This is a genomic window from Pseudomonas sp. 1912-s, assembly GCF_029269205.1.
In the GTDB taxonomy this organism is placed as follows: domain Bacteria; phylum Pseudomonadota; class Gammaproteobacteria; order Pseudomonadales; family Pseudomonadaceae; genus Aquipseudomonas.
Genome location: NZ_JARIXR010000003.1, coordinates 169860 through 284215, shown reverse-complemented (window position 1 = coordinate 284215; position 114356 = coordinate 169860). Strand labels below are relative to the sequence as shown.

Sequence of the window (114356 nt, the reverse complement as noted above, 5' to 3'; positions counted from 1 at the left end):
CGGCAAACGCTTCGGTCGGGGTGGCCACACCTGGCGACAGGTACAGGCCCGCGGCCTTGGCAGCCCGCAGCACCTTGGCGTCACTGTGGGGCATGACGATCACTTGGCCGCCGGCGGCTTTGACTTGATGGACCTGCTCCGGGGTCAGCACGGTGCCGGCGCCGATCAGGCAATCGGCGGGCAGGCTGTCCCGCAGGATACGGATGCTGGTGTAGGGATCCGGCGAGTTGAGCGGTACTTCGATGACCCTGAAGCCCGCCTTGTACAACACCTCGCCGATCGCCAATGCCTCATCCGGTCGCAGGCCGCGCAGGATCGCGATCAAACCGTTGTGTGTCAGTGCTTGCTTGAGCATGTCGGGCCTCTCGTCAGGTTGCAGGCAGCAGCCCCGCCGCCATGGCCAGTTGCCAAAGGCCACGTTCGGTAGCCTCCTGCGCCAGGGTCACGTGGGGGAAGCCGCAGAGTTGGAGTGCACGCTGGTAGCGGGTGCAGAGTTGGGTTGCGCCCACCAGGACGATGTCGCGCTGTCGGGAAGGCTGGCGGGTACGCAGGCCCATGAGTTCGTGGCCGATCAGCAGGCCGGACAAATAGTCCGGCTGCTCGTCCGGCGCCAGCTCGCCGGTCAGGCCCAGGGTGCGGGCGCTGAACAAGGTCGATAACAGGCCGGCCTGGCCGTCTGTCGACTGCGCCACCTGGACGCCGCGATCAAAAGCCGCCGCCTGGAACTGTTCGGAAGGGCGTTGGGTTCGCCCCAAAATGCTGTGTTGGCTGAGCACGGCGAACAGCTCGCCGGTCATGAAGGTGTCGAAGTGGGTGATGCAGCCTTCCACCACGTCCACCCACTTGGAATGGCTGCCCGGCAGGCCGATCAAGACGTCGCGCCCGTTCGTCGCCGGCAGGCTTTGCAACACGCCGAGCACCTGGGTTTCTTCGCCGCGCATCACGTTGGGCAACGCGCCACGTTGAATCACGCCAGGCACGATGTGCACCAGAGCGCCGCGCAAGCTGCGCACACCCTGCAGCGCCTGGCCGAGGGTGGAAACATCCGCCGGGGTGTCGCGGTAAGCCGCCTCGCTCCAGCCCTGGGCGCTGCCGACCATGCCGCAGGCGATGACGGGGAGGCCGGGCTGGGCGTCGAGCCAGTCACCGCAGGCCGCGTCGAATGCCAACTCGAAGCCGTTACTGCTGCGAACACCGGCAATGTCCCGGGGTTCGGTGGGCAAGTGCATGATCCCCGACGCCAGGGCACGTCGTTCGATCACGACGCCTGCCGGGCCGAGCTTATAAGCACGAAGGGAACTGGTTCCCCAATCGAGCGCGATCAATTGCGCCTGCATCGCTTCACCTGAGTGTTCTGAGCGGATGAGGCGAATATAAACCCAAGACCGTTAAAGTCTCAATATATAAATATCAATCCCATATATAGGGAATACGAGCACTCAGAATATCGACAAGTCCAGCGTGCGCATCGCCCCCATCCAGATCGCGTGTTCGGTGTGGTCCTTGAGGTCATCGCCGGTGGTGGGGTGCAGGAACACCACCAGGCCGTTGCGGTTGAGTGCCAGCCACGGCAACACGACGCCGATGTATTCCGGGTCGAACGCCAACTGGCAGCTCCAGTCCGGGTGTGGGCCCACCGGGCGCTCATGCACCCGGCCCATGCGCAGCGGGAACATTTGCGCGGCGTCTTCGCAGAGTTTGCGCGCCTGATCGATCGTGTTGGCGTCAAAGTAGATGTGGGCGTGGTAGCCCTTGATACGTTGCATGACAGGCTCCGGGCTCAATGATCGGCAAATCCTAGACCGCAATGGACGGCAGGGCCAGACCGGTCAGCGATTGTGCGCTGCTGGCCTGCTCGGCCATCAGCCAGTCGACGAAACGCTCGATCAACTGGCTGCGACGTTTGCGCTGAGGCAGCACCACGTAATAGCCGAAACGCGAGATCACCGTGTCGCCAATCGGCCGGCACAGCCACTTTTGCTCCAGCAAGTTATCCACAAGGTGGCGCCAGCCGATGGCCACGCCCTGGCCGGCAATCGCCGCCTGGATCAACAAGGTGTAGTTGTCGAAACGCAGTTGGCCCGGAGTGGGCGCCGTGGTGATGCCCAGTTCGCGGAACACGCCGTTCCAGTCGAACCACTGGTTATTGTTTTGCTGGCGCAGGTGCAGCAAGGGAAACTCCAGCAGGCTTTGCACCGGCAGCGGCGCGTCGCGGCCCTGAATGAGCTGCGGGCTGCACACCGGGAACACTTCCTCGTTGAACAGCCAATGACTGTCGCCCTGTTTGAAGCGGCCATCACCGAACAGCACCGCCACATCAATATCGCTGCGCAACGTGGCGTGATTGCGTTCGCTGGTGACCAGGCTCACGTCCACCTGCGGGTTGGCTTCATGGAAGCGGTGCAGGCGTGGCATCAGCCAATACGCGGCGAAGGCAAAGTCTGTCGCCACCTGCAGGACTTCGTGCTGGTCCTGCTCGGCAATCGCACTCAGGCCCTGGTTGATGCTCTGTAGACCAGCCTGCACCTGCTCGAACAACAGGGCGCCCGCGTCGGTCAACTCGATGCCCCGGTAAATGCGATCAAACAGCCGCACCTTCAGCTGTTCTTCCAAACGCTTGATCTGCTGGCTGATGGCCGGCTGGGTGGTGCCCAGCTCCATCGCCGCCGCCGTAAAGCTGCGTTGGCGCGCAGCGGCTTCAAACGCGCGCAGCAGATCGAGTGACAGGTGACCGAGGGATTCATACATAAGCTGTGCTTATCCTAGACATTGCTTCTCATGGGCTTTACCAAGATTTCCATGGCCTGCATGCTCATTCGCATAAACGTTGACTATGGAATGCCGCGAAACCATGAAGCGCAAGAACATTCTTTTCATCATGGCCGATCAAATGGCCGCGCCGATGCTTCCGTTCTACGGTCCTTCGCCTGTCAAACTGCCGAACTTGAGCCGCCTCGCCGCTGAAGGCGTGGTGTTCGACGCCGCTTACTGCAACAGCCCGCTGTGCGCACCCTCGCGCTTTACCCTGGTGAGCGGCCAGTTGCCGAGCAAGATCGGCGCCTACGACAACGCAGCCGATTTCCCCGCCGACGTGCCGACCTATGCCCACTACCTGCGTCGCCTCGGCTACCGCACGGCGCTGTCGGGCAAGATGCACTTTTGCGGCCCCGACCAACTCCACGGTTATGAAGAGCGCCTGACCAGCGATATCTACCCGGCCGACTATGGCTGGGCAGTGAACTGGGATGAACCGGACGTGCGTCCCACCTGGTACCACAACATGGCGTCGGTGCTGCAAGCCGGGCCGTGCGTGCGTACCAACCAGCTGGATTTCGACGAAGAAGTGGTGTTCAAGGCCCAGCAATACCTGTTCGACCATATCCGCGAGGACGGCGAGCAGCCGTTCTGCCTGACCGTCTCCATGACGCACCCACACGACCCGTACACCATTCCCAAGCCGTTCTGGGACCTGTACGACGACAACGACATCCCGTTGCCCACAACCCCGCCACAGGCAGACCTGGATCCGCACTCCCAGCGCCTGCTCAAGGTCTACGACCTGTGGGACAAGCCGCTGCCGGTGAACAAGATCCGCGATGCGCGCCGCGCCTACTTCGGCGCGTGCAGCTACATCGACAGCAACGTCGGCAAGCTCCTGCAAACCCTGGAAGACACGGGCCTGGCCGACGACACCATCATCATCTTCTCCGGTGACCACGGCGACATGCTCGGCGAGCGCGGGCTCTGGTACAAAATGCACTGGTTTGAAATGGCCGCCCGGGTGCCGCTGCTGATCAGCGCGCCGGGGCAGTTTGCCGCCGGCCGCGTGACGGCCGCCGTGTCCACCGCCGACCTGCTGCCGACCCTGGTGGAGCTGGCCGGCGGCGAACTCGACGCCAACCTGCCGCTGGACGGCCGCTCGCTGGTCTCGCACTTGCAAGGGCAGGGCGGGCACGACGAGGTGTTCGGCGAATACATGGCCGAGGGCACCATCAGCCCGCTGATGATGATTCGCCGTGGCGCCTACAAGTTCATCTACAGCGAGGACGACCCTTGCCTGTTGTTCGATGTACACAACGACCCGCACGAGCGGGAAAACCTCAGCCAGTCACCGGAACACCGGCCACTGTTCGAGGCGTTTTTGAGTGAGGCGCGGGCCAAATGGGACATCCCGGCGATCCACCAGCAGGTGCTCGCCAGCCAACGCCGTCGGCGCCTGGTGTTCGAGGCGCTGACCCAAGGCAAGCTGAAGAGCTGGGACCACCAGCCACTGGTAGACGCCAGTCAGCAATACATGCGCAACCACATCGACCTCGACGATCTGGAGCGCAAGGCACGTTTTCCACAACCCTGCCAAAACCAATAAAACTGAGGGGAAGGCCATGCAAAAGTTATCCACCGTGTTGAGCGTTGCGCTGCTGGCACTGAGCAGTGCCGGCGCCTACGCGGACTCAAGCTGCGACACCGTGAAGATGGCCGATCCGGGCTGGAGCGATATCGCCGCGACCAATGCCATTACCGGTTTTTTGCTGAACGGCATGGGCTACAAGGCCAAGGTCGACACCCTCGCGGTGCCGATCACATTTGGCGGGCTCAAGGACGGCCAGGTGGATGTGTTCCTGGGTAACTGGATGCCGGCGCAGCAGGGCTTCTACGACAAGTTCGTGGCCAATGGCGATGTGGTGCAACTGGCGAAAAACCTCGACGGCACCGAGTTCACCCTCGCCGTGCCGGACTACGTGTGGGACGCCGGGGTGCATGACTTTGCCGACCTGAACACGTTTGCCGACAAGTTCGACAAGAAGATCTATGGCATCGGCTCGGGTGCGCCGGCGAATATCTCGCTGCAGGAAATCATCAAGAAGAACGACTTTGACCTGGGCCAGTGGAAGCTGATCGAGTCCAGCGAACAGGCGATGCTGGCGGAAGTGTCGCGAGCGGTGAAGAAGCAGAAGTTCGTGACCTTCCTCGGCTGGACGCCGCACCCGATGAACGTGCAGCTGAAGATGCATTACCTCAAGGGCGGGGAAAAGTACTTTGGTGACACCGGCAGCGTGTATACGTTGACCCGCAAGGGCTATGCGCAGGCGTGCCCGAATGTGGGCAAATTGCTGACCAACCTGAGCTTCACCCAGGAGATGGAGAACGCCATCATGGCTGAGGTGGTGAACAAGAAGGTCAGTAATGCCGAGGCGGCGAAGGCGTGGATCAAGGCGAATCCGGCAGTGCTGGACAAGTGGCTCGATGGGGTTAAAACCGTCGATGGGCAGGAGGCGCTGGCCGCTGTAAAAGCCAAGCTCTAACGGCTGACGCCGCACCCTGTGGGAGCCGGGCTTGCCCGCGATAGCATCACCGCGGTGTCCCTGTAGGACCGAGGCGCCTGCATCGCGGGCAAGCCCGGCTCCCACAGTCAGCGGACTCCCACAGTCCGGCGTTTGTCCTGATACCCTGATTCAAACCTATCAATCCGAGCCCCAAATGCCCTGGCCCAACCGCCATACACTCTTCCCCTTCCTCAACTGGCTCCCGCGCCAAACCCGCGCCAGCGTCGGGCGAGACGCGATCGTCGGCCTGAGCGGTGCAGTCCTGGCGTTACCGCAATCCATTGCCTACGCGCTGATCGCCGGGCTCCCACCGGAATACGGCCTGTACGCTGCAATCATCCCCGTACTGATCGCCTGCTTGTGGGGCTCCTCCTGGCACCTGATCTGCGGCCCCACGGCGGCGATTTCCATCGTGCTCTACGCCAGCGTCAGCCCGCTGGCGGTGCCCGGCTCCCAGGACTACATCACGCTGATCCTGTTGCTGACCTTCCTGGCCGGCGTCTTCCAATGGCTACTGGGCATGCTGCGCTTCGGCGCCCTGGTGAATTTCGTCTCGCATTCGGTTGTGCTCGGCTTCACCCTTGGCGCCGCAGTAGTGATCGCCCTGGGCCAACTGCCCAACTTGCTGGGGCTGGACCTTCCGAGCCAGGCCACGGCGATCAACAGCCTGCTGGCGCTGATCAACCATGCAGGGGAGTGGAGTCATCCTTCCCTGGCGCTCGGGCTCGGAACCTTGCTGGCAGGAATACTGCTCAAGCTCTGGGTACCGCGCTGGCCCACGCTATTGATCGCATTAGCCCTGGGCAGCCTCGTGCCGTGGCTGTGGCCGGCGATGTTCGGGCAGGTGGCGCTGGTCAGTTCATTTGTTGGCAAGCTGCCGCCGTTCAGCCCGCTGCCGATGGACCTGGACATGGTCCTGCGACTGCTGCCAAGCGCAGTGGCCGTGGGCATGCTGGGGCTGGTGACCAGCCTGTCGATTGCGCGCTCGTTGTCGGCTCGCTCCCAGCAATTGCTCGATGCGAATCAGGAAGTGCGCGCCCAGGGTTTATCCAACATCGTTGGCGGATTTTTCTCCGGGTACTTGTCGGCGGGTTCCTTCACACGGTCGGGCCTGAGTTACGAGGCAGGCGCCTGTTCGCCGCTGGCGGGGGTGTTTTCCGCGCTGTGGGTGGCGCTGTTTGCGCTGTTCGGCGCAGCATTGATCGCGCATATTCCGATCCCGAGCATGGCCGCGAGCATCCTGCTGATTTGCTGGGGGTTGGTGGACCATCGTGGTATTCGGGCGTTGTTCCGGGTCAGCCGTGCGGAGTTCGTGGTGATGAGCCTGACCTGCATCGCCACGCTGTTGCTGGAGCTGCAAACGGCGATTTACGCCGGGGTGCTGGCGTCGTTGTTTTTCTACCTCAAGCGCACCTCGCAGCCGCGGGTCCAGCAATGGCGGGACGGTGAGGACGATGTGCTGCGAGTCGGCGGGTCGATCTTTTTCGGCGCAAGCCATTACCTGCAAGTGCGGCTGCAAAGCCTCCACGGCCAGCGCGTGGTGATCGAGGCGCAGCAGATCAACTTTATCGACTATTCCGGGGTGGAGATGCTGCACCAGGAGGCGCGCCGATTGAACGGATTGGGGCGCAGCCTGGCGTTGCGCAAGGCCCGGCCACAGGTGGTGGAGGATTTGAAGAAACTGGAAGGGGCCGACCAATGCCCCATCCATTTCGAAGACTGAGCACGGTTAAAACTGTAGGAGCTGGCTTGCCTGCGATAGCGGTGTATCAGTGCCAAGTGTGTAGCTGACCCACCGCTATCGCAGGCAAGCCAGCTCCCACATTTGGATTTGCGTCAGGCCAGTTGCCTGCGCAGCTCAGCTAAAACCGGCGCCGAATCCGGGCGCACACCGCGCCACAGGAAGAACGCTTCCGCCGCCTGTTCCACCAGCATCCCCAGCCCATCCATCGCCACCGCAGCGCCTTGCTCACTGGCCCAGCGGCAGAAAGCCGTAGGCTCTTTGCCGTACATCATGTCGTAGCAAAAAGTCTTTCCGGGTTCGATCAGGCTGCCTGCAATCGGCGGTACATCGCCTGACAGGCTGGCGGACGTGGCGTTGATGATCAAATCCACCGGCTCACGCAGCCAGTCGAAACCGCTGGCAGACACCGGGCCGAGGTCGTCGAACAGCTCGGCGAGCAATTCGGCCTTTTCCACGGTGCGGTTGGCGATGATCAGCGACGCCGGTTGCTCGGCCAGCAACGGCTCCAGAGCTCCGCGCACGGCGCCACCGGCCCCTAGCAGCAGGATGCGTTTACCTTGCAGGCTGAACCCGGCATTCACCGTCAAATCCCGCACCAGGCCAGCGCCGTCGGTGTTGTCTCCCAACAGGCTGCCATCGGCGAGCTTGCTCAAGGTATTCACCGCGCCGGCGCGCTGGGCGCGTTCGGTCAGGGTGTTGGCCAGGCGATAAGCCTCTTCCTTGAACGGCACGGTGACGTTGGCGCCACGGCCTTGCTGGAAAAACTCACGGGCGCAGCCGGTGAAATCCTCCAGCGGCGCGAGCAAGGTGCTGTAGTCCAGTTGCTCACCGGTTTGTTCGGCGAACAGGCGATGAATCAGCGGTGACTTGCTGTGGCCAATGGGGTTGCCGAAGACGACATAACGATCCATCAGACTGCCGCCTTGGGCAGCACGCCCAGCCAGTCGCGGTCTTGCAGGAAGTAGTCGGTGAGGCGCGCTTCTTCGCTGTCGGGTGCGGCTTTCCAGTCATAGCTCCAGCGCACTTGCGGTGGCAGCGACATCAGGATCGACTCGGTGCGCCCGCCCGATTGCAGGCCGAACAGCGTGCCACGGTCGTAGACCAGGTTGAACTCGACGTAGCGGCCACGGCGGAATTCCTGGAATTCGCGCTGCTGCTCGGTATAGGCCATGGCCTTGCGGCGCTGGACGATCGGCAGGTAGGCGTCGATGTAGGCATCGCCGATGGCACGCATGAAGGCGAAGCTGGTGTCGAAGTCCCACTCGTTCAAGTCATCGAAGAACAACCCGCCGATGCCGCGCGGTTCGTTGCGGTGCTTGATGTGGAAGTAGGTGTCGCACCAGGCCTTGTAGCGCGAATACACGTCGGGGCCAAACGGCGCACAGGCCTGTTCGGCCACGCGGTGCCAGTGGATGCAGTCTTCTTCGTTGCCGTAGTAGGGCGTCAGGTCGAAGCCGCCACCGAACCACCACACCGGCTCTTCGCCGTCTTTTTCGGCGATGAAAAACCGCACGTTGGCGTGGGAAGTCGGCACATGCGGGTTGTGCGGGTGAATCACCAGCGACACGCCGAGGGCTTCAAAACCGCGACCGGCCAATTCCGGGCGATGCGCACTGGCGGACGGTGGGAGGCCGCTGCCAAACACGTGGGAAAAGTTAACGCCGCCTTTCTCGATCACCGAGCCGTTTTCGATCACACGGGTGCGACCGCCGCCGCCGGCAGGCCGGGTCCAGGCGTCTTCGATAAAGCGAGTGTCCGTCTCGAAGGTTTCCAGGGCGCTGCAAATGCGGTCTTGCAGGTCAAGCAGGTAGGCTTTGACAGCCTCGGTGCGGGTAGTCATGACATCACCTTGAATCGGGCAAAGCTACGCGAGGCCATTGGGCGTCGGCGGCAAATGGGCGCACAGGATACCACTGCACCCCCTGCTGCCGCAGTTGACGAAGATCAAGCTTAGGAGTCCGATAGAAAAGTGCCCTGTCCCACCAATGCTGTTCCTTTTGGGCGGCGTCTGTTGCCGTCATACTGCGTTGCCGCTCCTCCCCATAGCACGCTATGAGTCGTCGCGGCGCCTTGTCTGACGACAACAGCCACTCGCCCAAAAGGAACGCATTGGCGAGACAGGGCACTATCGCGAAATTGACTTGAGGAGAGTGCAGATGGCCAAACGTATCCAGTTCAGTGCCCATGGCGGCCCCGAAGTACTTGAGTATGTGGACTACACCCCGGCAGAGCCCGGCCCGCAGCAGGTTCGCGTGCAGAACAAGGCCATCGGCCTGAACTTCATCGACACGTATTTCCGCAGCGGCCTGTATGCGCCACCGGCGTTGCCGTCGGGCCTGGGCGCCGAAGGCGCGGGTGTGGTGGACGCGGTAGGCAGTGAAGTCACCCAATTCAAGGTGGGCGATCGCGTGGCCTACGGCAGCGGCCCATTGGGTGCCTACAGCGAATTGCATGTGCTGCCGGCCGCCAACCTGGTGCACCTTCCCGCCGACATCAGCTTCGAACAAGCCGCCGGCGCCATGCTCAAGGGCCTGACCGTGCAGTACCTGCTGCGCCAGACCTATGAGCTGAAGGGCGGCGAAACCATTCTGTTCCACGCCGCCGCAGGTGGCGTGGGTTCGCTGGCTTGCCAATGGGCCAAGGCGTTGGGCGTGAAGTTGATCGGTACCGTCAGCTCGCCGGAAAAGGCCGCGTTGGCCAAATCCCTCGGCGCCTGGGAAACCATCGACTACAGCAAGGAAAACGTCGCACAGCGCGTGTTGGAGCTGACTGACGGCAAGAAATGCCCGGTGGTGTACGACGGCGTAGGCAAGGACACCTGGCTCACCTCGCTGGACAGCGTGGCGCCACGCGGGCTGGTGGTGAGCTTTGGGAACGCGTCAGGTGCTGTGGATGGGGTCAACCTGGGGATTCTGGCGGCCAAGGGCTCGCTGTATGTCACCCGGCCGACTTTGGCGACCTATGCCAACAACCCGGAAAACCTGCAGGCGATGGCAGATGATCTGTTTTCGATGATCATCAGTGGGAAGCTGCAGATTGATATCAATCAGCGGTTTTCGCTGGGGGATGCGGCGAAGGCGCAGACGGAGTTGTCGGCGCGGCGCACGACTGGGTCGACCATTCTGTTGCCTTAGGGCTTTAGGTCTCTGGGGCCTGTAAGGGCCTCATCGCGGGCAAGCCCGGCTCCCACTGGAGTCTGCGGCGAACATAAATTTTGTGTTCACTGGAGATCCGTGTGGGAGCCGGGCTTGCCCGCGATGGCCGCGACTCGGCCTTAAGACGGCCGCACAACCTCGCCCGTCGCCAGATCCCGAATCAGACTCGGGTTCTTGCGCCCTCCCAGATTCCCGCCCAACACCAGATCCACTTGCCCACGGAAATACTGCTCCACACGAATCCGTGTGCGCGCCGCCGGGCGTCCCTGTGGGTTGGCCGAGGTGGAAATCAACGGCCCGACCAGCGAACACAGATCCCGCACTTGCGGATGATCGGTCACCCGCAACGCCACCGTGTCATGCACGCCGGTAATCCATTCGGGCAACAAGTCCTGATGGGGCACCAGCCACGTATTCGGGCCAGGCCAGGTACTGGCCATGCGGTCCATCCACTCATCGGGAAAGTCTTCGAAGAGAAAATCGAACTGACGGATATTGTCGGCAATCAGGATCAGCCCCTTATCCACAGACCGGCCTTTGATCGCCAGCAACCGATCCACGGCCTCTTCGTTCCAAGGGTCACAGCCCAGGCCCCAGACCGCCTCGGTTGGATAGGCAATCACCGCGCCTGCGCGAATTTCTCGTGCGGCTTCTCGCACACGCCACCTGTTGACCATTGCTCACTCTCCGGACTAAAGCTCTGCGCAGTTTACCGATCTTCGTTACAAAACCTAGCCGCGCGCAAGCCAGCGTCCGCTTTCGCAGATCACCCGGCCCTCCAGTTCCAGCTCCGTGAGGCTGGCCAGCACCTCGGACAAGGCCCGTCCGCTGGCAATCGCCAAGGCTTCACTGGTGTGGGGCGCGGCGTGCAACAGCGCCACCAGCGGGTGAGTGACCGCGATCGGCGCCGGGCGGGATAACGCCTGCCAGCCGCGCAGGTTCTCGAGAATGTGTTCGATGGTTTCCACCAGCACGGCGCCATCGCGAATCAGCTGATGGCAACCTTTGGCGCCAGGGTGATGGATGGAGCCCGGGATGGCGTATACCTCGCGCCCTTGCTCCGCCGCCAACCGCGCAGTGATCAGCGAACCGCTGGCCATGCTGGCCTCCACCACCAGCACGCCCAGGGAAAGGCCACTGATAATGCGGTTGCGCCGTGGAAAATTGCCGGCCTGGGGCGGGGCGTCCAACGGAAACTCGGAAACCACGGCGCTGCCTTGGGCAATCATCGCCTCGGCCAGGCGACGGTGGCGCTGTGGATAAAAGTTTTCGAGCCCGGTGCCCAACACGCCGATTGTATGTCCACCAACATCCAAAGCCGCCTGATGAGCCGCGCCGTCGATACCCAGGGCAAGACCACTGGTGATGACAAAACCGGCACTCGCCAGGCTGCGGGAAAACGCGGCGGCGGTGTCCATTCCTGGCCGGGAGGCACGGCGGCTGCCGACCATCGCCAGCTGCGGCTTTTCCAGAATCGCCGGGGTGCCGGCGACGAATAACAGCGGGGGCGCGTCATCCAGTTCGGCGAGCAACGCGGGGTAGTCGGGTTGGTCCCACATCAGCAAATGCTGGGCCGGACGCTCCAACCAGGCCAGTGCCGCGCTGGCGCCATCGCGTACTTCTTCGCTGCGACGGGCATCGGCGCTGATCATCTTGAGGCCCAGGGAGCGCCAGGCACTGGCCGGTGCACTGATGGCTTTTGACGCAGAACCAAACGCCTCGATGAGTTTTTGAAAGCCCTTGGGACCCAGTTCCGGCAGCCTGTGCAAGCGTAGTCGAGCTTCCAGTTCTGCCGGGGAAATTTCACGGTTATTCGTCGGTAACATTTGATCGTCCTTGATCGGAACAAGCTGTGGATAACTCTGTTGGTAACTTATTTAGCAACCTAATTATTGCCTTCGTTCAGGCACCTCGAAACGGTCCATTACGGCCAGGGACCGCGACGCGTCGAGGACCAAGGCATAACTGAGCTTTTCGTAAGTGCGAAAAACCAACAGCGTCCCGGCAGGTTCATCGGGAATCTTCACCGGAGCGCCGGTTACCCTGTCCCGAACGGTTTCTCCGGCTTTCACCACGGCCAGCAAATGACCTTCCATCAGGCCGTCACGCCGGCCTTTGTTCAACGTGACCGCGTCCAGTACGCCGACCTGCGTCACGCCCCGGGGCACGTCGATGATGCGTCCGGCGATGGCGCGGGCAGGCCACTGCATCACCAGGCTCGCCAGGTCCGTCGGCGTTGGCGGGCGGAGTAATCGGTCGCCGGGGCGCACCTCCTGGGTGACCCGCTGCACACCCAGCGTGCTGACATCGCCTGCGGTCACAAAGCGTGCAGTGCCGATGTCGTCAGCGTTGATGCCCAGCAATTCCTGGCTTTGCGGGTCGGTGTAGACCTTGCCCCGGCGAAAGATCCCGTAGCTTTGGACGGCAGGGTCCAGTGTGCCCCGCGCATAAACACGCTCGCCATTGGCGCCCATTACCCGGCCGGCATCTGCTGCAACAATATAGGGTGCGTGGTCCAGTTCCTGGGGCGAATCGAGCATGTGGTTGTGCAGTAAAAAGCGCTGGATGGCTTGCTGCGTATGAAGCGCCAGCGGCTGACCGGCCTGTGGAAAGCTCGCAGGAACCTGGGCAACAACGGCCTGGGCCCACAGCAGCAAGACGAGTAGCGATTTCCTCATGGGGTGAATCTCCTTTATTATGTGCATTCGCGTGAAACGCCTTGGCCTTCGCGGCTCTCGGACGTTTTCCCACGGCACTTACACCGGTACAGCAGGGGTCCATCCCCGGCGCCGACTTGCCTTTACCTCACATGTGCAGCAATTACGCTTATGGCTATTTTGAACATCCTCGAATTTCCGGACTCACGCCTGCGCACTATCGCCAAGCCAGTGGCCGTAGTGGACGCCAAGGTTCGTCAGTTGGTCGATGACATGTTTGAAACAATGTATGAAGCCCCGGGTATCGGCCTCGCCGCGACCCAGGTCAACGTGCATCAGCGCGTCGTGGTCATGGACCTGTCCGAAGACCGCAGCGAGCCTCTGGTGTTTATCAACCCTGAGTTCGAAACCCTGACCGACGAGATGGGCCAGTACCAGGAAGGCTGCCTGTCGGTGCCGGACTTCTACGAGAACGTCGACCGTCCCCAGCGCGTCAAGATCAAGGCCCTGGACCGTGACGGCAAGCCGTTCGAAATGATTGCCGAAGGCCTGCTGGCGGTGTGCATCCAACACGAATGCGACCACCTCAACGGCAAGCTGTTTGTCGATTACCTGTCCACGCTTAAACGCGACCGGATCAAGAAGAAACTGGAAAAGAAGCATCGCCAGCAAGCTTGATTCCCTTCTTTCAAAGGCTTGCTCCGGCAAGCCTTTTTCTTTTGTGAGACGTTTCCCATGACCGAGCCACTGCGCATCGTTTTTGCCGGCACCCCCGAATTCGCCGCCGAACACCTCAAGGCCCTGCTCGCCAGCCCTTATGAAATCGTGGCGGTCTACACCCAGCCCGATCGCCCGGCCGGTCGTGGGCAAAAACTGATGCCCAGCCCGGTCAAGCAGCTTGCACTTGAGAACAACATTGCGGTGTTGCAGCCGCCGACGCTGCGCAATGCCGATGCACAGGCTGAACTGGCGGCGCTGAAACCGGACCTGCTGGTGGTGGTGGCCTACGGCTTGATCCTGCCCCAGGCCGTGCTGGATATCCCGCGTCTGGGCTGCATCAACAGCCATGCCTCATTGCTGCCGCGCTGGCGCGGTGCGGCGCCGATCCAACGCGCGGTCGAAGCCGGTGACGCCGAAAGCGGCGTGACCGTGATGCGCATGGAGGCCGGCCTGGACACGGGCCCGATGCTGTTGAAAGTCACCACCCCGATCACGGGTGAAGACACCGGCGGCAGCCTGCACGATCGCCTCGCCGAAATGGGCCCACCAGCTGTAGTCCAGGCCATCGCCGGCCTGGCCGCCGGCACCCTGGAAGGCGAAGTGCAGGACGACAGCCTCGCCACCTACGCCCACAAATTGAACAAGGATGAAGCCCGCATCGACTGGAGCCGCCCGGCCGTGGAGCTGGAGCGCCTGGTGCGTGCCTTCAACCCGTGGCCGATCTGCCACAGCACCCTCAATGGCGAAGCCTTGAAAGTCCTGGCCGCTACCCTGGCCGACGGCAAGGGCGCCCCCGGCGAAATCATCGGCGCCAGCAAGGACGGTCTGCTGGTGGCCTGCGGTGAACAGGCGCTGTGCCTGACCCGTCTGCAATTGCCCGGCGGCAAGGCGCTGAACTTCAGCGATTTGTTCAACAGCCGCCGTGAGAAATTTGCCGTGGGTATCGTCCTCGGCCAAGCGGTGGACGCTCAATGAACCCACGTCTGGCCGCCGCCAAGGCCCTGGCCGCCGTACTCAACGGCAAGGCTTCCCTCAACAGTTCGTTGCCGACCCAACTGGATAAAGTCGAGGACCGTGACCGCGGCTTTACCCAGGACCTGGCCTTCGGCACCGCCCGGTGGCAGCCACGATTGTCGGCGCTGGCGGCCAAGCTGCTGCAGAAACCATTCAAGGCAGCGGACGCCGATGTGGAAGCGTTGCTGCTGGTGGGCCTGTACCAACTGCTCTACACCCGCGTGCCAGCCCACGCCGCCATCGGCGAAACCGTCGGTTGCGCCGACAAGCTGAAAAAGCCCTGGGCCAAGGCCCTGCTTAACGCCGTGCTGCGCCGTGCCCAGCGCGAAAGCGAAGCGCTGCTGGCCGAGCTGGAACATGACCCGGTGGTGCGCACCGCCCACCCGCGCTGGCTGCAAAAATCCTTGAAAGCGTTCTGGCCCGAGCAATGGGAAGCCATCTGCGCCGCCAACAACGCCCACCCGCCAATGATTTTGCGGGTCAATCGCCGGCATCACACCCGCGACGCTTATCTCTCTTTGCTGAGCGAAGCCGGTGTAGCGGCCACGGCCTGTGTCTACAGCCAGGACGGTATCGTTCTTACAGAGCCAGGCGATGTGCGTAACCTGCCAGGCTTCGCCGAAGGCTGGATCAGCGTGCAGGACGAAGCAGCACAACTCGCCGCTGACCTGCTGGACCTGGCCCCGGGCCAACGGGTGCTGGACGCCTGCTGCGCCCCCGGCGGCAAGACCTGCCACATCATGGAAGTGCAGGCGGACCTGGCCGGCGTCGTCGCCGTGGACCTGGAAGCCAAGCGCCTGGTGCGTGTGCGGGAAAACCTCGCCCGCCTGGGCCTGAGCGCCGAGCTGATCGCCGCCGATGGCCGCGACACCGCCACCTGGTGGGACGGCAAGCCGTTCCAGCGCATCCTGCTGGACGCGCCGTGTTCCGCCACCGGCGTGATCCGCCGCCACCCGGACATCAAGCTGACCCGCCAACCTGACGACATCGCAGCGCTTGCCGTGCTGCAAGGTGAGTTGCTGGACGCGCTGTGGCCAACCCTGGAAGTCGGCGGCATCCTGCTGTACGCCACCTGCTCGACACTGCCGACCGAAAACACCGAGGTCATCGAAGCTTTCCTCGCCCGCACCAGCGGCGCACGGGAACTGGACCTCGACATCCAGGCCGGGATCAAGCAGCCTCATGGCCGCCAGTTGCTGGCCCAGGAAGGCGGCCACGACGGGTTCTATTACGCCAAGCTGATCAAGATTGCCGCCGCTCGCGGCTGAATGGTTTTAAGGGAGTGACCGGATGAAAATCATCATCCTCGGCGCAGGGCAGGTTGGCGGTACGCTGGCCGAGCATTTGGCCAGCGAAGCCAACGACATCACCGTGGTCGACACCGACGCCGAGCGTCTGCGGGATTTGGGCGACCGCCTGGACATCCGTACCGTACAAGGCCGCGCCTCGTTTCCTACGGTGCTGCGCCAGGCCGGCGCCGACGATGCCGACATGCTGGTGGCAGTCACCAACAGTGACGAGACCAACATGGTCGCCTGTCAGGTCGCCCATACCCTGTTCCACACCCCGACCAAAATCGCCCGGGTGCGTGAGGCGGCTTACCTGACCCGCGCCGGACTGTTCGACAACGACGCGATCCCGGTCGACGTGCTGATCAGCCCGGAGCAAGTGGTCACCCACTACATCAAGCGCCTGATCGAACACCCGGGCGCCTTGCAGGTGATCGACTTCGCCGAAGGCAAGGCGCAGCTGGTGGCGGTCAAGGCCTACTACGGCGGGCCACTTGTGGGCCAGCAACTGCGCCAGCTGCGCGAGCACATGCCCAACGTCGAGACGCGGGTGGCGGCGATCTTCCGTCGCGACCGGCCGATTTTGCCCCAGGGCGATACGGTGATCGAGGCTGACGATGAGGTGTTTTTCATCGCCGCCAAAGCGAACATTCGCGCGGTGATGAGCGAAATGCGCCGTCTGGATGAAACCTACAAACGCATCGTCATCGCCGGCGGCGGGCAGATCGGTGAGCGCTTGGCCGAGGCCATCGAAAGCCGCTATCAGGTGAAGATCATCGAGATGAATCCGGCACGCTGCCGGTATTTGTCCGACACCCTCGACAGCACCGTGGTCCTGCAAGGCAGCGCCTCGGACCGTGACTTGCTGCTGGAAGAAAACATCGCCGACGCCGACATCTTCCTGGCCCTGACCAACGATGACGAAGCCAACATCATGTCGTCGTTGCTGGCCAAGCGGTTGGGGGCAAAGAAGGTGATGACCATCATCAATAACCCGGCCTATGTCGACCTGATCCAGGGCGGCGACATCGACATCGCCATCAGCCCGCAACTGGCGACCATCGGCACGTTGCTGGCCCACGTGCGGCGCGGCGATATCGTCAGCGTGCACTCGTTGCGCCGGGGCGCGGCGGAAGCCATCGAGGCGATCGCCCACGGTGACTCGAAGTCGAGCAAGGTGATTGGCAAGGCGATCCGCGATATCGGCCTGCCGCCGGGCACCACCATTGGTGCAATCATTCGCGATGAAGAAGTGATCATCGCCCACGACGACACGGTGATCGCCACCGGCGACCACGTGATTTTGTTCCTTGTGGATAAAAAACATATCCGCGATGTGGAGAAGCTGTTCCACGTGGGCCTGAGCTTTTTCTGATCAGACGGAGTGACCGACATGCTCGAATCCCTGGAAAAAATGCTCGCCAAGGGTGTGGATAACTCACTGCTGCGGTTTGGCTTGGGCAAGGGTTACCTCGACCTGAAGGACAACGCCAAGGCGGCGGAGCATTTGCAGAAATGTGTCGAGTTCGATCCGAAGTATTCGGCAGCGTGGAAGCTGTTGGGTAAAGCGCAGTTGGGCCAGGGTGAAAACGCCGCCGCACGGCTGGCATGGGAGAAGGGCATAGAAGCGGCCCAGGCGCATGGCGACAAACAGGCCGAAAAAGAAATGACGGTGTTCTTGAAGAAACTCGATCGCGTATAGGCACTGGCTTTTGTAGTGAGCGAGCTTGCCTCGCGCGGGGCAAGCCCGCTCACCACAAAAACATCAGAACAGCTTCAACATCAGTACCACCGCGCCTCACCCGGCGGGCGTTTCTTGAAGCGCTTCATGCTCCACATGTACTGGCTCGGGTAAGCGCCCACATACCGCTCCACCACCTTGCTCATCGCCGCGCATGACGTCGCGGTATCCGTGCTGTACATGTCTTCCGGCGCCGCTTCCAGAATCACTTTGTAGCCCGAGCCATCCGGCAGCCGCAAAGCATGCAGGAACACCCCGACCGCCTTGTGCCCCGCCAACATGTTCGGCACGAACTTGCTGGTCAGCGCCTGGGTAGCAAAGAACGGCACGAATATCCCGGCCGATTCCGCAGGCTCCGGATCGGCAGGAATGCCCACCTGGCCGCCTTTGCGCACTTCCTTGATCACACTGAGGATGCCTTCCTTGGTGGACGCCGCCACGCGGTTGCCCAGTTGCACCCGTTGCTTGCGCAGCAAGTCATCCACCGCCTTGAGCTTGGGCGGGCGGTAGAAAATGATCGGTTTGCACTGGCTGCAATAGAAGTGGTTCAACACTTCCCAGTTGCCCAGGTGGCTGGTGATGCCCACTACGCCTTTGCCCGAGGCCAGGGCTTCGTGCAGCACTTCCAGGCCTTCGACTTCGCGTACCAGGTCAATGGAGCGCTGGGCCGGCCAGATCCAGGCGCAGGCGCTTTCGGTCAGGGACTTGCCGATGTCCATCAGGCTTCGCCCCACCAGGCGCTCGCGCTCGACCGGGTCCATGTCCGGGAAGCATTTGGACAGGTTGATCCGCACCGTCTCGCGGGAGCGGTTAGGGGTTTTCCACATGATCCAGCCAATTGCCGAACCGACCGCTTGCACCGCGCGCCAAGGCAGCAGGGCAAACAACCGAAGAGCGCCTACCAGCAAGGCGCCTTTAAACTTTTCCACAGGTCACTCCTGATCGTGTGTGGTGCGCAAAGCCGCCATTCTAACCGGCGTTGGCGAGGTCCGCGTAACGGTCGCAATCCTGGGTGTGGTCCATGACCATCCCCGAGGCCTGCATGAACGCGTAACAGATGGTCGGCCCGACGAACGTGAAGCCGGCTTTTTTCAAGGCTTTGCTCATGGCCTCAGCCTCCGGTGTAATCGCCGGGACCTGGCTGCGATCCTTGAAATGATTGACCTTGCGCACACCGCCGACAAACGACCAGAGCAACCCTACCGGATCCTCCAGCGCCAGCCAGGCAGCCGCATTACGCCGGGTGGCATTGAGTTTCAGGCGGTTACGCACGATGCCTGGATCGAGCATCAGCGCTTCGATCTCGGCGTCGCTCAGTCGGGCCAGACGCTGCGCATCAAAACCGAACAAGACCTTTCGATAATGCTCGCGTTTGCGTAAAACGGTGATCCAGGACAGGCCCGCCTGGAACCCTTCGAGCAAAAGCAACTCGAACAGTCCCTGCGCATCGCGCAGCGGCGTTCCCCACTCCTGATCGTGATAAGCCATGTACAGCGGATCTTCAGAACACCAAAAGCAGCGTGGCATAAGGCTCCAGGGGATGGTGGCGCGGCCGAATCGGGTATACTCCCGCTCTTTAAATCGCAGCCCAAGTAACAGGTGAATTTCGTGAGCCAGCCTACGCCAGCCGTGCGTACCTTCCAAGACTTGATCCTCGCCCTCCAGCAATACTGGGCCGAGCAAGGTTGTGTGGTACTTCAGCCCTACGATATGGAAGTAGGCGCCGGCACTTTCCACACCGCTACCTTCCTGCGGGCCATCGGCCCGGAAACCTGGAACGCCGCTTATGTGCAGCCCAGTCGTCGCCCGACTGACGGCCGCTACGGCGAAAACCCGAACCGCCTGCAGCACTACTACCAGTTCCAGGTGGTGTTAAAGCCGAACCCGGATAACTTCCAGGAGCTGTACCTCGGCTCGCTGAAACACGTCGGCCTGGACCCGCTGGTCCACGACATCCGTTTCGTCGAAGACAACTGGGAATCGCCAACCCTCGGCGCCTGGGGCCTGGGCTGGGAAGTCTGGCTCAACGGCATGGAAGTGACGCAGTTCACTTACTTCCAGCAAGCCGGCGGCATCGAGTGCTACCCGGTAACCGGCGAGATCACCTACGGTCTCGAGCGACTGGCCATGTACCTGCAAGGCGTGGATTCGGTCTACGACCTGGTGTGGGCTGACGGCCCGTTCGGCAAGGTCACCTATGGCGACGTGTTCCACCAGAACGAAGTGGAGCAGTCCACGTACAACTTCGAGCACGCCAACGTCGAGAAGCTGTTCGAACTGTTCGACTTCTATGAAAGCGAAGCCAAGCGCCTGATCGAACTGGATCAGCCGCTGCCGTTGCCGAGCTATGAAATGGTGTTGAAGGCATCCCACACCTTCAACCTGCTGGACGCCCGCCGTGCCATTTCGGTGACCGCGCGCCAGCAATACATCCTGCGTGTACGCACCCTGGCGCGTTCCGTCGCCCAAGCCTACCTGCTGGCGCGCGCCAAGCTGGGCTTCCCGATGGCAACCCCGGACCTGCGTGATGAAGTGTTGGCTAAGCTGGAGGCTGCACAATGAGTGCTCAAGATTTCCTGGTTGAACTGGGCACCGAAGAGCTGCCACCCAAGGCACTCAACACCCTGGCCGACGCATTCCTGGCCGGTATCGAAAAAGGCCTGCAAACCGCTGGCCTGAAGTTCGCCGCAAAGAAGGTCTACGCCGCGCCACGTCGCCTGGCTGTGTTGCTCACCGCGCTGGAAACCCAGCAGCCGGACCGCAGCATCAACCTCGACGGCCCGCCACGCCAGGCCGCCTTCGACGCTGAAGGCAACCCGACTCAAGCGGCCCTTGGTTTCGCCAAGAAGTGTGGCGTTGAGCTGAGCGAGATCGACCAGAGCGGCCCGAAACTGCGTTTCAGCCAGGTGATCACCGGCAAACCGACTGCCAGCCTGTTGCCGACCATCGTCGAAGATTCCCTGAACGACCTGCCTATTCCCAAGCGCATGCGCTGGGGTGCGCGCAAGGAAGAGTTCGTGCGTCCGACCCAATGGCTGGTGATGCTGCTCGGTGACCAGGTCATCGACTGCACCATCCTCGCCCAGAAGGCCGGCCCTGATTCCCGTGGCCACCGCTTCCACCATCCTGAAGCCGTGCGCATCACCTCGCCCGCCAACTACCTCAATGACCTGCGCGCAGCCTACGTGCTGGCAGATGCCAATGAGCGTCGCGAGCTGATCAGCAAGCGCACCGAAGAGCTGGCCCGCCTGCAGGAAGGCACCGCCATCGTGCCGCCAAGCCTGCTGGACGAAGTGACTGCCTTGGTTGAGTGGCCAGTGCCGCTGGTGTGCTCGTTCGAAGAGCGTTTCCTCGACGTGCCGCAAGAAGCGCTGATTACCACCATGCAGGACAACCAGAAGTATTTCTGCCTGCTGGACGTGGACGGCAAGTTGCTGCCGCGCTTCATCACCGTGGCCAACATCGAAAGCAAGGACCCGCAGCAGATCATCGCCGGTAACGAGAAAGTCGTTCGCCCGCGCCTGACTGACGCCGAGTTCTTCTTCAAGCAAGACAAGAAGCAGAAGCTCGAAGACTTCAACCTGCGCCTGCAAAACGTGGTGTTCCAGGAAAAACTCGGCAGCGTCTACGACAAGGCTGTGCGGGTTTCCAAGCTGGCAGCCTACATTGCGCCACGCATTGGTGGCGACGCTGCCTGGGCTGCGCGTGCCGGTCTGCTGTCCAAGTGCGACCTGGCCACCGAGATGGTCGGCGAGTTCCCGGAAATGCAAGGCGTTGCCGGTTACTACTACGCCCTCAATGATGGCGAGCCGCAAGACGTTGCCCTGGCGCTGAACGAGCAGTACATGCCGCGCGGTGCCGGCGCCGAGTTGCCGACCACCCTCACCGGTGCGGCCGTGGCCATCGCGGACAAGCTGGATACCCTCGTCGGTATCTTCGGTATCGGCATGTTGCCTACCGGCAGCAAAGACCCGTATGCCCTGCGCCGTGCGGCCCTGGGCGTGCTGCGCATCCTGATCGACAAGAAGCTCGACCTCGACCTGACCCAGGCCGTGGTGTTTGCTGTCGGCCAGTTCGGTGCCAAGGTCAAGCAAGCGGGCCTGGCCGAGCAAGTACTGGAGTTCGTGTTCGATCGCCTGCGTGCGCGTTACGAAGACGAAGGCGTGGACGTGTCGGTGTACCTGTCGGTGCGTGCCCTGCAACCGGGTTCGGCGCTGGACTTCGACCAACGCGTACAGGCCGTTCAAGCCTTCCGCAAGCTGCCGGAAGCCGATGCACTGGCCGCCGTGAACAAGCGTGTGTCGAACCTGCTGAGCAAGGCCGACAACCTCGGCAATGCTGAAGTCGACCCGGGCCTGTTCGCCGATGCCAAGGAGTTCTCGCTGAACTCGGCCATCGCCAAGGCAGAAAACGCAGTGAAGCCGCTGATCGCCGAACGCAACTACGCCGAAGCACTGGCGCGCCTGGCCACCTTGCGTGAGCCGGTGGATGCGTTCTTCGAAGCGGTGATGATCAATGCCGAAGACGCGGGCGTGCGGAAAAACCGCTACGCCATGCTGGCGCGTCTGCGTGGCCTGTTCATCAATATCGCTGACATTTCCGTACTGGGCTGATCATGTTGAAACTGCTGATTCTCGATCGGGACGGAGTGATCAATTACGACTCCGACGCTTACATCAAATCGGTGGCGGAATGGATTCCGTTGCCCGGCTCGATCGAGGCCATCGCGCAGTTGAGCAAAGCGGGCTGGACGGTGGCCATCGCCACCAACCAGTCCGGCATCGCCCGCGGCTACTACGACATCGCCACCCTCGACGCCATGCACGCGCGCCTGCGCACGCTGGTGGCCGAGCAGGGCGGTGAAGTAGGGCTGGTGGTGTATTGCCCCCACGGCCCGGATGAAGGCTGCGATTGCCGCAAGCCCAAACCGGGTATGCTTAAAACTATTGCTGAACATTACAACGTGCCATTGGCTGGGCTATGGTTTGTCGGGGACAGCCTCGGTGACCTGGAGGCCGCCAAAGCCGTCGACTCTCAGCCAGTTTTGGTAAAAACCGGGAAAGGCGAAAAGACCCAGGCTAAAACCCTGCCGGTAGGCACCTTGATTTTTGACGATCTGGCGGCGGTTGCCGCAGAACTTATCAACAACTAGCAGCCCTTCTGACTTCCTGACCAAGGACTGTTCGGGAGCGCGCTTTTAACAGGCGGGCGTTGTCCCGCAACGGTAAATGCCGCCATGTCGATTTTGCAGGCCATCAGAACCTTCTTCTTTTACCTGCTGCTGGGCACCAGTTCTTTTCTCTGGTGCACCCTGAGCTTTTTTATCGCGCCTTTTCTGCCGTTCAAGGCGCGCTATCGTTTCATCAACGTCTTTTGGTGTAACTGCGCGTTGTGGTTGACCAAGGTGTTCCTGAACATTCGCTTCGAGATCAAGGGCGCCGAAAACGTCCCGGACCAGCCTTGCGTGATTCTGTCGAACCACCAGAGCACCTGGGAGACCTTCTTCCTGTCTGCGTACTTCTCGCCCCTGAGCCAGGTGCTCAAGCGTGAGCTGCTGTACGTGCCGTTCTTTGGCTGGGCCATGGCCATGCTGCGACCGATCGCCATCGACCGCGACAACCCCAAGGCTGCGCTCAAGCATGTGGCGAAGAAAGGCGACGAACTGCTCAAGGATGGCGTCTGGGTGCTGATCTTCCCGGAAGGTACGCGGGTGCCCTACGGCACTGTGGGCAAGTTTTCACGCGGCGGTACGGCCTTGGCGGTGAACGCCGGATTGCCGGTGCTGCCGATTGCCCACAACGCCGGCAAGTTCTGGCCAAAGACGGGCTGGGCCAAGCGGGAAGGCACCATCACCGTGATCATTGGCGAACCGATGTATGCCGAAGGCGAAGGCCCACGCGCCATTGCAGCGCTGAACGACCGTGCCCAGGCATGGAATGAAGCGCAACAACGGGCCATGGGTTCACTGCCGCCGGAGCCGGTTGTGGTCGACACGCCGGTGATTTGAGTTTCTGTGGATAACCTGTGTACGGTTTGTTGGCGAATTACGCTTTTTAGCTCATAGGCTTCTGATTTACTTACATATTTCCCAAGCTCATAAAACACCGGAAAAGGTGCATAAGTTTTTTCCGCATTAAAAAACCGGTCCTTGAGACCGGTTTTTTATGCACAGGTAAAAAGCCGCGGTTCACTCGCTCCACAACGGCAGTTGAAGGATGAAGGTCGTACCTTTGTCCACCACACTTTCGCAGCCAATCCGCCCACCATGGCGATCCACGACGGCCTTGACCATGGTCAGCCCCAATCCCAATCCCTCACTACCCTGAGCTGACGCGAAGCGCCGATATTGGCCAAAGAGTTCGGGCAGGTCCTGCGGCGCGATGCCTCGACCCTGGTCGCTGATACGGCATTCCAACCGGTCGTCACTGCGGGTCAGGCTCAATCTGACGGTGGTACCCGAGGGGCTGTATTTGACCGCGTTTTCCAACAGGTTGAACAAGGCACGGGTGAGCAGCGATTGATCCGCCCAGACCATCTCGTCGCCGTCTTCATCCAGGTCGTGGACCAGTTGTATGCCTTTCAACTGGGCGTGCACCGCCACTTGATCAAAGGCATCCAGCACCAGCATGGCAAACAGGCTGGGTTGAAATTGGTAGCCATCAGACTCGGCTTTCGCCAGTTGCACGAAGGATTCGGTGAGGTTCAAGGCACGACGGACTTGTTGCTCGATCTGGGTAAATATTGGCGCGGCGCTGTCCTGGACATCCAACAAGGCGAGGATCGCCGAATGCGGCGCACGCAGGTCATGGGACAGAAAGCGCAGCAGGGTTTCCCGTTGCTGCTGTGCGTCGCGCTCGATGCTCAGGTCTGTGAGGCTTAGCAGCCAGCCCAGAGCCACGTCACCGTCTGCCGGTAGCAGTGGGGCCAGGTCGAGGCGCAAGCTGCGATTCAGGGTGTCACGAAACTCGACGATTTCCAGCGCCGACAGGGCAGGGCGAGCACCGTCCTGCAGCGGTGGATAACCCAATGCCGCAAGCTGCTCCAACAGGTTTTCAGCCACCAGTTCGTTGCCGAACACCCCACGGGCAATCCGGTTGGCCAGCAGCACATTGCCCTTGGGGTCGGTAATCAGGGTCGCTACCGGCAAGCACTCCAGACCATCCGCCATAAAGCGCCGGGTGTCCCGGGTACGGCTGACCGCCTGTTCCAGGGCAAAGATCCGTCCCTGCAATACATCGCCCTGGCTGGCGGGCGCTCTACGGCGCTCCGGGAGCACTTTGGGTTCGTTGTCCAGGCGTGCCAGCTCCCAGCCGAAGTAGGCCAGGATCACGCTCAGGCGCCGCCAGTTCCAGATCAGGTAACTGAGCAGCATGCCGATCAGGCACGCCGCCGGTGACCACCAATGGCCCAGGCGCAGCAGGCCCCATGAACCGAGGAGTGCGGCCCCCATGCAACCGAGGGTCAGCCACAGGGCATAACGCGGGCGAAACAACAGCAAGCCCAATAGCAGCGCGACCATCGCAGTGGCCAGCAGCGTCGCCGTCCACGCGGGCAGGTCAACGATGCTGCGCCCTTGCAGCAAGCCGTTGAGGATATTGGCCTGGATTTCCACGCCCGGCGTGGTGCCGACGCTGGCCGACAGCGGCGTGACGTAACGGTCGCCCATGCCCGGCGCAGTGGCGCCGATCAGGATCAAGCGGTTGCGCAGCAACTCCGGCGGCACGTCACCGCGTAATACGCTGATATACGGCACGCTGGGAAAACCGGCATGGCTCGCGATGAAAGGTATTCGAATGGCATTTTCCCGCTGCCAGTGGGTGCTGTCCGACGGACCAGGCGCCCCCGGCATTACGGATTGCTGGCCGCTCAATTCAAACGCCAACCAGGCCAGTTGTGGTGCCATATTGCCGGGCGGGCCTTCACGCAAATACAGGCTTCGAACGATACCGTCGCTGTCTGCTTCAACGTTGATATGGCCAACACTCCTGGCGCAATCACGCAGGGGTAGCACGGGCAGGATTTGTGCAACTGGTTGGCCGTAGCGGGGCGTGCCTTCGCGAATCAAGGGCAGCAGGACAGTGCCAGAGTTGCACATGGCCTCGGCCAGCCTTAAGTCATTGGCCGGTTCCCGGGCGGGCTCACTGAAGATCACATCGAACAGAATGCCCGCAGGCTTGGCGGCACTTAGCCGATCCAGCAGGTCGGCATGTACGCGCCGGGACCATGGCCATTGGCCGAGTTCTTTCAGGCTCCGGTCATCGATCGTCACCAGCAGGATGCGTGGATCCACCGGCAACGGTGCCAGGCGCCGAAGGCTGTCATACAGCAGATTATTGAGGGCAAGGCCCGGGCTCAGTGACAGAAACGCTGTGATGGGCAGCAGCAACAGGCTGACCCAAAGCCATTCGCGTACCAGGCCATTGAACAGCCGCTGCGCCTGAGTCGGTTGGCGCTTTTCAGCCCTGCGCCACAGCCTCACCAGTGCGCTTCCGAAGCGCTACTGCACACGCGTCGCGGGTGGGTAATAGAAGATGTCATAGACGCCGGTTTCTCCCTCCAGCCCATGTTCATCATAGGCCGACAAACGTACGTGATAGAACGATGCTTTCAGCCCAGTGAAGCGCATTTGTGGCGTGTCGGAGAAGTTTTCCTGCTTGATGTTCAGGAACTCCTTATCGGTCGCGACCTGGGCCCTGTAACGCTGGGCACCGGCCAAGGGACGCAGGAACAGGGTCCATACCGGCGCATCGCCCTTCTGGCCGTCCTGGCCGACCAACCGTGGTGCATCAAGCAGTTCCACGGGTTTGAGTTCGCCTTGTTTCTTGAACGCCAGCCCCTGTCGCGCGCCGACTTTTACTTCGCCGGCAACCGGCCCGGTAATCGGCTTCTTCTTGATGGGCCGCGGGGTCGGCGGAGCGTCATCACGATTGACCGCCACTTGCCCATTGAGCACTTCCACCAGCGATTGTTCGCCATCGTTGCGCACACGGAAATGCGTGCCGCGCACACCCAGGACGCCCACCGGGGTCATGATCTGGAAACGGTCATAGTCGCTGGCACGCTTGATCACGTAAGCCTCGACCTGACCTTCTTCAAGAATCACCTGGGGAATGGACTGTTCTTCAACCAGGTGCAATCGGACCTGAGAGCTGGACGGCAAGACGATCCGCGAACCGTCCCCCAGCAACAGGCTGACAAACGCGCCCGGTGAGGTTTTCACGCTCTCTTGTTCATCAATGAGCATGCCTTCTTCCAGGGCCGTGGACACACCCTTCGCATCCAGTTTCCAGGCTTCGCCGGTCAGGTGCTGCACCGCCGCCGGCAGAGGCTGCGCGCGACACATCTGATTGTCATCGATATAGGGGGCGCGGGGAGGGGCGGGGCGTGCCAAGGCCGACAGACTCACTACGCCAAGCGTAACGATCAAGCCAGAACCCAACAGGGTAGAAACGGCAAAACGGAATCGGCAGGGGAAAAAGGTCATGGCGCTCATCAAGATTCTAGTTCTAATGGGGCATCAGAAAGCACGTTCAGGAAGCGTCTTGCAGCGGGAAGACCTTGAGTACCGTCTACGATACTCGATGAAGTATCGCCGTCGATAGCCGAAATGTCTGGGGAGTGGGATCCATGCTGAAGATGACACGTCCCTGTGTCGGAGCAATTCCATCGCTCCAATCCGTGTGTCATCCAGCGAGAGCGAATTTACCTACAACAGCGGTGCATCGCATCGATTCGCAACATTTGTTCAGATTTGGCGGTACTTAAAAAACCCAGCGTTGGGTCTGCTGCTGTTCGCTGAGTTGCTGAAACGGCGAGCTGGCGAACCCCATACCATCACCGGGCTCACTCAGGGTTTGACGCTCATCGAACGGCATCGGAACCACCGGCTTGGATGCACCGACCGTTTCCGTCCCCAGGGTTGCCGCCATGACCACCAACACCATCCGGCCCCATACATTAACCTTCTCCAGAACACTCACTCGTCTCGAAACAGCATAAAACCAGATTGCCATTGATCCTTTTCCTGAAGGTCTCGAGCCGGTATCTTCCCAGCTTGGGTATTGACGATTTCCAATGGCTTACGGCCATTTGATATCAGCGTACCGAGAGATTCATAGGGCCTGAGAATCTGGCCATAATTGTTCAGATTCAAGCCCGCATTCTTCAACAAGAAAGGACCCTGCCATGCGTGTCGCAATACTGGATGACGAACCTGCTGAACTGCGGCGGGTGGAACAGACACTGCGACAAATCCCCAGCGCTGCGGATCAGCCATGGACCCTGCACTGCTTTGAGCGTGGAGAAGACTTGCTGCGCCAGCTACGCCGGGAAACCTTTGACCTGCTGATCCTCGACTGGCAACTGCCCGACCTCAGCGGCCTGGCGTTGCTACGCTGGACCCGCGAGCACATGGAAGTACCACCTGCCGCCATCATGCTCACCAGCCGCGATGCCGAGAGCGATATCGTCCAGGCGTTGAACAGTGGCGCGGATGATTACGTCAGCAAGCCGTTTCGTCCCAATGAACTGAAGGCACGAGTCAATGCCGTGCTGCGCCGTCACGGACTGCAAAAGTCCGCGGCCAGTGAAGTGCTGACCTTCAACGACCTGACCTTTGACGATGCTGAACTCACGGTGAGCAGGGCAGGGAAACCCATCAGCCTGACGGAACGTGAATACCGCCTGGCTCGGTGCCTGTTCGAGAACCTGGCACGGCCGCTGTCTCGGGAATATCTGTATGAGCGGTTCTGGACCCATGAAGAAATGGTGTCATCACGGCCGCTGGATACGCATATTTATCGGCTGCGAAACAAGCTGGGACTGACGGCGGATCGGGGTTGGCAGTTACTGACAATCTATGGGTATGGGTATCGATTGGAGAGTGTGACAGCAGCCTCCGATGAGTGAGATGTTCCACGTGGAGCATTTATAAAACTCCATATTCCACCCAATAAAAAAGGCCAACGCTAAGCGTTGGCCTTTTTGTTTTGAGCTACAACCTGATCAGAAGTCCAGGTTGGACACCGCCAGGGCGTTGCTCTCGATGAAGTCACGACGAGGCTCGACCGCATCACCCATCAGGGTGTTGAAGATCTGGTCCGCGCCAATGGCGTCTTCGATGGTCACACGCAGCATGCGACGCTGCGCTGGGTCCATGGTGGTTTCCCACAGCTGATCCGGGTTCATTTCGCCCAGACCTTTGTATCGCTGAATGGTGTGACGCTTGGTGCTTTCAGCCATCAACCAGTCCAGGGCTTCCTTGAACTCTTTGACTGCTTTCTTGCGTTCGCCACGCTGAATGTAAGCACCGTCATCCAGCAGGGTGCTCAGTTGCGCGCCGAGGGTCACAACCGTCTTGTAGTCGTTGCTGCCGAAGAAGTCGCGGTTGAAGGTGACGTAGTTCGACAGGCCGTGGGAGATCAGTTCGACCTCTGGCAGCCAGACGTTACGTTCACGGTCTTCACGCAGGCTGGCTTTGTAGACCAACCCGGATTTTTCGACAGTACGCAGACGGACTTCGTACTGGGCCAACCAATTCTGCATGTGAGCGTGATCGCCCAACTGCTCCAGGCTAACGGCTGGCAGGTAGATGAAGTGCTCGGTCAGCTCCTGAGGGTACAGGCGCGACAAACGCTTGAGGGTCTTCATCACCATGCGGAAGTCGTTTACCAGGCGCTCCAACGCTTCACCGGAGATCCCCGGGGCTTCGTCGTTCAAGTGCAGGCTTGCATCTTCCAGGGCCGACTGCGTCATGTACTCTTCCATGGCGTCGTCGTCTTTGATGTATTGCTCTTGCTTGCCCTTTTTCACTTTGTACAACGGCGGCTGGGCGATGTAGATGTAGCCACGCTCGATCAGCTCCGGCAATTGACGGAAGAAGAACGTCAGCAGCAGGGTACGGATGTGCGAACCGTCGACGTCAGCATCGGTCATGATGATGATGTTGTGGTAGCGCAGCTTGTCGATGTTGTACTCATCGCGGCCGATGCCACAGCCCAGGGCGGTGATCAAGGTGCCGACTTCCTGCGAGGAAATCATCTTGTCGAAACGGGCCTTCTCGACGTTGAGGATCTTACCCTTCAACGGCAGGATGGCCTGGGTGCGACGGTTACGACCCTGCTTGGCGGAACCGCCAGCAGAGTCACCTTCCACCAGGTACAGTTCGGAGAGGGCAGGGTCTTTCTCCTGGCAGTCAGCCAGTTTGCCCGGCAAGCCCGCGATATCCAGCGCGCCTTTCCGACGGGTCATCTCACGGGCTTTACGCGCCGCTTCACGAGCCCGCGCCGCGTCGATCATCTTGCCGACGACCAGCTTGGCTTCGTTCGGGTTTTCCAACAGGAAGTCGGAGAAGTATTTGCCCATTTCCTGTTCAACTGCGGTCTTCACTTCGGAAGACACCAGCTTGTCTTTGGTCTGGGAACTGAACTTCGGATCCGGAACCTTGACCGAAATAATGGCGGTCAGGCCTTCACGGGCATCATCACCGGTAGTGGCGACTTTGTGCTTCTTCGCCAGGCCTTCCGCTTCGATGTAGGTGTTCAGGTTACGCGTCAGTGCAGAACGGAAACCCACCAGGTGAGTACCGCCATCGCGCTGAGGAATGTTGTTTGTGAAGCACAACAGGTTCTCGTTGAAGCTGTCGTTCCACTGCAGGGCGATTTCTACGCCGATGCCGTCTTCACGCTGGATGTTGAAGTGGAACACCTGGTTGACCGCAGTCTTGTTGGTGTTCAGGTATTCAACGAACGCACGCAGGCCACCTTCGTACTTGAACAGCTCTTCCTTACCGCTGCGCTCGTCCTTGAGGACGATACCCACACCGGAGTTGAGAAAAGACAGCTCACGAATCCGCTTGGCCAGGATGTCCCAGCTGAAGTGGATGTTCTTGAAGGTTTCAGCCGAAGGCTTGAAGTGAATCTGCGTACCGGTGCTTTCGCTGTCACCGACAATTTTCATCGGTTCCTGTGGAACACCGTGGACATACGTCTGTTCCCAGATTTTGCCGCTACGGCGTACCGTCAGGATAAGCTCTTCGGACAGGGCGTTTACTACCGAAACACCTACACCGTGCAAACCGCCGGATACTTTATAGGAGTTGTCGTCGAACTTACCGCCGGCGTGGAGCACGGTCATGATGACCTCTGCCGCCGAAACGCCTTCTTCTTTATGCACATCGACCGGAATGCCGCGACCGTTGTCGCGTACGGTGATGGATTCGTCCGGGTGGATGATGATGCTGATGTCGTCGCAGTGACCGGCCAAAGCTTCGTCGATCGAGTTATCGACCACCTCGAACACCATGTGGTGCAGACCGCTGCCATCATCGGTATCACCGATGTACATACCGGGACGTTTGCGTACGGCATCCAAACCTTTAAGCACTTTAATGCTGGTCGAGTCGTACGTATTCGTATTTTCTTCGCTCATGCCTTCACTCCCGATGGTCGTGGGTCTGGGTGATACGGCCTTGTTCCACGTGGAACAAAGCGACTGGCGTTTCCGTCTGCCAGCCTTCCCTCAATAATTCGTGGTCTACACAGGTGATAAACACCTGGCAGCGTAAGTCTTCCAACAAGCGGCATAACGCGCGGCGATGCTGCTCGTCCAGTTCGGACGGCAAGTCATCCACCAGATAAATACATTGCCCGCGCCGGGCCTGGCTAACCAGATGCCCCTGGGCGATACGCAGGGCGCAGACCACCAACTTCTGCTGACCGCGGGACAAGATGTCCGCGGCATTATGTGCGCCCAATCTAAGGCGCAAATCAGCCCGTTGTGGTCCGGCCTGGGTGTGACCAATTTGCTGATCCCGTTGCAAGGACGTCGCGAGCACTGCACTCAGTTCCCGGTCTTTGTCCCAACCACGGTAGTAGCTCAACGTCAGCCCCTCGAGTTCAAGCAACTCGCTCAAGGTCTGCTCAAAGACTGGTTTCAAGGCTTTGATATAGGCGCGGCGGTATTCATCTATTTCAGCGCTGGCCAGGCACAGTTCCCGGTCCCAAGCAGCTTGAGAAGCGGCGTCAAGTGTACCATGCCGCAGCCATGAGTTCCGCTGCCGCAGGGCCTTCTGCAGGCGCTGCCAAGTGGCCATGAAACGCGGTTCCACGTGGAACACTCCCCAATCGAGGAACTGCCTGCGGATTTTTGGAGCGCCTTCCAGCAGCCGGAAGCTGTCTGGGTTGATCAGTTGCAGTGGCAGGATCTCCGCCAGTTGGGCAGCACTGCGAGCATTTTGCCCGTCGATGCGAATTTGAAACTCTCCCTGCCGGTCTCGAGATATCCCCAGGCTGCTATGACCACCTTCCGCCAATTCGACTTGGCCAAATACCGTGCACGCCAGTTGTTCGTACTGAATCACCGGTAACAAGCGGGCACTGCGAAAGGAACGGGCGAGCCCCAGCAGGTGAATGGCTTCCAGCACGCTGGTTTTGCCACTGCCGTTGGCGCCATGGAGGATGTTGATGCGGGGGGAGGGGGAGAAGGTCACCGGGTGCAAATTGCGCACCGCGGTGACCGAGACGCGACTGAGGGACATCTAGCTTCTGCTGAACATGGTTACAGGCGCATCGGCATGACAACGTAAGCCGAGTCATCGTTGTCGGATTCTTGTACCAGGGCGCTGCTGTTGGAGTCGGACAGGATCAAACGAACCTGTTCGGTGGTCATTACGCCCAGCACGTCCAGCAAGTAGCTGACGTTGAAGCCGATTTCCAGGTTGCCGCCGTTGTAGTCGACGCCGACTTCTTCTTCCGCTTCTTCCTGCTCCGGGTTGTTCGCCTGGATTTTCAGTTGGCCGTTGGCCAATTGCAGGCGAATACCGCGGTATTTCTCGTTGGAAAGAATGGCGGTACGGCTGAACGCTTCGCGCAGGGCCTGACGATCACCGATCACCAGCTTGTCGCCGCCTTTAGGCAGTACGCGCTCGTAATCCGGGAATTTGCCGTCAACCAGCTTGGATGTGAAGGTGAACTCGCCAGTGGTCGCGCGGATGTGGTGCTGGCCCAATACGATACTGACATTGCCGTCCGGCTCGGTCAGCAGACGCGCCAGTTCCAGAATACCTTTACGCGGCACGATGACCTGGTGGCGATCAGGCTGACCGATATCGGCCTTCATCGAGCACATGGCCAGACGGTGACCGTCGGTGGCTACAGCACGGATGATGCCTTCGGAGACTTCCAGCAGCATGCCGTTCAAGTAGTAACGCACGTCCTGCTGGGCCATGGCGAAGCTGGTGCGCTCGATCAAGCGGCGCAGCCGGCTTTGTTCCAGACTGCAGGTGAGCGAGCCAGGACCTTCTTCCACGGTCGGGAAGTCGTTCGCGGGCAAGGTCGACAGAGTGAAACGGCTGCGACCGGCCTTGACCACCAGCTTCTGCTCATCAACCTTGATGTCGATCAGCGCGTCGTTGGGCAGGCTTTTGCAGATATCCATCAGCTTGCGCGCCGGCACGGTGATCTCGCCGGGCTCGGCGGGTTCTTCCAGCTGGACACGACCGACCAGTTCGACTTCCAGGTCGGTACCGGTCAAGGACAATTGCTGGCCTTCTACAACCAGCAATACGTTGGAAAGCACCGGCAAGGTCTGTCGGCGCTCGACGACGCCTGCGACCAGTTGCAGGGGTTTCAACAGGGCTTCGCGTTGAATGGTGAAATGCATGGTCTAGTCCCTTGCCTTAATAAGCTGCGCTGGTGTTCATCAAGTAGTCAGTGTACGCAGCAGGTTCTTGTAGTCCTCGCGAATATCCGCGTCGGATTCCTTAAGTTCGTTGATCTTGCGGCACGCGTGCAAGACCGTGGTGTGGTCGCGACCGCCAAACACATCACCAATTTCCGGCAGGCTATGGTTGGTCAGCTCTTTGGAGAGCGCCATCGCCACCTGACGAGGACGTGCTACCGAACGCGAACGGCGCTTGGACAGCAGGTCGGAAATCTTGATCTTGTAGTACTCGGCCACGGTGCGCTGGATGTTATCCACACTCACCAGCTTGTCTTGCAACGCCAGCAGGTCTTTCAGGGATTCGCGAATCAGCTCGATGGTGATGTCGCGGCCCATGAAGTGCGAGTGAGCGATCACGCGCTTGAGCGCGCCTTCCAGCTCACGCACGTTGGAACGAATGCGCTGTGCGATGAAGAATGCCGCGTCGTGAGGCAGATCGACTTTAGCCTGGTCGGCCTTTTTCATCAGGATCGCGACGCGGGTTTCCAACTCAGGCGGCTCTACCGCAACGGTCAGGCCCCAGCCAAAGCGCGACTTCAGACGCTCTTCCAGGCCTTCGATTTCCTTCGGGTAACGGTCACTGGTCAAGATGACCTGTTGGCCACCTTCGAGCAACGCGTTGAACGTGTGGAAAAACTCTTCCTGGGAACGTTCCTTGCGGGCGAAGAATTGAATGTCATCGATCAGCAAGGCATCAACAGAACGGTAGAACCGTTTGAACTCGTTGATCGCGTTGAGCTGCAGTGCCTTGACCATGTCGGCCACGAAGCGCTCCGAATGCAGGTACACGACCTTGGCATTCGGGTTCTTCTTTAATAGGTGGTTACCCACAGCGTGCATCAAGTGAGTTTTACCCAAGCCAACGCCGCCATAAAGGAAGAGCGGGTTGTAACCGTGCTTGGGGTTGTCGGCGACCTGCCAGGCAGCCGCGCGGGCCAGCTGGTTGGATTTACCCTCGACAAAGTTCTCAAAGGTGAACGTGCGGTTCAGGTAACTGGTGTGCTTGAGCGCACCTTCTACCTGCACGGTGCGCTGTTCAGCACGAACCGGGGCCTGTTGGGAGCTGGCGCCGGCCATTGGGTCAAAGCTGTCGCGGGACGGCTCTTCATTTATAGGCGCGTTTTTTTGCGAAGAAGATTTCGAAGGCGTCTGGGCAACCGGTGCTGGCGAGTTATTAACAGGTGCCGCCGCGGCCTGAGCCTGCGAAGCACTCGCTGCCAACGGCGCATTCGGCGCAGCACGGGGTGCCGAGCTGCGTTTGCTACCTATTAATAAGGAGAGCACCGGAGCAAGCCCGTTGCCATGTTCGTCGAGCAATTCGAGAACGCGGCTCAGGTATTTCTCGTTGACCCAGTCGAGAACAAAACGATTGGGTGCGTAGACACGCAACTCGTCGCCTTCGGCTTCGACCTGTAGCGGACGGATCCAGGTGTTGAATTGCTGGGCAGGCAGCTCATCGCGCAAAAGCTCCACGCACTGCTGCCAAAGTTCCACTGACACGGATATCCCCTAAGTTGAAAGCCGGTGAGGCAAAAACAGCCGCCATTGTAGCGGCCAGCCGTCCACTTATCCACATGTAGGTTGCTCACAGGGCGCCAAGAATCAATGCCTTAACTGTAAAAAAGCCGACAAATGGTCTGTGCATAAGCTCTGTGGATAAGCGACCTTAAGCCCGTTGTACAAGTGGGGTCGAAAGTCTGTGGGTAACTGGCCTGTGGATAAGTAGCCATTCCACACACAGCTTATCCGATAGCGCAGCACAGGCAGAGCACCGTTTCTCCCCCGTGTTGTCATTCTCTGTACATCAGGTGGAATATGGCCTCAAGGCAGTTATCCACAGAAGATCGCTTCCCTAGCTTTTATAAGCTTTACAGAAAAGCTTTAAATAACTTCCTTCTTTATTTTTATATCTATGGCATTGCTCGTGAAAGCCGAATCGCCCGGATTCGTTCCAAATGCCTCCAGAGATCTAATTAAAGGAAAAGCTGGTTGGAAATTGACCTAGAGGCTTGCTTTCTCTAGAATCGCCGGTCTCTTAAAACGGGGGCCATTCCGGCCCGTTGTGGACGAACCAGGTAACACGCCATGAAACGTACTTTCCAACCAAGCACCATCAAACGCGCCCGTACTCACGGCTTCCGTGCTCGCATGGCCACCAAGAACGGCCGTGCTGTCCTGTCGCGTCGCCGCGCCAAAGGTCGTGCGCGTCTGGCAGTTTGATAATCCGGTACTGGTGGTGAGTCAGGACTTCAGTCGGGAAAAGCGTCTGCTAACCCCCCGGCATTTCAAGGCAGTCTTTGACTCCCCCACCGGCAAGGTTCCGGGGAAAAATCTCCTGCTCCTTGCGCGTAACAACGATCTGGATCACCCCCGTCTCGGGTTGGTGATCGGCAAGAAGAGCGTAAAGCTCTCCGTTGAGCGCAATCGCCTCAAGCGTCTGATGCGCGAATCGTTTCGCCTCCACCAGGAGACTCTGGTTGGTTGGGATATTGTTATCGTCGCGCGCAAAGGCTTGGGGGACGTAGAAAACCCCGAATTGATTCAGCATTTCGGCAAGCTCTGGAAACGTTTGGCTCGTACCAACAAGCCAGCACCAGCTGTCAGCACCGAAACTGTAGGGGTAGACAGTACTGATGCGTAAACTGGCGCTCGTTCCGATCCAGTTTTACCGCTATGCCATTAGTCCCCTGATGGCAAACCACTGTCGTTTCTACCCCAGTTGTTCCTGCTACGCGTTGGAAGCCATAGAAAATCATGGCCTTCTGCGCGGTGGCTGGCTGACCTTTCGTCGTTTAGGTCGCTGTCATCCGTGGAATCCCGGTGGTTATGACCCGGTTCCATCTATCCCTACCTCCCGTTCTTCTTCGATGGCCGAGTAATCATGGATATTAAACGCACGATCCTGATCGTCGCCCTGGCAATCGTGTCCTACTCTATGGTTCTTAAGTGGAACCAGGATTATGGCCAAGCTGCCCTGCCGACTCAGAATGTTGCTACCAATCAGTCGGCGCCGGCTATTCCGGATACGCCACTGGGTAACAATGCTGCCGCCAGTGCCGATGTACCCAGCGCGAATGCCGATACCAGCACCCCGGTAGAAACCCCGGTCGTCACCAATAAAGACCTCATCCATGTAAAAACGGATGTACTGGACCTGGCTATCGATCCACAAGGTGGTGATATCGCCCAGCTGAAGCTGCCGCTGTATCCACGTCGCCAAGACCATCCTGATGTTCCGTTCCAGCTGTTCGATAACGGCGGCGAACGTGTATATCTGGCGCAAAGTGGCCTGACCGGTACTGACGGTCCGGATGCTCGTGCTACCGGTCGTCCGGTTTATTCGACCGAACAGAAGACTTATCAACTGGCTGATGGCCAGAATCAGTTGAACGTTGACCTGAAATTCAGTCACGACGGCGTCAACTACATCAAGCGTTTCAGCTTCACCCGCGGTTTGTACGATCTGAAAGTCACCTACCTGATCGACAACGAAAGCGCGAAGCCGTGGACTGGCAACCTGTTTGCCCAGCTCAAGCGTGACAACAGCGCCGATCCTTCTTCCAGCACCGCCACCGGCACCGCGACTTACCTGGGCGCCGCCCTGTGGACAAGTAACGAGCCGTACAAAAAAGTGTCGATGAAAGATATCGACAAAGGCGCGCTGAAAGAAACCGTTCAAGGTGGCTGGGTTGCCTGGTTGCAGCACTACTTCGTGACCGCATGGATCCCGAACAAAGGTGATGCCAACCTCGTTCAAACCCGCAAAGACAGCCAGGGCAACTACATCATTGGCTTTACTGGCCCGACGTTGACCGTCGCTCCGGGTGCCAAGGCTGAAGCCAGCGCTACGCTGTATGCCGGTCCGAAAAGCCAGGCGGTCCTCAAAGAGTTATCCCCAGGTCTGGAACTGACTGTGGATTACGGCATTTTGTGGTTCATTGCCCAGCCGATCTTCTGGCTGCTGCAACATATCCACAGCATTGTGGGTAACTGGGGCTTCTCGATCATCCTGCTGACCATGCTGATCAAGGGGATCTTCTTCCCACTGTCGGCTGCCAGCTACAAGTCGATGGCGCGTATGCGTGCCGTGGCCCCGAAACTGGCCGCGCTGAAAGAACAACATGGCGATGACCGGCAGAAAATGTCGCAGGCCATGATGGAGCTGTACAAGAAAGAGAAGATCAACCCGCTGGGTGGATGCTTGCCGATTCTTGTGCAGATGCCGGTGTTCCTGTCGCTGTACTGGGTGCTCCTGGAAAGCGTGGAAATGCGCCAGGCACCGTTCATGCTGTGGATAACTGACCTGTCGATCAAAGACCCGTTCTTTATCCTGCCGATCATCATGGGCGCGACCATGTTCATCCAGCAGCGTCTGAACCCGACGCCTCCGGACCCGATGCAGGCCAAGGTCATGAAAATGATGCCAATCATCTTCACCTTCTTCTTCCTGTGGTTCCCGGCTGGTCTGGTGCTGTACTGGGTGGTTAACAACTGCCTGTCGATCTCCCAACAGTGGTACATCACACGTAAAATCGAAGCGGCTACCAAAAAAGCCGAGGCGTAATTTACTCTGTGGATAACACCACTCAAGACGCCCCCTAGTGGGGCGTTTTGCTTTCCGTCACTTTTATCCGGGTACCCGCCATGAGCGCTCCTCGTGAAACCATCGCCGCTGTCGCCACCGCTCAAGGTCGTGGTGGTGTCGGTATCGTTCGTATTTCCGGGCCGCTCGCCGGCGTGGCAGCCCAGGCCGTCATTGGGCGGGAGCTGAAGCCTCGGTATGCGCATTACGGGCCTTTTCTGGGGGCCGATGAAGAAGTGCTCGATGAAGGTATTGCCCTTTATTTCCCGGGTCCGAACTCATTTACCGGCGAGGACGTCCTGGAACTCCAGGGCCACGGTGGCCCGATCGTTCTGGATATGCTGCTGCAGCGTTGCCTGCAATTGGGTTGCCGCCTGGCACGCCCGGGCGAATTCAGTGAACGTGCGTTTCTCAACGACAAACTCGACCTGGCGCAGGCCGAGGCGATTGCCGACCTGATCGAAGCCAGTTCTGCACAAGCGGCGCGCAATGCCTTGCGTTCGCTGCAGGGCGCTTTTTCCCTGCGTGTGCATAACCTCACCGAGCAGTTGATCAGCCTGCGCATCTACGTTGAGGCTGCAATTGATTTCCCGGAGGAAGAAATCGACTTCCTCGCCGATGGCCATGTCCTTGCGATGCTGGACAAAGTCCGTGACGAGTTATCCACAGTACTGCGTGAAGCGGGGCAAGGTGCCTTGCTGCGTGACGGTATGACCGTGGTGATTGCCGGCCGGCCCAACGCCGGCAAGTCGAGCCTTCTGAACGCGTTGGCCGGGCGAGAAGCAGCCATCGTCACCGAGATCGCCGGCACTACGCGGGATATCTTGCGCGAACATATCCACATCGATGGCATGCCACTGCATGTGGTAGACACGGCTGGGCTGCGTGACACCGATGACCAGGTGGAAAAGATCGGCGTGGAACGCGCTTTGAAGGCGATCACAGAGGCCGATCGTGTGCTGCTGGTAGTGGATGCCACCGCGCCAGAGGCGGCCGATCCGTTCGCACTGTGGCCGGAATTCCTCGAACAACGGCCAGACCCGGCCAAGGTTACGCTGATTCGAAACAAGGCCGACCTGACGGGCGAGGCGATCGCCCTGGAAGTCAGTGAGGACGGCCACGTGACGATCAGCTTAAGTGCCAAGTCTGCGGGAGAGGGGCTGGAACTGCTGCGCGATCATCTGAAAGCGTGCATGGGCTACGAGCAGACCTCGGAAAGCAGCTTCAGCGCTCGTCGCAGGCACCTGGAGGCGCTACGGCATGCCAGCGCCGCCCTCGAGCATGGCCGCGCGCAGCTGACGCTGGCAGGAGCCGGTGAGCTGCTGGCTGAAGATTTACGTCAAGCGCAGCAGCTGTTGGGTGAGATCACCGGCGCATTCAGCTCCGATGATTTGTTGGGGCGGATTTTTTCAAGCTTCTGCATCGGGAAATAGCCGGGTTATCCACAGCTGACACGTCACCAGTTGTACGAAACCGTTCCGAGTAGCGTCCGGCTTTCACCCCAATAGCAGCGGCCCGCATCGTTGCAGCCGGACACATACTCCTTGTCGAACAGGTTCTTCGCGTTCACGTCCACCGACCAGTGCTTGTCAATCTGGTAACCGATGGCGGCATCCACCAAGGTTACGCTTCCAGCATCCAGCTTCCCGTAAAGGGAAGGCGCGGTGTAAGCGAAAGTGCTGTCGAAGTAGCGGATGCCGCCGCCCACGGACAAGCCCTTAAGTTGGCCATCAAGAAAGCGGTACTTGCCCCAGACCGAAGCCTGATTACGTGGGACACCGGTCATTTGGTGACCTTCCACGAGCGACGTTGCCGAATCCTTGGTAATTCGAGCATCGGTGTAGGTGTAGGCCGCAGTCACGTTCAAATTAGGTGTGAGGTTGCTGTTGACCTCAACTTCCACGCCCTTGGCCCGACTTTCGCCAACCTGGCGGTAGGTATTGGTAGTGGCGTCGAGGTACGTGTCGTCCTGCTTGCGCAGGTCATATACCGACAACGTCATCGCCGTGTCCCAGCCGATCGGCTCGTACTTGAGGCCTACTTCGTATTGACTGCTGGTGATCGGGTCCAGCGGTGTGCCGGCATTGGAGATCTGCTGTACAGGGACGAACGCAGTCGAGTAGCTGACATACGGCGTCAGGCCGTTGTCGAACTGGTACATGATCCCGCCCTGATAGGTGAATTTGCGGTCTTCAGAGCTGATATTGCCGGCCTTGGCCACCTTGTCGCGAAAATCACTGTCGACCCAGTCCTGGCGCCCGCCGAGCAAGAATAACCAGTGGTCATACTTGCTCTGGACCTGTGCATAAACGCCTTTCATCTGCTGTTCGAGCAACGTGTTTTGCACCGCGAGAGGCGTCAATGGGTCCTTCAGGTACACCGGGTTATACACATTGATCGTGCCTGCAAATCCGGCATTCCAATCCTGGCTGAACGAGGTACGGTCATAGCTGGCACCAAACAGCACGGTATTTTCCAGGCCACCCACCTGGAATTTTCCTTCCAACTGGTTATCCAGCGAGTAGACCATCGATTTGTTGTAGCGGTCGTAGGCATTCATGTTCAGCTGGGTGCCGAACCCCGCATTATTCAGGTTGCCTGGCCAGGTTTCATGGCGGGCGATTCGCGACTGCATGTAGCGCGAGTTCTGCCGAAACTGCCAGTCATCGTTGAAGCTGTGGCTGAACTCGTAGCCGGTGCTCCAGGTTTCCCGTTCGAAGGTGTTCCAGTCCGGGTCACCGAGCATGGTGTGCTTGGAGAGCTTCCCGTTGGGGTTGGTCAGTAACGTGCCGGCGGCAGGTAGGCCAAGTTCAAGATTAGTGTGGTCTTTCTGGTAGTTGGCTAGCAGCGTCAGGGTGTTGTAGTCGTCGAAATTGAGGGTCAGGGATGGTGCGATATACAGGCGGTCATCGGGAACGTGATCGGTCTGGGTGTCGGACTTCCTGCCGAGCATCACCACGCGTCCAAGAATATTGTCGTTGTCGTTCAACGGACCGGAGATATCCACACCCACCTGGCGGCGATTATTCGAACCGTAGGTCAGCTGAACTTCGCCTTGTGGCGTAGCTGTCGGGTGTTTACTCACCAGGTTGACCAGACCACCGGGTGCATTTTCGCCGTAGAGCAGGGAAGAAGGGCCACGGAATATTTCTACCCTTTCCAGCCCATAAGGTTCGCTGGTGGTGTCATACCGGTTGCCTTGTACTCGCAAGCCATCGCGCAGCAGGCCGTAGCCATAATCCGTGGCGTTGAAGCCGCGAATGAAGAACAGGTCACCGGCCAGGCCGTCGCCCGCAGCAAAGGGAGGGGCAAAGATTCCCGGCACATAGCCCAGCACTTCGGTGAGCGTCTGGGATTTTTGATCCTTGATGCGCTGGCCGGTCACCACTGACACCGAGCGCGGAGTTTCCGACAACGGTGTGCTGGTCTTGGTACCGATTCGGCTGTTTTGCGCCTTGTAACCTACGTCCCCGGCAATCTCCTGATTGAAACCGGCCTGTTGATAAGCGCTGACAGTAGTCGGGGCCAACATGAGTTGTTCCCCGCTCGTGGCCGGCTGCAGCGCATAGCTGCCGGGGCCTTGAGCCGCCGCCTGCAATCCCGAGTTCTGCAGCAATAACGCAAACCCTTGTTCCACCGAGTAGTCACCTTCCAGCCCAGGACTTTGCAAGCGCGCCGTCTGCTGCGGCGAGAATGACAAAATCACATTGGCCTTCGCCGCGAACTGGCTCAAGGCATTGTCGAGTGGCCCGGGGGCGATCACGTAATGTTGCACCGAGCTGGCAGCAATCGCCTGGGTGCATGACAAGGTGCTGGCAGTCGCTGCCGTGGTCAGCAGCAAGCCATACGTGATGCCGTGATAGGAGAGACGCTGGCGAAATTTTGTAGGAAGGCGCATGTGTGAGTAAGCCCTGAAGGTAGCATCGTGATTACCTGTAGGGCCGCGCCAGGTAAAAAAAAGATAACCCCTGCTGAGAGTATTTTTTCGGTATTAACCTGTAAGCGTAACGGCGACCCAGTAGCGGGTGAAATACTTCACCTGGATCGGCAACGTGACCTGCAGGTTTGCCAGTACGGCGTCGGTGGAATCGAGGCGGAAGGTGCCGGACACCCGCAGCCGGGCTGATGCGGCGTCGCACTGCATGACGCCCGGCCGATAGCGCGCGAGTTCGTCGATGACATCCCCCAGTCGCGCGTCCAGAACGATCAGTTGCCCGTCAACCCATGCGGCTTGGTTCCTGCGATAGATATGGCTGGGGCCTACGTCTAGCGTGCCGAAATCGGCAGTCTCACCGGGGCCGAGCAGTCGGCCATGACCCGGTTGGTCGACGGGTTGCACGCTGACCCGGTCATCCAACACGCCAACCCGGGTTGACCCCTGCAATTGGCGAACAGTGAACCGCGTGCCTAAAGCTTGAATACGGCCTTCACGGGTTTCGACATAAAACGGTGTTTGCCGCCCCGACTTGCCGGTGTGGATAAGTACTTCCCCCTCACGCAAACGGACCAGTCGCTGCTGCCCATCGAAAATTACGTCGATAGCGGTATGGGTATTGAGGTCAATTTGAGTACCGTCGGCCAACTCGATTCGCCGTCGTTCGCCGACCTTGGTTCGATAGTCAGCCCAAAGGTTGCCCAGGGACGTGTGTTGTTGAACGTTCCACCCCAAGTACCCGGCGGCGCCGAGCATCAACATCAGCTTGAGCACTTGGCGCCGCTGTTGACTGGTCGAGAGCGCGCGACGGGTGAAATCCTTGGGTAGCGCACCGAGGCCACGTTGCAACTGTTCCATCTGGTTCCAGGCCGCCTGATGGGAAGGATCGCCGTTGAGCCATTGCTGCCAGGCACTGTGTTCCGCAGGTGTCGGTGGTTGCGATTGAAATTGCACGTACCAACTGGCGGCGGCTTCGAACGTCTTGCGATCCGGGGCGGCCATTACGCGCCCGCCATGATCAGGGCGCATTCTGTCAGGGCGCGGACCATATGTTTCTTGACGGTGGTCAGCGAGACCCGCAGCTGATCGGCGATCTGTTGATAAGTCAGGCCTTCGACCTGGGATAGCATGAAAATTCGCCGAGCCCGCTCACCCAGCCCATGCAAGGCTTTATCCACAGCCACGAGGGTTTCAATGATGATCGCCTTGTCTTCTTCACTGATTGCGGTTGCTTCTGGCCAGTCTGCGAGGGTTTGCAGATAGGCTTGTTCAATGGCGCGGCGGCGATAGCGGTCAATCACCAATCCCCTGGCGACAGTGGCCAGATAATCCCGGGGCTCAAGGATCTGCGCCGCATTGCGGCCACCCAGGATCCGCACGAACGTATCGTGTGCCACATCGGCTGCATCGCAGGCGTTATGCAACTTTCCCTTGAGCCAGCTGTGCAACCACGAATGGTGCTGCTCATAGATGTGCTGGACTGCGATGGTATGCGGGGGAAGGGGCATGAGAGGTGACGAGGTAGGTTAATGATAATAACTATTATTAACTGCCGTGACGCTTTCTCACAATAGGCCTGCCATCAACCCGTTTCACAAATGCAAACGAAGCGTTTCCTGCCTATCCGAAGATTCTTGGAGGCCGCCGTGTGCCTGAAACTTATCGTAATCCGTATTTTCTGTGGATTAAGCCCTGTGAATAACCGCCCCTGTGCCCAGTTGATAACAGGGCCTAAAACCTGAGGAAAAACCCCTCTGTGGATAACCACCTGTTTAATCCACAGGCTTAGACCACTTATCCAAGGGCCTCCTTGGCACCTAACCACAGACTTTTGAATCTCTGTACATAACGTAAATAAAGGCCTGTAGAGATCTATCCACAGAAACAGGCCTCAGTAGAAATAAACATAAAAACAAAGATTTAATAAATTTCTCTCTTTTAATTTCTATTGTCCGTGATTCATCCACAGCTGGTTAAATTTTGTGCAAAGGGTTCTTTAGGAAGGGCGAAGTCCCTATACTTGCCGACTCGTTCGAAAACCTGATCTCGAACGCTCATTCCTAATTACCTACAGAAGCAGGCACGAGGTGCGTGGTGGATTTCCCTTCCCGTTTTGAAGTGATCGTCATCGGCGGCGGTCATGCCGGTACCGAGGCAGCACTGGCGTCAGCACGCATGGGGGCAAAAACCCTGTTGCTGACGCATAACGTGGAAACCCTCGGCGCCATGAGCTGCAACCCCGCGATTGGCGGGATTGGCAAAAGCCACCTGGTCAAGGAAATCGATGCCCTGGGCGGCGCGATGGCCATGGCTACCGACAAAGGTGGTATTCAATTTCGTGTGTTGAACAGCCGCAAAGGCCCGGCCGTGCGAGCGACTCGTGCTCAAGCCGACCGGATCCTGTACAAGGCAGCTGTCCGCGAAACCCTGGAAAACCAGCCGAACCTGTGGATATTTCAGCAGGCAGCCGATGACCTGATCGTTGAGCAGGACCAGGTACGCGGTGTTGTCACGCAAATGGGCCTGCGTTTCTTCGCAGAATCCGTGGTGTTGACCACCGGTACGTTCCTTGGCGGACTTATCCACATCGGTATGCAGAACTATTCCGGTGGTCGCGCCGGTGATCCGCCGTCAATCGCCCTGGCTCAGCGCCTTCGCGAACTCCCGCTGCGTGTCGGTCGTTTGAAAACCGGTACGCCGCCGCGTATCGATGGCCGTTCGGTGGATTTTTCGGTAATGACCGAGCAAGCCGGCGATACACCGATCCCGGTCATGTCGTTCATGGGCTCCAAGGAACAGCATCCGAAGCAGGTCAGTTGCTGGATTACCCACACCAATGCCCGTACCCACGAAATCATTGCCGCGAACCTCGACCGTTCGCCGATGTATTCCGGGGTGATCGAAGGTATTGGCCCACGCTACTGCCCGTCGATCGAAGACAAGATCCACCGCTTTGCCGACAAGGAAAGCCACCAGGTCTTCATCGAGCCGGAAGGTTTGACCACCCACGAGCTGTATCCGAACGGGATTTCCACTTCCCTGCCGTTCGACGTGCAAATCCAGATCGTGCAGTCGATTCGCGGTATGGAAAACGCCCACATCGTGCGACCCGGCTACGCCATCGAGTACGACTACTTCGACCCACGTGACTTGAAATACAGCCTGGAAACCAAGGTGATCGGCGGTTTGTTCTTTGCTGGCCAAATCAACGGCACCACCGGTTACGAAGAAGCCGGCGCCCAGGGTTTGCTGGCCGGAGCCAACGCCGCACTGCGTGCACAGGGCAAAGACAGCTGGTGCCCGCGTCGCGATGAGGCGTACATCGGTGTGTTGGTCGACGACCTGATAACCCTCGGAACCCAGGAACCGTACCGGATGTTTACGTCCCGGGCCGAATATCGCCTGATCCTGCGGGAAGACAACGCCGACCTGCGCCTGACCGAGAAAGGTCGCGAGCTGGGCTTGGTCGACGACGTGCGCTGGGCTGCCTTCTGCAAAAAACGCGAAAGCATCGAACTGGAAGAGCAACGCCTGAAAAGTACCTGGGTTCGTCCGGGTACCGAGCAGGGCGATGCGATTGCCGAAAAATTCGGCACGCCGCTGACTCACGAGTACAACTTGCTGAATCTGCTGTCCCGTCCGGAAATCGACTACGCTGGTCTGATCTCGGTTACCGGCGGTGGTGCAGAAGATCCACAGGTCGCCGAGCAGGTCGAAATCAAGACCAAATACGCCGGTTACATTGACCGCCAGCAGGATGAGATCGCTCGTCTGCGGGCCAGCGAAGACACCAGGCTGCCTGTGGATATCGATTACACAAATATTTCCGGTCTGTCGAAAGAGATTCAAAGCAAGCTGGGGATAACTCGACCTGAGACCCTGGGCCAGGCGTCCCGTATCCCGGGTGTCACGCCGGCAGCCATTTCGCTGTTGATGATTCATTTGAAAAAACGCGGCGCGGGCCGTCAGTTGGAGCAAAGCGCTTGAGTTCGTTGGTCACCTCGCAACACGCCGAAGAGTTATCCACAGGTGCTCGCCAGCTTGGCGTCGACCTGACCGAAGCCCAGCACGAGTTGCTGCTGGGTTATCTGGCCCTGTTGATCAAATGGAACAAGGCTTACAACCTCACTGCGGTGCGTGATCCGGACGAAATGGTTTCTCGCCATTTGCTCGACAGCCTCAGCGTGATGCCGTTTATCGAAAACGGCCGTTGGCTCGACGTTGGCAGCGGCGGCGGCATGCCCGGCATCCCGTTGGCGATCCTGTTTCCCGAGTCGCAGGTGACGTGCCTGGACAGCAACGGCAAGAAAACCCGCTTCCTGACCCAGGTCAAACTCGAACTCAAGCTGGATAACCTGCAAGTTATCCACAGTCGCGTCGAAGCCTTCACGCCTGAACAGCCCTTCAACGGAATTGTTTCCCGGGCCTTCAGCAGCATGGAGAACTTCAGCAACTGGACCCGCCACCTTGGCGACCGCGATACCCGTTGGCTGGCAATGAAGGGCGTTCATCCAAGCGACGAGCTGTTAGCATTGCCGGCAGACTTCCACCTCGATAGCGAACACGCCTTGGCCGTACCCGGTTGCCAAGGCCAACGCCATCTGCTGATACTGCGCCGCACGGCATGATTGGGAACACAAGCAAGAATGGCTAAGGTATTCGCGATAGCGAACCAGAAAGGTGGCGTGGGCAAAACCACCACCTGCATCAACCTCGCAGCATCCCTGGTCGCTACCAAGCGTCGGGTGCTGTTGATCGATCTCGATCCACAGGGCAACGCCACCATGGGTAGCGGTGTGGATAAACACGGCCTGGAAAACTCGGTCTACGACTTGCTGATTGGCGAGTGTGATCTGGCCCAGGCCATGCATTTTTCCGAGCACGGCGGTTATCAACTGCTGCCGGCCAACCGCGATTTGACCGCGGCGGAAGTGGTGCTGCTGGAAATGCAGATGAAAGAAAGCCGTCTGCGCAGCGCGTTGGCGCCGATCCGCGAGAATTACGACTACATTTTGATCGACTGCCCGCCGTCGCTGTCGATGCTGACGTTGAACGCATTGGTCGCCGCCGACGGGGTGATTATCCCCATGCAGTGCGAGTACTTCGCGCTGGAAGGGCTGAGCGACCTTGTGGATAACATCAAGCGTATCGCCGAGTTGCTCAACCCGAACCTGCAAATCGAAGGCCTGCTGCGGACCATGTATGACCCGCGCCTGAGCCTGATGAACGATGTGTCGGCACAGCTCAAGGAACACTTCGGCGATCAGCTCTATGACACCGTGATTCCACGCAACATCCGCCTGGCCGAAGCGCCAAGCTATGGCATGCCCGCGCTGGCGTACGACAAGTCATCCCGCGGCGCCATTGCCTATCTGGCTCTGGCCGGCGAGATGGTTCGTCGTCAACGCCGCAATTCACGCACCGCTGCAGCCCAGCCAACTTAAGGAATCCCCATGGCCGTCAAGAAACGAGGTCTCGGACGTGGACTGGATGCACTGCTGAGTGGTCCGACTGTCACTTCGCTCGAAGAACAAGCGGTGCAGGCTGACGAGCGTGAGCTGCAGCACCTGCCGCTGGACCTGATCCAGCGCGGCAAATACCAGCCGCGCCGGGACATGGACCCCCAGGCGCTGGAAGAGTTGGCGAATTCGATCAAGGCCCAGGGTGTGATGCAGCCGATCGTGGTGCGCCCGATTGGTGCGGGCCGCTTTGAAATCATCGCCGGCGAACGCCGCTGGCGCGCGAGCCAACAGGCTGGCAAGGAAACCATCCCGGCGATGGTGCGCGATGTGCCGGATGAAACCGCCATCGCCATGGCGCTGATCGAGAACATCCAGCGCGAAGACCTCAATCCGATCGAGGAAGCGATCGCCCTGCAGCGTTTGCAGCAGGAATTCAAACTGACTCAGCAGGAAGTCGCGGATGCGGTGGGCAAGTCACGGGTTACCGTGTCCAACCTGCTGCGGCTGATCGCGCTGCCGGAAGTCATCAAAACCATGCTTTCCCATGGCGACCTGGAAATGGGTCATGCCCGTGCCTTGCTCGGTTTGCCGGAAAATCAACAGGTTGAGGGGGCGCGACACGTTGTCGCACGAGGCCTCACCGTTCGTCAGACCGAGGCCCTGGTTCGCCAGTGGCTCAGTGGCAAACCTGCACCGGTCGAAACCGCCAAACCTGATCCGGATATTGCACGACTGGAGCAGCGCCTGGCCGAACGCCTAGGCTCTGCGGTGCAAATTCGCCACGGCAAGAAAGGCAAAGGGCAATTGGTCATCGGATATAACTCATTGGATGAGCTTCAGGGCGTCCTTGCCCACATCCGCTGAAACAATTGCTTCTGTAGCGCGCAGTCGGAAATCACTACCCGGCAGTTGAATAGGGGCAGAACCGCCCCTATACTCTGCGCGCATTTTGTCGGCACAAATTATGCCAAGTTATTGATTTCCGGCAGCCGACCATTGAGGAGCAAGAGTGATGGAAACCCGCACGCCAAACACGTTGCCGTTCCATCGCTTGGCCGTTTTCCCGGTTTTATTGGCTCAATTTGTCATTTTACTGATCGCCTCTTTGGCGCTCTGGTATTGGTATGGAGTCGTAGCCGGATACTCAGGACTCTGCGGAGGCCTGATAGCCTTGCTGCCCAATATGTATTTTGCTCACAGGGCCTTTCGGTTTTCCGGCGCCCGAGCAGCCCAGGCTATCGTCCGGTCTTTTTATGCCGGCGAGGCAGGGAAACTGATTTTGACGGCAGTGCTGTTTGCACTGACCTTTGCAGGTGTGAAGCCATTGGCGCCGCTGGCTGTATTCGGCGTCTTCGTGTTGACCCAACTGGTCAGCTGGTTCGCTCCCCTGCTAATGAAAACAAGACTTTCGAAACCTTAGGGCGTTTGAGGCAACCATGGCAGAAACAACCGCTTCGGGCTATATCCAGCACCACTTGCAGAACCTGACCTTCGGTCAGCTTCCCAACGGCGGCTGGGGCTTTGCCCACTCCGCAGCAGAAGCCAAAGAAATGGGCTTCTGGGCATTCCACCTGGATACTCTGGGCTGGTCTGTCGCATTGGGTCTGATCTTCGTCCTGATTTTCCGCATGGCGGCAAAGAAGGCGACTTCCGGTCAGCCAGGTGCTTTGCAGAACTTCGTTGAAGTATTGGTCGAATTCGTCGATGGCAGCGTGCGGGACAGCTTCCATGGTCGTAGCGCGGTGATTGCACCGTTGGCACTGACCATCTTCGTCTGGGTGTTCCTGATGAACGCCGTCGACCTGATCCCGGTCGACTGGATTCCTCAGCTGGCCATCCTGATCTCCGGCGATCAGCACATTCCATTCCGTGCGGTTTCGACCACGGACCCTAACGCCACCCTGGGCATGGCCCTGTCGGTGTTTGCGTTGATCATTTTCTACAGCATCAAGATCAAGGGCATCGGCGGCTTCATCGGCGAACTGACCCTGCACCCGTTCGGCAGCAAGAACATCTTCGTTCAAGCCCTGCTGATCCCGGTGAACTTCCTGCTGGAATTCGTGACCCTGGTTGCCAAGCCGATTTCCCTGGCCTTGCGACTGTTCGGCAACATGTATGCCGGCGAGCTGGTGTTCATTCTGATCGCTGTGATGTTCGGCAGTGGTCTGCTCTGGCTTAGCGGCCTGGGCATTGTTCTGCAGTGGGCGTGGGCTGTGTTCCACATCCTGATCATCACCCTGCAGGCGTTTATCTTCATGATGCTGACCATCGTCTACCTGTCGATGGCGCACGAAGAGAACCATTAAGACCAGTCTCGACTAGTCTGATGTCCCTCCCGGTCAAACGGGAGGGTAGCCCTGAAGGGCTATGAAACGATTTGTTTTACCGCTTTAAAATCTAAAAAACCTAAACCATACGACGTAAAAGTCGGGAGGAAAGATGGAAACTGTAGTTGGTCTAACCGCTATCGCTGTTGCACTGTTGATCGGCCTGGGCGCCCTGGGTACTGCCATTGGTTTCGGCCTGCTGGGCGGCAAGTTCCTGGAAGGCGCAGCGCGTCAGCCAGAAATGGTTCCAATGCTGCAAGTTAAAATGTTCATCGTCGCCGGCCTGCTCGACGCCGTGACCATGATCGGTGTTGGTATCGCTCTGTTCTTCACCTTCGCGAACCCCTTCGTTGGTCAACTCGCCGGTTAATCACTCGTTGTTTCGAGTGATTGGTGTGTTGTGCAACGAACGAGCGAGGTATTGGCGTGAACATTAATGCAACCATTATTGGTCAGTCCTTAGCGTTCTTGATTTTTGTAGTTTTCTGCATGAAGTTCGTATGGCCTCCGGTCATCGCGGCTTTGCACGAACGTCAGAAGAAGATCGCAGACGGACTGGACGCTGCCGCACGAGCAGCTCGCGACCTGGAGTTGGCCCAAGATAAAGCGGGTCAGCAACTGCGCGAAGCGAAAGCTCAGGCAGCTGAAATCATTGAGCAAGCCAAGAAACGCGGTAACCAGATCGTTGAAGAGGCTGTTGAAAAAGCCCGTATCGACGCTGACCGTGTGAAGGTTCAGGCTCAAGCCGAGATCGAGCAGGAACTGAACGGTGTCAAAGATGCGCTGCGTGCCCAACTGGGTGCTCTGGCCGTCGGCGGTGCTGAGAAGATCCTGGGTGCCACAATCGATCAAAACGCGCACGCGGAGCTGGTAAACAAACTGGCTGCTGAAATTTAAGCGAGGGCGATCATGGCAGAATTGACCACGTTGGCCCGACCTTACGCTAAGGCAGCCTTCGAGCACGCCCAGGCCCACCAGCAGCTGGCCTCTTGGTCAGCCATGCTCGGCCTGGCTGCAGCAGTGTCGCAAGACGACACCATGCAGCGCGTGCTCAAGGCCCCGCGACTGACGAGCGCAGACAAGGCCGCCACGTTTATTGACGTGTGCGGCGACAAGTTTGATGTAAAAGTGCAGAACTTCATCCACGTCGTTGCCGAAAACGACCGTCTCCCGCTTCTGCCGGAGATCGCCGCTCTGTTTGACCTGTACAAGGCCGAACAAGAGAAATCGGTAGATGTTGAAGTGACCAGTGCTTTTGCATTGAACCAAGAACAGCAAGACAAACTCGCCAAGGTTCTCAGTGCACGACTCGACCGGGAAGTGCGCCTGCAAGTTGCGGAGGATGCCACCCTGATTGGTGGTGTCATCATTCGCGCCGGCGACCTGGTTATCGATGGCTCGATTCGCGGCAAACTCGCGAATCTTGCCGAAGCATTGAAATCTTGAGTTTGAAGGGGCAGCAGAGCAATGCAGCAACTCAATCCTTCCGAAATAAGTGAAATTATCAAGGGCCGCATCGACAAGCTCGATGTGACCTCCCAAGCCCGTAACGAAGGCACTGTCGTCAGCGTATCTGACGGCATCGTGCGGATTCACGGTCTGGCCGACGTAATGTACGGCGAGATGATCGAGTTTCCGGGCGGCGTCTACGGTATGGCCCTCAACCTGGAGCAAGACTCTGTAGGTGCCGTTGTATTGGGCTCCTACCAGACTCTGGCTGAAGGCATGAGCGCCAAGTGCACAGGCCGCATCCTGGAAGTTCCGGTGGGTAAGGAACTGCTGGGTCGCGTTGTCGACGCACTGGGTAACCCAGTTGACGGCAAAGGTCCGCTGAACAACACCGAGACCGATGCGGTCGAGAAAGTTGCTCCAGGCGTGATCTGGCGTAAGTCGGTAGACCAGCCTGTACAGACTGGCTACAAGGCTGTCGATGCCATGATTCCTGTCGGCCGTGGCCAGCGTGAGCTGATCATCGGTGACCGTCAGATCGGTAAAACCGCTCTGGCGATCGACGCGATCATCAACCAGAAAGACAGCGGGATTTTCTGCGTCTACGTAGCTATCGGTCAGAAACAATCGACCATCGCCAACGTGGTTCGCAAGCTGGAAGAAAACGGCGCCCTGGCTAACACCATCGTCGTGGCCGCCAGTGCTTCCGAATCCGCTGCACTTCAGTTCCTGGCACCGTACTCCGGTTGCACCATGGGCGAATACTTCCGCGACCGCGGTGAAGACGCGCTGATCGTTTATGACGATCTGTCCAAGCAAGCAGTGGCTTACCGCCAGATTTCCCTGCTGCTGCGCCGTCCACCAGGCCGTGAAGCTTACCCAGGCGACGTGTTCTATCTCCACTCCCGTCTGCTGGAGCGCGCATCCCGCGTTTCGGAAGAATACGTAGAGAAGTTCACCAACGGCGCAGTGACCGGCAAAACCGGTTCCCTGACCGCACTGCCGATCATCGAAACCCAGGCTGGCGACGTTTCCGCGTTCGTTCCGACCAACGTGATTTCCATCACCGACGGTCAGATCTTCCTGGAATCGGCCATGTTCAACTCCGGGATCCGTCCTGCAGTGAACGCCGGTGTTTCGGTATCCCGTGTGGGTGGTGCCGCTCAGACCAAGATCATCAAGAAGCTCTCCGGTGGTATCCGTACCGCTCTGGCTCAGTACCGTGAACTGGCGGCATTCGCCCAGTTCGCTTCTGACCTGGACGAAGCGACCCGTAAGCAACTTGAGCATGGTCAGCGCGTTACCGAGCTGATGAAGCAGAAGCAATACGCACCAATGTCGATCGCTGACATGGCGCTGTCGCTGTATGCCGCTGAGCGTGGGTTCCTGACCGACGTTGAAATCACCAAGGTCGGCAGCTTCGAACAAGCGCTGATTGCTTACTTCAACCGCGATCACGCCGAATTGATGGCGAAGATCAACGTGAAGGGTGACTTCAATGACGACATCGACGCTGGCATCAAAGCCGGTATCGAGAAGTTCAAGGCCACCCAAACCTGGTAAGCCGCAGCGGGGGCCGCGAGGCTCCCGCTTGCTAACCTGATAGGTGTTACATGGCAGGCGCAAAAGAGATTCGCAGTAAGATTGCGAGCATCAAAAGCACGCAAAAGATCACCAGCGCCATGGAAAAAGTGGCGGTCAGCAAAATGCGCAAGGCACAAATGCGCATGGCTGCTAGCCGTCCCTACGCGGAGCGTATCCGCCAGGTTATTGGTCATCTGGCCAACGCCAACCCGGAATATCGCCACCCGTTCATGCTCGACCGTGAAGTTAAGCGCGTCGGTTATGTCGTGGTGAGCAGTGACCGTGGTTTGTGCGGTGGTTTGAATACCAACCTGTTCAAGGCCCTGGTCAAGGACATGGCGGTAAACCGCGAAAAAGGCGTCGAGATCGATCTGTGTGTGGTCGGTAGCAAGGGTGCGGCCTTTTTCCGCAACTTCGGCGGTAACGTCGTTGCAGCTATCAGCCACCTGGGTGAAGAACCGTCGATCAATGATTTGATCGGCAGCGTCAAAGTGATGCTGGATGCATACCTGGAAGGCCGGATTGACCGCCTGTCCGTGGTATCCAACAAGTTCATCAACACCATGACGCAACAGCCTACCGTGGAGCAGTTGATTCCATTGGTGGCCACCCCGGAACAAGAACTCAAGCACCACTGGGACTACCTCTACGAACCAGACGCCAAAGAGCTGCTTGACGGCTTGATGGTGCGCTACGTGGAGTCGCAGGTGTACCAGGCGGTGGTCGAGAACAACGCGGCTGAACAAGCTGCGCGGATGATCGCGATGAAGAACGCTACCGACAACGCCGGTGATTTGATCAGCGATTTGCAGCTGATCTACAACAAGGCGCGTCAGGCTGCGATCACCCAAGAGATCTCGGAAATCGTCGGCGGCGCTGCCGCGGTTTAACGGTTCAAATATTCAGAGGATCCAGCTATGAGTAGCGGACGTATCGTTCAAATCATCGGCGCCGTTATCGACGTGGAATTCCCACGCGACAGCGTACCGAGCATCTACAACGCTTTGAAAGTCAAAAGCGATGCAGGCACCACCCTGGAAGTTCAGCAGCAGCTGGGCGACGGCGTGGTTCGTACCATTGCAATGGGTTCCACCGAAGGCTTGAAGCGCGGTCTGGAAGTCACTGACTCTGGCGCAGCCATTTCCGTACCTGTCGGTAAAGCGACCCTGGGCCGGATCATGGACGTCCTCGGTAACCCGATCGACGAAGCCGGTCCAATCGACACCGAAGAGCGCTGGGGCATTCACCGTCCTGCGCCTTCCTTCGCGGAACAAGCGGGCGGCAACGACCTGCTGGAAACCGGCATCAAGGTTATCGACCTGGTTTGCCCGTTCGCCAAGGGCGGTAAAGTCGGTCTGTTCGGTGGTGCCGGTGTAGGCAAAACCGTAAACATGATGGAACTGATCCGTAACATCGCCATCGAGCACAGCGGTTATTCCGTGTTCGCCGGTGTGGGTGAGCGTACTCGTGAGGGTAACGACTTCTACCACGAGATGAAGGATTCCAACGTTCTGGACAAAGTGGCACTGGTTTACGGTCAGATGAACGAGCCGCCGGGTAACCGTCTGCGCGTAGCACTGACCGGCCTGACCATGGCTGAGAAGTTCCGTGACGAAGGTAACGACGTTCTGCTGTTCGTCGACAACATCTATCGTTACACCCTGGCCGGTACTGAAGTATCCGCACTGCTGGGCCGTATGCCTTCCGCAGTAGGTTACCAGCCGACCCTGGCCGAAGAGATGGGTACTCTGCAAGAGCGTATCACTTCGACCAAAAACGGTTCGATCACCTCGATCCAAGCGGTATACGTACCTGCGGATGACTTGACTGACCCGTCGCCAGCGACCACGTTCGCCCACTTGGACGCCACCGTCGTACTGTCCCGTGACATCGCTTCCCTGGGTATCTACCCAGCGGTCGATCCACTGGACTCGACTTCGCGCCAGCTGGACCCGAACGTCATCGGCCAGGAACACTACGACACCGCTCGCGGCGTCCAGTACGTTCTGCAGCGTTACAAAGAACTGAAGGACATCATTGCGATCCTGGGTATGGACGAGCTGTCGGAAACCGACAAGCAGTTGGTATCCCGCGCTCGTAAGATCCAGCGCTTCTTGTCGCAGCCGTTCTTCGTGGCTGAAGTCTTCACCGGTGCCTCGGGTAAATACGTTTCCCTGAAAGACACCATTGCTGGCTTCAAAGGCATCCTCAACGGTGACTACGACCACCTGCCAGAACAAGCGTTCTACATGGTCGGCGGCATCGAAGAAGCGATCGAGAAAGCCAAGAAACTGTAATTCCGGCGCCCGGTAACGGGCGCTAATCAGGTTGAGGCAAGCAGATGGCTATGACATTCCATTGCGATATCGTCAGCGCGGAAGGGGAAATCTTCTCCGGTCAGATCGAGAGTGTGATTGCACACGGCGAACTGGGCGACCTGGGTATTAACTTTGGCCACGCGCCATTGATTACATCCTTGAAGCCTGGTCCGATCACTCTGACCAAGCTGGGCGGGGAAAGGGAGGTGTTTTACATCTCCGGTGGTTTCCTCGAGGTTCAGCCGAACATGGTCAAGGTACTTGCCGACACCGTGCAACGTGCTGCCGACCTGGATGAAGCCTCCGCTCAGGAAGCCGTCAAGGCTGCCGAGAAGGCCCTGAACGAAAAAGGCGCAGATTTCGACTACGGTTCTGCTGCTGCACGTCTGGCCGAGGCCGCAGCTCAGCTGCGCACCGTCCAGCAGATCCGCAAGAAGTTTGGCGGCTAAGCCGTTAAGCCTCATGTGTGATTGATTAAAAAGGGTAGCCTCGGCTACCCTTTTTCTTTTTTTGCGAAACACTTCTTTGGTCTGAAGTCTGACCGCCCAGGATTGGTAGCCATTCATGTCTCTCGAAATCGTAATTCTTGCCGCAGGCCAGGGCACCCGCATGCGCTCGGCCCTGCCCAAGGTGCTGCACCCGGTTGCCGGCAACTCGATGCTTGGCCATGTTATCCACAGCGCCCGGCAGCTTGATCCACAGCGCATTCATGTGGTGATTGGCCACGGAGCCGACGTGGTGCGTGAGCGGCTGGCGGCGGACGACTTGAATTTCGTATTGCAGGACAAGCAATTGGGTACCGGCCACGCCACTGCGCAAGCCGTGCCGTTCATTCAGGCCGATACCGTGCTGATCCTCTACGGTGACGTGCCGCTGATCGAAGTGGAAACCTTGCAGCGCCTGCTCAAACACGTCGTGCCTGGCCAGATGGGCCTGCTCACTGTTGAGCTGGACGACCCGACCGGCTACGGCCGCATCGTGCGCAACGCTGACGGCAAGGTCGCCGCCATCGTCGAGCATAAGGATGCCAGCGAAGCCCAGCGTGCCATCACCGAAGGCAACACCGGGATCCTTGCCGTGCCGGCCGATCGCCTGGCTGACTGGATGAGCCGCCTGTCCAACAACAACGCCCAGGGCGAGTACTACCTGACCGACGTCATCGAGATGGCCGTGAGCGATGGCCTGGTGGTCGCCACCGAGCAGCCCCACGACCCGATGGAAGTGCAGGGCGCCAACGACCGCAAGCAACTGGCCGAGCTGGAGCGCCACTATCAACTGCGTGAAGGCCGCCGCCTGATGGCGTTGGGCGTGACGCTACGTGATCCGGCACGTTTCGACGTGCGGGGTGATGTCACTGTGGGCCGCGACGTGCTGATCGATATCAACGTGATCCTCGAAGGCCGTGTGGTCATTGAAGATGGCGTGGTCATCGGGCCGAACTGCGTGATCAAGGACAGCACCCTCCGCAAAGGCGTGGTGATCAAGGCCAACAGCCATATCGACGGCGCAGTGATGGGCGAGGGCAGTGACGCGGGTCCATTCGCGCGTCTGCGTCCGGGAAGCGTGCTGGGGGCTCGGGCCCATGTGGGTAACTTTGTAGAACTGAAGAACGCACAGATGGGCGAAGACGCCAAGGCCGGGCACCTGGCCTACCTCGGTGATGCGGTGATTGGTGCGCGCACCAACATCGGCGCCGGCGCTATTACCTGTAACTACGATGGCGCCAACAAGTACCAGACGACCATTGGCGAAGACGTGTTTATCGGCTCCAACAACTCGTTGATTGCACCCGTCACCATTGGTGATGGTTCAAACACAGCGGCAGGCTCCACCATCAACCAGGATGTGGATAAGTCCCAACTGGCGGTGGCCCGCGCCCGTCAGCGCAACATCGACGGCTGGAAGCGCCCGGTCAAAATCAAAAAGACTTGAGTTATCAACAACCCCGAAACACTGTAGTACCCATGTGGGAGCGGGCTTGCTCGCGAAGGCTGTCTTTCGGTGGATACATGCGCTGACTGACACACCGCTTTCGCGAGCAAGCCCGCTCCCCCATTTTTATCTGGGTTGACTCAAAAAACTCAGTCGCATGCTTGACCATTTTGAATGAATAGGTTTTGATTGCCTTCGTTATCTTTCGAAACGAAACTTATCATCACCATGTCGAAACGAAATACACCCCAACGTCGTCACAACATCCTTGCCATGCTCACCGAGCAAGGTGAAGTCAGTGTGGACGAACTGGCCAAGCGTTTCGAAACCTCGGAAGTGACCATCCGCAAGGACTTGGCGGCCCTCGAAAGTAACGGCCTGTTGCTGCGTCGCTATGGCGGCGCCATCACCATGCCCCAGGAACTGGTTGGTGACCCGGCCCAGCCCATTTCGGTCTACAAGCGCGCCATCGCCCGTGCGGCCGTCCGGCGTTTGCGCGAACACGCCCGCATCATCATCGACAGCGGCAGCACCACCGCCGCCATGATCCCCGAACTGGGCCATCAGCCCGGCCTGGTGGTGATGACCAACTCCCTGCACGTGGCCAGCGCGTTGAGCGAACTGGAACACGAGCCGGTACTGTTGATGACCGGCGGCACCTGGGACCCGCATTCGGACTCGTTCCAGGGCCAGGTTGCCGAGCAAGTGCTGCGTTCCTACGATTTCGACCAGCTCTTCATTGGCGCCGATGGCATTGACCTGGAGCGCGGTACCACCACCTTCAACGAATTGCTGGGGCTGAGCCGCGTCATGGCCGAGGTCGCCCGCGAAGTGGTGGTGATGGTCGAGTCCGACAAGATTGGCCGCAAGATCCCCAACCTGGAACTGCCCTGGAGCAGCGTCCATACCCTTATTACCGATGATCGCCTGCCGCTTGAGGCCCGCGACCAGATTCAAGCCCGCGGCATCACGCTGATTTGCGCGGCAGTCATCTAGGAGAGAAACCATGTGTGGAATTGTTGGCGCAGTCGCTGAACGAAACGTTACCGCCATTTTGCTCGAAGGCCTCAAACGCCTGGAATACCGCGGCTACGACAGCGCCGGTGTGGCGCTCTTCACCAACGCCGGCAAGCTGGAGCGCGTACGTCGCCCGGGCAAGGTCAGCGAGCTGGAACTAGCGCTGGCCGGTGAGCCGCTGATCGGCCGCCTGGGTATCGCCCACACCCGTTGGGCCACCCACGGTGCACCGTGCGAACGCAACGCTCACCCACACTTCTCCGGTGACCTGGCTGTTGTCCACAACGGCATCATCGAAAACCACGAAGTGCTGCGCGATCAACTGAAAGGCCTGGGCTACGTCTTCACTTCGGACACCGACACCGAAGTCATCGCCCACCTGCTGAACCACAAGCTCAAAGACCTCGGTGACTTGACCAACGCCCTCAAGGCCACGGTCAAGGAACTGCACGGCGCCTACGGCCTGGCCGTGATCAGCGCGAGCCAGCCTGACCGCCTGGTCGCCGCCCGCAGTGGCAGCCCATTGGTGATCGGCCTGGGCCTGGGCGAGAACTTCCTGGCCTCCGACCAACTGGCCCTGCGCCAGGTGACCGACCGCTTCATGTACCTGGAAGAAGGCGACATCGCCGAGATCCGCCGCGAAAGTGTGTCGATCTGGGACGTCAACGGCAAGTCCGTTGAACGTGAAGCCGTGCAGTACCGCGACGGTGCCGAAGCCGCTGACAAGGGCGAGTTCCGCCACTTCATGCTCAAGGAAATCCACGAGCAACCGGCCGTGGTGCAACGCACCCTGGAAGGTCGCCTGAGCCAGAACCAGGTATTGGTGCAAGCCTTCGGCCCGCAAGCCGCCGAGCTGTTCGCCAAAGTGCGCAACGTGCAAATCGTCGCCTGCGGCACCAGCTACCACGCCGGCATGGTTGCCCGTTACTGGCTCGAAGAACTGGCCGGCATCCCGTGCCAGGTCGAAGTCGCCAGCGAATTCCGCTACCGCAAGGTGGTGGTGCAGCCCGACACCCTGTTCGTCACCATCTCCCAGTCTGGCGAAACCGCCGACACCCTGGCCGCCCTGCGCAATGCCAAGGAACTGGGTTTCCTCGGCAGCCTGGCAATCTGTAACGTCGGCATCAGTTCCCTGGTACGCGAGTCCGACCTGACTCTGCTGACCCAGGCCGGCCGCGAAATCGGCGTGGCATCCACTAAAGCCTTCACCACCCAGTTGGTGGGCCTGTTGCTGCTGACCCTGTCCCTGGGCCAGGTGCGCGGCACGCTGGAAGACGGCGTCGAAGCCAAACTGGTGGAAGAACTGCGCCGCCTGCCGGCCCGCCTGGGCGAAGCGCTGGCCATGGACAGCACCGTGGAAAAAGTCGCCGAGCTGTTCGCCGACAAACACCACACCCTGTTCCTCGGCCGTGGCGCGCAATACCCGGTGGCGATGGAAGGATCCCTCAAGCTCAAGGAAATCTCCTACATCCACGCCGAAGCCTACCCGGCCGGTGAGCTCAAGCACGGCCCGTTGGCCCTGGTGGATGACGACATGCCAGTGGTGACCGTCGCGCCGAACAACGAACTGCTGGAGAAGCTCAAGTCCAACCTGCAGGAAGTGCGCGCCCGTGGCGGCCAACTGATCGTGTTCGCCGACGAAAAGGCCGGCATGACCAATGGCGAAGGCACCCACGTCATCAACATGCCGCACATCCACGACACCCTGTCGCCGATCCTCTACACCATCCCGCTGCAGTTGCTGTCGTACTACGTGGCTGTGCTCAAGGGCACCGACGTTGACCAGCCGCGTAACCTGGCGAAGTCGGTGACGGTGGAATAAGCCTCACCGGAACCAGCAAAACCCCCGATATTCGGGGGTTTTGCTTTTTCAGGCTACCGGGCATCGGCTCTTGCCGTTTCTGTGGACTAATTCCGGGAGTATTCCCCCGCTTTACCCCTAGAATGCGCCCTGTGGATAACTAGCCAGGGAATGCCGCCACCATGAACATAGAACTGCTGATCGCCGGTATCGTCGTGCTGATTATTGTCGTCGGCCTGGTCGGTTGGCTGGTGGGGGTCTATAACGGCCTGGTGATGCGGCGCAACGATGTGGATAAAGCCTTCGCCAACATCGACGTGCTGCTCAAGCAACGGGCTGACCAGATTCCCGACCTGATGCGCGTGGTGCAAACCGCCATGAACCATGAGAACGCATTGTTCGCCCGCCTCAGCGACGCCCGTAACGCCTACCTCAACGCCAGTAGCCTCACCGATAAGGTCGACGCCGCCAACCAGCTCAATACGGCGCTCAAGTCGGTGATTGCGGTGGCCGAAAATTATCCGACACTGATCTCCGGCCCCAACATGGTCGAGTTGCAGCAGGCGATCTCGGCGGTGGAAGAACGCATCGCCGACCGCCGCGAGTTCTTCAACGAGTCGGTCAACCTCTACAACATCGCCATCGCGATTTTCCCTGATCTGTTCTTTGCCAAGATGCTCGGCTACCAACGTATCCCGCTGCTGGCCATCAGCGCTGAAGAAACCCGCTACGAGGGCGTGAAGCTTGAGGTGCCGGGGGCATGAAAACCACTCAGGCGGGCGTTATCGCGAAAAAGCCGGCTTGGAAAACCCTGGTGGCACTGGTCTTTCTCACCGGCTTCATCGGCCTGATGGTCTACGCGCCGACGATCCTGGTGGCGCTGTTTTTTCCCGTCTGCATCCTGATCGGCCTGCTGGCCAGCTTTGGCCCCAACTTCTATCGCACCGAACAGCGCCTGGCCACCAGCCAGATACGCTCTTTGGCCATGGGCCTGGTGGAAGTGAACGGCAAGGTGATCGTCGACACGCCGCTGATCTCTCCGGTCAACGGCAAACCCTGCGCCGGCTATGTGTGGATCATTGAGGAAGGCACCAAAGACAAGGACGGCGATTGGAGCTGGAGCCAGGTGTCTGCCGAGGCCCGCTGCAATGACTTCCGCCTGCAGGACGCCACCGGTGAAGTGACGGTGATTGCCGAAGGCATCGACCTGTTCGGCAAGAAGCGTCCTGACGAACATGAGCTGATCAGCAACTCCCGCCGCCAGGGCGAACTGCTCCTCACCCAGGACATGCAGGTGATGCTGATTGGCGACGCCGGCGAGCGTGACGGCAAGACGGTGATTGCCCAGGGCCGGCAACGGGACGCGGTGTTCGGCCTGGCCGAGACCAAGGAGGTGGAAAACCGCCGGGTGCTGGCGCCGCTGTGGCGCGCCGGTGGTTTCTACGCGGTAGTGGTGGGGTTGATCGGTGTTGGCATCATGGCCATGACTCCGGAGCATTTTGCCCAACTGCATTTGCCGGGACCCGCCACCTATCAGCAAATGGCGACCCTGAATCCGTTCTATCGATTCCTGGCCTGGTTGTACCGTGACAACGGCTTCGTGATTCCTTTCATGGCCGCGTTCGGGTTCTTGCTGTCGATGTTTGTGGTGTTGCTTGCACTGCGACTCTTGCTGCCCAAGGGCATGCGCCTGGCGGTAGGCCGTGTGCTGGGCGCCTGGATGGGTTTGGGCATGGTGATTGGCGGCGTGGTGACCTTGTTGCTGGTGGTGGCCCAGGTGGACACCATGAAGGTGTTCCTGGTGTGGATGATGATTCTGCTGGGCACCCTGGTGTTCTCGATCTTTGAGCAACGCAAGCTCGGGGTGGCGTACAAGCATTTTACAAAAGACGCAGGCACCGCCCGTTTCGGCGACGAAGACGCCTGATCACGGCACGAACTCCACCTTCAAGCCCCGGCTGGCGCTGCGCCCCTGATCATCTGTGACCCGCAGCCGGTACTCCCCCGATTTACCCGGCCGCCAGTTCAGCGTGGTTTGTGGCGGGCCCTGGCCGATCAGGGTCTGGTCGGCAAACCAATACAGCGTCAGCGCATCACTGGCCGCGTTGGCGTTCAGCGGAATGCTTTCCTGGGGCTGTGACAGGCGCAGGTGGTAGCTGACCTGGGTCAGCGGCGAACGGATCTGCGGCGCTTCGCTCTGGTCGCCGATTCGATTGGGTTGGCAGCTTTTCTGCACATTCGGTGGCGTGCGCCGTGGCAGCCCGGCGGCGCGGAACAGCCGCTGCACATCGCTGGGCCAGAATTCGAAGACTTCTTCACGGGTGTACTGCGGGTCGAACGGCGGGCACGCGGCTTTGCCGGTGCGGGTGTCGATCAGCACCGGGCGGTGAAGGTTGGACACGCGAATCGGTGACACGCCGGGGATGTACCAGGTCTTGCGGGTGCGCGGGCACCAGCGGTTGGGCAACTCGCCGGAAGCGGCGCAGACATCGATGCGGATCAGCCCGGCGGGTGGCTTGTCGGCTTTGATCACCACGTTGGGCAAGGCCAGGGGCAGGGCGTCGGCGATGCGGAAAAATAGCGGTGCGGCGGTTTTCGCGCCGATGAATTCCGGATTCGGACGGCCGTCAAAGTTACCTACCCACACCACCAGCACGTACGGGCCTACAAGGCCGGCGCTCCACGCATCGTGAAAACCCCAGGAGGTGCCGGTCTTCCAGGCCGTGCGCCAGTGGCGTCCCGGCAACCCGTCCGGGCGCGGGTTGCGCCGCAGCATGTCGCGCACCATAAACGCAGCCTGCGGGGTGAGTAGCGGGGCGCCGGTGGTTTGCGGCTGCTCCTGCAAGTAGCGCAGGGGCCGTAAATGCCCGTCACCTGCCAACATCACATACAGCCGCGCCAGCTCCTCGGGCGTCATCTCGCCGCCGCCCAGGGCCAGCGCCAAGCCGTAATGGCTCTCGCCGCGCAGGCCCTTGATGCCCGCGCGTTGCAGCAATCCGTAGAGTGACGGCGAGCGAGTTTGGCTGGCCAGCCAGACAGCCGGAATATTGCGGCTGCGAATTAGCGCGTCGCGGGCGGTCACCGGGCCGACAAAACTGCCGTCGAAGTTTTCCGGCTGGAAGTAGCCGAAATTACTCGGCATGTCCTTGAGGATGCTCATGGGGTGGATCACCCCTTGGTCCAGCGCCAGCCCATACAGGAATGGCTTGAGGGTAGAGCCCGGCGAGCGTCGCGACAGCACGCCGTTGACTTGGCCATGGATGCCTGTGGATAAGTAATCCGCAGAGCCCACCAGGGCTTTCACACTCTGGTCGCGGCTGTCGACCAGGATCGCCGTGGCGTTTTCCACACCGCTGCTGCGACGCTCGGCAATGAAACCGGTGATCAGGCGTTCCAGTAATTGCTGCAGCGGCAGGTTGAGGGTGCTGTTCAACTCGTTGCCGGTTTGCGAGGCCAGCAACTGTTCGCTCAGGTGCGGCGCCAGAAACGGAATCTGCTGGCGATTGCGGGCTTCCAGGGGCAGGTCCAGCAAACTGTCGTTACGCGGGTCCTGTGGATAAGTTTCCCGCCAGTCCGCCATCAGCCGCTGCCGGGCGGTTTGCAGCGAGGGCCCGAAGCGTGCGCGGCGGCCGGGCTGTTGGGGAATCACGGCCAGCGCCAGCGCTTCAGACAACGACAATTGCGCTGCGGACTTGCCGAAGTAAATCCGGCTGGCCGCCTCGGCGCCTTCGATATTGCCGCCCATGGGCGCCAGGTTGAGGTAGGCCTCCAGAATGTCGTGCTTGCTGTAACGTGCCTCCAGCCACAACGCCAGGGCCATCTGCTCCAGCTTGCCGGGTACCTGGCGAGTGTTGAGATCCCACAGGCGCCTGGCCAACTGCATGCTCAAGGTCGAGCCGCCCTGACGCTGGCCACCGCTGTAGGTGGCCATGGCCGCCCGCAGCAAGGCCGGGGGATTGATCCCCGGGTGCCAGTAGAAATTGCGGTCCTCCTTGAGCAGCAGCGCTTCAACCAGTGACGGAGAAATCCGCTCCAGGGGTAGCCACAAGCGATATTGCCCGTCAGCCGCCAGGGTCATGCGCAGCAGCGAACCGTCGTCGGCCAGCACCACCCGTGAGGAGGTGGCGGCCTGTTCCAGCGGTGCATGGGGCCACAATCGCAGCCCCGCCAGGATCAACGCCGCTGCCAGCAGCGGCGTCAGGCGTTTAAGGCTTGGTAATTTCAAGCTGGCCTACTTTGCCGCGTCCTTGCAGGGTGGTTTCGTACATGCCCTCGGCGTAGGCCGGTGGCGTATTGAAGGTACCGGCGTTGGTGGCGCGCACGCGGTACACGAAGGTGCCTACATCCCGCAGGGCGGTGCCGTACAACACCACTCGGTCATCGCGCACGTCGACGTAGTCCGGCTGCCAGTTGCTCAGGTCGGTCTCGCCGATCGGCGCTTGCCAGGCGTCGGCTTCCTCGGTGTCTTCGCTGGTTTCAACGTACTCCGAATCGTCACCCTCGCTTTCCTCGCTGCTGGCCGCTTCCGGCTCCGGCGGCAAGTTATACACAGGCTCGACGCCGCCCGGCAGCAGGTCGACCACGGCCACTTGCTGCACCTGATCACGGTCGGTGGCCCGCAAGCGCAGGCGCACCAGGAACTCATCACCGACCGCGACCTTGCTGACCGGATTGCCTTTGAGGTCGAGGTATTCGTGGATGACTTCCAGGCCGTTGTTGATCGGCTTGAGGTTGGCGCCCTTGTCATAGCCGGCTTCGCTCAGCATGTAGAACGCCGCCGGGCCGTCGGATTTTTCCATCTGCAGTTTTTGCGTACCGGCAGGCACCGCTGCACGTGGCGGCTGGCCGGCCATCTGCAACAACTGTTGCTGCTTGTCGCTGAGCCACGCGGTGGCCTTGAGGGTCATGTCGCTTTGGGCGCGCTGGCCATAGTTGTCCAGGGCCCGCAGCAACAGTGCCGCCGACAGCGAGTTGTAGCGTTGCTCGTTGAGGCGCTTGCCGAGTTTATCCAGCAGGCTGGCCGGCACATCGTCGAGCAACTCGGGGAAGTGCCGGGCGAGCAAGTGCAGGTGCTCGGCGTCGTGCACCAGCGGGTCGTAATACAGGCCGTCGCTGTCCCATTTATCCGACAGGGAAAGCCATGGCACCTTGCGGAACAACGCATCGGCCTGACGATCCTGCTTGAGCAGCTTGTAGCTGGCGGCCAGGTACGCGGCGCCAATGTCGTTCTGCCAGGTGTCCTTGAAGTAGCTTTCATAGCGCTCGCGGATATCGCTCAAGGCGCCGCTCACCAGAATCCCCTGACGGCTCAACAGGTAACTGGCGTAGGCGCGGTTGCGCAATTCCGACAGGCCTTCGCTCGGGCCGTTGGCCAGGTCGGTGAGGTACGCGTTGGAACGTTGCAGCAAGTCTTCCGGCACCGGCAACCCGCGTTCCCGGGCTTCGATCAGGAAGTCGGTGGCGTACAGGCTGGCGTACGGCGCCACGTCCGGGTTGGCCGCCCACAAACCGAAGCCACCGGCCTGGTTCTGCCGCTGACGCAGCATGCGCACCGCGCCGCTGAAGGCCTGCTCGGCCTCGGGTGCGTTACCGCCCCAGATCAACGCCGGCATGGCCTTGGACACCAATTGCTCGGTGCACGCGTAGCCGTAGTCATCCAGGTAATGCTTGAGGCCATTGGCCCAGACCAGCGGCGAAGCGGCGACGCCCAATTGCACATCGCGCAACTGGCCGAACAACTCACGGGTCGGCTTCACCTCTTTGCTGGCGCTGTCGAAACGGCCCAGGCTCAGGGCCACCCGATGCTCGCTCAATGGCCGGATCGACGTCGTTTCCGCCACCTGGATCCGCTTGCCATCCGGCAGCACCGCGACGAAGCGCAAGTCTGCCGAGCCGAGGGTTTCACCGACCTTGATCTTGAACTCGGCGACGCCTTCCTTGCGCGGTTGCAGCGCCAGGGTGCTGGCCTTGTCGCCCTGCACCTGCAAGCCATCGCTGGTCTGCACTTCAAACTTCACGTCGGCTGCGGCTTCCAGGTTGCTGAACACCCCGGCGCTGACACTGAACACATCCCCCGGTGCGACAAAAGCCGGCACGTTCGGGGTGATCACCAGCGGCCCGCGCACTTCGGTGTTGGCCTCGCTGACGCCTACGCTGTCGCTGTCCACGGCCACCGCAAACAGGTGCAGCTTGCCGTTGAAGCTGTCCGGAACCTGGTAATGCAATACGGTTTCACCGGCCGGCAAGTCCACCAGGCCAGACCACCAGGCCACTGGCGGCTGATGTTTACGCTTGAACGGGTTGAGGTGGTTGGCCAGGGCGCCTTCGGTATCGCCACCGGGCGCTGCCCCACTGAGCAGGCGGCTGAATTCCGGCAGGATCAGGTCAAGGATCTGACTGGTACCCACCTCCAGCGCACGCTTCTGGAAGAAGAAGCCCAGCGGGTCCGGCGTCTGGTAGCGCGCCACTTGCAGGATGCCTTCGTCCACCGCGTAGACCACTGCGCGGCCAGGGCGGTCGGCGTTGACCTTGATGTCCAGGGTCTGCCCCGGCTCGATCTTCGCCGGGCCTTCGACTTTCAGCGCCATGCGCCGCGCGTCCAGGTTGATGCTGAACGGCACCACGCCGTAGGACAGCGGGCTCATGTAGACCTCGGACGAGCCGATGTCCCGCACGAACTGCACGTTGACGTAGGCATTGCCCTCAAGCCCCGCAGGAACGCGGATGTGTTGCACGCTGTTGGTGCTGTCGGCCTTGAACCACTGCTGGGTGTAGACCTTGTCCCGCTCGATGGTGATCAACCCGGCACCGGTATACGGCGCGCGAATGCTGATGGCGATTTCATCACCGGTGGCGTAGCTGCGTTTATCCAGACGCAGTTGCAACTCGGCATTGCGCTCCAGGGAGCGCGAGGTATTGCCCCGGCCGGCCACGCTGTAGTCGATCTGGTTCAGCAGGTTGCCGTTGGCGTCTTTCAGTTGCAGGGTGAAATCGCCCGGGGCGCCGGTGTTCAGGGTTTGCTTGGCGCCGTCCTTGGTCATCACCAGCGGCGAGGCCGGCTGGCTGATGTTCTTGATCCGCGACTCGTATTTGTAGGTGCCGTTGGACTGCTTCACCAGCACCGAGACGTAGCGGTGTTCGACCACTTCACTGGTCAGGCCGTCGACTGCGACCGGCGTGAGGTCTGGCGCGACGGCCAGCCATTGCACCTCACGCGGGGCGTCCTTGGCGACGAACGACAGCGAATCCTTGCTCTTCACACCCACCAGGTACGGCGCCGCCGAGACCAGCAACGCGCTTTGTGCGGCGACGTTGCGACCGCCTTCGGCTTCGTACACCTGGGTCATCACTTGCAGGCGGTAGGTGCTGTTGGCAAAGCGTTGCAGGTTCAGGTCGAGAACGGCCTGGCCATTGTCGTCGACAGTGGTTTCGGCCAGGTCTTCGGAACTGGCTTCTTCCAGCGAGTCATTCAGGCGGAAGCGGTAGTCCGGGTAGCGATCAAAAGCCGCAAGCGTCGGGCTCAGGGACATTTTTGCCGTGACACGACGGCCCGCCGCCGGCGCGCCGAACAAGTGCATGGCGGTGACCTTGGCCACCACCTGGTCCGGCGGGATCCAGCCCGGCACTGGCGTGTCGTGCAGGCTCAGGCTGACCTTCATGCGGTCCGGCTCAAAGTCGCGGACCTTGAAGCTGACGCTGCCCAGGTCCGTGCGTCGCTGCTTCTCGCCGATCAGTTGCAGGGTCGCGGTGTAATCGCCGGAAGGCGCCACTTCGCTGCTCGGGAAATCAAAGGTTTCAAAGCCACTGGCGGAGAGCTTCAGTGGCTGGCGAATCACCTCCAGGCCACGTGGGTCGGTGATTTGCAGTTCCACCGGCAGGCCTTGCAGCGCGCCTTTCCAGTCGCCGCTGCGCACGATCATGCCCAGGTGCGCGGTTTCGCCGGGTCGGTACAGGCCACGGTCGGTAAACAGGTAGGCGCTGAGGCGATTGATCGCACCGTCTTCTTCCAGGCCGCCGACATCAAAGCGCGACAAATCCAGCTGCTGGGACTGACGGGCAATCGGCAGGAACGATTGGTCATTGCCGCGACTGACCACATACATCAGCGGAGTTTTCTCGCGGCGCAGTTCGTCCAGCTTGGCAAAGTGCGCATGGCCTTCGGCGTCGGTATGGCCGCTGGCGACCGGCAAACCGTTGCGCCCGATGATATCGACCTGGGCGTCGGACACCGGCGAGCCGTTGCCGATGGACTGTACGTACACGTCGTGGCTGCCATCGCTGGAGCGCTTGGCGATGATGCCCAAGTCGGTGACCACGATAAAACGCAGGTCGCTGATGGTGTTGCGCGAGTATTCGAAGGTGCGATCAGCCGGGTCGTCCTGCGGGCTCAGCTTGAGCACGAAAATGCCCCGGCGACCGCCGTTGGCCGTCAGGTAGTTGCTCAGGTCGACGTTGTCGTAGACAGTTTTGGACGGGTCACCAGCCGACAACGGAATGTCCAGGCTCTGACGCTCCACCATCCGGTCGAAGTAGTCATTGGCAAAATTCGGTCGGGCAAAGCTGCCGCTGCTCTGGTCCACCAGGTGTTGCAACTGGTTGGGCAGCAGACGGGCGATTTCCACATGGGCGCCGGGCACGCCACGGGCCATGAAGCCCAGGCGTTTTTCGCCGGTGAGGCTGAGCAGGGCGCCGTCGGACAGGAACTGCAGCGTGCGCGGATACGCCGGCATGCTCACCAGGGAGGCTGTCGGGTTTTTCGCCAGGTAGCCGCCGATGGCTTCCAGGTTGGCCGGTACCCGCACATACAGGGCGCGGCCAGGCGGGGCCTTGAATTTGAAGGCGTGCAGGGTATTCAGCGGTTCGACGCTCGGCACGTGGGTCAGTTTGACCTTGGTGCTGCTCGCCAGCAGCTTGTCGTCGATGTCTTGCAGGTTCCAGGGCCGGGTATCGTCCTCGGCTTTTTCCGGCAGCATCCAGGCCTGCACCTTGTTGGCGATGGTCTCGTCGGCCACGGCGCTGGAACTGCTGAACATCAGCACCGGCTCGGGCTCGCCGCGCTCGTTGTCGACAAAGCTGACTTCGGCGCCGGTAAAGGTCAGGCGATAGCGGCCGGGCACGGTGACTTCGGCCACCAACGGTGCAGCGCTGGCGTTGCCGCCGTCACGGGCCTTGAGGCCTTCATCGAGCTTGGCACTGACCGGGGTGCTTTCCAGCGGCGTGGCCAGGGCAGCCGAGCGCACAAAGGCGTTGAGCTTGTGTTCGTCGAAGGTGACTTCCGGGCGGTTGGGCAGTTGCGCGTCGCGGTAGGCCAAACCTTTACCCAGGGTGACCGAGGCGCGCTTGCGTACGCTGTCTTCGTCTACCGGGTGGGAAAAGTGGAAGGTCGCGACCAGCTGTTTCTGCGTCGGGTTGCTCGGGTCCTGGTACAGCTCGTTTTGCGCCAGGGTGGCGCGGAACGGCTGGGTGGAGAATTGGCTGCTGTATTGGCTCAGCAGTACGCCGTCGGCCAACAGGTTCTTTTTGGCCAGGTCGATGGTGTAGTGGGCGTCGACGGGCCAGTCTTTTTCCGGGGTGAACACCAGGCTGCGGTCATCCGCCCAGCGCCAGGCGCCGGCGATGGCAGGCTTGAGGGTGATGCCTTCGGTGACCGGCTTGCCAATGGCCGCCAGCGGTGCCACGGATTCGGCGAAGCGTACCTGCAAGTTATCCACAACCGGCTGCGGCTGGGTGTAATCCGTCAGGTTGGGCTTGTGCAGCGAATAGCCCACGGTGTGGGGTTGCGGCAAGTGGGAATACCAGTGCCAGCCATACACGCCGGCGGCCACCAGCAACACCAGGGCCAGGACTGCGCCGGCCGCCTGGCGCGGATAAGCCCGGGCCTTGTGGCCGACGTTGACCAGGCCGTTCCCCGTGGCTTGCAGCCAGCGCGGCGGTTGCCACTGGCCGAACAGGCTGCGCGCCAGCCATCGGACGGCGTTGAACAGAACACTCACCACTGAGATCAAGGCCCCGAAAAAACGGCGGCTGGTCGCTTTTAACGAATCAAACATGGTGAGCATCCCTGGCAATGTGTCGCGTATCTTACACGTCTCTTTGATACAAAAGATGACGGCAAATGCGCCGCAAAGCTCAGGCTTGCTGTACGAAGGTGAGGCGTATCGCAAAACCGATCAAAAGGCTGCCAAACAACCATTGTTGCAGGCGCTGGGCCGACGGGCTGCGTTCCAGCCAGCGGCCGATGCTGGCACCGGCCAATCCATAGCAACTGTCGAAAGCCAGGCCGACCGCCACCAGAATCGCGCCTAACAGGGCGAACTGTGCCGTCACCGATGGGCCGTGTGGATCGATGAATTGCGGCAGCAGCACAGAGCAGAACAGCAGCGCCTTGGGGTTGAGCAGGTTGGTCAGCAGGCCGCGCTGGAAGGCTCCGCGCCAGGCGTGGGCCGGTGCGGTGCCGTCCTCGGTGTTCAGGTTGGGCAGCAGGTTGGCGCGCAGGCACTGCACGCCGATCCACAGCAGATACGCCGCACCGCCCAGGCGCACCACGTCGAAGGTCCAGGGCGCGACCTTGAACAGCGTCGCCAGGCCCATCCCTGCCAGTGCCACATGGCAGGCCCGGGCGACGCCCAAACCGGCTGCGGTTGCCAGTGCCATCGCCTTGCCTTGGCGTGCGCCGGTTTGCAGCAACAAAATCATGTCCGGGCCGGGCAACAGGTACACCACCGCCAGCGCGACTAAAAACAACCAGAGTTCTGCCATGTGCCTGCCCCTTGTGGTACGTGATTCGTAGAGCAATTTTAGGGGCGAAGGCCGGGGCAGGTGCTTGCGTAGTCAGCTGGAAAAGCGTCTAGTCTTGGCACAATCTGCCACTTATGTTGGGCGAAACACTTCACTTATGCCAAATCTGAAACTGGATGCGTTTGACCGCAAGATTCTTGAAGCCCTGCAACGGGATGGCCGCCTGAGCAATGTGCAACTGGCGGATGAGATAGGCCTGTCGGCTTCACCCTGCTTGCGGCGCGTGCGCCTTCTGGAAGAAGCGGGCGTGATTCGTGGTTACCAGGCGAGTCTTGACCGGGATGAAGTCGGGTTGGGGCTGACGGTGTTTGTCGGGGTGAAAGTGGAGCGGCATAACGACGAACAGGCGGAGGCGTTTCGGTTGGCGGTGACGGCGCTGCCCCAGGTGATTTCGGCGTTTCTGGTGTCGGGGGAATCGGACTTTCTGCTGCAGGTGGTGGTGCCGGACTTGCGCGGGTATGAGCGATTCCTGACCGGGAGTTTGTTGAAGTTGCCGGGGGTGAGTGATATCCGCAGCAACTTTGCGATTCAGACGGTGAAGACGCCGGGGGCGTTGCCGTTGGGGCATCTTCCCAATTAATGATCGAATTGCGTTGGTGAGGAGCACTTTGTGGTGAGGGGGCTTGTCCCCCGTTGGGCTGCGAAGCGGCCCCAATAAGGTCACCGCGCTTTTTCAGACGGAACCGCATCACCCGTTTTGGGGCTGCTGCGCAGCCCAACGGGGGACAAGCCCCCTCGCCACAGGGGTTGCGGGTACTTGGGGTGAGGGGTGGGGCTCAGGTCCACCAATAGCGCACGAGATGAAAGAAGATCGGCGCCGCAAAACACACGGAATCCAGCCGGTCCAGCATCCCGCCGTGCCCTTCGATCATGTGCCCCCAATCCTTCACGCCCCGGTCGCGCTTGATCGCTGACATCACGATCCCGCCGGCAAACCCCAGCAGGTTGATCAACAGCGCAATCAGGAACGACTGCCAGGGATTGAACGGCGTGGTCCACCACAGCGCCGCACCGATCAGCGATGACAGCAGAATCCCGCCGACAAAGCCTTCCACGGTCTTCGACGGCGACAGGTTGGGCGCGATCTTGTGTTTGCCGAACAGCTTGCCGCACACGTACTGCAGCACGTCCGACAGTTGCACCACGATCACCAGGTAGGCGATCAGCAGCAGGTTGCGGCCTTCATAGCCGACGATGTCCAGGGTCAGCAGCGCCGGCACGAAGGACACGCAGAACACCGCGATCATCAACCCCCATTGCACCTTCGATGCCCGTTCCAGGAAGTGCGTGCTGTCGCCGCCCAAGGACGCAAGGATCGGCAGCAGCAGGAACACGTACACCGGGATGAAGATCGAGAACAGCCCGTACCAGTCGAAGTAGATCAGCAGGTATTGCAGCGGCAACGCCAGGTAAAACGCCGCTACCAGTGCCGGATAATCGCTGCGCCGGGTCGGCGTGAGGGTGAGGAATTCCCGCAGTGCATAGAACGACACGGCGTAGAACAGCAGGATCACCGCACCGGTGCCGAGCCAGAAGGCCATGCCGATCACCACCACCATCACCCACCAGGCATTGATGCGGGCGTTGAGGTTGTCGATCACCGCGTTGGGCGTGCCACGGGTGCGCAGTTTTAGGATCAGGCCGATCAGTGAGGCGAGCACCAGGATCGCGCCGATCCCGCCGAACAACATCAGGGTTTGGCTATCCATGTCAGGAATGCTCCGGGGCGAGGGCGAGCAGGGCGTCGCGGGCGCGGGCGAGGAAGAGTGCCTTGTCTTCACCGTCCTCCAGTTGCAGCGGTGCGCCGAAGCTGGTGGTGCACAGCAATGGCAACGGCAGCACGCGGCCCTTGGGCATGACCCGGTTGAGGTTGGCGATCCATACCGGGATCAATTCCGCTTGTGGATAACTCTTGGCCAGGTGATACAGGCCGCTTTTGAAGGGCAGCAGGCCGTCTTCCAGGTTGCGGGTGCCCTCGGGGAAGATGATCAGCGAGTCGCCGTTTTCCAGGGCCTGGAGCATCGGTGCCAAGGGGTTATCCACAGGGTCCTTGCGCTCGCGGTCGATCAGCACGCCGTTGAATACCCGGTTGATGATGTAGCGGCGCAGGGTGCTTGTGTTCCAGTAGTCGCTGCCGGCCACCGGGCGTGTGAATTTACGCAGGTTCTGTGGCAGCGATGCCCACAGCAGCACGAAATCACCGTGGCTGCTGTGGTTGGCGTAATAGATGCGTTGCACCGGCACGGGCGCACAGCCAAGCCACAGGCTGCGGGCGCCGGTGACGGTGCGGGCCATGGAGGTAATCAGGGTGGCGACCACGGGTTCGAACATGAGGATTCCTTATCCGGCGAAGGGCAGCCAGGGGCTGGCCAGGATGACGGCCACGGTCAGCATCACTTGCGCCGCCAGCAGGTAGGCTTGCTTGCGCAACAGTTTCAGGGCGCCGCGACGGCGTTCGGTCCAGGGCCGGCCCGCGCGTTTGGCGGATTGCAGGCCGAGGGTTTGCATGGCCTGGTCGAAGTCGGGTGTACGGTCGGTGTCGCGGGCGAGCAGGGCGAACAGGTCGGCGTCGAAGGCCACCCGCAACGCCCAGTATTTTTGCAGCAGCCCGAGCACAATCATCCACAGGCTGAGGATCAGGCAGATTGGCGTGATGCTGGCCATCAGCAGTTGTGCGAGGCCGAACAGCACGCCGAGCAAGGTCAGGCCTGTGGATAACTGATCCAGGGAACGACCCCGGCGCAGCAGGCTGGCGACGACCTGTAATTCCATGTCAGCGGGCATGGGTTAAACCCTCCAGGGCTTCACGGTGAGCGGGATGCAGGACCACACGCGGGCGTGCTGTGTGAATAATAGCCACCGCCTCGTCGACATTGGCTGCGCGCCCGGTGTGGAGCAGCCAGGCGGCCACGGCGGTGGCGCTGCGCGAGTAACCGAGGGCGCAGCACACCAGCAGCGGCCCGGCTGAGCGTAGGCGTTCAATGGCCTGGGCAGCTTCCAGGCATTGCGCCGCAGTAGGTGCCGTGAGATCGAGAACCGGCAGGCTGTAATAGGCGCGGCCCTGTGGATCAATCGGCAATTCGGCGCACAGATCGACCACCGCTTTGAATGAGTCCAGCTCCCTGGCTGTGGGAATTCGCCCCAGCCACACGTTATCCACAACCTGATCGGGCTGTGGATGTTGACGCGTCCACAGGCGGGAATTGATCCAGGCTGCTGCCAGATAAGGCGCAAACAACCAGCGCGCCGCCGGAGTGAGTCGCCCGTCGGCGCGCTTCTGAAAGCCCGAAACGCCCAGCACCAGATAATTCGCCTTCATCAATCCAAGGGAAACCGCCGGCCAAAGCAGCCACAACCAGCCGCCACCGAGGCTGAACGCCAGGATCAGACACACCAAAGAACCGAAGCCATAGCGCAACCCCAGCCGCCAACGCTGCCGGTCCCGGGTCAGGTGGGCATTCAGCAACGGGCTCGGATGTTCCAGCGGCCACAGCCACACGCACAGCCAGCCGGCGAGGGCGCCTGTGGGTAAGTCGATAAAGTGATGTTGATAAGTGGTCAGCACCGAAAGGCCGATCAACGCGAACCAGCCATGCACCAGCCAGCGCCACAGGCCCCGGCTATGCCGCTGGTACATTATCCACAGCACCACCAGCAGGGCGATGTGCAGCGATGGCGCCTGATTGAACGGCTTGTCGAACCCGGCGAGTACCGCAAACAGCCAGCCGAATACGCCATCCAGCTCCGGGCGTTCGAAGGTGAAGCGCAATGGCCAGATCAGGAAGCAGGTGACTGCAATCACCTGGGCCGTCAGCAGGCGCAGGGCATGCTGTTTCAGCTCATGGCGCGTACTGGGCAGCAGCAGGGAGAAACCGTAGAGCAGGTCAATCGACCAGTAGGGCACGATGGTCCAGGCCCAGAACGGGATATGGGTTTCCCAGCCGAACACCAGGGTGCCCACGTCGCTGCGCTGGCTGGTGACCCACGTGGCAAAGCCGTAGGTGCTGAAAAACAGCGGCGCCAACAGCAGCAGCCACAGCACCGCCGGTTTTAACAGGCCCGGTTCACGCATGGGTCAGACCCGCTGTGCCAGGGACACGCTGAAAATCCCCCATTCATCCACGCGTTGGGTGATCTTGCGGAAACCGGCAGCTTCCACCAGTTGATCCATTTCCGCCTGGCTGCGCCGGCGCATCACCCAGGCCTGCCCCTGACGGTGGCTGGTGAGGGCGCGGGCGATCAGTTCCAGTTGCGGGTGCCACGGTTGGCCGGTGTACACCAGATAACCACCGGGCTCCACAGCTTCGGCCAAACCGGCGAGCGAGCCACCGACCATCGCGTTATCCGCGAACAATTCATACAGCCCGGACACCACCGCCAGCGTCGGCTTGGGCTCAAGCGCCGCGAGGTCTTCCCGGTCAAACGCATCGCCTTTGACGAACCGGGCGATGTCTCCCAGGCCTTTCTCACGAATCAGTGCTCCACCGTCGCGCACATTGATGTCGCTGTAGTCCCGCAACAGGATCGATTCCGGCAGCGGCGAAACGCCCTGCAAGGCTTCCAGAATGTACCGACCATGCCCGGCGGCGATATCGACGATACGCACCTCGCGAGACTCCTCCCGCAGCTTGCCCATCGCCAGGCGCAGCAGCTCTTCCACGTTCAACTTGCGTTGGCGAATACCGCGCCAGCCGATGGAGTTGAGGTAGTTGGTGTCGATCATCCGCCCCAGCCCGCCTTTGCCGGTGGGCGTGTTGCGGTACACGTAATCCAGGGTGCTGCCGGAGTCGAAGCCGGTGTCGAAACCGAGCTTCACGCCATCCGACAGCTTGCTGCCCAGGCCCATGCTGGCACGGGTCATGCGCCAGTACAGGTCGCGCAGCGAGTTGCGGGGCAACGGTGCGGCCAGGGATTCGGATTCGGCGCAGGTCAGGCCAATTTTGTCGGCATCCAGCAAGTTGGCACGGTCCAGCGGGTGCTCGAAGTTCTGCAGGATAAAGCGCCGGGCGCTGTTCAAGGCCACGGCGCGGTCACGTTCACCGAGGGTGTCGTGGAAGAAACCGGGCAGGATGTGCAGTTCTTTCTTCAGGCTGCCGAGGCGGTCGAAAAACTGCTGCTGGGGTTTGCGGTGCACCACAAAGTCCGAGCCGGAGATCAACAGTTGGGTGGGCACCTGGATCGCCTGGGCATCGGCTACAACCCGGTCGGCCGCTTCGTACAGGCCCAGCAGCACATTCACCGAGATGGCTTTGGTGATCAGCGGATCAGTGTCGTAGGACGCCACGCGCTCCGGGTCATGGCTCAGGAACTTGGCCTTGACGTAGCTGTTGACGAAAAAGTTGCCGCGAAACCTGCGCATCAACCCCAGGCCCGGTCGGGCGAAGGGCACGTAGAGCTTGACCTTGAACGCGGGGGAGGCGAGCACCAGTGAACGAATCTTCGGCGCGTAGTCGTGCACCCAGGTCGCCGCGATCACCGCGCCGACACTTTGGGCGATCACCGCGAGGTTTACTTCCTCGATGCTGTAGGTGGTGCCGATATGGTCAACGAAGGTCTGCACATCCCGGGCGCTGGTGGCGAAGCTGGGGCTGTCGCCGCGTTCGCCGGGGGATTGGCCGTGGCCACGGGCGTCCCAGGCGAAGAAGTCGAATTCGGGCAGGTTGAGTTCGTCCACCAGGTGGGCGATACGCCCGGAGTGCTCATGGCCGCGATGGAACAGCACAATCGCCTTGCGCGGCGCAAAGCCCGCCGGTGCGGTGGCGGGCCAGTGACGGTAGAAAAGCGCCACCCCGTCATGGGTGCTGAAGGTGTGCTCTTGCTGTTCGCGCATCGCAAAATCCTTATGCAGAAGGGGAGGTTTGTTCTTCTTTGAGGCCTTGGCGCACGCGGTTGACCAGGGTGTAGGCCAGCAAGGCCGCGACCAGCCACATCACCGCATCGACCCAACCGGCACCGAGCCAGCCCAGCGCCACACCGGTGGCCAGCACGCCGAGCACAAACGCCCGGTCACTCTTGCCCATGGGCCCGTCGTAGCGCCGCGAAGCCCCGACCATCGGCCCGAGCACGCCGGCGTACTCGCTGAACACCGCCAGCAGCGTCACCAGCAGCACCGGCGCCAGGCTGACTTCGGGGATCAGCGCAAACGGCAGGATCAGCGCGCTGTCGGCGATCACGTCACACAGTTCATTGAGGTAGGCGCCGAGTCGCGACTGCTGGCCGAATTCCCGGGCGAGCATGCCGTCGATGGCGTTGAGGGCCATGCGCAGGATCATCCACAGCGGGATCAGCGCAAACAGCCACACATGTTGCGCAAAGCCGGCGATCAGCAATCCCACCAGCAGGGAAACCACCCCGGCGAGCACGGTGATCTGGTTGGCGGTGGTACCGTTGTCGTAGAGGCGCTGCACCAGCGGGCGCAGCAGGTTCTGAAAACGCGGTTTAAGCTGATAGATCGAAATCATGGGGAGTGACGCTTCCTTGTCCGTAAGCCCGCGAAAAACTGTGGGGAGTGTGCCGATTTATCACGGCTGAAACCAGTGATGGCTCCTGTTTCTGGGGGGTTCGTCACTATCCCTGTGAAACCAAACAAAAATTTCACGCGCCGGGTTATAGAGTAACTAATTGTTTCTGGGTGGGCGTTTGGGGATGCGAGTGGATCTGGACGCTGATGACGTGGCCATCGAAGGGCTGCCGCGTTTTCAGCAAGGGTTGTTTCATGCCCGCCGTTTAAGGCAGGCCGGCATTGGCCTGACGGTGCTGGCGGTCGGCGGCTGGATGCTGGCCCTGTTTGTGGCGCTGTTCGCTCCGCTGTCGATCTGGCCGGTAGTGTTGATCAACTGTGCCTCGGCGTTGCTGGTGCTGGTGGCCGGTTTGCAATCGGCGTGGTGGGTCGCCGATTGGCGGGCCATGGCGCTGGAAGAGCCGGCGGCACTGCTGATCGAACAGCCGCTGCCACAGGAAGAACCTGGCTGGCTTAACCGCTTGTTCGGCCGTGTCGGTAGCGGCTTGCTGACGCAGATCGGCGCGCCGGTGTTTTGGCTGTGCGGCTGGTCGTTGCTGGCGCTGTTCAGCGTCCTGGAGTTCTGGAACCTGACATTGCCCGCCGCAGCGGTGGGCCAGGCTGCCAGCGTGGGCGCGGCTATCGCTCTGGCGCTGGCGTTCGGATTGCTGGTGTTTGAACGGCGCATGGCCCAGGAAAGCACCGCCCAATGGCCGGAAGCGGCGCAACTGGCGCAACTGAGCCGGGTGGCGATTATCTGCCTGGTGATCAGTGCGATTTGTCTGTTGTTTGCCGGTGAAGAGTCCGTGTGGCCGTTACGCCTGGCGGTGTTGATCGGCCTGTTGCCGGCCCTGGTGGCGCTGGAGTTTCTGTTACGCGGCCTGCTGTCGCTGTTCAGCCCGCGCCAGGAGCGCCTTGAGCCACGGCTGATGGCGCAGAGTTTTATCGCCGGGATGCTGCGCTGGCCGCCACAACCGTTGCTCGCTTTGCAGCACGAACTGCACAACCGTTTCGGCATCGACCTGCGGCAAATCTGGGCCTTTACCTACATGCGCCGGGCATTCCTGCCGGTGCTGGTGGTGGTGCTGGCCGTAGGCTGGTTGCTGACCGGTGTGCATGAAGTCGCCCTGCAAAGCCGTGGGATTTATGAACGCTTTGGCAAGCCGGTCGAGGTCTTCGGGCCTGGCCTGCATGCCGGTTTGCCGTGGCCGCTGGGCCGCGTGCTGAACGTGGAAAACGGCGTGGTCCATGAGCTGGCCACCAGCGTTGGCGAAGCGGCGGCCACCGACGTCGCGCCCGCTGAAGGCCCGGCGCCGTTGATCGCCAACCGCCTGTGGGACGCGAGCCACGTGAATGATAAATCCCAGGTGATCGCCAGCAGCAGCGGCGACAAGCAGAGCTTCCAGATCGTCAATATGGATGTGCGCTTCGTGTACCGCATCGGCTTGACCGATCAGGCCGCGCTCGCGGCCACCTATAACAGTGCCGATGTACCCACGCTGATTCGCAGCACCGCCAGCCGTATCCTCGTCCACGAATTTGCCTCGCGCACCCTCGACGAATTACTCGGCGAACAACGCAACAGCCTCGCCGATGAAATTGGCCAAGCGGTGCAAGCGGACCTGAAAAAGCTCGACAGCGGCGTAGAAATTCTCGCCACCGTGGTGGAAGCCATTCATCCGCCGTCCGGTGCGGCCAACGCCTACCACGCGGTGCAGGCCGCACAGATCGGCGCCCAGGCGCTGATCTCCCGGGAGCGCGGCGCTGCCAGCGAGCAGACTAACCAGGCGTTGCTGCAGGCCAGTACCGCCCGTGACCTGGCCCAGGCCACGGCCCATGAGGTCGGTGCTGGCGCCAAGGCCGCAGACCTGCGCTTCAGCGCCGAACAAAAGGCCTACCAGCAAGCTGGCCAGGCGTTTGTGCTGGAGCAGTACCTGAGCCAACTGAGCCAGGGCCTGGCCCACGCCAAATTACTCATTCTTGATCATCGCCTGGGCGCCAGTGGCGCACCGACCATCGATCTGCGTTCCTTTACCTTACCGGCCGACCCTGCGGTGCCGCGTAAAGCCGTTCAATAAGGAGTTCATCTGTTGAGCGCTCATTCTCACGATCACGCAGGCCATGGTCACCACCACGGCCACCATCATCACCATCACGGTGATGAAACCGAAGCCGGCCCGTTCCCCTGGCGGCGTATGGGCTGGGCGGTGTTGCTGGTGCTGTTTGCCGTCGCCGCGGCGAGCCTGGTGCAGGTGCGCTCCGGCGAAGCCACGGTGATTACCCGCTTCGGCAACCCGTCGCGGGTGTTGCTGGAGCCGGGCCTGGGCTGGCGCTGGCCGGCGCCGTTTGAAGCGGCGATTCCGGTAGACCTGCGCCTGCGCACCACGTCCAGCGGTTTGCAGGATGTGGGCACCCGCGACGGCCTGCGGATCATCGTGCAAGCCTACGTGGCCTGGCAGGTGCAAGGCGACCCCGACAACGTGCAGCGCTTTATGCGCGCGGTGCAGAACCAGCCGGATGAAGCGGCGCGGCAGATTCGCACCTTCGTCGGCTCGGCGCTGGAAACCACCGCCGCCAGTTTCGACCTGGCCAACCTGGTGAACACCGACGCCAGCCAGGTGCGCATTGCCGATTTTGAAGCGCAGTTACGCCAGCAGATTGATCAACAATTGCTCACCACCTATGGCGTGCGCGTGGTGCAGGTCGGCGTCGAGCGGCTGACCTTGCCCTCGGTGACCCTGGCCGCCACCGTCGACCGCATGCGCGCCGAGCGCGAGACCATCGCCACCGAACGCACCGCCGTAGGCAAACGTGAAGCGGCGCAAATTCGTTCTGCCGCCGAGCGTGATGCACGGATCGTCCAGGCCGACGCCACGGTGAAAGCCGCCGATATCGAAGCGCAATCCCGGGTGGAAGCCGCGCAGATTTATGGGCGTGCCTACGCCGGGAATCCGCAGCTGTATAACCTGCTGCGCTCCCTCGACACCCTTGGCACCGTGGTTACGCCGGGCACCAAAATTATCCTGCGCACCGACGCTGCACCGTTCCGCGCCTTGGTGGATGGGCCGAAGGATGTCCAGCCATGAGTGAGCGGGAAAGCCTCGACAGCCCGTGGATCCAGGCTGGACGGCTGACGTTCCTGGCGCTGTATGCGGTGACGGTATTGGCCGCGTTGGCGTGGGCGTTTTCCAACGTACGGCAGATCGACCCGCAGAACCGCGCCGTGGTGTTGCACTTCGGCGCGCTGGACCGGATTCAGAATGCCGGGCTCCTATTGGCCTGGCCGCGCCCGTTTGAACAAGTGGTGCTGTTGCCCGCAGCGGACCGGGTGATCGAGCGTCGGGTGGAAAACCTGCTGCGTTCCGATGCGGCCACGCAAGCCGATCGCGTGGCCAGTTTTGCCACGCCGCTGAGCGATGCCCTGGCCGGCTCCGGTTACCTGCTGACCGGCGATGCCGGCGTGGTGCAGCTGGATGTGCGGGTCTTCTATAAGGTCACCGAGCCCTACGCCTTTGTTTTGCAGGGCGATCACGTGCTGCCGGCGCTGGATCGGCTGGTCACCCGCAGTGCTGTGGTGCTGACCGCCGCGCGGGATCTGGACACCATTCTGGTGGCGCGCCCCGAGCTGATCGGTGCCGACAACCAGGCCGCCGAACGCCGCGAACGGCTGCGCGGCGATTTGGTGCGCGGCATCAATCAACGCCTGGCTGACCTGGCGTCCACCGGGCTTGGCCTGGGCATCGAAGTCACCCGGGTCGACGTGCAATCGAGCCTGCCGGGCCCGGCCGTCAACGCCTTCAACGCGGTGCTGACCGCCAGCCAGCAAGCCGACAAGGCGGTGGCCAATGCGCGCACCGACGCCGAAAAACTTACCCAGACCGCCAATCAGGACGCCGACCGCGCCGTGCAGGTGGCCCATGCCCAGGCCAGCGAACGCCTGGCCAACGCTCAGGCGCAAACCGCCACCGTCGCCAGCCTGGCCCAGGTCAAAGACCCCGGCCTGTTGCTGCGCCTGTACCGCGAGCGCTTGCCGAAGATTCTCGGCCAGGCCGGTTCCGTGACTACGGTCGATCCTAAAGACGATTCCCGCCTGATCATTCAGGGAGCCGAACAATGACTGCCCACGCCGCCCCGATGCTCTCATCGGCCGAACAACGCAGTGCCGCCCGGCAACTGACCCTGGCGATGCTCGCCCTGGGCCTGCTCAGCCTGGGCCTGGTATGGCGCTGGCTGGCGCCGGACCAGACCGGCGTCAGCCAACTGCTGCTGGGCGTCGCCTCGTTGCTGGTGGCGGTGCCGGTGATGCGCTCGGCCTGGTACAGCCTGCGTTATCCGAGCCTGCATGGCATCACCGACCAACTGATCGCCCTGGCCATGCTCGGCGCCTGGGCCACCGGTGACCTGCTGACCGCCGCGCTGCTGCCGATCATCATGATCTTCGGTCATGTGCTGGAAGAGCGCAGCGTTATCGGTTCCCAGGAAGCGATTCATGCCCTGGGCAAACTGACCCGCAGCCATGCGCGCCTGGTGCAGGCTGACGGGACCATTCTGGAAGTCGACAACGGCATCCTGAAGACCGGCGATATCGTCGAGGTTCGCGCCGGTGACCGGGTGCCCGCCGACGGCGTGGTGTTGTCGGGCCAGGCCAGCCTCGACACCGCGCCGATCACCGGCGAGTCGGTGCCGCTGGAAGCGAGTGTGGGCGTGCAGGTGTTTGGTGGCGCGATCAACCTCGACGGTTTGCTGCGCCTTGAAGTGACCCGCACCGGTAACGAATCGACGTTGGGCAAAGTCATCGCCCTGATGCAGAGCGCCGAACGTTCCAAGCCGCCAATCACCCGGTTGCTGGAGCGTTACGCCGGCAGTTACATGGTGCTGGTGTTATTGCTGGCGGCGGTGACCTGGTTTGTCACCAATGACGCCCAGGCGATGCTTGCGGTGTTGGTGGCGGCGTGCCCATGTGCATTGGTGTTGTCGGCACCTGCCACGGCAATTGCGGGCATTGCGGTGGCCGCGCGTCACGGCATTCTGATTCGCAGCTCGGCGTTTCTCGAAGAGCTGGCGGACTTGACGTCTCTGGTGGTCGACAAGACTGGCACCCTGACGTTTGGCACCCTGCGTTTGCAGTCCATCGACACCACGGAGCCGGATCGGCAAGTGCTGCTCAATCTTGCAGCCAGTCTCGGCTCAGCCAGCAGCCACCCGGTCAGCCGGGCGTTGGCGGGGTTGGCCACGCAAGAGCAAATGCGGGTGCTGTCGGATATTCGCGAGCGTCAGGGCCTTGGTGTCGTCGCTCAGACAGAGCAGGGCGAAGCCGCTCTCGGTCGGCCTGAGTTGTTTGAGCAACTGGGTATCACGACCACAGCAGTTCCCCATCACGACGGCCCGATTGCCGGGCTGGCGCTGAACGGGCAATTCCTCGCCTGGTTGTTGCTGGCAGACAGCGTCAAGCCGGAAGCCCGCCAGGCGATGAAGGAGCTGCGTGAGCTGGGCCTGGGTCGCCAACTGCTGCTGACGGGCGACCGGCAAAGCGTGGCCGACAGCCTGGCGCTGGAAGTGGGTATCAGCGACGTCGAGGCCCAGGCCTTGCCGGAAGATAAACTCAACCGCGTGTTGGGGGAAATCGGCAGCGGTTTCCGGCCGATGGTGGTGGGCGACGGGATCAACGATTCCCTGGCGCTCAAGGCGGGCGTGGTCGGTGTGGCGATGGGCGCGGGCGGGGCGGATATCGCCCTGGCGTCGGCGGATGTGGTGCTGATCGGCAGCGACCTGCGGCGCCTGGGCACGTGCGTACGCTTGAGCCGCCAGTGCCGGCACACGCTGCAGGTCAACGTGATCATCGGCCTGGGCTGGACGCTGGCCATCGTGGTGTTCGCGGCATTCGGCTGGCTGGGCGCGGCGGGGGCGATGATTGCGGCGGTGTTGCACAACCTCAGTACGCTGCTGGTGCTGGGTAATGCGGGGCGCTTGTTGCGGTTTCAGGAGCCGTTGTTGAAACTGGACGAATAAATTTTAGAAATTTTTCAGTCTCGCTGTAACGCCTTGGGGGGACCTCACTCTAGTGCTATGTCGAGACTGAACAATCCGTTCAGACCGACTCCACTACCGATCATGAGGAATACACAATGAACATCAAATCCGCTGCTGCTGGTGCCGCCCTCGCTATCGCCGCTGCTGGCATGTTTGCCGGTGTTGCCACCCAGGTGCAGGCAGCAGACGCCCAGGTCCACTGCTATGGCGTCAACGCCTGCAAAGGCCAGAACGACTGCAAAACCAAAGATCACGCCTGCAAAGGCATGGGTTCTTGCAAAGGCCAGGGCTTCTTGTCGATGAGCAAATCGATGTGCGACGAGAAAGGCGGCAAAGTCGGCGAGTAACCGACAACCGAGTGCAACCGCAGCGGGCCCCCCGCCGCTGCGGACACTTTCCCCAGGAGTGTTTTTATGTCCGCCTCCCTTCCGAGTCTGGGTTACGGCCTGGGTCTACGCAGCGAGTACTACCAGCAGATCCTTGAACAATCGCCGGCCGTGGATTGGTTCGAAGTGATCTCCGAGAATTATCTGGTCCAGGGCGGCAAGGCCTTGTACTACCTGGACGCGATCGCCGAGCGTTATCCGTTGGTGATGCACGGTGTGTCCCTGTCCATCGGCGGGCCCCATGCCCTCGATATCGATTACCTGAAACAACTCAAGCAGCTGTCGGAACGCATCCAGCCGGCATGGATTTCCGATCACTTGTGCTGGAGTCGCGGCAACGCGCACCAGTTGCATGACCTGCTGCCGCTGCCCTACACCGAAGAAAGCCTGTACCACGTCGCCGGTCGCGTGCGGCAAGTGCAGGACGTGTTGCAGCGTCCCTTCGTGCTGGAAAACGTCTCCAGCTATGTGCGCGCCAAGGCGGACGAGTTTACCGAGTGGGAGTTTCTCAACGCCCTGACCCATCTCACCGGCTGCCAGTTGCTGCTGGACGTTAACAACGTGTACGTCAGTTCACGCAACCACGGGTTCGATGCCTGGGAATTTATCCGCAACCTGCCGCCCGAAAGCATTCGCCAATTGCACCTGGCCGGGCACATGGATTACGGCGACTACGTGATCGACACCCATGACCACCCGGTATGCGATCCGGTGTGGGCGCTGTATCAGCAGACGCTGGAGCACCTTGGGCCGGTTTCGACGTTGCTGGAGCGTGATGATCATTTCCCGCCGTTCCAGGAGCTGCTCGACGAACTGAGCAAGGCCCGCGAGCTGGGCGCCAGCGCATTGGACAGGAGAGCGTTATGCGCCTGATCGATTGGCAATTGGCGTTTGAACAGCAGTTGCTGGCGCAGACGTTCACCGCCGACAACCGCTTCAGCGCCACCCTGATCGGTGGTCCGACCCTGGATGTAGAGACGGGCCTGGCGATTTACCACAACGCCTATCACGCACGGTTGCAGGAAGTGTTGCGCGATGACTTCAGCGCCGTCTGGTATTGGCTGGGGGACGAGGAGTTTGCAGCGTTGGGTTCGGCCTATATCCGCCGCTATCCCTCGGCCCATTACAGCCTGCGCTGGTTTGGCGAGCGTTTCCCCGGGTTTATCCTCGAGCATTACGCCGGCCAAGGCGCGCCGCTGGGCGAGCTGGCGCGGCTGGAATGGGCATTCACCCTGGCCTTTGATGCGCCGCAGGGCGAGCCGTTGGCCCTGCAAGACATGGCCACGCTACCGCCTGAAGACTGGCCCGGGTTGCAGGTGCAACTGGCCCCGTCGGTGCAGCCAGTAGCGTGTGACTTCAACAGCCTGGGTATCTGGCGCGCGAGCAAGGGCGAGTGGGACTTTCCCGGCAGCGAGGCCTTGCCGTTGGCGCAGGTCTGCCTGGTCTGGCGCCACGACAATGTGTGCCAATACCGTAGCCTGGAACCGGCGGAAGCCAGCGCGCTGACGGGCATGGTCAGCACTGGCTGGAACTTTTCCGAACTGTGCGCCGAGTTGGCAGTCACTTACCAGGAGGGCGCGCCATTGCAAGCGGTTACCTGGCTGAAACAGTGGGTCCAGGACGGTTTGCTCCAGCGGCGGGCACCATAGAAAAGGGCTATTGTTTCGATAGCCTGCTAATTTTTCTGTGAATGGTCTACCCTCATTTCAGACGTCTGAAACAAGGGGGGACTACTCATGCTCGCGCAACTTCCACCGGCCTTACAGAATCTCAAGCTACCGCTGCGTCTTCGACTCTGGGACGGCCATGAATTTAACCTGGGTCCGGATCCCAGCGTCACCATTGTGGTCAAGGACCCCATGATGGTTTCAACGCTCAGCCATCCAACGCTCGACTCACTGGGCGAAGCCTTCGTCGAGGGCAAACTGGAGCTGGAAGGCTCCATTTCCGAAGTCATCAGGGTGGTCGATGAGTTGAGTCATGCCCTGGTTGAGGACGAGGAGGACACTCGTCCGGTGCGCTCGATCCACGACAAGGCCACCGACGCAGCCGCTATTTCCTACCATTACGACCTGTCCAACGAGTTCTACCAGCTTTGGCTGGACCGTGACATGGCCTATTCCTGCGGGTATTTCGAGACCGGCAGCGAATCCCTCGATCAAGCCCAACAAGACAAATTCCGCCACTTGTGCCGCAAACTGCGGCTGCAGCCGGGGGAATATCTGCTCGACGTGGGCTGCGGTTGGGGCGGGCTGGCGCGGTATGCCGCGCGGGAATTCGGGGTCAAGGTGTTCGGCATCACCCTGAGTAAGGAGCAGCTGGAGCTGGCCCAGGAGCGAGTGAAAGCCGAAGGCCTGGAAGACCAGGTGGAGCTGACGCTGCTGGACTACCGCGACCTGCCCCAGGATGGCCGCTTCGACAAGGTGGTGAGCGTGGGGATGTTTGAACACGTCGGCCACGCCAACCTGGCGGAGTACTGCAAGATTTTGTACGGCGCGGTGCGTGAGGGCGGCCTGGTGATGAACCATGGCATTACCGCCAAGCACACCGATGGCCGGCCTGTGGGCCGTGGCGCCGGGGACTTTATCGAGCGCTATGTGTTTCCCAATGGCGAGCTGCCGCACCTGGCGATGATGACCGCCGAGATCAGCGAAGTCGGGCTGGAAGTGGTCGACGTCGAAAGCCTGCGCCTGCATTACGCGCGCACGCTGGATCACTGGAGCGAGCGCCTGGAAGACAACCTGGAAGCGGCGGGCAAGATGGTGCCGGAGCAAGCCTTGCGCATCTGGCGGCTGTACCTGGCCGGCTGTGCCTATGCGTTTGCCCGGGGCTGGATCAACCTGCACCAGATTCTGGCGGTGAAACCCCATGCCGATGGTAGCCATGAGCTGCCGTGGACACGGGACGATTTGTACCAGTAAGCAGTGGCACCGGTGATCTAAAGGTGGGAGCGGGCTTGCTCGCGAAGGCGTTGTATCAGAAACACATTCAGTGACTGACACTCCGCTTTCGCGAGCAAGCCCGCTCCCACATTTGGTTCGGTGCAAGCCTTACAAAATTGGAGAAATAAGCCGCGCGACCCGCATGCCCAGTTGTTGCAGGCGGTGGGTCTGGCGGCTTTCTTCCTGGCTGATTTCATGGGCCAGGGCGAAGTCATCCAGCAACATATGCTCCACCTGACTGGCGAAGGTGTCATCCACCGTCAGCAACATCACTTCGAAATTCAGCCGGAATGAACGGTTATCCAGGTTCGCACTGCCGATGGCGCTGATTTCACTGTCCACCAACACCACTTTCTGATGCAGGAACCCCGGCGTGTAGCGGAATACCCGCACCCCGGCGCGCACAGCTTCGATCGCGTACAGGCTGGAGGCCGCGTAGACGATGCGGTGATCGGGCCGCGACGGCAGCAGCAGGCGTACGTCGACCCCGCGCAACACCGCCAGCCTGAGTGCGGAAAACACCGCTTCATCGGGAATGAAATACGGGCTGGTGATCCACACCCGCTCGGTCGCCGCATGAATCGCCTCGACGAAAAACAGCGAGCACGTCTCATAGGGATCCGCCGGGCCGCTGGCCAGCAACTGGCAGAGCACGCCGTCATCGGGATAGGTGTCCGGCAGCAGCAGCGGCGGCAGCTCGCGCGCGGCCCAGAACCAATCCTCGGCAAACGATTCCTGCAAGCACGCCACCACCGGGCCGCTGACCTGCACATGGGTGTCGCGCCACGGCGCCAGGGGCGGCTTCTTGCCCAGGTATTCATCGCCGACGTTATGCCCGCCGACAAACCCGGTAATGCCATCGACCACCACGATCTTGCGGTGGTTGCGGAAGTTGACCTGGAAGCGGTTTAGCCAGCCACTGCGCGTGGCGAAGGCCTTGACCTGCACCCCGGCGTCCCGCAGCGACTGCACGTAACGATGGGGCAGGGCATGGCTGCCGATACGGTCATACAGGACGAAAATCGACACGCCTTCGGCGGCCTTTTCCTTGAGCAACGTGTGCAGCCGGCGGCCGAGTTCGTCGTCATGAATGATGAAGAACTGGAACAAGACGGCCGTCTTCGCGGAACGGATGGCTTCGAAAATCGCGCTGAACGTCGCCTCGCCATTGATCAACAAGCGCACCTGATTGTTCGCCAGGCATGGCATGCGCCCCAGCTTGGGCATGGCCCGCAGTGACGCATAGGCTTGGGAGTTGCGCGCGGCCAGTGCTTCTTCGACCCACGGGCGCCAGTTCAGCTCGGTGATCGCCTTGTGCATTTCCTGGTTGGCCTGGCGCCGCGCCTGGATGTAGGCGTCGAAGGTGCTGCGGCCGAAGATCAGGTAGGGAATCAGCGTCAGGTAAGGAATGAACATCAGCGACAAGGCCCAGGCAATCGAGCCTTGGGCGGTCCTGACGGTCAGCACCGCATGGATGGCGGCAAGGGTGCCCAGAAAATGCAGGGTGGCGATGAAATAGGCGAGCAGGTGCGGGCCAAAGAAATCCATGGACAACGGTACTCCTGACAAACAAGTGCCTAACAGACCATGTTCGGCCACGAATGTCGCTATTTTATTTGCTGTGCAACACTGGCGCTTTTGCGGCGTCTAACGCCGACAATTACCCAGGAGTTACCCGATGAATGCTCGTCTGCTTGGTTTGGCCATGGTTGTTGGTTTAACGCTGCCCGTGGCGGCGCAAGCGCAGATGTTGGCGCCGGGCTTGTGGGAATTGACCACCAGTAACATGAAGGTCGATAACCAGGACCTGCCGGACTTGTCGCTGATCCTCGGTCAGCTCAAGCAACAGATGACTCCCGAACAACGGGCCATGCTTGAGAAGCAGGGCATCACCATGGCCGGCAAAGGCGTGCAGGTGTGCCTGACACAAGCCCAGGTGGCGTCCGACTCCATCCCGCTGACCGACCCGCAATCGGGCTGCAAACAGGAAGTGACGGACAAGACCGGCAACCAGTGGAAATTCCGTTTCAGCTGCCCGAAAGCCCAGGGCACCGGCGTGGCGACGTTCCAGAGCCAGCAGGAATTCACCACCAAGGTTAACGGTACTTTCAACGCCACCGGCGTGCAGCAGAAGGGCAGCCTGGACACCCACGCGCAGTGGCTGGGCAGCAACTGCGGTACGGTCAAACCCCGCGCTTAACCTAAGACACACCCCGATCAAAATGTGGGAGCGGGCTTGCCAGGTCCAGAGTCTTCAGCGCTGAAAATGCAGCGGCAACCCCTGGCAGCTGTCGTGCACGCGCCCGTCGTGCCAGGCCAGATGGCCGGAGACCAGCGTAGTGCTGACGCTGTGCCGGAAGCTGCGCTCGGCAAAGGGCGTCCAGCCGCAGCGCGCCAGGATAGGCTCGCTGCTGACGGGCTTGCCGTGGGGTTCGGGTTTGATCAGCACCAGGTCGGCCCAATAACCTTCCCGCAGGTAGCCACGGTCGGGGATCGCAAACAGGTCCGCGACACGATGGCTGGTTTTCGCCACCAGGGTGGTCAGCGGCAGCACGCCGTCGGCCACCAGTTCCAGCAGTGCCGGCAGGGCGTGTTGCACCAGCGGTAAGCCCGACGGCGCCTCCCGATACGGCAGCTGTTTTTGCGCCCAGGTGTGGGGCGCATGGTCACTGCCGATCACATCCAGACGGTCACTCAACAATGCCAGGCGCAGGGCGTTGCGGTCGGCGCGTGTCTTGATCGCCGGGTTGCATTTGATCTGGTGGCCGAGGCGCGCGTAGTCGCGGTCATCGAACAATAAGTGGTGCAGGCAGACCTCCGCGGTGATGCGTTTTTCCGCCAGGGGCTTGTCTTCGAACAGCACCAACTCCCCCGCGCTGGTGATGTGCAGCACATGCAGGCGCGTGCCATGCCGCTTGGCCAGTTCCACCGCCAAAGACGACGAGCGATAACAGGCCTGCGCATCGCGGATCAGCGGGTGCGCCACGGCAGGGATGTGGTCGCCAAAGCGTTCGCGCATTCGCTGCTCGTTGGCGTGGATGCTGGGCGTGTGCTCGCAGTGGGCCAGGAGAATGGTCGGCACCTCGGCGAACAGGCGCTCGAGAATCTTCGGGTCATCTACCAGCATATTGCCGGTGGAGGCGCCCATGAACACTTTGACGCCGGCGACTTCACGCGGGTCCAGCGCGGCCACGGTGTCGAGGTTGTCGTTGCTCACCCCAAAGTGAAAGCCATAGTTGGCCACCGAATGCAGGGCGGCACGGCGTTTCTTGTCGGCCAGGGCTTCCAGGTTCAGGGTGGCCGGGCTGGTGTTGGGCATGTCCATGAAACTGGTGATGCCCCCGGCCACGGCCGCGCGGGACTCGCTGTAGAAGCTGCCTTTGTCCGGCGCGCCCGGCTCACGGAAATGCACCTGGTCGTCGATCATCCCGGGCAACAGCCACTGGCCTTGGGCGTCGATTTCCACCGAGGCATTTACGTTGTCGATGCTGCTGGCGATCTTCTCGATGCGGCCATTGGCGACCAGCAGGTCGGCCTCGAATGCCTGGCCTTCGTTTACCAGGCGGGCGTTGCGGATCAGCAGGCGGCTCATGGTCAGAACTCGTTTTGCAGGGCTTTGTAACCCAGCACCAGGTCGACGTTGGTGCGCGCCACGTCTTCGGAAAACTCCGAAGCGCTGACGCTCACCGGTGGGAACTGGGACAGGTCGGTATTGGGGCCGATGCGGGTGGTGGAGGGCACGTAGAACGCGGCGGGCAAATCGCGGCCGTCGACCACGGAGTTGTGCCGCACCACACAGCCGTCGCCGACCACGCAGTTGAACAGCACGCTGTTGAAGCCGATAAACACCCGGTTACCGACGGTGCACGGGCCGTGGACGATGGAGCGGTGGGCAATGGAGGTGAACTCGCCGATGGTCACGGCGGCGCCGGATTTGGAGTGGATGACCACGCCGTCCTGGATATTCGAATTGGCGCCGATGGTGATCGGGTCCATGTCGCCGTTGGCGTTGACTTCGTCGGCGCGGATCACCGCGTAGGGGCCGACAAATACGTTCTCGCCGATGATCACCTTGCCGCAGATGATCGCGGTTTTGTCGACGTAGGCCGATTCGGCAATCACGGGCAGGTCGCCGGAAGGGTTCTTGCGGATCATGGGTCAGGTTCCTTGAGGGGCGCGGTGATGATGTGTACGTGGCTGCCTTCGATGGCGTTGTAGAAACAGGTGGGCCGGCCCGTGTGGCAGGCCGGGCCTTGCTGGTCGACGATCAGCAGCACGGCGTCGCCGTCGCAATCCAGGCGCGCCTCCACCAGCTGTTGCCAGTGGCCGGAGCTTTCGCCCTTGCGCCACAGTTGCTGGCGCGAGCGGGACCAGTAGCAGACCTGCCCGGTGGCCAGGGTTTCGTCGAGGGCCCGGCGGTTCATCCAGGCCAGCATCAACACCTCGCCGCTGCCGTGTTGCTGAGCGATGGCGGCAATCAGGCCATCGCTGTTCCACGGCAGGGCGTCGAGCACGCTAGCGAGTGGAAAGCGGCTGCCGATGGCAGCCTTTTCCAGGTCGAGCATGCTCAGGGTCATGGCTTGCTCAGGGCCGCGCACAGGGTGTTGAGGTTGTATTCGAACAGGCCGGTAAAGGTGCTGGCCGGGCCTTCTGCGGCGAGGGCGTCGGAGTACAGGGTGCCGCCGATTTGCGCGCCGCTTTCGTCAGCGATCTGCTTGAGCAGGCGCGAGTCCTTGATGTTTTCCATGAACACGGCCTTGACCTTGTCCTTGCGGATCTGGGTGATCAGCGTGGCGACTTCGGCGGCAGACGGTTCACGTTCGGTGGACAAACCCTGAGGCGACAGGAACTCGATACCGTAGGCCTGGCCCAGGTAACCGAAGGCGTCATGGGACGTCACGATGCGGCGGTTACCCGGCGGCAGGGCGCCGAACTTGGCCTTGGCTTCCGCCAGCAGGCGGTAGATTTCTTTCAGGTACACCTGGCTGTTGTGCTCGTAGTCTGCCTTGTTGGCCGGGTCGGCAGCGATCAGCGCCTTGGTGATGTTGTTCACGTAGATAACGGTGTTGGCCAGGTTATGCCAGGCGTGTGGGTCGGGAATGGTTTCGCCGTCTTCTTCCATGGTGTGGGACAACACGCCTTTACTGGCGGTGACCACAGTCGCCTTGGTCTCGGTGCTGGTGACCAGTCGATCCAGCCACGGCTCGAAGCCCAGACCATTTTTGATGATCACCTTGGCCTTGAGCAGGGCCTTGGCGTCGTCTGGCGTTGGTTCGTAGGTATGGGCGTCGGCGTCGGGGCCGACCATGTTGCTGATCTGGATATGATCGCCACCGACCTGGTGGGTCATGTCGTCAAGAATACTGAAGCTGGTAACCACCTGAAGCTTGTCGGCAGCCTGGGCCGTCGCGAACGACAGCGGCAGCAACACACTGAACAGCACGAGTAGAGCGCGCATCGGGAAACACCTCATTGGGATGTAAGCAAAGGCGGGCGGCGCAGCAAGCCGTGCACCGGACCGAAGACCACGGACAGCAGGTACAAGCCGCCAGCCACCAGCACAATCGCCGGGCCGCTGGGCAGCGAGTAGTAGAACGACAACAACAAGCCAAGCCACACCGACAGGCATCCCAGCACCGCCGATATCGCGATCAACACCGGCAGGCGCCGGCTCCAGAAGCGTGAAGCAATCGCCGGCAACATCATCAAGCCGACCACCATCAGGGCGCCGATGGCCTGGAAACCGATCACCAGGTTCAGCACCACCAGGGTCAAAAACAGACCGTGGGCCAGCGGGCCGAGGCGGCTGACGGTTTGCAGGAATAGCGGATCGAGGGTGTCCAGCAGCAGCGGTTTGTAGATCACCACCATGGCGATCAGGCTGAAGCCCGAGACCCAGAGCATGCCGGTGAGGGTCGGGCCGTCGACCGCCAGGGCCGAGCCGAACAGCAGGTGCAACAGGTCCAGGCGCTTGCCGGCGAGGCCGAGGATCAGCACGCCGCTGGCCAGGGAAATCGGGTAGATGGCGGCGAGGCTGGCGTCTTCCTTCAGCCCTGTGCGGCGGGTGATCCAGGCGGCGAGGCCGGCCATGCTCAGGCCGGCGCCCAGGCCACCGATGGTCAGCGCGGGCAGGCTCAGGCCGGCAAACCAGAAGCCCAACGCGGCGCCGGGCAGGATGCCGTGTGACACCGCGTCACCGATCAGGCTCATGCGGCGCAGGATCAGGAACACCCCCAGCGGCGCGGTGCTGCACGCCAATACCAGCCCGCCGAGAAGTGCGCGGCGCATAAAAACAAAGTCGAGAAACGGCATCCACAAGTGAGCGGCGAAGTGCATCAGGCCACCTGCATGTGCGGCTGCGGGCGGATCAGTTCTTTGCTGGAGCCGAACACGCAGCCACTGCTTTTGATCTGCACCACTTGCTGGGTGTGCTGGCGGACGGAGCCGAGGTCATGGCACACCACCACCACCGTGCGGCCTTCGTCGCGCCAGGCGTGGATGTGTTTCCAGCACAGAGCCTGGCCGTCTTCGTCGAGGGCGGCGTGGGGTTCGTCCAGCAGCAACACCGGCGACTCGGCCAGGCTCATGCGGGCGAGCAGGGCGCGTTGCAGTTCACCACCCGACAAGGCCATCAACGGCCGATGCTCCAGGCCACTGAGGCACCAGTCTTCGAGCACCGCGTTCAAGCGTTCGGTGCGTTGTTGCGGGGTTTGCTTGCTGCCCCAGAACCCGGCGGCCACCAACTCTTGCAGGCTGATGGGGAACTGGCGGTCAAGGTTCTGTTGCTGGGGCAGGAACGACAGCCCGCCGCGGCGTGGAACATCAATCGTCACTTTCCCGGCCAGGGGTTTCTGCAGGCCGACGATGACTTTCAGCAGGCTGCTTTTACCGGTGCCGTTGGCGCCGATGATGCCGGTGAGGCTGCCTTTTTCCAGGGTGAAATCGATAGCCGGGGTGAGTGGTTGGCCGGGGGCGCCCCAGCGCAAGGCGGTGCAGGTGATCATTCGGAAGGTCTCGTCCAGCGGCTTTCAGCTACGGCATCGTGCGCGTGCAGGCTTTCGGCGTGGATCACTTTCAAGTGGAAGGCAATGACCGCATCCGAGCGTTTCAAGGCGAGGTTGAGGCGGCGGGCGGCGTCTTCGCAGAACATCAGGTTCTGCCCGTTGGCCAGGGCGAAGGCTTGTTCGTCCGCGCGCTTTACGGCGGTTTGTACGGCGGTGCCGAGGGCGGCTTCGGTGTCGTCGATCAATTGCGTCAGCGGCAGTGTGGGCTGATCGCCTTGAAGACGGACCTGCAACAGCGCGCTGCTGCGCTGGCTGTGGGGCGTGGCGACGATGCCGTTTGCGCTGCCCAGCCAGGTCAGCACGTCTTCGTGTTGCAGCGGCGTGTTGGCAAAGTCTTCAATAAATTGCTGCTGAATCAATTGCCTGGCGAGGGCAGCCGAGCATGGGCAGGTTGAAGAGTAGGTAACGTCAATTTTTAGTTCCACGTGGAACATCTGGTTTTCCAGGCGCGCTTCGATGCTCACCGGATAGCTTTTCCAGCCGGCCAATGGGCTGACCAACGCGGGACGTTTCAGCAGCAGGTCTGCATGAATTCGCAGGTAGGCATTTGTGGATAAACCTTCATGACTGTCGAGAAAACGTTGCAATACACTGCGCAGCAGTGCTGGCGAAAGCGGCTGCTGTTCAAGCATCTCCAGCGCCAGGTAAAGCCGCGACATATGAATACCTCGGGCCTCACCGTCGTCCAGGCTAACGCCTGCATCGGCTTTGGCGCTGAGGCGCTGGCCGTCGATCTGAATGGGCAGGGCAATGCCGCACATGCCCACCCAATCGAGCGGCAAGGCTTGGCGTGAAGCCTGCGCGGCGATATCGGGCAGAGTCAGCGCGTTCATGAGCAGGTCCATCGTTGGAAATAAAAAGACATGTTATATTATTACTATTGAGTCGACGAAATTTTTTCTGCTCTGTCTTTTATTCAGTCATGTCGAGTACGGAAGCTCCTTTATTTGCGGTGTAAGTCATGCACAGACGTCAACTCCTCAACCTGCTGCTGGCCAGTGCGGTGTTTACCTTGCCCTTGGGCGTGTCTGCCGCGCAGATCCGCAATGCACGGCTGTGGCGTTCGGATAACAAGCTGCGGCTGGTGCTGGACCTCAGCGGCCCGGTGCAATACAAGACCTTTACCCTGACCGCGCCGGAGCGGTTGATCATTGATTTGAGCGGCGCGAAGCTGACCGGGGATTTCAGCCAACTGGCCCTGACCAACAGCGGCATCACCTCGATTCGCTCGGGGCACTTTGGCCAGGGTGATACGCGGATCGTGCTGGATCTGAAGGCGCCGATGCAGCTCAACAGCTTTCTGCTGCCGCCGCAGGATGGCCAGGGCCACCGCCTGGTGCTGGACCTGACCAGCGCCACTCACGCACCTCAGCAAATCGCGGCAGCGCCGGCGGCCTTGGCTGCACCCTTGGCGGCACCCGTGGACAAGGCGCATCCGAAACGCGACATCATCGTGGTGGTCGACCCCGGCCATGGTGGCAAGGACCCGGGCGCTATCGGCTCGAAGGGCCAGCGCGAAAAAGACGTGGTGCTGTCCATCGCCCAACTGCTGGCCAAGCGTCTGAAGCGCGAGAAGGGCTTTGATGTGAAGCTGGTGCGCAACGACGACTTCTTCGTGCCGCTGCGTAAACGCGTGGACATCGCCCGCCAGCACAAGGCCGACATGTTTATCTCGGTGCACGCCGATGCAGCGCCACGGCTGACGGCGTCCGGCGCCTCTGTCTATGCGTTGTCCGAAGGCGGCGCGACGTCCGCCACCGCGCGGTTCATGGCGCAGCGGGAAAACGGCGCCGACCTGTTGGGCGCCACCACCTTGCTCAATCTCAAGGACAAGGACCCGATGCTGGCCGGGGTGATTCTCGACATGTCGATGAACGCCACCATCGCCTCCAGCCTGCAACTGGGCAGCTCGGTGCTGGGCAGCCTGCAAAGCATCACCACGCTGCATCAAAAGCGCGTGGAACAGGCCGGTTTTGCGGTGCTCAAGTCGCCTGACGTGCCGTCGATCCTGGTAGAAACCGGGTTTATCTCCAACACCCAGGACGCCCAGCGGCTGGTCACCGCACGCCATCAACAGGCGGTGGCAGACGGTTTATTTGAAGGGCTGAAAAACTACTTCCAGAAGAACCCGCCGATGAACAGCTACATGGCTTGGGTTCAGGAACAGAAGAATGGCCAGGTCTAACAGCCGGTAATCCGGCTACAGGTGAACTTGGCGCTGGCGCCACCCGAACTGGAAAACCGGTTGAGGGTGGTCCAGCCCACTCGCCGCGTGTAGCCCACCCACGCCTCACCATCGGAAGCCAACCCGGTAAAGAACGTCAGTTGCCCGTAGCGGCTGCTGGTCTGTGCCCAATAGCGTTTGCCGATCACCTCGAAGCCCCGCAAATACGTAGTGCTGCCTGCCGTCGCGACGCTGTAGGCATTGCCCTGGGCGTCGACGCACGCCAGCAGGTTGGCGCTGCGGGTGCAGTTGGCCAGCAGGCTGGGCACCTGGGCGTTGGCCAGGCTCGCCAGCATCAGCAACACAGCACACAGCAGGTATTTCATAGAGGCTCTCGGGGCGTTATTCGGCTGCCAGCATTGCGCCCTTCGTCGTCACGAGCAAGGGGGATTGGCTTATTTGCATTGTTATACTATAACATTAAAAAACAGCCTGACCCGTGAACCACCTCCGATGACCGAACAAGACCTTCTCGCCCAACCCTGCGCCGACTACATGAATGAAGCCCAGCAAGGTTTCTTCCGCGAGCTGCTGCTGGCCCAGCGCAACGAGCTGCAAGCGCGTATCGACGCTGAATTCATGGTGCTGCGCGAACAGGAACCCAACAGCGACCCCGCCGATGTCGGCAGCGCTGAAGAACAGCGCCAATGGCAACTGCGCCTGCTGGAGCGCGAAAAGAAGCTGTTGGACAAGATCGACGAAGCCCTGGAGCACCTGGCCCGCGGCGAATACGGCTGGTGCCGCGAAACCGGCGAGCCCATCGGCCTCAAGCGCCTGTTGCTGCGCCCCACGGCCACCCTGTGTATCGAAGCCAAAGAACGTGAAGAGCTGCGCGAACGCCATCAACGGGCGATTTGACCGGCCAACCCTGATGAGGAACACCTGATGCCCAATCGTCTCCCCGTTACTGTGCTGTCCGGATTTCTCGGCGCCGGTAAAAGCACGCTGCTCAACTACGTCCTGCGCAACCGCGAAAACCTGCGGGTGGCGGTGATCGTCAACGACATGAGTGAAATCAACATCGACGGCAGTGAGGTCCAGCGCGACGTCACCCTCAATCGCTCCGAAGAAAAACTGGTGGAGATGAGCAACGGCTGCATCTGCTGCACCTTGCGCGAAGACTTGCTGGAAGAGGTCGGAAAGCTCGCCAAGGAAGGTCGGTTTGATTACCTGTTGATCGAATCCACCGGCATCTCCGAACCGCTGCCGGTGGCCGAAACCTTCACCTTCCGTGATGAAGAAGGCCAGAGCCTGGCAGACATCGCCCGGCTCGACACCATGGTCACCGTGGTCGACGGCATGAACTTCCTGCTCGACTACCAGGCTGCCGAAAGCCTGGCGTCCCGGGGCGAAACCCTGGGCGAGGAAGACGAGCGCTCGATCACCGACCTGCTGATCGAGCAGATCGAATTTGCCGACGTGATTTTGATCAGCAAGATCGACCTGATCAGCAGCAGCGAGCGCCAGGAGTTGATGGCGATCCTCGAACGCCTGAATGCGCAGGCGGAAATCATCCCGATGGTCATGGGCGAAGTGCCGCTGGCGAAGATCCTCAATACCGGTCGTTTCGACTTCGAGCGCGCTTCCCAGGCGCCGGGCTGGTTGCAGGAACTGCGGGGCGAGCATATGCCGGAAACCGAAGAGTACGGCATCGCTTCCACCGCCTATCGTGCCCGCCGCCCCTTCCATCCACAGCGGTTTTTCGACTTTATCGATCGGCCCTGGGTGAATGGAAAACTGCTGCGCTCCAAGGGCTTTTTCTGGCTGGCCAGTAAACACCAGGACGCCGGTAGCTGGTCCCAGGCCGGCGGCCTGATGCGCCATGGTTTTGCCGGGCGCTGGTGGCGTTTCGTGCCGAAAACCCAGTGGCCGCAGGACGAGGAAGGTATCGCCGCGATCATGAAAAACTGGCAACTGAGCACTGGCGATTGCCGCCAGGAACTGGTGTTTATCGGGCAGAGCATCGACTTCGCGCAGATGACTGCCGAGCTCGACGCCTGCCTGCTGACCGACGATGAAATGGCCACGGGTGTCGAAGGTTGGCGCTTGTTGGCTGATCCCTTTGGCCCTTGGTTCGACGAGGCAGCCTGATGCTGGCACCGACCCTGAAACTGCGCCCGGTGATTCGCCAGATCCACGGCGAAACCCCGGCCGTGCTCACGGATATCCTTGAGGACGGCGTAAACCTTGCAGTGTGGCAGCGCCAGTTGCCTCTGCATATCGCCGAGTTTGGCGCGTTGCTGGTGGCGCTCAATGAGCCGCTGGCCGAGTCGCTGGTGGTTGAGCTGAACACTGAAGACGCCGCGCCCAACTTGCAGGACTTCGCAGCAGGCTGCCGAGACCTTGAAGGCTACGAAGGCTTTATTGCCGATGTGTCGTGGCTGATCAGCGCCTTTGCCTGTTTGCTGGGTGCCAAGCGCATCGGCGTGCGTTTGCGGTTGTTGGACAAGGCCATGTGCCCGCGTTTTCACGTGGACCACGTACCGGTTCGGCTGATCACTACCTACGCCGGCATCGGCAGCCAGTGGTTGCGCGAAGGCGTGATGGAGCGGCGGCACCTGAGCCAGGCGAGCGCGGAGCCGCAAGAGCGCATTGAGCAAATCCACTGTGGTGAAGTGGCTTTGCTCAAAGGCGAAAAATGGCACGGCAACGAAGGCTTTGGCCTGATCCATCGCTCGCCGCCGTTGCCAGCGGATGAGCGACGGTTGATTCTGACGCTGGATTGGTTGGCGTAACCGGGTAGGATCAAACCTCTCTACACGGTCTGAATGATGCCCGCCATGCTGCAGAACATACCTACCCACGTGATTGCCGGTCCCTTGGGCGCCGGCAAGACCAGCCTGATCAAGCACCTGCTGGCCCAGCGTCCGGCCAACGAGCGTTGGGCGGTGTTGATCAATGAGTTCGGGCAGATTGGCCTGGATGCCGCGTTGCTGACCCGTGATGACGACGGTATTGCCCTTGGTGAAGTGGCGGGTGGCTGCCTGTGCTGCGTCAACGGGGCGCCTTTCCAGGTAGGGCTGGGCCGTTTGTTGCGTAAGGCCCAGCCCGACCGGCTGTTTATCGAGCCGTCCGGGTTGGGGCATCCGGCGCAGTTGCTCAAGCAACTGCGGGAAGCGCCCTGGCAGCAGGTGCTGGCGGTGCAGCCGTGCGTGCTGGTGCTCGACGCCCAGGCGTTGGCGGCGAGTAAGCCCCTGCCTGAGGCCCAGCGTGAAGCCTTGGCCAGTGCCGGGCTGCTGGTATTAAACAAGAATGAAACCCTGAGTGACGCGCAGCGCCTGGCGGTTCAAGGGCAATTGCCTGACCGGCCGATTTATTGGACGCAGCAGGCGCAGTTGCCCTTGGCGCAATTACCGGGTTTGAACGCTCAAGCCGCAGCGGCTGTGGATAACTTCGAGGTGCCCAAAGGCGTAGGGCAAATGCCGGCAATCTGGACGGACCCTGCATTGCCGATCTGCCTCAGCCAAGGCCAGGAAGGTGGCTGGAGCATTGGCTGGCGCTGGCATCCTGGCCAACAATTCGACCGACGGCGCCTTCAAAACTGGCTGGCGTCGTTGGCCTGGCGACGGGCGAAACTGGTTATCCACAGTCTGGAGGGTTGGGTGTCGGCCAACGCTGTGGATAACGCCCCGTTAGCCTGGCAACCCAGCGAGTGGCGCCGGGATTCGCGTATCGAATTGATCTTCAGTGAAGCGCAGGATGTTGCGCAATTGCAGGACGCGTTAGCCGCTTGCCGTCAGTGACGGGTCTTGCTGTTGCCGTGCTCCTGGCGCCACTGGCTAAGCTCGATGATCTCGGCGCTGGGCAGCGGCGTCTTGATCTCGAACGGGTAGGGCGCCAGCTCGATTTGCGCGCTGTGGGCGCCGAATTGGGTGATGGTCCCCGGGTGCCGCGCTTCGCCGGTCACGGTGAATTCGAAGTTGTAGATTCGCGCCAGGCGCCGCCGACCGCTGGCATCCTTCACAAAACCGATGCGCTTCAATGCCACAGCGCCATCGAGCAGCTCGATGTCGAGCTTGGCGCAGTGCTGCTTGACCCGTTCCAGCGCCCGCTCGCGCAGGCCGTGGTTGTGCCACAGCCAGGCAGCACCGGTCGCCAGCAGCATCAGCACGAAGATATTTCCGAGGGTCAGCATTCGATGAACTCCAACAAAGTATGGCCAGCTTAACTGCGTCTCCGGTCTGTCGTACAGGCCGCGTTTAGTCGCATACTGCGCAGCCAGAATTTCAACGGCTTTACGGAAATCCCCTGCATGAAACGTACGCCCCATCTGCTTGCGATCCAGTCTCATGTGGTCTTTGGCCACGCCGGAAACAGCGCCGCCGTGTTCCCCATGCAACGGGTCGGGGTCAACGTGTGGCCGCTCAATACCGTGCAGTTCTCCAACCACACTCAGTATGGTCAGTGGGCGGGAGAAGTGTTGGCGCCGCAGCAAATTCCTGCGCTGGTGGAAGGCATTGCGGCGATTGGCGAGCTGGGCAACTGTGATGCGGTGCTGTCAGGTTACCTGGGCAGCGCGGCCCAGGGCCGGGCGATTCTTACCGGCGTGGCGCGGATCAAGGCGATCAACCCCAAGGCCCTGTACCTGTGCGACCCGGTGATGGGCCATCCGGAAAAAGGCTGCATCGTGCCCCAGGAGGTCAGCGACTTTCTGCTGGACGAAGCGGCAGCCATGGCCGACTTCCTGTGCCCCAACCAGCTGGAGCTGGACAGCTTTGCCGGGCGCAAGCCGCAGTCGCTGTTCGATTGCCTGGGCATGGCCCGTGCTTTGTTGGCCCGTGGGCCGAAAGCGGTGTTGGTCAAACACCTGGATTACCCCGGCAAACTGCCGGACGGCTTCGAGATGTTGCTGGTGACGGCCGAAGGCAGCTGGCACCTGCGCCGGCCGCTGCTGGCGTTCCCGCGCCAGCCTGTGGGCGTGGGTGACCTGACGTCGGGCCTGTTCCTGGCGCGGGTGTTGTTGGGCGACAGCCTGGTGGCGGCCTTTGAGTTCACGGCCGCGGCGGTGCACGAAGTGCTGCTGGAAACCCAGGCGTGCGCCAGCTACGAGTTGGAACTGGTGCGCGCCCAGGACCGGATTGCCCATCCGCGGGTACGCTTTGAGGCAACGCCCATAGGGCTGTAGGCAAATTCCTGATTGAGCAAGGCAGAGGGCGTCCGGTAGTATCGGCCGTCTTTTTGCCCCTGCGTTCATCAAGGAAGATCATGTCGCTATCCCTGTTTCATTCGTCACGGGCATTGGTTGCCCTGGCCCTGGCATCTCTGCTCAGCGGATGCAGTATCCACGGCGCCTATACGGATGCCAGCGCGCCCGATGCGGCGAAGCTGCGGTTCATCTCCAACACGTCGAACACCACCCTCGATATCTACGACGCGCAACACTGCACGGGCCAGAACACGGGCATGCTCAACAACTTCCTGGTGGTGGACACCAAGCGCCGGGCCGATATGCTCGTGCCGCCGCCGGCCAAGGCCCGGGGCATGCTGGAGGTCAAGCTGGCACCCGGCAAGGAAACCATGTTGGCGATCAACACCAACGGTGGCTCCTACATCTGCGGCAAGACCTTCAGCTTCACGCCCAAGGCGGGCGAGGAATATGAAGTGACTTTTGATATGGAGCGCGGCCGTTGCAGCACGTTGTTCCAGCGTCTGAGCCGATTTGACGGTAAAGATGTGCGTATCCCGCAGCCGGTGTTTGATACGGGTTTCCCGGTTTGCCAGGGTCAAAGTCCGATATTTGCCAAGCCGTTGCCCGACACTGCGCAGCGCACGGTGCTGATTGACCGCATCCTCGCGGAAAACGCCCGGGCGATCACAACGCTGGACCCGCCCAAGGCTGATAGTCCGACGTTTTCAGCGGAAAAAATCGACGAACTGATCGCCAAGCGCAAGGCATTGATGGGCACGCTCACCTTGCCGGATGATTACTGGACTCAGTACCGGCAGAACCTGAAGCAGTTTAGTGACGAAGCTTCCGGACGCCAGGCGCGGGCGCTGGGCATGTATACCGATGTGTACCGCCTGCGCCTGCGCAGCACTGATGACGGCATGTTGCAGCAGTGGCTGCAGCCGACGGACGACGCTGTACGCCAGCGGATTACGGCGAGCGACGAGTACATGCTTCGGTACTACATGAACACCAGCAAAAGCGTGGCGCTGGACACCATCAACCACCACATGGAGCGCATGGCCCAGTTGGACCAGCGCTTTGATGTGTGTACGCGCTTTAACGATTGCTGGCACTGGTAGGAGAGAGCTTGCTCCTGCAAAAAAAGCGGCGGGCTCTTACGGCCCGTCTGCCTTGATTTCCTGATAGCGCTTCTCCAGCTCCTGGCGAATCTGCCGGCGTTGTTGAGCCTGCACAAACCGGCGCTTGTCTTCGCTGTTCTGCGGTTGCAGCGGCGGCACGGCGGCCGGTTTGCGCTGGTCGTCCACCGCAACCATGGTGAAGAAGCAGCTATTGGTATGGCGCACCGAGCGCTCGCGGATGTTCTCGGTGACCACCTTGATCCCCACTTCCATCGACGTGTTGCCGGTGTAGTTGACCGAGGCCAAAAAGGTCACCAGCTCGCCGACATGGATCGGCTCGCGAAAAATCACCTGGTCCACCGACAAGGTCACCACATAGCGGCCGGCATAACGGCTGGCGCAGGCGTAGGCCACTTCGTCGAGGTACTTGAGCAGCGTGCCGCCGTGCACATTGCCAGAGAAGTTGGCCATGTCAGGGGTCATCAATACTGTCATCGACAGCTGGGCGTTTCCGGGTTCCATAGCACACTCACGGGTTGTAGGCATTGGGTGGGGAGGCACCTCTGCGGGTGCTGGAATCTTTGCAGAGCCATTCATAACGGGACGCTGGGGCCCGGCTTGCCGTCACGCCAGGGGCGATCTGTTTCCATATATTGCACCGGCTTTCTGTCGCAAGTCGCGGTGTTACCCTTCAAAAGCCCGTCTCAAGGGCAATTCTTACGATCAAGGCAGACTTTTCTTTCCGTTCATTGCGACCTTTCGGGGCGAATGCGTGGAAATGGGAAAAGCGCCAGTACCCCTCAAGGAGCCCCTCGCCATGCACGCCATCAGCTTTATCCAGGACCTGGCCGTGATCATGCTGGTGGCCGGGGTGGTGACGATCCTGTTTCATCGGCTCAAGCAGCCGGTGGTGTTGGGGTATATCGTCGCCGGCTTCATCATCGGCCCGCACACCCCGCCGTTTGGTTTGATCCACGACGAAGACACCATCAAGACCCTGGCCGAACTGGGGGTGATCTTCCTGATGTTCTGCCTGGGCCTGGAGTTCAGCCTGCGCAAGCTGTTCAAGGTTGGCGCCACCGCATTTATCGCGGCGTTCCTCGAAATCATCCTGATGATCTGGATCGGCTATGAAATTGGCCGCTGGTTCGACTGGAACACCATGGACTCACTGTTCCTCGGCGCGATCCTGGCGATTTCCTCGACCACCATCATCGTCAAGGCGCTCAACGACCTGAAGATGAAAAACCAGCGCTTTGCCCAGCTGATTTTCGGGGTGCTGATCGTCGAAGACATCCTCGGCATCGGCATCATCGCCTTGCTGTCGAGCATCGCCGTCAGCGGCACGGTCAGCTCCGGCGAGGTGTTTTCCACCGTCGGCAAGCTCTCGCTGTTCATGATTGTCGCGCTGGTCATCGGGATTTTGCTGGTGCCACGCCTGCTGGAGTATGTGGCCAGGTTCGAAAGCAACGAGATGCTGCTGATCACCGTGCTGGGCCTGTGTTTCGGCTTCTGCCTGCTGGTGGTCAAGCTGGAATACAGCATGGTGCTGGGGGCGTTCCTGATCGGCGCGATCATGGCCGAGTCCCGGCAGTTGCTGAAGATTGAGCGCCTGATCGAGCCGGTTCGCGACATGTTCAGTGCGATCTTCTTTGTCGCCATCGGCCTGATGATCGACCCGCAAATCCTCCTGCAATACGCCTGGCCGATTGCGGTGATTACCGTGGCCGTGGTGCTGGGCAAGATGTTGTCTTGCGGCCTTGGGGCGTTTATTGCGGGTAACGATGGCCGCACTTCATTGCGGGTGGGGATGGGCCTGTCACAGATTGGCGAATTTTCATTCATCATCGCCGCGCTGGGGATGACGTTGCAGGTCACCAGTGACTTCCTGTATCCGGTGGCGGTGGCTGTTTCAGCGATTACCACGTTGCTCACGCCGTATCTGATTCGTGGTGCCGACCCGCTGTCGCTGAAGATCGCCGCGGTGATGCCCAAGCGTTTGAGCCGGGTGTTCGGGATGTATGGCGAGTGGTTGCGCAGTATTCAACCCCAAGGCGAGGGCGCGATGCTGGCGTCGATGATCCGCAAGATCATTTTGCAGGTGGGTGTGAACCTGGCGCTGGTGGTGGCGATCTTCTTTGCCGGCAGTTTTTTCGCGGCGCGCATTGGCAGTTATCTGGAAGGCTGGGTCAGCGATCCGAGCTGGCAGAAGGCGTTGATCTGGGGTGGGGCGTTGCTGCTGTCGCTGCCGTTTTTGATCGCGGCGTACCGCAAGCTCAAGGCGCTGTCGATGTTGCTGGCAGAGATGAGCGTGAAGCCGGAAATGGCCGGGCGCCACACGCAGCGAGTACGACGGGTGATCGCCGAAGTGATCCCGATTCTGTCGCTGTTGGTGATTTTCCTGCTATTGGCAGCCTTGTCGGCCAGTATCCTGCCGACCAACAAGTTGCTGGTGCTGATCGCGGTGGTGACGGCCGCGGTGGCCGCTGTGCTCTGGCGCTGGTTCATCCGCGTGCATACGCGGATGCAGGTCGCCTTGCTGGAGACCCTGGATAACCACAAGGACACGCCGGAGCACTGATGAGGCTGGGGGCTGCTTCGCAGCCCGGCGCGAGCAAGCTCGCTCGCCACAGGTAACCGGTCTCAGCTTTCCAGCCAGACGTCCCGCGCCCAGTGCCACACCGATTCCCAGGTTTCTTCGGTGACGAGTTCTTCTTCGCCGGACCACAGCACCACAGTGCCGTCTTCTTCGACGCAGTAGTAGTCGTCGCCGTCCTGGCAGATCGGGATCATGCTGCGGTCAACACCGGCGTCCCAGGCGTTGGCGGCAACGTCCGGCAGGTAGGTGTGGGACTGTGGGTCGGTGACAGTCACCGGCTCCAGGCTGCCGTAGACCACATCGCTGACGGTCAGCAAAAATTCACGGAAGACGAACGGGATATCGATGAACAGTTGTTCCTCGATTTCCACCAGTTGGTCTTCGTCAGGCAGCTCCAGAGGAACCGGTACCGGTTCGTTGGCTTCACGCAATTGTTCGATAACTTCTTCCACGGCCGGGATCCTCTTGCTAGATGGCGCGGTTTATAGGGGCGTTTTATACAGTAGCTCGCTATAAGTGCAACCGTGAAATAGAAAACCCCGGACAAGTCCGGGGTTTTTGTTACTGCGTACTCAAAGCGAGCAGGGATCAGCCGTTCTGGCGGATACCGGCGACCAGCCAAGGCTGGTTTTCGCCCTGTGGACGTTCCATGTTCCAGCTTTCGCTGAACACTTCGCCCTGGTCGAAACGCGAAGTCTTCGACACGCCGCTGAAGGTCAGGGTGGCGATGGTCTTGTCGGCGCGGTCGTCCACACCTTCAAGCTGCACTTTCAGGTCTTCGATGTAGGTCGACTGGAAGCCGTCGCCCAGGTCGGCACGTTCGCGCTTGAGGAACTCCAGCAATTGCGGGGTCACGAACTCGGCGATCTTGTCCATTTCGTTGGCGTCCCAGTGTTGCTGCAGGGCCTGGAAGTGGCCACGTGCGGCTTCGACGAAACGCTCTTCGTTGAACCAGGCTGGCGCATTGATCACCGGGCGAGCAGCGGCAGGTGCAGCCGAACCACCAAACATCGAGTTCAGGGCTGGCTTTTGCTCGAACACTTCACGCTGCATCGGCGCGCCGGCTGGAGCCAGGTGCTCCTGTTGCTTGCGGCGACGGGCGGCGATAAAGCGGAAGATCAGGAAGGCGATGACCGCCATGATCAGGATGTCGAAGATCTGCATGCCCTGGAAGCCGCCGCCCATGAACATGGAGGCGAGCAGGCCGCCGGCCGCAATACCGGCCAGAGGGCCCAACCAGCGCGAAGCACCGCCAGCCTTGGCAGCAGCGCCTGCGGCACCGGCAGCACCAGCGGTCGCAGCTGCGCCGCCCATGCCGCCACCGGATGGGGCCATTTGGCTGGTCTGGTGGCTCGGCGCCGAACCCATGGATTTGCCGCCACCGAAGCGCTTGGCGTTGGCGTCGAGGCTCATCGTCAGGCCGATGCACAACGCCATGGCGATGCTAAGAAAACGTTTCATAAAGGGAATTCCCATTTGTGGATTGCACGCGCGCCATGTTGCACAGGTGTGATGGCAGTGGCTAGCGGCATAGTGTTTCGGGCTTTTGCGTAGGGCCAACACCGAATCGTCTGTAGGACTTATTACAGATATTGGCCCCACCCCTGCCAAATACAAGGGGTGGCCAACATCCTTCATGTTCTACAGTTGTTTCAGATTGCTTCGAGCTTGGCGTACCCCATCATCAGCCACTTGCTGCCTTCGGCGAAGTTCACCTGCACCCTGGCCTGGGCGCCGGCGCCTTCGAAGTTGAGGATCACGCCCTCGCCGAAGATCGCATGTTTGACCTGCTGGCCAAGGCTGAACGGTGTCTCGGGGATTTCCGAACCGGCGAACATGCTGCTGGAGTTCTGCTGCTGGCCGCCGCCGAACGGTCGGCTGACGCTGTTGGACAGGCGCACTTCCTGGATCAGCCCTTTTGGCACCTCACGTACGAAGCGCGACACCTTGTTGTAGGTCTCGCTGCCGTACAGGCGTCGGGTTTCGGCGTAGGTCATCACCAGGTTCTGCATGGCCCGGGTGATGCCCACATAGGCCAGGCGGCGTTCCTCTTCCAGGCGGCCGGGCTCTTCCAGGCTCATCTTGTGGGGGAACAGGCCTTCTTCCATGCCCACCAGGAACACGTATGGGAATTCCAGGCCCTTGGCGCTGTGCAAGGTCATCAACTGGATGCTGTCTTCATGCTCGTCAGCCTGTGTGTCGCCGGCTTCCAGCGAAGCGTGGCCGAGGAATGCCGCCAATGGCGTCAGGTCTTCGTCTTCTTCGGTGTTTTCGAACGCGCGCGCGGCGCTGACCAGTTCCTCAAGGTTTTCTACCCGGGCCTGGCCTTTCTCGCCTTTTTCCGCCTCGTGGTACGCGATCAAGCCGGACTGCTCGATTACGGTCTGGGTCATCAGGTGCAGGGGCATTTCCATGCACTTGGCGGCCAGGTTTTCGATCAATTCCACAAACACGCTCAGGGCGCCGGCTGCGCGGCCGGTCAGGCCCTTGTTGGCGATCAGCAGGCGCATCGCTTCCCACATCGACACATCGCTGTGGCGGGCGTGGTCGCGAATCGCTTCGACGGTCTTCTCGCCGATGCCGCGGGCCGGGATGTTGATCACCCGCTCCAGCGCCGCATCGTTGCCACGGCCTTCCAGCAAGCGCAGGTAGGCCATGGCGTTTTTGATTTCGGCGCGTTCGAAGAAGCGCTGGCCGCCATAGATGCGGTACGGAATGCGTTCGCGCAGCAAGGCTTCTTCCAGCACCCGCGATTGGGCGTTGGAGCGATAAAGAATCGCAATGTCGCTGCGGGCCAGGCCGGTTTTCAGGGCGCTTTCGATGGTTTCCACCACGTAGCGCGCTTCATCATGTTCGTTGAAGGCTGCGTACAGGTTGATCGCTTCGCCTTCGCCGCCGTCGGTCCACAGCTCTTTGCCCAGGCGCCCGGTGTTGTTGGCGATCAAGGCGTTGGCGGCCTTGAGGATCCCGGCGGTGGAGCGGTAGTTCTGCTCCAGGCGGATAGTCTCGGCGTCCGGGAAGTCGTCGCTGTACTGGTAGATGTTCTCGATTTTCGCGCCGCGCCAGCCGTAGATCGACTGGTCGTCGTCGCCGACCACCATCAGGCTGTCGCCGCCTTTTGCCAGCAGGCGCAACCAGGCGTACTGCACGGCGTTGGTGTCCTGGAATTCGTCCACCAGGATGTGCCGGAAGCGTTTCTGGTAGTGCGCCAGCAAGCCCGGGTTGTCGCGCCACAGGTCGAGGGCACGCAGTAGCAACTCGGAGAAGTCGATGACGCCGGCGCGCTGGCAGGCCACTTCATAGGCTTCATAAATGCTGCGCATGGTGGCCAGGAACAGGTCGCCGCTGGCCTGGATATGTTGCGGGCGCAGGCCTTCATCTTTCTGGCCATTGATAAACCACTGGGCCTGACGCACCGGCCAGCGTTGTTCATCCAGGCCCAGCTCGCGGATCACCCGCTTGACCAGGCGTTGCTGGTCGTCGCTGTCCAGAATCTGGAAGGTCTGGCTCAACCCGGCTTCCTGCCAATGGGCCCGCAACAGGCGGTGCGCCAGGCCGTGGAAGGTGCCCACCCACATGCCGGCCGGGCTGATGCCCATCAACTGCTCGATGCGATGACGCATCTCGGCAGCGGCCTTGTTGGTGAAGGTCACCGACAGGATGGAGTGAGGTGAGGCGTTCTCAACCTGGATCAACCAGGCGATACGGTGCACCAGCACTCGGGTTTTACCGGAGCCAGCACCGGCCAGGACCAACTGACGGCCAACGGGGGCGGCTACGGCCTGGCGTTGGGCATCGTTGAGGGAGTTCAGCAAAAGGGAGAGATCATCGCGCATCGGCGCATTCTAGGGTGCCCGGGGGAGTCGGGCAAATCCCAATGCCGGATGGTCGATGTAAAACCCGACAGGCTATGCCCGGCAGGCAAACAATCTGTCCCCGGTGATGACCGGTCGGTCATTGGCCACAGCCCGCGTCCTGTCTCACTCGAGCCGTCTGGCCCCAAGGTTTGCGGCTGATTATTGCGATATTTTAATGACGTGGAGCAGTTTGGCCCGGGCGCTGGCTTGTGTATGCTCCGTGCACGTTTCGGGCTCACCATTATAAGAACACTGCCTATGACCCTTAGCATTGACCTGGCTGGCCCCTCGGTGGCACCGGCGCAGGTTATCCGCAAACACTACGCCATGGAGATGGCGGTCGAGCGCACGCGCCTGCTTTACCAGGGCTCACTGCTGCCTACCTTATTAATGCTGGTGAACGGACTGGTCTGCGCCTGGTTGCTCTGGAGCCCGCAGCGCTACCTGCTGGACAGCATTTGGCTGGTGTGGCTGCTGGCGCTGGTGGCCCTGCGGGTGATTCAAGTGGCGGCGTTTGATTCCGCGATGCCGAGCCGCCAGGCGCAGCCGATCTGGCGTCGCATGTTCATGCTGGGGTCTGCAGTCAGCGGCCTGACATTGGCCAGCGCCGCCATCGCCCTGGTGCCAGTGGACAGCTTCGCGCAGCAGGCTTGGGTGTTCGGGCTGCTGGGGGCGGCGACTTTATCCGCCAGCGTTGCCTATGCGGTCAGCCTGCCGGCGTTCCTGTCGTTTGCCGTGCCCTGTCTGGTGCCGGCGATTATCTATCTGTTCTGGAGCGGCGACCCGCAGCAGCAGGGTTGGGGCTTTTTGGGCCTGATTTTGCTGGCGTCCCTGAGCCTGGTGGCGTGGCAGGTCAATCGCCTGATTCAGCGCGGGCTGCTGCGGCGCTTCCAGAACCAGGCGTTGATCGAACATTTGCAGCAGTCGCAACAGCGCAGCGAGCAGCTCAATCAGGAACTGGTGCGCGAAGTGGAGCAGCGGCGCCAGGTCGAGCAGGAACTGCGCGAGGCCCAGATCGGCCTGCAACACCGCGTCGATCAGCGCAGCCAGGAGCTGGACGCCGCCAGCCTGGCCCTGAGCAAAAGCGAAGCGCGCCTGGCGATGGCGTTGCAGGCCAGCGAACTGGGCCTGTGGGACTGGAACCTGCAAACCGACGAGGTCCACCACACCCAACTCAAAGAGCTGTTCGGCCTGGAGCCGGAATACGTTACGGCGATGCTCAGCCACCTCAAGCCGCGGTTGCACCCCGACGATTTACCGCTGCTCAAGCGCGCGCTGGTGGAGCACCTTAAAGGCCGCAGCGACGATTACCTTGTTGAATACCGGGTGCGCCATGGCGATGGCCACTGGGTTTGGATTCAGGACCGTGGCCGCGCGGTGGAGCGTTCCCCCAGCGGGCGTGTGACGCGGATGCTTGGCACCCGTCGTGACATCAGCGCCGGCAAGGCCGTGGAGGAACAGCAGCGCCTGGCGTCGACGGTGTTTGAGGCCGCCAGCGAAGGTATTGTGATCCTGGACCCGGACTACGTGCTGATCGCAGTCAACCAGGCGTTCAGCCGCGTCACCGGCTTCGACATTGACGACATGATCGGCCGCAATGTTGTCGAGCTGCCCAGCAGCCGGGACGCACGCCGCCACTTCCCGGTGATCCGCCAGGCGTTGCTCAGCCACGGCACCTGGCAGGGCGAACTGGTGGAAACCCGCAAGAACGGCGAACTCTACCCACAGTGGCTGCAATTGAACGTGGTGCGCGATATTCGGGGAAACGTGAGCCATATCGTGGGCTTCTTCGCCGATTTGTCTGCACGGCGCGAATCCGAAGAACGCATGCGCTACCTCACGCACTATGACGAATTGACCGGGCTGGCCAACCGTTCGCTGTTCCGCGAGCGGCTGCGCGAAGCCCATCAGCGGGTGCGCCAGGGCGGCCGCAGCCTGGCCCTGCTGCATATCAACCTCGACCGCTTCAAGCTGCTCAACGACAGCCTCGGCCATGAAGTGGCCGACCAGTTATTGCAGAAAATGGCCCGTCGCTTGATCAATGCCTTACCCGAAGCCGACACTATTGCGCGCCTTTCAGGCGATGAATTCGCGGTGCTGTTCGACGCCTACGGCAACCTGTCGAGCCTGGCCCGGGTGGCCACGCGGTTGCTGGCCAAGTTGCGGGTGCCGGTGACGGTGGAAGGGCACGAGCTGGTGGTCAGCGCCTCAATGGGCGTCAGCCTGTTGCCCGATAATGCGCGGGAAATCTCCGCACTGGTCAGCCAGTCGAACATGGCCATGCAGCACGCCAAGCACCTGGGCGGTAATAATTTCCAGTTCTACACCGACAGCCTGCAAGCCAGCACCCTGGAGCGTTTGCAGTTGGAGAACCATCTGCGCAAGGCGATTGATGAGCGCCAACTCGCGGTGTTCTACCAACCCAAATTGTGCCTGGCCAGCGGCAAGTTGAACGCGGCCGAGGCGCTGATCCGCTGGGAGCATCCGCAGTGGGGCATGGTGCCGCCCGGGGACTTTATCGGGCTGGCCGAAGAAACCGGCTTGATTGTGCCGCTGGGGGAGTTTGTGTTGCGCCAGGCCTGCTGGCAGGCCTGTGAGTGGCAGCGTCAGGGGCTGGAGCCGATTCGTGTGTCGGTCAACTTGTCGGTGCACCAATTGCGCCAGGGCAAGCTGGTCAGCCTGGTGCGCCAGGTGCTGGAAGAAACGGGGCTGGATCCGCAATACCTGGAGCTGGAGCTGACCGAAAGCCAATTGCTCGACAGCGTGGAGCACATCATCTCGACCTTCCAGCAGTTGCGCGACCTGGGCGTGAAGCTGGCCATTGACGATTTCGGCACCGGCTATTCGTCCCTCAGCTACCTCAAGCGCATCCCCGTGGACTACGTGAAGATCGACCAGACCTTCATCCGGGGCCTCGGCCAAGGGCGCGAAGATGCCTCGATCACCCGTGCAATCATCGCCATGGCCCACGGGTTGTCGCTCAAGGTGGTGGCCGAAGGCGTGGAAGATCAGCAGCAGCTGGATTTCCTGCGGGCCGAACAATGCGACGAGGTGCAGGGCTATTTGATCAGCCGGCCGATGGAAGCGGACGGCCTGGCGGATTTGTTACGAAAAAATGCCAATTTTCTGTAGTTGAGCCCAAGCCGCACGCGGGGCTACATCGGGCCTGCCCGCTGAATCAGCGGGCAACAGCGCGATTAAGTGATTCATCGAACGGGCAAATCGGCAATTCTTGTAGTATAACTACAAGCTTGCTACATCCCCTGGCTCCGCCAATAACAAGAGTCCTGCCCTTTGAACCTGTTGCAACATATCGCCCAGTCGCGCCACCTGTTACGCAAATCGGAACTCAAGGTTGCCGATCACGTGCTGCTTGACCCTGCGGCTGTGATGCACAGTTCCATGGCAGACCTGGCCCACAGCGTGGGCATCAGCGAACCGACCATCGTGCGCTTCTGCCGCGCCATCGGTTGCTCCGGGTTCCAGGACTTGAAGCTCAAGCTGGCCCAGAGCCTGGCCGCCGGTGCGAGCTTTGGCCAGTTTGCGATTCACGAAGACGATTCCGTCGCCGACTACAGCCTGAAAATTTTCGACACCACCCTGCACACCCTGATGGAAGTGCGGGAAAAGCTCGACCCGGTGGAGCTGCAAAAAGCCGTGACCGCCATGTCCCAGGCCCAGCGCGTGGAGTTCTACGGTTTCGGTGCGTCCGGTGCCGTGGCGGCGGATGCCCAGCACAAGTTCTTCCGTTTGCTGCTGACCGCAGCGGCCTACAGCGACCCGCACATGCAGGCGATGTCGGCGGTGACGTTGAAGCCTACCGACGTGGCGATCTGCATTTCCCAGTCCGGCCGCTCCAAGGATCTGCTGATCACCGCCAACCTGGTGCGTGAAAGCGGCGCGACCCTGATTACCCTGTGCCCGAGCCAGACGCCGTTGGCGGAGCTGTCGACCGTCAACCTGGCGATCGACGTGCACGAAGACACCGAAATCTACACCCCGCTGACTTCACGTATCGCCCACCTGGTGGTGATCGACGTACTGGCGATGGGCGTGGCCATGGCGCGCGGCCCGAGCCTGGTCAACCACCTCAAGAGCGTGAAGCGCAGCTTGCGCAGCCTTCGGTTGTCGCCCAAATCCGTCAAAGCCCTCGACGACTGACTCAAGGGCATACTCGGTCAAAATGTGGGAGCTGGCTTGCCGGCGATAGCGATCTGTCAGTTGCCATCTTCATTGGCTGATGCACCGTTATCGCAGGCAAGCCAGCTCCCACAGTTGATCGTGTTTGAGCCTCAGAAGATTCATCGTCCTGTCATCCCCGCGCCGCCAAACCGTCATCGCCCACGCCCATCCTGAACTCCCCGTACTCGCATTGGGAGACTCGAAATGGCTCGGCAATACGAAGAAAGCAACAGCACCGTCAAGACCCGTCGCCAACAGGAAGACCAGCGCCGCATGGCCTTCCGTCGTGCAATTGAAGACCGCTGCGACCAGCGTCAATTGCAGCAGAGCATCAGTGACTTTCCGGAACTCCATTGGCAGGCACCCGCGGCTGCCCAGCGAAGCGCTCAGCCAGCGCGCTGATCTGCAACCGCTCGCTGCGGATAAAGCCCAGGAACGCATGGGCCACCGGTGACAGGCGCTTGGCCTTGGCCTGCACCAGGCACCAACTGCGGTACAGCGGCAGTTCTTCCACCGGCAGCTCCCTGAGCCCGCCGGTGGCCAGTTCCAGGTTGACCGCGTGGCGCGTCAGCAGCGCCACGCCCAACCCGGCGGTCACGCACTCGCGCTGCGCTTCGGCCGAAGACACTTCCACCGTCTGCGTGAAGTGCACACGCTTTTCCTTGAAGTACTCCTCGCACGCCATTCGCGTCCCGGACCCCGGCTCGCGCAACAGCAGCGTGTAAGGCTCCAGGTCCTGCAGGCGCAATGGCCCTTGATGACTCAGCGGATGATCGTGGGGCGCCACAGCGACGATCGGGTTGTTCAGGAACGGCAGGAATTCCAGGCCCATGTCCTGGGGCACCATGGACATGATCACCAGGTCATCCCGGTTGTCTGAAAGCCGGCGAATCACTTGGGCGCGGTTGACCACCGTCAGGTGCAGGTTGACCTCCGGGTGCTGGCGCTTGAAGGCGGCGAACAGGTGCGGCACGAAGTACTTGGCGCTGGACTCCACCGCCAGTTTCAGCTGGCCTTGCAGCGAACCCTGCATGTCGGAGAGCTGCATATCGAGGTTTTCCAGGCGCCCGAAAATATCCCGGCTGGCCCGTTGCAGGGCTTCGGCCGCTTCAGTCATATAGAGCTTTTTGCCGACGTAATCGAACAACGGCTGGCCAAGCAGCTCTTCCAGCTGTTTGATTTGTAGGCTAACGGCCGGTTGCGTGAGTGACATTTCCTCAGCTGCGCGGCTGTAGGAACGCAAATCACAGACTTCATTGAAAATCTGCAATTGACGCAATGTCATGCGCATCAATGACTTACGCATTGTTAAAGCCTTCCCGCCAACCCCTGATGTGCTGACTATAAGTCTTTACTTATACACAACCCAATTATTATTGATTTTTGTTAATCCCTGCGGGGGCATAGTGTGTGTCACGCGACTGCCATGAAACATTTGGTCACGCGCCGACCCGGTTCCATCGGGTCGAAGTAGGTAGCAATCGGCTCAAGGGAATTTCCAAGTGATAAAAAAGATCCTGATCGCCAACCGTGGTGAGATTGCCGTACGTATCGTGCGTGCCTGCGCCGAGATGGGCATTCGTTCGGTCGCGGTCTATTCCGATGCCGACCGCCATGCCCTGCATGTAAAGCGCGCAGATGAGGCCCACAGCATCGGTGCCGAGCCCTTGGCCGGTTACCTGAACCCGCGCAAGCTGGTGAACCTCGCGGTGGAAACCGGTTGCGACGCGCTGCACCCCGGCTATGGCTTCCTCTCG

At 60.8% G+C, this 114356-nt stretch carries 104 protein-coding genes (2 of these 104 cut by a window edge); 59 read left to right on the top strand and 45 right to left on the bottom strand.

What is annotated here, in order from left to right; all coding sequences use genetic code 11:
* The 4 genes from P3C29_RS05970 to P3C29_RS05955 all read right to left on the bottom strand — a co-directional run.
* Positions 1 to 355, bottom strand: the 5' portion of a protein-coding gene (locus P3C29_RS05970) for a 2-dehydro-3-deoxy-6-phosphogalactonate aldolase (RefSeq protein WP_201125790.1). 266 nt of this gene lie to the left of the window's left edge; 355 of the gene's 621 nt are visible here — the first part of the coding sequence; the start codon lies at positions 353 to 355; the stop codon falls past the left edge of the window.
* Positions 356 to 368: 13 nt separating this feature from the next.
* Positions 369 to 1337, bottom strand: coding sequence for a 2-dehydro-3-deoxygalactonokinase (locus tag P3C29_RS05965; RefSeq protein ID WP_275964083.1), 969 nt, complete (start codon positions 1335 to 1337; stop codon positions 369 to 371).
* Positions 1338 to 1439: 102 nt separating this feature from the next.
* Positions 1440 to 1766 carry a DOPA 4,5-dioxygenase family protein gene (locus P3C29_RS05960; RefSeq protein WP_010168549.1) on the bottom strand — a complete coding sequence of 109 codons (327 nt, stop codon included), beginning with the start codon at positions 1764 to 1766 and terminating at the stop codon, positions 1440 to 1442.
* A 31-nt stretch (positions 1767 to 1797) separates the two neighbouring features.
* On the bottom strand, positions 1798 to 2748 hold the full coding sequence (locus P3C29_RS05955; RefSeq protein WP_275964082.1) for a LysR family transcriptional regulator: 951 nt from the start codon (positions 2746 to 2748) through the stop codon (positions 1798 to 1800).
* Between the two features lie 103 nt (positions 2749 to 2851).
* On the opposite strand from P3C29_RS05955, the gene betC reads away from it, so the two are divergent.
* The 3 genes from betC (at position 2852) to P3C29_RS05940 (ending at position 7047) form a co-directional block, all read left to right on the top strand.
* Positions 2852 to 4366, top strand: coding sequence for a choline-sulfatase (gene betC, locus P3C29_RS05950; protein ID WP_275964081.1), 1515 nt, complete (start codon positions 2852 to 2854; stop codon positions 4364 to 4366).
* A 16-nt stretch (positions 4367 to 4382) separates the two neighbouring features.
* Complete coding sequence (gene choX, locus P3C29_RS05945) at positions 4383 to 5303, top strand: choline ABC transporter substrate-binding protein (RefSeq protein WP_275964080.1); 921 nt, start codon at positions 4383 to 4385, stop codon at positions 5301 to 5303.
* Between the two features lie 175 nt (positions 5304 to 5478).
* Complete coding sequence (locus tag P3C29_RS05940) at positions 5479 to 7047, top strand: SulP family inorganic anion transporter (RefSeq protein ID WP_275964079.1); 1569 nt, start codon at positions 5479 to 5481, stop codon at positions 7045 to 7047.
* 113 nt (positions 7048 to 7160) lie between these two features.
* Here P3C29_RS05940 and aroE read toward each other — a convergent pair whose 3' ends face one another.
* Both aroE and hemF read right to left on the bottom strand, forming a co-directional pair.
* A complete protein-coding gene (gene aroE, locus P3C29_RS05935; RefSeq protein WP_010168542.1) occupies positions 7161 to 7979 on the bottom strand; it encodes a shikimate dehydrogenase in 819 nt (272 codons plus the stop codon).
* Entirely contained in the window at positions 7979 to 8908 is a 930-nt protein-coding gene (gene hemF / locus P3C29_RS05930) for an oxygen-dependent coproporphyrinogen oxidase (RefSeq protein ID WP_010168540.1), read from the bottom strand. The genes aroE and hemF overlap by 1 nt, the downstream gene beginning before the upstream one ends.
* 316 nt (positions 8909 to 9224) lie before the next feature.
* On the opposite strand from hemF, the gene P3C29_RS05925 reads away from it, so the two are divergent.
* Positions 9225 to 10202, top strand: a complete 978-nt coding sequence (locus P3C29_RS05925; RefSeq protein WP_275964078.1) for an NADPH:quinone reductase — start codon at positions 9225 to 9227, stop codon at positions 10200 to 10202.
* Positions 10203 to 10342: 140 nt separating this feature from the next.
* On the opposite strand, the gene P3C29_RS05920 is transcribed toward P3C29_RS05925, so the two are convergent.
* The 3 genes from P3C29_RS05920 to P3C29_RS05910 form a co-directional block, all read right to left on the bottom strand.
* Entirely contained in the window at positions 10343 to 10900 is a 558-nt protein-coding gene (locus P3C29_RS05920) for an L-threonylcarbamoyladenylate synthase (protein WP_003213622.1), read from the bottom strand.
* Positions 10901 to 10954: 54 nt separating this feature from the next.
* On the bottom strand, positions 10955 to 12049 hold the full coding sequence (dprA, locus tag P3C29_RS05915; protein ID WP_201125783.1) for a DNA-processing protein DprA: 1095 nt from the start codon (positions 12047 to 12049) through the stop codon (positions 10955 to 10957).
* Positions 12050 to 12112: 63 nt separating this feature from the next.
* The gene (locus P3C29_RS05910; protein ID WP_275964077.1) at positions 12113 to 12901 is read right to left on the bottom strand and encodes a peptidoglycan-binding protein; all 789 of its coding nucleotides are present in this window, start codon (positions 12899 to 12901) and stop codon (positions 12113 to 12115) included.
* Positions 12902 to 13051: 150 nt separating this feature from the next.
* Here P3C29_RS05910 and def point away from each other — a divergent pair, with 150 nt between their 5' ends.
* From def to P3C29_RS05885, 5 genes are read left to right on the top strand one after another with little or no spacing between them, the layout of a single operon-like run.
* The gene (gene def / locus P3C29_RS05905) at positions 13052 to 13558 is read left to right on the top strand and encodes a peptide deformylase (protein WP_010168531.1); all 507 of its coding nucleotides are present in this window, start codon (positions 13052 to 13054) and stop codon (positions 13556 to 13558) included.
* Positions 13559 to 13615: 57 nt separating this feature from the next.
* Entirely contained in the window at positions 13616 to 14575 is a 960-nt protein-coding gene (fmt, locus tag P3C29_RS05900; protein WP_169386743.1) for a methionyl-tRNA formyltransferase, read from the top strand.
* Complete coding sequence (gene rsmB, locus P3C29_RS05895; protein WP_201125781.1) at positions 14572 to 15882, top strand: 16S rRNA (cytosine(967)-C(5))-methyltransferase RsmB; 1311 nt, start codon at positions 14572 to 14574, stop codon at positions 15880 to 15882. The genes fmt and rsmB overlap by 4 nt, the downstream gene beginning before the upstream one ends.
* A 22-nt stretch (positions 15883 to 15904) precedes the next feature.
* Complete coding sequence (trkA, locus tag P3C29_RS05890; protein ID WP_003213611.1) at positions 15905 to 17278, top strand: Trk system potassium transporter TrkA; 1374 nt, start codon at positions 15905 to 15907, stop codon at positions 17276 to 17278.
* An 18-nt stretch (positions 17279 to 17296) separates the two neighbouring features.
* Positions 17297 to 17605: a hypothetical protein gene (locus P3C29_RS05885; RefSeq protein ID WP_201125780.1), complete on the top strand. Its 309-nt coding sequence runs from the start codon at positions 17297 to 17299 to the stop codon at positions 17603 to 17605.
* An 80-nt stretch (positions 17606 to 17685) separates the two neighbouring features.
* On the opposite strand, the gene P3C29_RS05880 is transcribed toward P3C29_RS05885, so the two are convergent.
* Positions 17686 to 18573: a lysophospholipid acyltransferase gene (locus P3C29_RS05880; RefSeq protein ID WP_201125779.1), complete on the bottom strand. Its 888-nt coding sequence runs from the start codon at positions 18571 to 18573 to the stop codon at positions 17686 to 17688.
* Between the two features lie 40 nt (positions 18574 to 18613).
* A complete protein-coding gene (gene tag / locus P3C29_RS05875) occupies positions 18614 to 19171 on the bottom strand; it encodes a DNA-3-methyladenine glycosylase I (protein WP_275964076.1) in 558 nt (185 codons plus the stop codon).
* 81 nt (positions 19172 to 19252) lie between these two features.
* On the opposite strand from tag, the gene glyQ reads away from it, so the two are divergent.
* The 4 genes from glyQ (at position 19253) to P3C29_RS05855 (ending at position 23651) form a co-directional block, all read left to right on the top strand.
* A complete protein-coding gene (gene glyQ / locus P3C29_RS05870; protein WP_003213601.1) occupies positions 19253 to 20206 on the top strand; it encodes a glycine--tRNA ligase subunit alpha in 954 nt (317 codons plus the stop codon).
* A complete protein-coding gene (gene glyS, locus P3C29_RS05865; protein ID WP_275964075.1) occupies positions 20203 to 22257 on the top strand; it encodes a glycine--tRNA ligase subunit beta in 2055 nt (684 codons plus the stop codon). The genes glyQ and glyS overlap by 4 nt, the downstream gene beginning before the upstream one ends.
* Entirely contained in the window at positions 22257 to 22796 is a 540-nt protein-coding gene (gmhB, locus tag P3C29_RS05860) for a D-glycero-beta-D-manno-heptose 1,7-bisphosphate 7-phosphatase (RefSeq protein WP_177043878.1), read from the top strand. The genes glyS and gmhB overlap by 1 nt, the downstream gene beginning before the upstream one ends.
* A gap of 84 nt (positions 22797 to 22880) precedes the next feature.
* Positions 22881 to 23651, top strand: coding sequence for a lysophospholipid acyltransferase family protein (locus P3C29_RS05855; RefSeq protein WP_003213596.1), 771 nt, complete (start codon positions 22881 to 22883; stop codon positions 23649 to 23651).
* Between the two features lie 180 nt (positions 23652 to 23831).
* Here P3C29_RS05855 and P3C29_RS05850 read toward each other — a convergent pair whose 3' ends face one another.
* From P3C29_RS05850 to P3C29_RS05840, 3 genes are all read right to left on the bottom strand, one after another.
* Positions 23832 to 26123, bottom strand: a complete 2292-nt coding sequence (locus P3C29_RS05850; RefSeq protein ID WP_275964074.1) for a CHASE2 domain-containing protein — start codon at positions 26121 to 26123, stop codon at positions 23832 to 23834.
* An 18-nt stretch (positions 26124 to 26141) separates the two neighbouring features.
* Positions 26142 to 27137: a FecR domain-containing protein gene (locus tag P3C29_RS05845; protein WP_275964073.1), complete on the bottom strand. Its 996-nt coding sequence runs from the start codon at positions 27135 to 27137 to the stop codon at positions 26142 to 26144.
* 268 nt (positions 27138 to 27405) lie between these two features.
* Complete coding sequence (locus P3C29_RS05840; RefSeq protein ID WP_201125775.1) at positions 27406 to 27657, bottom strand: hypothetical protein; 252 nt, start codon at positions 27655 to 27657, stop codon at positions 27406 to 27408.
* Between the two features lie 172 nt (positions 27658 to 27829).
* Between P3C29_RS05840 and P3C29_RS05835 the strand changes: the two genes are divergently transcribed.
* Positions 27830 to 28552 carry a response regulator transcription factor gene (locus P3C29_RS05835; protein WP_010168499.1) on the top strand — a complete coding sequence of 241 codons (723 nt, stop codon included), beginning with the start codon at positions 27830 to 27832 and terminating at the stop codon, positions 28550 to 28552.
* 96 nt (positions 28553 to 28648) lie between these two features.
* On the opposite strand, the gene gyrB is transcribed toward P3C29_RS05835, so the two are convergent.
* The 4 genes from gyrB to dnaA are packed head-to-tail and all read right to left on the bottom strand — an operon-like array spanning position 28649 to position 34864.
* Complete coding sequence (gyrB, locus tag P3C29_RS05830) at positions 28649 to 31072, bottom strand: DNA topoisomerase (ATP-hydrolyzing) subunit B (protein WP_201125774.1); 2424 nt, start codon at positions 31070 to 31072, stop codon at positions 28649 to 28651.
* Between the two features lie 4 nt (positions 31073 to 31076).
* Entirely contained in the window at positions 31077 to 32180 is a 1104-nt protein-coding gene (recF, locus tag P3C29_RS05825; protein ID WP_003213585.1) for a DNA replication/repair protein RecF, read from the bottom strand.
* Positions 32181 to 32200: 20 nt separating this feature from the next.
* Complete coding sequence (dnaN, locus tag P3C29_RS05820; RefSeq protein WP_003213582.1) at positions 32201 to 33304, bottom strand: DNA polymerase III subunit beta; 1104 nt, start codon at positions 33302 to 33304, stop codon at positions 32201 to 32203.
* A gap of 39 nt (positions 33305 to 33343) precedes the next feature.
* Positions 33344 to 34864 (bottom strand): chromosomal replication initiator protein DnaA, encoded by a 1521-nt coding sequence (dnaA, locus tag P3C29_RS05815; RefSeq protein WP_032868695.1) that lies wholly within the window; start codon positions 34862 to 34864, stop codon positions 33344 to 33346.
* 585 nt (positions 34865 to 35449) lie between these two features.
* On the opposite strand from dnaA, the gene rpmH reads away from it, so the two are divergent.
* From rpmH to mnmE, 5 genes are all read left to right on the top strand, one after another.
* The gene (gene rpmH / locus P3C29_RS05810; protein ID WP_003213577.1) at positions 35450 to 35584 is read left to right on the top strand and encodes a 50S ribosomal protein L34; all 135 of its coding nucleotides are present in this window, start codon (positions 35450 to 35452) and stop codon (positions 35582 to 35584) included.
* Positions 35585 to 35600: 16 nt separating this feature from the next.
* A complete protein-coding gene (gene rnpA / locus P3C29_RS05805; protein ID WP_010168490.1) occupies positions 35601 to 36005 on the top strand; it encodes a ribonuclease P protein component in 405 nt (134 codons plus the stop codon).
* Positions 35998 to 36243, top strand: coding sequence for a membrane protein insertion efficiency factor YidD (gene yidD, locus P3C29_RS05800; RefSeq protein WP_105342575.1), 246 nt, complete (start codon positions 35998 to 36000; stop codon positions 36241 to 36243). Before rnpA ends, yidD begins: the two co-directional genes overlap by 8 nt.
* A gap of 2 nt (positions 36244 to 36245) precedes the next feature.
* A complete protein-coding gene (gene yidC, locus P3C29_RS05795; protein ID WP_010168487.1) occupies positions 36246 to 37928 on the top strand; it encodes a membrane protein insertase YidC in 1683 nt (560 codons plus the stop codon).
* An 80-nt stretch (positions 37929 to 38008) separates the two neighbouring features.
* The gene (gene mnmE, locus P3C29_RS05790; RefSeq protein ID WP_275964072.1) at positions 38009 to 39379 is read left to right on the top strand and encodes a tRNA uridine-5-carboxymethylaminomethyl(34) synthesis GTPase MnmE; all 1371 of its coding nucleotides are present in this window, start codon (positions 38009 to 38011) and stop codon (positions 39377 to 39379) included.
* Between the two features lie 23 nt (positions 39380 to 39402).
* Here mnmE and P3C29_RS05785 read toward each other — a convergent pair whose 3' ends face one another.
* The 3 genes from P3C29_RS05785 to P3C29_RS05775 all read right to left on the bottom strand — a co-directional run bounded on the left by P3C29_RS05785 (position 39403) and on the right by P3C29_RS05775 (position 43388).
* Positions 39403 to 41844 (bottom strand): TonB-dependent siderophore receptor, encoded by a 2442-nt coding sequence (locus P3C29_RS05785; protein ID WP_275964071.1) that lies wholly within the window; start codon positions 41842 to 41844, stop codon positions 39403 to 39405.
* 93 nt (positions 41845 to 41937) lie between these two features.
* Positions 41938 to 42882 (bottom strand): FecR domain-containing protein, encoded by a 945-nt coding sequence (locus P3C29_RS05780; protein WP_275964070.1) that lies wholly within the window; start codon positions 42880 to 42882, stop codon positions 41938 to 41940.
* Positions 42882 to 43388: a sigma-70 family RNA polymerase sigma factor gene (locus P3C29_RS05775; RefSeq protein ID WP_275964069.1), complete on the bottom strand. Its 507-nt coding sequence runs from the start codon at positions 43386 to 43388 to the stop codon at positions 42882 to 42884. The genes P3C29_RS05780 and P3C29_RS05775 overlap by 1 nt, the downstream gene beginning before the upstream one ends.
* Positions 43389 to 43974: 586 nt before the next feature.
* On the opposite strand from P3C29_RS05775, the gene mnmG reads away from it, so the two are divergent.
* The 18 genes from mnmG (at position 43975) to P3C29_RS05685 (ending at position 61697) form a co-directional block, all read left to right on the top strand.
* Positions 43975 to 45867, top strand: a complete 1893-nt coding sequence (gene mnmG / locus P3C29_RS05770; protein WP_010168477.1) for a tRNA uridine-5-carboxymethylaminomethyl(34) synthesis enzyme MnmG — start codon at positions 43975 to 43977, stop codon at positions 45865 to 45867.
* Positions 45864 to 46508 carry a 16S rRNA (guanine(527)-N(7))-methyltransferase RsmG gene (rsmG, locus tag P3C29_RS05765; RefSeq protein WP_093203411.1) on the top strand — a complete coding sequence of 215 codons (645 nt, stop codon included), beginning with the start codon at positions 45864 to 45866 and terminating at the stop codon, positions 46506 to 46508. The genes mnmG and rsmG overlap by 4 nt, the downstream gene beginning before the upstream one ends.
* Positions 46509 to 46526: 18 nt before the next feature.
* On the top strand, positions 46527 to 47324 hold the full coding sequence (locus P3C29_RS05760; RefSeq protein WP_003213559.1) for a ParA family protein: 798 nt from the start codon (positions 46527 to 46529) through the stop codon (positions 47322 to 47324).
* Between the two features lie 9 nt (positions 47325 to 47333).
* Positions 47334 to 48206, top strand: coding sequence for a ParB/RepB/Spo0J family partition protein (locus tag P3C29_RS05755; RefSeq protein ID WP_063033750.1), 873 nt, complete (start codon positions 47334 to 47336; stop codon positions 48204 to 48206).
* Between the two features lie 148 nt (positions 48207 to 48354).
* Complete coding sequence (locus P3C29_RS05750; protein WP_010168472.1) at positions 48355 to 48762, top strand: F0F1 ATP synthase subunit I; 408 nt, start codon at positions 48355 to 48357, stop codon at positions 48760 to 48762.
* Between the two features lie 16 nt (positions 48763 to 48778).
* The gene (gene atpB, locus P3C29_RS05745; protein WP_010168470.1) at positions 48779 to 49648 is read left to right on the top strand and encodes a F0F1 ATP synthase subunit A; all 870 of its coding nucleotides are present in this window, start codon (positions 48779 to 48781) and stop codon (positions 49646 to 49648) included.
* A gap of 133 nt (positions 49649 to 49781) precedes the next feature.
* The gene (gene atpE / locus P3C29_RS05740) at positions 49782 to 50039 is read left to right on the top strand and encodes a F0F1 ATP synthase subunit C (protein ID WP_002555987.1); all 258 of its coding nucleotides are present in this window, start codon (positions 49782 to 49784) and stop codon (positions 50037 to 50039) included.
* Positions 50040 to 50095: 56 nt separating this feature from the next.
* Positions 50096 to 50566 (top strand): F0F1 ATP synthase subunit B, encoded by a 471-nt coding sequence (locus tag P3C29_RS05735; RefSeq protein ID WP_008439543.1) that lies wholly within the window; start codon positions 50096 to 50098, stop codon positions 50564 to 50566.
* 12 nt (positions 50567 to 50578) lie between these two features.
* Positions 50579 to 51115, top strand: a complete 537-nt coding sequence (locus P3C29_RS05730) for a F0F1 ATP synthase subunit delta (protein WP_003213551.1) — start codon at positions 50579 to 50581, stop codon at positions 51113 to 51115.
* 21 nt (positions 51116 to 51136) lie between these two features.
* The gene (atpA, locus tag P3C29_RS05725; protein WP_003213549.1) at positions 51137 to 52681 is read left to right on the top strand and encodes a F0F1 ATP synthase subunit alpha; all 1545 of its coding nucleotides are present in this window, start codon (positions 51137 to 51139) and stop codon (positions 52679 to 52681) included.
* Positions 52682 to 52731: 50 nt separating this feature from the next.
* The gene (gene atpG, locus P3C29_RS05720) at positions 52732 to 53592 is read left to right on the top strand and encodes a F0F1 ATP synthase subunit gamma (RefSeq protein WP_177090131.1); all 861 of its coding nucleotides are present in this window, start codon (positions 52732 to 52734) and stop codon (positions 53590 to 53592) included.
* A gap of 27 nt (positions 53593 to 53619) precedes the next feature.
* Positions 53620 to 54999 carry a F0F1 ATP synthase subunit beta gene (gene atpD / locus P3C29_RS05715; protein ID WP_003213545.1) on the top strand — a complete coding sequence of 460 codons (1380 nt, stop codon included), beginning with the start codon at positions 53620 to 53622 and terminating at the stop codon, positions 54997 to 54999.
* 44 nt (positions 55000 to 55043) lie between these two features.
* A complete protein-coding gene (locus tag P3C29_RS05710; RefSeq protein ID WP_008439541.1) occupies positions 55044 to 55469 on the top strand; it encodes a F0F1 ATP synthase subunit epsilon in 426 nt (141 codons plus the stop codon).
* 115 nt (positions 55470 to 55584) lie between these two features.
* Positions 55585 to 56952, top strand: a complete 1368-nt coding sequence (gene glmU, locus P3C29_RS05705) for a bifunctional UDP-N-acetylglucosamine diphosphorylase/glucosamine-1-phosphate N-acetyltransferase GlmU (protein WP_275964068.1) — start codon at positions 55585 to 55587, stop codon at positions 56950 to 56952.
* Between the two features lie 228 nt (positions 56953 to 57180).
* The gene (locus P3C29_RS05700) at positions 57181 to 57948 is read left to right on the top strand and encodes a DeoR family transcriptional regulator (RefSeq protein WP_177043617.1); all 768 of its coding nucleotides are present in this window, start codon (positions 57181 to 57183) and stop codon (positions 57946 to 57948) included.
* Positions 57949 to 57958: 10 nt separating this feature from the next.
* A complete protein-coding gene (gene glmS / locus P3C29_RS05695; protein ID WP_275964067.1) occupies positions 57959 to 59791 on the top strand; it encodes a glutamine--fructose-6-phosphate transaminase (isomerizing) in 1833 nt (610 codons plus the stop codon).
* A gap of 161 nt (positions 59792 to 59952) precedes the next feature.
* The gene (locus tag P3C29_RS05690; protein ID WP_275964066.1) at positions 59953 to 60534 is read left to right on the top strand and encodes a LemA family protein; all 582 of its coding nucleotides are present in this window, start codon (positions 59953 to 59955) and stop codon (positions 60532 to 60534) included.
* Positions 60531 to 61697 (top strand): hypothetical protein, encoded by a 1167-nt coding sequence (locus P3C29_RS05685; protein WP_275964065.1) that lies wholly within the window; start codon positions 60531 to 60533, stop codon positions 61695 to 61697. Before P3C29_RS05690 ends, P3C29_RS05685 begins: the two co-directional genes overlap by 4 nt.
* On the opposite strand, the gene pbpC is transcribed toward P3C29_RS05685, so the two are convergent.
* From pbpC to P3C29_RS05670, 3 genes are all read right to left on the bottom strand, one after another.
* Positions 61698 to 63995 (bottom strand): penicillin-binding protein 1C, encoded by a 2298-nt coding sequence (gene pbpC / locus P3C29_RS05680; protein WP_275964064.1) that lies wholly within the window; start codon positions 63993 to 63995, stop codon positions 61698 to 61700.
* Positions 63976 to 69819, bottom strand: a complete 5844-nt coding sequence (locus P3C29_RS05675) for an alpha-2-macroglobulin (RefSeq protein ID WP_275964063.1) — start codon at positions 69817 to 69819, stop codon at positions 63976 to 63978. The genes pbpC and P3C29_RS05675 overlap by 20 nt, the downstream gene beginning before the upstream one ends.
* Before the next feature lie 79 nt (positions 69820 to 69898).
* Positions 69899 to 70528, bottom strand: a complete 630-nt coding sequence (locus P3C29_RS05670) for a LysE family translocator (protein ID WP_275964062.1) — start codon at positions 70526 to 70528, stop codon at positions 69899 to 69901.
* Positions 70529 to 70673: 145 nt separating this feature from the next.
* On the opposite strand from P3C29_RS05670, the gene P3C29_RS05665 reads away from it, so the two are divergent.
* Complete coding sequence (locus P3C29_RS05665; protein WP_029615789.1) at positions 70674 to 71147, top strand: Lrp/AsnC family transcriptional regulator; 474 nt, start codon at positions 70674 to 70676, stop codon at positions 71145 to 71147.
* A 196-nt stretch (positions 71148 to 71343) separates the two neighbouring features.
* Here P3C29_RS05665 and P3C29_RS05660 read toward each other — a convergent pair whose 3' ends face one another.
* The 6 genes from P3C29_RS05660 to P3C29_RS05635 are packed head-to-tail and all read right to left on the bottom strand — an operon-like array spanning position 71344 to position 77028.
* Positions 71344 to 72276 (bottom strand): phosphatidate cytidylyltransferase, encoded by a 933-nt coding sequence (locus tag P3C29_RS05660; protein ID WP_275964061.1) that lies wholly within the window; start codon positions 72274 to 72276, stop codon positions 71344 to 71346.
* Position 72277: 1 nt separating this feature from the next.
* Positions 72278 to 72898, bottom strand: a complete 621-nt coding sequence (locus P3C29_RS05655; RefSeq protein WP_201125756.1) for a lysophospholipid acyltransferase family protein — start codon at positions 72896 to 72898, stop codon at positions 72278 to 72280.
* Between the two features lie 9 nt (positions 72899 to 72907).
* The gene (locus P3C29_RS05650; RefSeq protein ID WP_275964060.1) at positions 72908 to 73351 is read right to left on the bottom strand and encodes a hypothetical protein; all 444 of its coding nucleotides are present in this window, start codon (positions 73349 to 73351) and stop codon (positions 72908 to 72910) included.
* A complete protein-coding gene (locus tag P3C29_RS05645; protein WP_275964059.1) occupies positions 73341 to 74639 on the bottom strand; it encodes a phosphatase PAP2/dual specificity phosphatase family protein in 1299 nt (432 codons plus the stop codon). The genes P3C29_RS05650 and P3C29_RS05645 overlap by 11 nt, the downstream gene beginning before the upstream one ends.
* A 3-nt stretch (positions 74640 to 74642) precedes the next feature.
* The gene (locus P3C29_RS05640; RefSeq protein WP_275964058.1) at positions 74643 to 76397 is read right to left on the bottom strand and encodes a bifunctional alpha/beta hydrolase/class I SAM-dependent methyltransferase; all 1755 of its coding nucleotides are present in this window, start codon (positions 76395 to 76397) and stop codon (positions 74643 to 74645) included.
* Between the two features lie 10 nt (positions 76398 to 76407).
* A complete protein-coding gene (locus P3C29_RS05635; protein ID WP_201125752.1) occupies positions 76408 to 77028 on the bottom strand; it encodes a CDP-alcohol phosphatidyltransferase family protein in 621 nt (206 codons plus the stop codon).
* A 184-nt stretch (positions 77029 to 77212) separates the two neighbouring features.
* On the opposite strand from P3C29_RS05635, the gene P3C29_RS05630 reads away from it, so the two are divergent.
* The 8 genes from P3C29_RS05630 to cfaB all read left to right on the top strand — a co-directional run bounded on the left by P3C29_RS05630 (position 77213) and on the right by cfaB (position 86403).
* Entirely contained in the window at positions 77213 to 79144 is a 1932-nt protein-coding gene (locus tag P3C29_RS05630; protein ID WP_029615788.1) for a protease modulator HflK, read from the top strand.
* Between the two features lie 9 nt (positions 79145 to 79153).
* Positions 79154 to 80152: a protease modulator HflC gene (locus tag P3C29_RS05625; protein ID WP_275964114.1), complete on the top strand. Its 999-nt coding sequence runs from the start codon at positions 79154 to 79156 to the stop codon at positions 80150 to 80152.
* Positions 80149 to 81183 (top strand): protease modulator HflK, encoded by a 1035-nt coding sequence (locus tag P3C29_RS05620; protein WP_088421967.1) that lies wholly within the window; start codon positions 80149 to 80151, stop codon positions 81181 to 81183. The genes P3C29_RS05625 and P3C29_RS05620 overlap by 4 nt, the downstream gene beginning before the upstream one ends.
* Positions 81180 to 83075 (top strand): cation-translocating P-type ATPase, encoded by a 1896-nt coding sequence (locus tag P3C29_RS05615; RefSeq protein WP_010168420.1) that lies wholly within the window; start codon positions 81180 to 81182, stop codon positions 83073 to 83075. The genes P3C29_RS05620 and P3C29_RS05615 overlap by 4 nt, the downstream gene beginning before the upstream one ends.
* Before the next feature lie 116 nt (positions 83076 to 83191).
* Positions 83192 to 83443, top strand: coding sequence for a hypothetical protein (locus P3C29_RS05610; RefSeq protein ID WP_201125750.1), 252 nt, complete (start codon positions 83192 to 83194; stop codon positions 83441 to 83443).
* Between the two features lie 66 nt (positions 83444 to 83509).
* On the top strand, positions 83510 to 84355 hold the full coding sequence (locus P3C29_RS05605) for a DUF692 domain-containing protein (protein WP_275964057.1): 846 nt from the start codon (positions 83510 to 83512) through the stop codon (positions 84353 to 84355).
* Positions 84346 to 85131: a DNA-binding domain-containing protein gene (locus P3C29_RS05600; protein WP_201125748.1), complete on the top strand. Its 786-nt coding sequence runs from the start codon at positions 84346 to 84348 to the stop codon at positions 85129 to 85131. The genes P3C29_RS05605 and P3C29_RS05600 overlap by 10 nt, the downstream gene beginning before the upstream one ends.
* Before the next feature lie 87 nt (positions 85132 to 85218).
* Positions 85219 to 86403, top strand: a complete 1185-nt coding sequence (gene cfaB, locus P3C29_RS05595) for a C17 cyclopropane fatty acid synthase CfaB (RefSeq protein WP_010168413.1) — start codon at positions 85219 to 85221, stop codon at positions 86401 to 86403.
* Between the two features lie 129 nt (positions 86404 to 86532).
* Here cfaB and cls read toward each other — a convergent pair whose 3' ends face one another.
* Positions 86533 to 87972 carry a cardiolipin synthase gene (gene cls, locus P3C29_RS05590; RefSeq protein WP_169386784.1) on the bottom strand — a complete coding sequence of 480 codons (1440 nt, stop codon included), beginning with the start codon at positions 87970 to 87972 and terminating at the stop codon, positions 86533 to 86535.
* Between the two features lie 130 nt (positions 87973 to 88102).
* On the opposite strand from cls, the gene P3C29_RS05585 reads away from it, so the two are divergent.
* The gene (locus P3C29_RS05585) at positions 88103 to 88624 is read left to right on the top strand and encodes a DUF3617 domain-containing protein (protein ID WP_275964056.1); all 522 of its coding nucleotides are present in this window, start codon (positions 88103 to 88105) and stop codon (positions 88622 to 88624) included.
* A 54-nt stretch (positions 88625 to 88678) separates the two neighbouring features.
* Here the strand turns inward: P3C29_RS05585 and P3C29_RS05580 are convergent, their stop codons facing one another.
* Genes P3C29_RS05580 through folE2 form a run of 7 tightly spaced genes read right to left on the bottom strand, consistent with a single transcriptional unit; the run spans position 88679 to position 94321 of the window.
* The gene (locus tag P3C29_RS05580; protein WP_275964055.1) at positions 88679 to 90016 is read right to left on the bottom strand and encodes a dihydroorotase; all 1338 of its coding nucleotides are present in this window, start codon (positions 90014 to 90016) and stop codon (positions 88679 to 88681) included.
* Between the two features lie 2 nt (positions 90017 to 90018).
* A complete protein-coding gene (locus P3C29_RS05575; protein WP_010168409.1) occupies positions 90019 to 90579 on the bottom strand; it encodes a carbonate dehydratase in 561 nt (186 codons plus the stop codon).
* On the bottom strand, positions 90576 to 91001 hold the full coding sequence (gene hisI, locus P3C29_RS05570; protein ID WP_169386786.1) for a phosphoribosyl-AMP cyclohydrolase: 426 nt from the start codon (positions 90999 to 91001) through the stop codon (positions 90576 to 90578). The genes P3C29_RS05575 and hisI overlap by 4 nt, the downstream gene beginning before the upstream one ends.
* Positions 90998 to 91882: a metal ABC transporter substrate-binding protein gene (locus tag P3C29_RS05565; protein WP_010168406.1), complete on the bottom strand. Its 885-nt coding sequence runs from the start codon at positions 91880 to 91882 to the stop codon at positions 90998 to 91000. Before P3C29_RS05565 ends, hisI begins: the two co-directional genes overlap by 4 nt.
* Before the next feature lie 11 nt (positions 91883 to 91893).
* On the bottom strand, positions 91894 to 92760 hold the full coding sequence (locus tag P3C29_RS05560; protein ID WP_010168404.1) for a metal ABC transporter permease: 867 nt from the start codon (positions 92758 to 92760) through the stop codon (positions 91894 to 91896).
* The gene (locus P3C29_RS05555; RefSeq protein ID WP_275964054.1) at positions 92760 to 93428 is read right to left on the bottom strand and encodes an ATP-binding cassette domain-containing protein; all 669 of its coding nucleotides are present in this window, start codon (positions 93426 to 93428) and stop codon (positions 92760 to 92762) included. The genes P3C29_RS05560 and P3C29_RS05555 overlap by 1 nt, the downstream gene beginning before the upstream one ends.
* Complete coding sequence (gene folE2 / locus P3C29_RS05550; protein ID WP_201125744.1) at positions 93425 to 94321, bottom strand: GTP cyclohydrolase FolE2; 897 nt, start codon at positions 94319 to 94321, stop codon at positions 93425 to 93427. The genes P3C29_RS05555 and folE2 overlap by 4 nt, the downstream gene beginning before the upstream one ends.
* Positions 94322 to 94449: 128 nt before the next feature.
* On the opposite strand from folE2, the gene P3C29_RS05545 reads away from it, so the two are divergent.
* Positions 94450 to 95673, top strand: a complete 1224-nt coding sequence (locus P3C29_RS05545) for an N-acetylmuramoyl-L-alanine amidase (RefSeq protein WP_010168395.1) — start codon at positions 94450 to 94452, stop codon at positions 95671 to 95673.
* Here P3C29_RS05545 and P3C29_RS05540 read toward each other — a convergent pair.
* Positions 95670 to 96038, bottom strand: a complete 369-nt coding sequence (locus tag P3C29_RS05540) for a hypothetical protein (RefSeq protein ID WP_003213476.1) — start codon at positions 96036 to 96038, stop codon at positions 95670 to 95672. The two genes, P3C29_RS05545 and P3C29_RS05540, sit on opposite strands and share 4 nt — an antisense overlap.
* A 127-nt stretch (positions 96039 to 96165) precedes the next feature.
* Between P3C29_RS05540 and dksA the strand changes: the two genes are divergently transcribed.
* From dksA to P3C29_RS05520, 4 genes are read left to right on the top strand one after another with little or no spacing between them, the layout of a single operon-like run.
* Positions 96166 to 96570 (top strand): RNA polymerase-binding protein DksA, encoded by a 405-nt coding sequence (dksA, locus tag P3C29_RS05535; RefSeq protein ID WP_275964053.1) that lies wholly within the window; start codon positions 96166 to 96168, stop codon positions 96568 to 96570.
* Positions 96571 to 96597: 27 nt separating this feature from the next.
* The gene (zigA, locus tag P3C29_RS05530) at positions 96598 to 97803 is read left to right on the top strand and encodes a zinc metallochaperone GTPase ZigA (protein ID WP_201125743.1); all 1206 of its coding nucleotides are present in this window, start codon (positions 96598 to 96600) and stop codon (positions 97801 to 97803) included.
* Positions 97803 to 98447: a DUF1826 domain-containing protein gene (locus P3C29_RS05525; protein WP_010168386.1), complete on the top strand. Its 645-nt coding sequence runs from the start codon at positions 97803 to 97805 to the stop codon at positions 98445 to 98447. Before zigA ends, P3C29_RS05525 begins: the two co-directional genes overlap by 1 nt.
* Before the next feature lie 45 nt (positions 98448 to 98492).
* A complete protein-coding gene (locus P3C29_RS05520; protein ID WP_275964052.1) occupies positions 98493 to 99455 on the top strand; it encodes a CobW family GTP-binding protein in 963 nt (320 codons plus the stop codon).
* On the opposite strand, the gene P3C29_RS05515 is transcribed toward P3C29_RS05520, so the two are convergent.
* Complete coding sequence (locus P3C29_RS05515) at positions 99449 to 99847, bottom strand: DUF3301 domain-containing protein (RefSeq protein ID WP_010168378.1); 399 nt, start codon at positions 99845 to 99847, stop codon at positions 99449 to 99451. The genes P3C29_RS05520 and P3C29_RS05515 overlap by 7 nt on opposite strands.
* Positions 99848 to 99964: 117 nt before the next feature.
* On the opposite strand from P3C29_RS05515, the gene pdxY reads away from it, so the two are divergent.
* Positions 99965 to 100837, top strand: coding sequence for a pyridoxal kinase PdxY (pdxY, locus tag P3C29_RS05510; RefSeq protein WP_063033787.1), 873 nt, complete (start codon positions 99965 to 99967; stop codon positions 100835 to 100837).
* 80 nt (positions 100838 to 100917) lie between these two features.
* Complete coding sequence (locus tag P3C29_RS05505; RefSeq protein WP_275964051.1) at positions 100918 to 101961, top strand: hypothetical protein; 1044 nt, start codon at positions 100918 to 100920, stop codon at positions 101959 to 101961.
* A 36-nt stretch (positions 101962 to 101997) separates the two neighbouring features.
* On the opposite strand, the gene P3C29_RS05500 is transcribed toward P3C29_RS05505, so the two are convergent.
* On the bottom strand, positions 101998 to 102483 hold the full coding sequence (locus tag P3C29_RS05500; protein WP_003213461.1) for an acyl-CoA thioesterase: 486 nt from the start codon (positions 102481 to 102483) through the stop codon (positions 101998 to 102000).
* Positions 102484 to 102778: 295 nt separating this feature from the next.
* Here P3C29_RS05500 and P3C29_RS05495 point away from each other — a divergent pair, with 295 nt between their 5' ends.
* Positions 102779 to 104542: a cation:proton antiporter gene (locus P3C29_RS05495; RefSeq protein WP_010168375.1), complete on the top strand. Its 1764-nt coding sequence runs from the start codon at positions 102779 to 102781 to the stop codon at positions 104540 to 104542.
* Positions 104543 to 104604: 62 nt separating this feature from the next.
* On the opposite strand, the gene P3C29_RS05490 is transcribed toward P3C29_RS05495, so the two are convergent.
* The 3 genes from P3C29_RS05490 to uvrD all read right to left on the bottom strand — a co-directional run bounded on the left by P3C29_RS05490 (position 104605) and on the right by uvrD (position 108396).
* Entirely contained in the window at positions 104605 to 105012 is a 408-nt protein-coding gene (locus tag P3C29_RS05490) for an SMI1/KNR4 family protein (RefSeq protein WP_003213456.1), read from the bottom strand.
* A 136-nt stretch (positions 105013 to 105148) separates the two neighbouring features.
* Complete coding sequence (locus P3C29_RS05485; protein ID WP_010168374.1) at positions 105149 to 106021, bottom strand: Tim44 domain-containing protein; 873 nt, start codon at positions 106019 to 106021, stop codon at positions 105149 to 105151.
* Between the two features lie 191 nt (positions 106022 to 106212).
* Positions 106213 to 108396 carry a DNA helicase II gene (gene uvrD, locus P3C29_RS05480; protein ID WP_003213452.1) on the bottom strand — a complete coding sequence of 728 codons (2184 nt, stop codon included), beginning with the start codon at positions 108394 to 108396 and terminating at the stop codon, positions 106213 to 106215.
* A 279-nt stretch (positions 108397 to 108675) separates the two neighbouring features.
* Here uvrD and P3C29_RS05475 point away from each other — a divergent pair, with 279 nt between their 5' ends.
* The 3 genes from P3C29_RS05475 to P3C29_RS05465 all read left to right on the top strand — a co-directional run bounded on the left by P3C29_RS05475 (position 108676) and on the right by P3C29_RS05465 (position 113001).
* Positions 108676 to 111549: an EAL domain-containing protein gene (locus tag P3C29_RS05475; RefSeq protein ID WP_275964050.1), complete on the top strand. Its 2874-nt coding sequence runs from the start codon at positions 108676 to 108678 to the stop codon at positions 111547 to 111549.
* A 162-nt stretch (positions 111550 to 111711) separates the two neighbouring features.
* The gene (gene hexR, locus P3C29_RS05470; RefSeq protein ID WP_010168370.1) at positions 111712 to 112578 is read left to right on the top strand and encodes a transcriptional regulator HexR; all 867 of its coding nucleotides are present in this window, start codon (positions 111712 to 111714) and stop codon (positions 112576 to 112578) included.
* 225 nt (positions 112579 to 112803) lie between these two features.
* On the top strand, positions 112804 to 113001 hold the full coding sequence (locus P3C29_RS05465) for a hypothetical protein (protein WP_081480060.1): 198 nt from the start codon (positions 112804 to 112806) through the stop codon (positions 112999 to 113001).
* Here P3C29_RS05465 and P3C29_RS05460 read toward each other — a convergent pair.
* The gene (locus tag P3C29_RS05460; protein ID WP_169386795.1) at positions 112931 to 113905 is read right to left on the bottom strand and encodes a LysR family transcriptional regulator; all 975 of its coding nucleotides are present in this window, start codon (positions 113903 to 113905) and stop codon (positions 112931 to 112933) included. The genes P3C29_RS05465 and P3C29_RS05460 overlap by 71 nt on opposite strands.
* A gap of 196 nt (positions 113906 to 114101) precedes the next feature.
* Between P3C29_RS05460 and P3C29_RS05455 the strand changes: the two genes are divergently transcribed.
* Positions 114102 to 114356: the 5' end (the start) of an acetyl-CoA carboxylase biotin carboxylase subunit gene (locus tag P3C29_RS05455; RefSeq protein WP_003213442.1), read on the top strand. 1161 nt of this gene lie beyond the right edge of the window; 255 of the gene's 1416 nt are visible here — the first part of the coding sequence; the start codon lies at positions 114102 to 114104; the stop codon falls past the right edge of the window.

Bases quoted from the DNA above. Each gene is read 5' to 3' on its own strand.
- P3C29_RS05965 (WP_275964083.1), bottom strand. From the start codon at position 1,337: ATGCAGGCGCAATTGATCGCGCTCGATTGGGGAACCAGTTCCCTTCGT.
- P3C29_RS05960 (WP_010168549.1), bottom strand. From the start codon at position 1,766: ATGCAACGTATCAAGGGCTACCACGCCCACATCTACTTTGACGCCAAC.
- P3C29_RS05955 (WP_275964082.1), bottom strand. From the start codon at position 2,748: ATGTATGAATCCCTCGGTCACCTGTCACTCGATCTGCTGCGCGCGTTT.
- betC (WP_275964081.1), top strand. From the start codon at position 2,852: ATGAAGCGCAAGAACATTCTTTTCATCATGGCCGATCAAATGGCCGCG.
- choX (WP_275964080.1), top strand. From the start codon at position 4,383: ATGCAAAAGTTATCCACCGTGTTGAGCGTTGCGCTGCTGGCACTGAGC.
- P3C29_RS05940 (WP_275964079.1), top strand. From the start codon at position 5,479: ATGCCCTGGCCCAACCGCCATACACTCTTCCCCTTCCTCAACTGGCTC.
- aroE (WP_010168542.1), bottom strand. From the start codon at position 7,979: ATGGATCGTTATGTCGTCTTCGGCAACCCCATTGGCCACAGCAAGTCA.
- hemF (WP_010168540.1), bottom strand. From the start codon at position 8,908: ATGACTACCCGCACCGAGGCTGTCAAAGCCTACCTGCTTGACCTGCAA.
- P3C29_RS05925 (WP_275964078.1), top strand. From the start codon at position 9,225: ATGGCCAAACGTATCCAGTTCAGTGCCCATGGCGGCCCCGAAGTACTT.
- P3C29_RS05920 (WP_003213622.1), bottom strand. From the start codon at position 10,900: ATGGTCAACAGGTGGCGTGTGCGAGAAGCCGCACGAGAAATTCGCGCA.
- dprA (WP_201125783.1), bottom strand. From the start codon at position 12,049: ATGTTACCGACGAATAACCGTGAAATTTCCCCGGCAGAACTGGAAGCT.
- P3C29_RS05910 (WP_275964077.1), bottom strand. From the start codon at position 12,901: ATGAGGAAATCGCTACTCGTCTTGCTGCTGTGGGCCCAGGCCGTTGTT.
- def (WP_010168531.1), top strand. From the start codon at position 13,052: ATGGCTATTTTGAACATCCTCGAATTTCCGGACTCACGCCTGCGCACT.
- fmt (WP_169386743.1), top strand. From the start codon at position 13,616: ATGACCGAGCCACTGCGCATCGTTTTTGCCGGCACCCCCGAATTCGCC.
- rsmB (WP_201125781.1), top strand. From the start codon at position 14,572: ATGAACCCACGTCTGGCCGCCGCCAAGGCCCTGGCCGCCGTACTCAAC.
- trkA (WP_003213611.1), top strand. From the start codon at position 15,905: ATGAAAATCATCATCCTCGGCGCAGGGCAGGTTGGCGGTACGCTGGCC.
- P3C29_RS05885 (WP_201125780.1), top strand. From the start codon at position 17,297: ATGCTCGAATCCCTGGAAAAAATGCTCGCCAAGGGTGTGGATAACTCA.
- tag (WP_275964076.1), bottom strand. From the start codon at position 19,171: ATGCCACGCTGCTTTTGGTGTTCTGAAGATCCGCTGTACATGGCTTAT.
- glyS (WP_275964075.1), top strand. From the start codon at position 20,203: ATGAGTGCTCAAGATTTCCTGGTTGAACTGGGCACCGAAGAGCTGCCA.
- P3C29_RS05855 (WP_003213596.1), top strand. From the start codon at position 22,881: ATGTCGATTTTGCAGGCCATCAGAACCTTCTTCTTTTACCTGCTGCTG.
- P3C29_RS05845 (WP_275964073.1), bottom strand. From the start codon at position 27,137: ATGAGCGCCATGACCTTTTTCCCCTGCCGATTCCGTTTTGCCGTTTCT.
- P3C29_RS05840 (WP_201125775.1), bottom strand. From the start codon at position 27,657: ATGGCAATCTGGTTTTATGCTGTTTCGAGACGAGTGAGTGTTCTGGAG.
- P3C29_RS05835 (WP_010168499.1), top strand. From the start codon at position 27,830: ATGCGTGTCGCAATACTGGATGACGAACCTGCTGAACTGCGGCGGGTG.
- gyrB (WP_201125774.1), bottom strand. From the start codon at position 31,072: ATGAGCGAAGAAAATACGAATACGTACGACTCGACCAGCATTAAAGTG.
- recF (WP_003213585.1), bottom strand. From the start codon at position 32,180: ATGTCCCTCAGTCGCGTCTCGGTCACCGCGGTGCGCAATTTGCACCCG.
- dnaN (WP_003213582.1), bottom strand. From the start codon at position 33,304: ATGCATTTCACCATTCAACGCGAAGCCCTGTTGAAACCCCTGCAACTG.
- rpmH (WP_003213577.1), top strand. From the start codon at position 35,450: ATGAAACGTACTTTCCAACCAAGCACCATCAAACGCGCCCGTACTCAC.
- yidD (WP_105342575.1), top strand. From the start codon at position 35,998: ATGCGTAAACTGGCGCTCGTTCCGATCCAGTTTTACCGCTATGCCATT.
- yidC (WP_010168487.1), top strand. From the start codon at position 36,246: ATGGATATTAAACGCACGATCCTGATCGTCGCCCTGGCAATCGTGTCC.
- mnmE (WP_275964072.1), top strand. From the start codon at position 38,009: ATGAGCGCTCCTCGTGAAACCATCGCCGCTGTCGCCACCGCTCAAGGT.
- P3C29_RS05785 (WP_275964071.1), bottom strand. From the start codon at position 41,844: ATGCGCCTTCCTACAAAATTTCGCCAGCGTCTCTCCTATCACGGCATC.
- P3C29_RS05780 (WP_275964070.1), bottom strand. From the start codon at position 42,882: ATGGCCGCCCCGGATCGCAAGACGTTCGAAGCCGCCGCCAGTTGGTAC.
- P3C29_RS05775 (WP_275964069.1), bottom strand. From the start codon at position 43,388: ATGCCCCTTCCCCCGCATACCATCGCAGTCCAGCACATCTATGAGCAG.
- P3C29_RS05760 (WP_003213559.1), top strand. From the start codon at position 46,527: ATGGCTAAGGTATTCGCGATAGCGAACCAGAAAGGTGGCGTGGGCAAA.
- P3C29_RS05755 (WP_063033750.1), top strand. From the start codon at position 47,334: ATGGCCGTCAAGAAACGAGGTCTCGGACGTGGACTGGATGCACTGCTG.
- P3C29_RS05750 (WP_010168472.1), top strand. From the start codon at position 48,355: ATGGAAACCCGCACGCCAAACACGTTGCCGTTCCATCGCTTGGCCGTT.
- atpB (WP_010168470.1), top strand. From the start codon at position 48,779: ATGGCAGAAACAACCGCTTCGGGCTATATCCAGCACCACTTGCAGAAC.
- atpE (WP_002555987.1), top strand. From the start codon at position 49,782: ATGGAAACTGTAGTTGGTCTAACCGCTATCGCTGTTGCACTGTTGATC.
- P3C29_RS05730 (WP_003213551.1), top strand. From the start codon at position 50,579: ATGGCAGAATTGACCACGTTGGCCCGACCTTACGCTAAGGCAGCCTTC.
- atpA (WP_003213549.1), top strand. From the start codon at position 51,137: ATGCAGCAACTCAATCCTTCCGAAATAAGTGAAATTATCAAGGGCCGC.
- atpG (WP_177090131.1), top strand. From the start codon at position 52,732: ATGGCAGGCGCAAAAGAGATTCGCAGTAAGATTGCGAGCATCAAAAGC.
- atpD (WP_003213545.1), top strand. From the start codon at position 53,620: ATGAGTAGCGGACGTATCGTTCAAATCATCGGCGCCGTTATCGACGTG.
- P3C29_RS05710 (WP_008439541.1), top strand. From the start codon at position 55,044: ATGGCTATGACATTCCATTGCGATATCGTCAGCGCGGAAGGGGAAATC.
- glmU (WP_275964068.1), top strand. From the start codon at position 55,585: ATGTCTCTCGAAATCGTAATTCTTGCCGCAGGCCAGGGCACCCGCATG.
- P3C29_RS05700 (WP_177043617.1), top strand. From the start codon at position 57,181: ATGTCGAAACGAAATACACCCCAACGTCGTCACAACATCCTTGCCATG.
- glmS (WP_275964067.1), top strand. From the start codon at position 57,959: ATGTGTGGAATTGTTGGCGCAGTCGCTGAACGAAACGTTACCGCCATT.
- P3C29_RS05690 (WP_275964066.1), top strand. From the start codon at position 59,953: ATGAACATAGAACTGCTGATCGCCGGTATCGTCGTGCTGATTATTGTC.
- P3C29_RS05685 (WP_275964065.1), top strand. From the start codon at position 60,531: ATGAAAACCACTCAGGCGGGCGTTATCGCGAAAAAGCCGGCTTGGAAA.
- P3C29_RS05675 (WP_275964063.1), bottom strand. From the start codon at position 69,819: ATGTTTGATTCGTTAAAAGCGACCAGCCGCCGTTTTTTCGGGGCCTTG.
- P3C29_RS05670 (WP_275964062.1), bottom strand. From the start codon at position 70,528: ATGGCAGAACTCTGGTTGTTTTTAGTCGCGCTGGCGGTGGTGTACCTG.
- P3C29_RS05660 (WP_275964061.1), bottom strand. From the start codon at position 72,276: ATGGATAGCCAAACCCTGATGTTGTTCGGCGGGATCGGCGCGATCCTG.
- P3C29_RS05655 (WP_201125756.1), bottom strand. From the start codon at position 72,898: ATGTTCGAACCCGTGGTCGCCACCCTGATTACCTCCATGGCCCGCACC.
- P3C29_RS05650 (WP_275964060.1), bottom strand. From the start codon at position 73,351: ATGCCCGCTGACATGGAATTACAGGTCGTCGCCAGCCTGCTGCGCCGG.
- P3C29_RS05645 (WP_275964059.1), bottom strand. From the start codon at position 74,639: ATGCGTGAACCGGGCCTGTTAAAACCGGCGGTGCTGTGGCTGCTGCTG.
- P3C29_RS05640 (WP_275964058.1), bottom strand. From the start codon at position 76,397: ATGCGCGAACAGCAAGAGCACACCTTCAGCACCCATGACGGGGTGGCG.
- P3C29_RS05635 (WP_201125752.1), bottom strand. From the start codon at position 77,028: ATGATTTCGATCTATCAGCTTAAACCGCGTTTTCAGAACCTGCTGCGC.
- P3C29_RS05630 (WP_029615788.1), top strand. From the start codon at position 77,213: ATGCGAGTGGATCTGGACGCTGATGACGTGGCCATCGAAGGGCTGCCG.
- P3C29_RS05620 (WP_088421967.1), top strand. From the start codon at position 80,149: ATGAGTGAGCGGGAAAGCCTCGACAGCCCGTGGATCCAGGCTGGACGG.
- P3C29_RS05615 (WP_010168420.1), top strand. From the start codon at position 81,180: ATGACTGCCCACGCCGCCCCGATGCTCTCATCGGCCGAACAACGCAGT.
- P3C29_RS05610 (WP_201125750.1), top strand. From the start codon at position 83,192: ATGAACATCAAATCCGCTGCTGCTGGTGCCGCCCTCGCTATCGCCGCT.
- P3C29_RS05605 (WP_275964057.1), top strand. From the start codon at position 83,510: ATGTCCGCCTCCCTTCCGAGTCTGGGTTACGGCCTGGGTCTACGCAGC.
- P3C29_RS05600 (WP_201125748.1), top strand. From the start codon at position 84,346: ATGCGCCTGATCGATTGGCAATTGGCGTTTGAACAGCAGTTGCTGGCG.
- cfaB (WP_010168413.1), top strand. From the start codon at position 85,219: ATGCTCGCGCAACTTCCACCGGCCTTACAGAATCTCAAGCTACCGCTG.
- cls (WP_169386784.1), bottom strand. From the start codon at position 87,972: ATGGATTTCTTTGGCCCGCACCTGCTCGCCTATTTCATCGCCACCCTG.
- P3C29_RS05585 (WP_275964056.1), top strand. From the start codon at position 88,103: ATGAATGCTCGTCTGCTTGGTTTGGCCATGGTTGTTGGTTTAACGCTG.
- P3C29_RS05580 (WP_275964055.1), bottom strand. From the start codon at position 90,016: ATGAGCCGCCTGCTGATCCGCAACGCCCGCCTGGTAAACGAAGGCCAG.
- P3C29_RS05575 (WP_010168409.1), bottom strand. From the start codon at position 90,579: ATGATCCGCAAGAACCCTTCCGGCGACCTGCCCGTGATTGCCGAATCG.
- hisI (WP_169386786.1), bottom strand. From the start codon at position 91,001: ATGACCCTGAGCATGCTCGACCTGGAAAAGGCTGCCATCGGCAGCCGC.
- P3C29_RS05565 (WP_010168406.1), bottom strand. From the start codon at position 91,882: ATGCGCGCTCTACTCGTGCTGTTCAGTGTGTTGCTGCCGCTGTCGTTC.
- P3C29_RS05560 (WP_010168404.1), bottom strand. From the start codon at position 92,760: ATGCACTTCGCCGCTCACTTGTGGATGCCGTTTCTCGACTTTGTTTTT.
- P3C29_RS05555 (WP_275964054.1), bottom strand. From the start codon at position 93,428: ATGATCACCTGCACCGCCTTGCGCTGGGGCGCCCCCGGCCAACCACTC.
- folE2 (WP_201125744.1), bottom strand. From the start codon at position 94,321: ATGAACGCGCTGACTCTGCCCGATATCGCCGCGCAGGCTTCACGCCAA.
- P3C29_RS05545 (WP_010168395.1), top strand. From the start codon at position 94,450: ATGCACAGACGTCAACTCCTCAACCTGCTGCTGGCCAGTGCGGTGTTT.
- P3C29_RS05540 (WP_003213476.1), bottom strand. From the start codon at position 96,038: ATGAAATACCTGCTGTGTGCTGTGTTGCTGATGCTGGCGAGCCTGGCC.
- dksA (WP_275964053.1), top strand. From the start codon at position 96,166: ATGACCGAACAAGACCTTCTCGCCCAACCCTGCGCCGACTACATGAAT.
- zigA (WP_201125743.1), top strand. From the start codon at position 96,598: ATGCCCAATCGTCTCCCCGTTACTGTGCTGTCCGGATTTCTCGGCGCC.
- P3C29_RS05525 (WP_010168386.1), top strand. From the start codon at position 97,803: ATGCTGGCACCGACCCTGAAACTGCGCCCGGTGATTCGCCAGATCCAC.
- P3C29_RS05520 (WP_275964052.1), top strand. From the start codon at position 98,493: ATGCTGCAGAACATACCTACCCACGTGATTGCCGGTCCCTTGGGCGCC.
- P3C29_RS05515 (WP_010168378.1), bottom strand. From the start codon at position 99,847: ATGCTGACCCTCGGAAATATCTTCGTGCTGATGCTGCTGGCGACCGGT.
- pdxY (WP_063033787.1), top strand. From the start codon at position 99,965: ATGAAACGTACGCCCCATCTGCTTGCGATCCAGTCTCATGTGGTCTTT.
- P3C29_RS05505 (WP_275964051.1), top strand. From the start codon at position 100,918: ATGTCGCTATCCCTGTTTCATTCGTCACGGGCATTGGTTGCCCTGGCC.
- P3C29_RS05500 (WP_003213461.1), bottom strand. From the start codon at position 102,483: ATGGAACCCGGAAACGCCCAGCTGTCGATGACAGTATTGATGACCCCT.
- P3C29_RS05495 (WP_010168375.1), top strand. From the start codon at position 102,779: ATGCACGCCATCAGCTTTATCCAGGACCTGGCCGTGATCATGCTGGTG.
- P3C29_RS05485 (WP_010168374.1), bottom strand. From the start codon at position 106,021: ATGAAACGTTTTCTTAGCATCGCCATGGCGTTGTGCATCGGCCTGACG.
- uvrD (WP_003213452.1), bottom strand. From the start codon at position 108,396: ATGCGCGATGATCTCTCCCTTTTGCTGAACTCCCTCAACGATGCCCAA.
- P3C29_RS05475 (WP_275964050.1), top strand. From the start codon at position 108,676: ATGACCCTTAGCATTGACCTGGCTGGCCCCTCGGTGGCACCGGCGCAG.
- P3C29_RS05465 (WP_081480060.1), top strand. From the start codon at position 112,804: ATGGCTCGGCAATACGAAGAAAGCAACAGCACCGTCAAGACCCGTCGC.
- P3C29_RS05460 (WP_169386795.1), bottom strand. From the start codon at position 113,905: ATGCGTAAGTCATTGATGCGCATGACATTGCGTCAATTGCAGATTTTC.